This window comes from Actinoplanes sp. NPDC049265 (genome assembly GCF_043197135.1).
Classification (GTDB): domain Bacteria; phylum Actinomycetota; class Actinomycetes; order Mycobacteriales; family Micromonosporaceae; genus Actinoplanes.
The window spans coordinates 1-115,343 of record NZ_JBICSP010000019.1 but is presented as its reverse complement, the minus strand read 5'-3'; the positions used below and the strand labels follow the sequence as shown (position 1 = coordinate 115,343).

Here is a 115,343-nt window from a genome sequence, read left to right as displayed (position 1 = left end):
AGATGCTCGACCAGGGCCAGCCGCCGATGCACCACCCCGGTCAACCGGAGCCCGTCCACCGCCCGCTGCAGCGTGGTGGCCGCGTCCTCACGCCGCCGGGCCAGCGCGTCCCGCTGGGCCAGGTAGGGCGTCACCGCGTGGGCCGTCGCCGCGTCGACCTCGGCCGCCGCTCGCGCCTCGACCTCCTGGGCGCGTGCGGCCGCGACGCGCAGCCGCGGGATCTCCCGTTCCAGCTCGTCCAGGTATTCGGTCAGCTCGGTCAGCCGGGCCCGCGCCGACCGCAGCTCGGCGCCGACGTCGGGCGGCCCGGCCGGCGCCTCGCCGCAGTTTTCGCAGGCGGTGACCCCGGCCGGGATCGGCGTCAGGCAGGACGGGCAGACATCCAGCCGCATGGGCGGGAACAGGTTGCCGGCCTCGGCCAGCATGACCAGCTTGCTGACGTCGTCGGCGTACGTGGCCCGCAGCGACGTCATCCGCTGCGCCTGGGTCTCGCGGTCACGCAGCAACGCCGCCGCCACCCGCGCCGCGCCGCCCGCCTCGCGATGCCGTTCCCGCAGTTCCTCCGCGAACCGGGTGTCCGATCGGGCACGCTCGTCGAGGGCCGCGGTGGCCTGTGCGCACGCCGCCAGTTCGGCCTTGGCCGCGCGTTCTAGGCCGGCCAGCTCGTCGCGCCCGGCCGGCTCGACCTCGGCCACCAGCTCACTGGCGGCCCGATGGGCCTGGTGGGCCTCGCCCAGCCGTAGCTCCAGGGCACCGATCCGGCGGCCGAGCTCGATCGCCCGGTCGTTGTGCACGTCGAACACGACGTCGACGACCTGGCGGAGCTTGAGGTGTTTCATCGGGACGTTCTCGAACAGCAGGTTGCGGTCGTCGAGCCGTTCGCTGGGCAGGAAGCACAGCCACATCAGGTCGCGGAAGCTGAGCGGGTCGGTGACCGCTCCGGCTTCGGTCCGCCCGTCGCGCAGCCGCACACCCTCCAGCTTGCAGTGCGACAGCAGGAGGCTGGACAGGCTGTTGGCCGCGCCGGCGGGACGCAGAGGGCGGCGTTCGGGAGTGGCGGTGCCGGTCTCGTCGAGGCGGCCGGGGCAGACGTAGGCGAACGTGGACGGCTCGCCGACCGCCCGCTCGATGAGGTAGGGCGTGCCGGACAGCTCGATCTCGAGGGTGGCCGCCCGCACCTTGGGCGTGATGGCCGGGTGTCGCGGGTGGTCGGAGGCGCCCAGGCAGTAGTCGACGAACTCGAGGATCGTGGTCTTTCCGGTGCCGAACGCCCCGGCGATGATCGACAGTGGCCGGGGCGCGTCGGCCGGGCCGCGGAAGTCGACGTCGTAGGTGCGGCCGTCGGCGTGCAGACGCAATCGCCGGATGCGGATCCCGTGCACCACGCGTTCGCTCATGTCTGATCTCCAGCATCAGTGGAGTAGGCGGCGGGATGGCCGGGCGCGGCGGTCGGGTATCCGAAGGTCGTGCTTCGGCGGACCGTCTCCCTTAGTCTACGGCCGCTGAGCCTGCGCAGGCGGCGCAGAACGATTCGTGCGGCGGCGACGTAGGAAACGGCATATGCCGCGGTCAGTCCGGCCGCGGCGGCCCGGCCGGCCGGGGTGAGGCGGTAGCGGATCCGGCCCGAGGTGGTCATGCCGGCCAGCCCGGTGGAGACGAGTACGGCCAGGTCGCCGGAGATCCGCTGCAGTGCCGTGGCGAGGCGCTGGCCGGCGCTCGCGTACCCCACGGCGCGGTCGTCGAACCCGGCCAGCCGCAGGCTGAGCCGATCGGGGTCGTCGGAGTCGCGGGCCAGCAGCAACGGGTGGGCGGCGAAGAAGTCGTAGAGGGCGATGCGCTCGGCGTCGACCCCGTCCGGCAGTTCGTCGTGCACCAGGTCGAGCAGCAGCAACAGGCGGGCACAGCGGAACTCGGTGACGTCGTCGGGGTTCACGCCGGCTCCTCCTCGGCGATGCGGCGGCCGTACTCGGTGACGTCGTGGTTCACGCCGGCTCCTCCTCGGCGATGCGGCGCCAGTGCCGCACCCAGCCGGCCCGGCGGTTCTGCACGATCCGGTGCATCAGGCCGCAGTGGTGGACCCGGCTCGCGGCGAGTTCGGACGGGAACGCGCCGGACTCGCGGATCTCGCCCATCACCGCGGCGTGCAGGCCCGGGAGCAGCGGGTCCGGTTCGCGGCCGAGGGCGTTGAAACGAGCTTCCCAGATCCCGTACGCGACGCCGTCGGCCTCACGCAGGGCGTCGAGCTCCGCGCGTACCCCCTTGTCGTGAATCTCCCGCGCCAGCAGGTCGGCGTTGAAGAACTCGTGCTTGGCCGCCTCGACCTCGGCGTGCCCGGCGGCGTGCAACTGCCGCACGAACAGCGCCCGGTCGAGCACCCCGGCCTGCTCGTCGTCCACGTCGTGCAGCGCGCGGCGGGCCGCCGGCGGCGTACCCGGCAGGTAGGGATCGTAGTAGTGCCGCCGCACGTGCGCGGCGTCCGGCCGGGCCAGCATCTCGCGCAGCGTGGTCTCGTCCCACAGGTCGATCAGCACCCCGGTCTCCCGGCGGCGCCGGGCGCTCCATCGGTCCCACCAGCGGGCGGTGTCGGGGTCCATGCTGGACGGCACGCACAGCACCCACCGGCTGATCTGGTAGCCGTTGCGTTCGGCCGCGGCCAGCGCCGACTCGAACGACTCGCGGATCTGCGCCTGTTGACCGCGGGCGACCAGCGGCCAGAAGTACTTCGACTGCCAGAGCACGACCAGGCCGGTCAGGTCGCCGGCGAGCACGTCGATGCCCCAGTCGCCGGGATGCGCGGCGATCTGCCGGACGCCGGGGTGAATGGCGGAGATGAGCATCGCCAGCATCTGTTCGAAGTCGTCGCGGGCACCTGCGATGTTGCCGGCGCGGAACTGATGGGCCGCGAAATTGATCGGAGGCTCGCCGGCGGCGAGCCTCGACACCGCGGCCGACGCAGGCATTTCATCCCTCCTGGAGATCACTATCGCGCCCTATGGTGACGATCGGCAACCGAGTGAACACTGTTCGTCAACTCTTAACCTGTCCACAGCCGAGGAATCGCGGACCGGCCCGCAAGAATAGACCGGAGGCACCATGCGGATCGCGGCGTACAACGTGGAGAACCTGTTCAACCGGGCCCGCGCTCTGGACCAGCGCACCTGGGCGGCCGGCCGGCCCGTGCTGGAGGCGTACCAGAAGATCTGCACCCTGCTCGAGGAACCCACCTACACCGACCCGATCAAGCAGGACATCCTGCGGGAGCTGCGCAAACTGGGGCTCCGCAACGGAGATACGGCGAAGTTCGCCCGGCTGCGGCAGAACCGCGGGCGGCTGCTCCGCCGGTCGCGCGACGGCAAGGTCACGGTGATCGCCGAGGGGCGCGCGTCGTGGATCGGCTGGGTCGAGCTCACCACCGACCGGGTCGACGAGCTGGCGCTGGCCAACACCGCGCGGGTGCTCGCCGACGTCGGTGGCGACATCGTCGGGGTGATCGAGACGGAGAGCCGGATCGCACTCAAACGCTTCGCCGACGCCGCGCTGCCGGCCGGCGACACTCCGATGTACCCGCACGTCATGGTCGTCGACGGCAACGACGAGCGCGGCATCGACGTGGGCGTGCTCGCCGGTCCCGAATACCCGCTGATCAGGCAGGTCAGCCACGTCGACGACCACGACCACCGCGGCCGGGTGTTCAGCCGCGACTGCGCCGAGTTCCTCTTTCGCACCCCGCACGGCGCGCCGGTGGCCGTTCTGGTCAACCATTTCAAGAGCAAGGGGTACGGCGGGAAGCTCGCCTCCGACGCGATCCGCCGCCGCCAGGCCACCCGGGTCGCCGAGATCTACCGCGACCTGATCGCCGACGGCATCCCGCACGTGGCCGTGGTCGGCGACCTCAACGACACCCCCGACAGCGAGCCACTGGCGCCCCTGATCACCGGCACCGACCTGCGCGACATCAGCACTCATCCCGGGTTCGACGACGACGGGCGGCCCGGCACCTACGGCTACTGCACGGCCCGCAACAAGCTCGACTATGTCCTGCTCAGCCCGGCCCTGTTCGCCGCGGCCACGGGCGGCGGGATCTTCCGGCGCGGCGTGTGGGGCGGCAAGCGGGGGACGCTGTGGCCGATCTACGACACGATGACCGCGGCCGTGCACGCGGGCTCCGACCACGCCGCCATCTACGCCGACATCAGCCTGCCCTGAACCCCCGTGGTAGCCCAGGGCTGCATCGCCAGCCCAGACGGCACTTGTTGTAGCTTCAAGTTGGGCGTAAACTTGAAGCTACACTTTCGGCGCCGAGGCCACGGGGAGATGCCATGCGCAGTTCCGGCGAAACGACCGCGCTGCTCCAGGCCGACCTGTCGACGCTGATAACAGCCCTGTGGTTCGAGATCGACCACGGGGACGGATCAGCGGCTTCCGGCTTCTTCACCGCCGGCGCCGACCTGACGTTCTCGCGGCGGACCTTCCACGGCACCGCCGAGATCGACGCCGTCTACCGCGACCGGGCCGCCCGAGGGCCCCGGGTCTCCCGTCACCTGGCCTCCAACGTCCACATCCGCCGCCACGAGACCGATCTGGTCGATGTCGTGTCGGCTCTGGTGCTCTACGCGCAGGACGGCGAGCCACCGATCGCGGCGACCGCCCCGGTGCTGATAGCCGACGTGTTCGACCGCTTCGTCCGAGCCGAGCATCCGGACCAGGCGCCGCGCCCGTGGCTGATCGCGTCCCGGCGGATCGAGAACCGCTTCCTGCTGCCCGGCGACGTCCTCGCCGTACCCACCCGATAGCGACCGCTACGACGAACTGGAGCAGACATGTCCTCATCCTCCGCTGATATCGACCGTCACGACGTGGTTGTGGTGGGCTACGGCCCGGTCGGGATGGTCACCGCCGGCCTGCTCGCGCAACACGGCCTCGATGTCGCCGTCGTGGAACGGTTCCCGCGCAGATATCCGCTGTCCCGGGCAGGACACTTCGACGGCGAGACGATGCGCGCGTTCCAGACGCTGGGCATCGCCGGCGAGGTCGAGCTGGTTGCTCGCCCCTTGCTGGAGTGGAGCCTGATGGACGCCGACATGGAGCTGTTGACGACCCTCACGCTGGGCCAGGACGGTGCCGGCTGGAAGGCCAGCTACCTCTCCTACCAGCCGCAAATCGAGGAGATCATCGACCGGCGCGTACGGGATCTGGGCGTACGGGTCCACATGGACACGACCGCGGAAGAGCTCCGCCCCGACACCGACGGCGTGGATCTGGTCGTACGCCGCGACGGTGCGCGCGCCACGATCCGAGCGTCGTATGTCGTCGGCGCGGACGGTGCCAACAGTTTCGTCCGTTCGGCGTTGGGCATCGGCCGCCGCGACCTCGGTTTCCGCGCGCTGCAGGAGCTGGTCCTCGACGTACGCCTGAACGACCCGGACGTTGACCTGCCGGAGCTTCCGGAGGTGTTCCAGGTGCTCGATCCCGAGCGCCCCGTTCTCGCCGGCCGGTGGTCCGGTCCCGCCACCGCCCGCTTCGAGTTCGCCTCCCGCGAGCAGGAGTCCCGCGATCATCTGCTGAGCGACGAGTTCAGCTGGGGACAACTGGCCCGGTGGGGCCTGACGCCTCGCGACGGCACCATCGAACGGCGGGCCGTCTACTCGTTCGAGAGCCTGCTGGCCGAACGGTGGCGAGACGGTCGCGTGCTGCTGGCCGGGGACGCCGCGCACACCATGCCGCCGTTCATGGGTCAGGGCGTGTGCTCGGGCTACCGCGACGCGCTCAACCTCGCGTGGAAGATCGCGGCGGTGCTGGCCGGCGACGCCGACGACAGCCTGCTCGACACCTACGAGTCCGAGCGGGCCCCGCACGTCGAGGAACTGACCCGGGCGTCGATGGCGCTGGGTGAAATGGTCAGCCTCCGGGATCCGGAGCTGGCCCGGCAGCGCGACGAAGCACTTCGCTCGGGCAGCGTCCCGCCTCAGCCCGAGTTCCCGCGCCTCGGACCCGGCATCGTCACGGCCGCCGGCCCCGGCGACGGGTCCCCGGTGGACGGACGCCTGGCTCTCCAGGCCCGTGTGGCCTTCGACGGCCGCCTCGGCCGATTCGACGAGTTCGGCACCCCGGGCTGGAAGATCGTTTCTCGCCACCCCGTGCCGGCGGAGCTCTTCGGCGAGCGAGGGCGTGCGGTCGCCGAAGGACTCGGGATGGCGGTCTTCCACGTGTCCCGGGGCCCGGGTCCCGGCTACTACCAGGACATCGACGGCGACTTCGACCTGTGGTTCCGCCGGACCGGGCGCAAGGTGCTGATCCTGCGACCGGACAACTACGTCTTCGGCTCGGGCGCGACCGTCGAGGACCTGCCCAGCCTGCTCGACGGCCTGGCCGACACCCTCGCCGCGTACGGCTGGAAAACCGCGAACTGAAGGGACCAGCTCGATGTCTCACCACCGGACCCCGGCCGCCTTTCCACTGCCGACCGGGCGCGGCGCTCTTCCGATCGTCGACGCCCACCTCTTCGCCGACCTGCTCCCGCCCGAGGCGGCCTTCGAGCTGACCGCCGGTGAACGCCGCTACCGCGAGCCCTACGTCGGTATCACCGACGACGGCACGCCCCGGACCGGCCTCTACCGCCTCGACGGTCCGGGTTCGTCCACGGCGGTGGCGTCCACGGCGGCCCGGGCCTACCTCGACGGGCTGCCACCGCACCAGCGAGCGGTCGGCGCCCTGCCTATGGACGCGGCCGAGTGGCGGCTGTGGACCAACGCGATACCGACCTGGCACCCGAAGGGCATGCGCCTGGACCGGCTGCCCGACCGGGACCGTGAGCGCGCCCTCGCGGTCGTCGAGGCGAGCCTCAGCAAGGGCGGATACGGCGAGGTACGGGCGGTCATGGCGCTCAACCAAAATTTGGGCGAGCTCATCGACGACTACCGCGACACCCTGACCGAGTTCGCGTACTGGTTCACCGTGTTCGGCACGCCTTCGGGCGACTCGCCGTGGGGGTGGCAGCTGATGGGCCACCACGTCGACCTGCACTGTGTCTTCGTCGGCGGCCAGGTGGTGCTCGCCCCGGTGTTCCTCGGCGCCGAGCCGACGACCGGCACCGGCCGGTTCACCGGTCTGAGCGCCCTCGACCGGGAGACCGACGTCGCGCTGTCGTTCCGCCGCACCCTCGACGCCGACCGGGAAAGCGAGTTCCTGATGGGCCCGTCACTGCGCGCCGAGGACCTTCCGCCCGAACTGGCGGGCCCCTGGAACGGACGGCACCTGGCCGGCGCGGGCGGCGACAATCTCGTCCTGGCGCCCGAGGGCATCGTCGCCGACAGCCTGCCGGCCGACCAACGTGACGGGCTGGTGGAGCTGATCCGGGTCTACCTCGACCGCCTCCCGCCGGCCCAGGCCGAGAACACCCTGGCCCTGGTCCGCGATCACTTCGGCGAGACCCGGTTCGCGTGGCGCGGCGGCTCCGACGACGACGCTCCGTTCTATTACCGCATCCACTCCCCCGTGCTGCTTGTCGAGTACGACAACCATCCCGGTGTCTTCCTCACGAACACGGAACCGGCTCGCTTCCACGTCCACACGATCGTGCGCTCGCCCAACGGCAACGACTACGGACGTGATCTGCTGGCCCAGCATTACCGGATCCACCACGGCGGCCGCTGAACCGGCCCGCCGCCGACGTCACCCACGCCGGCCCGGCCACGAAGTTGACGTTACAACAAGTAAGCTCGTCGCATGGCACAGGAACCGGAGGAGTCCACGACCGCCGCCCCGGAGCCCCGGTGGCTCAGCGACGAGGAGCGTAAAGCCTGGCTCGCCACCGCCTCGATCATGATCAGCTTGCCGGCGGCCCTGGACTCCCGGCTGCAGCGGACCGCGCAACTGACGCTCGTCGAGTACATGGTGCTGTCCGTGCTGTCCGAACGCGCCGACCGGACATTGCGGATGAACATGATCGCGGCCGGGGTGTCCTCATCGCTATCTCGCCTGTCGCACGTCGTGACCCGGCTCGAGAAGCAGGGTCTGCTGCGTCGGTCGCGGGTGCCCGGTTCGGGCCGGCGGACCAACGCGACGCTGACCGACGCCGGCTACGCCAAGGTGGTCGCGGCCGCGCCCGACCACGTCGCCGCGGTCCGTGACTATTTCGTCGACGCGCTGGAGCCCACCGACGTGGCCGTCATCCAACGACTCGGCCGGGCGGTCGCCGAACGCGTCAACCCCGCGCAGCCCGTCATCTACGGCTCTTGGACGGACGCCTGACCACCTCGGTTGGCCGGAGTGTCCAGGGCCGGCCGCCCGGCACAGCGGACCTCGGTGTGGAGCAGATCCTCACGGCCGGCATCAAGCGTCCGCGTCGCGCTCGGGCAAGGGTTCGGTGTTGCGGCTGCTGAGGCCGTCGAGGGAGATGCGCAGCAGGCGGCGCCACTGACCCGGGTTGCTCTCGGCGGTGGTCAGGACGGCCTGACTCAGGGCACCGCTGAGCAGGAACAGGTCGTCGGTGGTGACGCCGGGGCGCAGCACGCCGGCGTCCACGCAGCGGGTGCGTAGCTCGTCGATGCAGGAATAGCAGCGCTGGACGCAGGACTCGCTGGGGCCACCGGTGGCGGCGTAGCTCTCGACGACGGCGCGGTTGCCGGCCTGGGTGGTGAGCAACTGCTCGAAGAAGCCGGCAAGCGCCTGCCAGGGGTCCTCGGTGGCCATGGCCCGCTGGTGGGCGTCGGTGAGCCACGCGTCGAACTGTTGCCCCAGGACGGTGGCGAGCAACTCGTCCTTGGCCGGGAAGTGGCGGTAGAGCGTGCCCATGCCGACACCGCTGCGCCGGGCGATCTCGCGGACGTCCACGCCGCCGCCGCACTCGGCGAAGACCTCACCGGCCGCCTTGATGATCGCGGCACGGTTGCGCTCGGCGTCGGCTCGGCGCACGGGCCGGGGCGCTGGAACGGCGTGGTCGGCGAGCGTCACGGCGTCCAGCGTACGACATGGTTCCCAGCCCGGAGCATCTGCTCCGTTTGTGATCCGGGCAACAGGAGCAAGTGCTCCGCTTGGTGTTAGCTTGAATCGGAGCAACTGCTCCGATTGAAAGGATTGCCCTCCATGGCAACACTCGGCATCATCGGCGCCGGCGCCATCGGCACCACCCTCGCCCGGCAGGCCATCGCGGCGGGAATCGACGTCGTCCTGGCCAACTCCCGCGGCCCGGAAACCCTCACCGCGACGGTGGCCCAGCTCGGCGCACGGGCCCGTGCCGCGACTCCCGAGGGAGCCGCCCGAGCCGGCGACTTGGTCGTGGTCAGCATCCCGCTCGGCGCGTACCAGCAGCTCCCCGCAACCGCGCTGGCCGGCCGAGTCGTGCTCGACACCAGCAACTACTACGCGACACGCGACGGCCACCGGCCCGCCCTCGACGCGGGTGAGATCACCACCAGCGAACTCGTCCAGCAGCACCTGGCCGAGGCCAAGCTGGTCAAGGCCTTCAACAACATCAGCGACCACCACATCCCCGTGCTGGCGCGCCCGCCCGGCGCGGCCGACCGCAGCGCGCTACCCATCGCCGGTGACGACCCGCGGGCCAAGGCCAGTGCGGCCGAGCTGATCAGCCGGCTCGGCTTCGACACCGTCGACGCCGGCCCCCTGGCCGAAAGCTGGCGCTTCGAACCCGAGACGGACGCCTACACCGTGCCGTACTGCGCCGACCCCGACGCCCTCAGGACCGCCTGGGCCCAGCTGGCCGAGGCCGTGCGCTCCGGCACCACTCCGCAGATGCCCGCGGCCGACCCGGGCGCCCCGCTGCCCGCGGCCCGGCTGCGCACCCTGCTCGCCGGCACGTCCCGCAAGCTCACCGCCGACCGCTTGATCGCCTGACCAACGGCTCGGCCCGGTCAGCCGAGCAGCCAGACCGTCAGGAAGACGGCGGCGGCCATCGCCAGCGGTGCCAGCAGGAGCAGGATCAGGGGTCGCCGGCCGGCGGGGACGGGCAGATCCAGCTCGGGCGTGGCCGGCGGCGCGATGCCACGGGAGGCGGCGGACGGCCAGAGCTCCGCGCCGCACACCTCGCACCGGACCCGGGCGGCTGGATTGCCGCGGGCACACTCGGCGCAGCGGGGACCGGGAACGGTCTTCTCCGGCGGCTGCTCCCGGCGGCGGCCCGGCGCGTCCTGGCCGGAGCCCGGAAACGGGCCGCGGGGCAGGCGTGGCTCCATCACGCCTCCCGGCCGGCGACGGTGAGCCGGTACCCGACGCCGACCGGCAGTTCTTCCCGGATCATCGCGTGTACCTGCTCGGCGTCGTTCAGGCCGAGGCTGGTCAGTTCGATCTGAACGTCGCCGCCGGGGGGATCCGGTTCGCCCGGCAGACTGACCCCGCCCGAGTCGTGGACCGTGACCTGAGCGCCGGTCAACCCGGCCAGCAGCCCCTCCAGACCGGTGGCGGTGCCACGCGACAGCAGGACGCGCCCCACCGCGCGGAGCAGCCGGCGCTGCGCGGTCAGTTCGGCCACGGTCGCGGCCGGGCGCACCTCGACCGCGAGCCAGGAGCTCAGGTACGCGAGCATCTCCGGCGAGGCCAGGTCCACGTCGATCTCGTGTTCCAGGTCGTCGATCTGGGCCCGGACGGAGTCGGTGATCTGCTGGCAACCGGTGACGAAGGCGGCCAGCACCCGGTCCCGGGCCATCACCTGCGGAAGCTGGGCGAGCAGCCAGGTCACCGGGCCACCTCGACGTCGTGCCGGTCGGAGAGGAACAGCGCGGCGGGCGGGAGCGTGATCTCCTGCCCCCCGGGCAGGTCGTCGTGCTCGCCCCAGAGGTCGGTGCGGACGAGCTCGACCGAGCTGACCGCGGCCACCCCGGGGACCGCGCCCAGCACGGTGTAGACGTCGCCGATCCCGAGCGGGCGATCGAACGGCCACCCGCCCCCGCCCGGGCCGCCTCCCACCGGGTCCAGGAAACGGTAGAGAGCCTTCGCCGCGGCGGAGCCGACGACCTCGGCCGGCGCGGAGGCGACCGCGCGGACCACGGCACGGACCCGGACCCCCTGATACCGCGGTACGCCGACCCGGACCCGGACCGACAGCAGCCGCCGGTCGTCCAGCCGGCTACGGATCTCCGCGCCGAGATCCTCGGGCAGGCTCAGGTCGTCCAGGCTGAGCGGCCCGGCCGGGCGGGTGGCCGCCGGCACCACCAGCAGCCGTACCGGCTCGCCGGGCGATTCGGGCGGCAGACAGCGAGCGCGGGCGACCCCGGCGATCTCGGTGGTGAAACGCTGGAAGTCAGCGGCCGTGACCGCCCGATCGGCGCTGCGCAACGCCAGCGGGCCACGGGTGCGGGCGTTGTCCAGGGTCTCCGCGTCCAGGCCCCCGGTGGCGGCCTCGGGATTGGTCACCGAGCGCAGCTGGGGAACGGCCGACAACGGCACGGTCAGGGTGTCCGGGCCGACGTTGCCGCGCCGGCCGCCCCCGTACCGGTAGCCGGTGACCCGGATCTGCGCGTTCTCCGGGGGCGTGGCGCCGTAGAGCCGGACGCGGCCCCGGTCGTCGGTGACCCCCGGTCCGAAGCGGATCTCGCCGGTGGCGCCGCACCAGGTGACGTACCGGTCCTGCGGCCCCGCGCCGGCGAACGTGGCGACCTCGGTCCACTTCTGCGGCTCGCCGGCGCCGTTGTCCGGGACGACCAGCACCGTCTCGTCGTCGGTGCGGGTCAGGGCCGGGGCGCGGCGTACGAAGAAGCTCTGCCCGGGCCGGCCGTTGCTGACCCCGAGGACCTCGCCCGGAGCGGTCTCCGCGTGATGGGCCATGACCAGCCCGCCGTGGCCCGCGACGGTGAGCGTCTGCACCATCGGCGACGAGCGGTAACCGGCGTGCCCCTCGACGGGACGCAGCACGCACCGCAGCCAGTGTGCGGCGACACCGCCGAGGCTGAGCTCCGGGTGCCCGGGGGCGAGCAGCATCTCGACCCGGCCCGACCGGTTGAGCCCGCCCGTGGTGTCGGCCAGCAACCGGACGTCCTGCCAGTCCCGGCCGGTCCAGCTCTGCCAGGCGATCGGGGGATGATCCGGGTCGATGCCGGCGCCGTGCGCGCCGGAGACGGTGAGATCGACCCGAAGCAGGTTCCCGCCATGGTCCGCGCGCAGCCCCAGACAGAGCGCGTCGTCCCGGGCGACGCCCGGGAAGACGAGGATCCGGGCGTCGCCGGCCCGCAGCTCGCCCGTATGGTCGTTGTCCTGGCCGACGCCGTGGGTGCGACACGCGACCAGTTCGGGTACGGCCACGCGCAGATCGGCGTCGGTCATGAAGACGATCTGGTCGCCGTCCTCGTCGAGCTCGGTGCCGACCCTGGTGCCACGCGGTACGACGACCGTGTCCCGGGCCGGGCCGTCCAGGCGGAACAGCAGGCCGGTGCGGGCCGGACCGGCCGACTGCAAGGTGATGCCGACGAGCTCCAGGAACTTGACGTAGAGCCGGTCCGGAACCTGGTTGAGCCGATAGATCATCAACTCGGTCATCCAGGCGAACAGCTCGATCAGCGCGACGCCGGGATCGGAGACGTTGTGATCGGTCCACTCCGGGCACAGGGCGGTGACCCGGCGCTTGGCCTCATCGACGATGTCCTGGAACTTCCGGTCGTCCAGCTCGGGTGCGGGCAGGCTCACGCGGTCGGCTCCTCACCAGGGATCACGTAGAACGGATAGACCAGATTGCGGTGGTCGTTGGTCGCCCGCACCGTGTAGGCGACGGAGACCCGTACGGTGGACTCGCCGTCCGCCTCGGCGGTGACGTCGTCGACGGCGATGCGCGGCTCCCAGCGGGTCAGCGCCTCGCGCGCCGCCTGCGCGATCAGCCCCAGCGTGGCCGCGTTGACCGGGGCGAACACCTGATCCCAGAGCGCGCAGCCGAACTCGGGGCGCATCACCCGCTCGCCCGGCGCGGTGCCGAGGATCATCCGGACCGCGCCGTCGAGCTCCTCCACGCCGTGGGCCAGCCGCAGCCGGCCGGCCGGAGAGACGCGGGCCGGGAACGTCCACCCGGCGCCGATCAGGTCACTCATCCGGCCACCACGCCGGGAGAGCCGCCGGTGATCGTGGCGGGCGGCCCGGGCACGTCGCAGCAGGTGGCGACCGGGTCGCCCAGCCGCGCCAGCCCCGAACCGTTGACCAGCACGGTCGCCGAGCCGCTGAGCACGGTGCCGCGGTCGGTGGGCGGGGTGGTGAAACCGGTGCCGGGCGGGGCCGGCAGATGCCCGGGCCGGTTGACGGCACCGCTTCCGGTGACCGCGGCGCGGCGGCCGTCGATGAGCACGTCCGGGGACAGGCCCGAGTCGAGCGTTCCGTTGAAGGGCAACGGCTGCGGCACCGGCGTCGGCGCGCCGCCGGGTCCCGGCACCAGCACCAGATGGGTGTCCGTCCCGGTGACCGGGTCGCCCTCTCTGGCCGCGTACGGCATGGTTCCCTCCTTCGCGGGTGTCGGGCCGTCGGGCGCGACGGGGTCGTCAGTTGAGCCGGATCGGGCGGCCGGCCGCCCGCAGTTCGGCGTCCGCGGTGATCTCCACCGTCGGCGCGCGGAGCACGAGCCGGTCGGTGGCGGAGATCTCGACCGTCCGGCCGGTGACCCGGAGCGTCTCCTTGCCGGCGAGCGCCGAGTCGGCCCCGGCCAGCCGCAGCGCGGACTCGCCGCCGGCCAGGGCCAGCTCGACCGAGCCCGGGTCGTCGTCGGCGAAGGTCAGCCGATGACCGGTGCGGCTGGCCAGCACCCGGTGGGTCGTGCCGCCGTCGCGGGCCGCGTCCGGCCGGGGTGGCGGGTCCCGGCGGTTGAACAGGCCACCGAGCACGTACGGCCGGCCCCGGTCCCCCGCCTCGAAGCCGACCAGCACCTCGTCGTTGACCTCGGGAAGCCACTGGACCCCGCGGCCCGGGCCGCCGCCCGGTGTCACGACTCGGGCCCAGGTGCTCTCGTCCTGTTCGGACAGGGTGGGGAACCGGACCCGGACCCGGCCCAGTCGTTCCGGGTCGGCGTTCGACGTCACCACCGCGACCGCCAGCGACCGCCGGCCGTCGCCGGCGCCCGGGCCGACCAGGTCGGCCAGCTCCCCGGAGTCGCGCGCCCCGCAGACGAACCGGGTCACGTACGGTCCGTCGGTGCCGAAGTCGTGCTCGGTCGCGGTCACCCGGTACGCGCCGGCCAGCCGTTCGCCGACCCGTTGCAGCCGCACCTCCGCGCCGGCCGCGATCAGCGGATTGCCCGCCGCGACTCCGCGCAGCACCACCTCGGCCCCGCTGGCCCGGGACAGCAGGGAGCGGGCGTACGCCTCGGTTTCCTCCAGGCCGGTGGCGCCCAGGTGCCCGGCCCGCTGGGTGATCCGGCCGAACGCCCGCCGGGCCGCCTCGGCCGACTGCGCGGCGGCGGGGGCGTCGGTGCCGTACTCCGGTTCGGTGGCCCGGCCGGTCACCGTGCGCTTCTCCACCGGATCCCAGGCGATCACCTCCGCCTCGTCGCAGTGTGACGCGGAGGCGAGCCGCACGCTGAACTCCAGCAGGTTCTCGCCCCAGCGCAGCGGCGGCGGCGTGACCCGGCTCGAGGGGCGTCGTTTGAAGTGCAGCTCCCGGCCGGTGACCCAGACGTCGAAGCCGGTCCGGGCGGCCAGGCCACGCAGGAAGGCCAGGTCGGTCTGGGCGACCTGCAGCACGTGCTCCCGGGGGTGGCCGGAGCGGTCCACGTCCGCGTCGAGCCCGTGTTCGGCGGCGATCCGGGCGGCGATGTCGCTGTCTGACATGCCGGTGAAGCTTCGGGTCCGCGGGCCGCGGGCCAGCCGGTGCGCGAGGTCGAGGCCGGTGACGACCAGCTCGTGCCGGCCGGAGACACCGGGCGCCACCTCGACCGTCGTGACCTCGCCGGCGGTCACCAGCACCGGATCGCCGTCGGCGCGGAACGCGATCTCGATTGCCGTGCCGGGCCGGAAGCGGTCCTGGTCGAAGAGCCGGAAGTGGGCGTCCTCGAATCGCATCGTGAACTGATCGGGCAGATGGATCGATTCCCGCACGCGGACCCGGGTCAGCTTCGGGTAGAGCGCGGCCGGCAGTGGCGCACCGTCGACCGTGACGACGACGGTGTCCAGGGCCCGGTCAGCGGCCACCGCGCACCGGCCTCTCGGGGACCAGCAGGGCCGTGCCGGCGGGCAGGTCGAGCGGGTCCAGCACCCGGTTGGCCTCGGCGATGAGCCGCCACTGGGTGGCGTCGCCGTAGCGTGCGGCGGCGATCCGGTCGAGGGTCTCCCCCGGGCGCACGATGTGCACCGCGTGCGGCGACGGTGTGAACGAGGTCGGATTCTGAAGCGGAAGCAGCTTCTCGTCCTGCAGCTGCCGCAGGGTCAGGTCGGCCTTGGCCCGCAACGGCCGCCCGCTGGAGGAGAAATAGGTGAAACGGATCTGCAGCCGGTCCACCACCGCACGGAAGCTGTGCAGCTCACCCCAGTGGAACTTCACCCACGGCGGCCGGCCGGAGGCGCGGGCCGGATCGTTCGAGGGCAGTTCGGGGTCGACCCGCAAGAGATTCAAGAGCTTCGAGGTGTACGCCGAGACGTCCTGACCGGTCCGCGTCGTGTCGAAGACGAGGTTGAGCGAGATGGTGGCCGACTGTCCAGCCTGGAATCGCAGTTCCGGAGCGTCGACCCCCTTCGCGTCCCCGGCCTGCCAGGAGACGGACTTGGCGATGGTCAGCTCGGCCGGGTTGAACAGGCATTCGATCTTCTCGCCGGTGCGTTCCACCTCGAGGTACGCCTTGGCCGGCTGCTCCATCGTGTCCTCCCGTCGGTCGGGTCCGCGCGCCTCTGCTGCGGATAACGATCTTCCGGTCAGAACGGCGACGGACGACCTCCGCGGCGCTCCCACTGTTCGAGCAGCCGTTCCTCGACGGCCCGGACGATCTGCTCCACGGTGAGTTGCCGCCCCGGCGCCCCCACGCTGCCGCCCGACGTTCCCGCGCTCCCGCCCGACGCCCCCGCGCCGCCGCCCGACATCCCCACGCTGCCGCCCGGCGCGTCGCTGCCGCGTTGTGCGCTGTCCGACGTCGGGCTGGTCGCGGTGACCGGATGCGCCTCGGTGCCGGGCCCGCCGCGGGCCACTGCACGGGGACCGGCGGCACCGGACGAAGTTGTCGCGGCGCGCACCTCCTCGCGTGCGATCTCGATTGCCGCCTCGCGGGCCGCGCGCACCGCCGTCTCCACCAGCGCCGGTGCGCCTGCTCCGGCACCCCCGACCGGAAGGGCGGAGACAAAGCCGGCCGGAGGCGCGGAGCCAAAGCCGGCCGGGAGCCCGGAGCCAATGCCGGCCGGAGGCCCGGAGCCAAAGCCGGCCGGGAGCCCGGAGCCAAAGCCGGCCGGGAGCGCGGAGCCAAAGCCGGCCGGGAGCCCGGAGCCAAAGCCGGCCGGAGGCCCGGAGCCAAAGCCGGCCGGGAGCCCGGAGCCAAAGCCGGCCGGGAGCCCGGAGCCAAAGCCGGCCGGGAGCCCGGAGCCAAAGCCGGCCGCCCGGACGGCTGCTTCGGTCGCCCGGGCCGTCCGTTCGTCGGCGTCGGCGGCGCTGTGCGGGGCGTGCAGGGAGAAACGTGGCCTGCGTATCGGGTTGCGCGCGTGGACCAGCTCGTGGGCCAGCAGCGCCGGCTCGGTCGAGCCGGGTTCGCCGGGCAGGTGCACGGTGGTGCCCGTCGTCGCGCCGTGCGCCCGCGCCGCCCGCAGAGCCCTCCGCGTGGCCCGCCCGGTCGTGTAGGTGGCCGAACTGCCGCCGGTCAGCGACCGGACGATCGGCATCAGCCGCGCCGGGAAGGCCCGGGGCGCCTCCAGCGGCAGTCCCGCCACCGCTTCGCGCCATCTCGCCTCGGCGGTCCGGGAGCCGGGCCCCACCTCCCGGGTCGCGCTTCGGCCGCGGGGCCCGGCGACCTCCCCGTGCTCGCCGATCCGGGCTGTCCTGGTTGTTACCGCTCGGGGCAGTGGCGTCCGCATCAGTGCGGCCGCCCGGGCCACCCTGCGGTGAAGTGGCGTGCGGTTCGCCTCGCTTCCGGTGCTGGAGCGTGGTTCGCGGGCGGCCCGGTGAGCCCATGGCGAGTGGTGGAAGCTTCCGCGCGTACCCAAAGGATCTGTGGTCTCGGTCAAATGCGGGCCGGCGTCCGGCGCCGGCGGCAGGCCGAAGCCCCCGACGACTCTGAGCTCAGCGATCAGGCCGGCTCCAGCCACCGGTCCCGGATCACGCCGGGCACTCACCAGGCCCGGTCCGGCTCCGAGGGCGGCGCTTCCGGTTTCGCGGCGGCCGTTCACCGACGACGGGACCGGCAGGCGCGGGCGCGGAATCCCCGCCCGCACGGGACCGGCGACGTGCGAATGGTCCCGGCGGAGGACTCCGGTCCGGCGTGGCGCCGGGCGGGAAACCCGGCGCAGGAGGAACAGATGGACCGCCAGCAGCGGTGGCCGTACCGGCGCACTGCCGGCCCGGGCGGACGAGTGCGTGAGCGAGGGCAGACGCCGGGCCAGCGGCCGGTCAGCGACCGGCCGCCATGGTGAAACCACTGTGGCACACCTCCAGCTCCTCGACGGCCAGGTCGCGGGACGTCGCGGCCAGCCGCGGCCCGGTCCAGCGCACCGGGTACGCGTCGGCGAACCGCCAGGTCTGCACCGCACGCCCGCGGCCGTCGCGGATGGACACCTCGCCGTTGCGTACCGGAAGCCGGTTGTTGCCGCGCCCGAACCCCTCCCCCGAACACGCCGAGAACCAGTCGAACAGGGTCCCCGAGTCGGTCAGCCCGCGCTTGAACACCAGGTTCGGCCACTTCATGCGGCCGGGCAGCTTGTGGGTGTGCTGGTTCTGCCCGCCCTCCGCGACCTCCTCCACCTCGATCGTCACGCTCAGGCCGCCGACCTCGGTGAACGTGCCGATCTGGAGCCCGTCCACGGTCAGGACGAACCGCCCGGTCCACGGCGGGTCCGGCGTGCGGTCGTTACCGGACAGCAAGGATGCCCTCCCAGGATCGTTCGTTCAGGTCGGCCACCCGGCGGACCAGGCGCAGGCGGTCGCCGTGTTCGAGGTCGAGCAGTGCGTCGAAACCCCAGTGCAGGTGGTACGCGAGGTAGGCGACCTCCTGCCACAACTCGTCCTCGGCGTAGCGGCCTAACCCACCTCCACCGAGGCCCGGGGTAAAGGGACGCCGGGCTCCAGGTCGTCGAGCACCGACGGGTCCCCGAAGTTGATGATCCGGTAGAAGTCCTGGAGGTAGCCGAAGTCGCTGGCGAACAGCCGCTCGACGACGCCGGTGTTGATCCGGGACAGCGTCCCCAGCTCGGTGACGACCCGGGCGAGCACGATGACCGTGGCGTACGACTCGTTCTCCCGTACCCGGGGATCGCGGAGCGGCTCGATCTCGTCGCGCGCGGTGGCGAGCCGCATGACGCCCGTACGATGCAGGGTCCCCTCTTCGTCCACGAAGCCTTTCGGCAGCGTGAACGGGAACTCGGTGTGCAGGCTCACTTGACCCGGACCAGCCCCTCATGCGTGATGACGACCTTCTCGGTGGCGATGTCGTTCGCCCCGGCGTCGAAGTCCGCGCCGGTCCACTTGGACGGCCAGCCGGCGACGAACTCCCAGCGGGCGACCACGGCGCCCTTCGAGTCCTTGGCCGAGATGGCGCCGTTGCGCCGGCCGGCGTCGACGTCACCCTGGATGATCTCCTTGCGCCAGTTCCAGAGCACCTGGGAGACGTCGATCCGGCGTTCCAGGTTGATGTCGGCCCACTTCATGGCGCCCGGCTGCTTCCTGATGATCATTTTGCCGTCCTTGTTCACCTCCTTGTACTCGATCGTCTCGGTCTCCGACTCGATCCCGGAGACCTTGCGGAAGCTGCCCACCTCGACGCTGTCGATCTCCAGGACGAAGGTCTGGGTGGTGATCAGATCCGACACGGAACTGCTCCTCTTCGTTAGTCGGCGGTTGCGGCGCCGCCCTGCCACTGGCTGATCCGGAAGATGACGTACTCGGCGGGTCGCACCGGTGCGAGCCCGACGTCGACGACGAGCAGACCGTCGTCGATCGAGCTCGGCGGGTTGTTGGTCTCGTCGCAGGTGACGAAGAACGCCTGTTCGGGCGACGCCCCGACCAGGGCGCCACGCATCCACAGCTGATGCAGGAACGCGCCGATGGTCCGGGTCACCCGGCCCCACAGGGCCTCGTCGTTCGGCTCGAAGACCACCCACTGCGTACCGCGACGGATCGTCTCCTCCACGAAGATGAACAGCCGCCGCACGTTGATGTAGCGCCACGCCTGATCCTGCGAGGCGAGCGTGCGGGCGCCCCAGATCCGCAGGCCGTTCGCCCCGAACGAGCGCAGACAGTTGACCTGCTTCGGGTTCAGCAGGTCCTGCTCGCCCACCGTCACCTCGGTCTCGAGCCGGGCCACGCCGCGCAGCGCCTCGTTCGCGGGCGCCTTCCAGACCCCGCGGGCGCCGTCGGTGCGAGCCCACACCCCGGCCACGTGGCCGCTCGGCGGCACCCGGATGTACTTTTCGCCGGCGGTGGCGCCGGACCGAGCATGCGGATCGGCCACCATCAGGTGCGGGTAGTAGGCGGCGCCGAACGCGGTGTCCTTGGTCAGCCGGCCCCGCCACTCGATCGCCTGCTGGGCGTTGAGGCCGGGCGGCAGGTCGAGAATGGCCATCGCGGTGCGGCGTTGCTCGCACCAGTCCAGCAGCCGCGTCTGCGCCTCCAGGTAGGCGTCGAGGTCCAGGCCGCCGTCGGGTCGCCGGGTCACGGTCACCAGGTCCGGGATCGCGACGATGGACACGTCCTCGGCGATGGCCAGACCCTCGTAGCCGGTGCGCTCCGCCTCCGAGCCGGCCAGGTCGCCGGTGGTCGCCACGGCCGCGGCGGGCGAGGACTCGATCCGGTAGACGCCGACGGCCGGAATGCGCTCGGCCGGCGACAGCCCTCCGGCCGCCCGAGCCTCGACCCGGATCAGGGCCGACCGTTCGTTGATGGTCCGCACCGCCGCCGAGGGACCTTTGCCGGCCCCGAGAGTGAGGCGCGAGTACGTCTCCGGCGGGCAGCCGTTCCGGCGTACGGTCAGGCTGAACTCCTGCGGCGCCTCGCCCTCGGCCGGCGGCGCCTCGTGGGTCACCGTCACCTCCACCGGCGCCCCGCCCTCACGGGTCTCCACCAGCAGAGATTCGGCATCCTCGCGCCCGACCGCCGGCAGCGGCGCCCGCCCCGGCAACACCGCCCGCGCGGGAATCCGCACCACGTAACAGGCGGACCCACCGTTGGCGAAGAACCCGTGCACCGCGTGCGGCATCATGATCCCGGTCGCGAATCCGCCGAACGTCCGCTCGTACTGCGGCCAGCTGGTGACCAGCTGCGGCTTGATCCCCTCCGGATCCGCCTCGTCGCCCTGCGCCGGGTCGTACTTCGCGGTCAGCCCCACGAACGCGGCCACCGCGGTCCCCACCCCTTGCAGCGGCATCGACCCGCTGACCTGCTCCTCGACATAAACGCCGGGAGCACCCCCTACCGCCATCTCTTACCCTCCCGATTTCCCTTTGAAGCCGGCGAGGACCGCACGCGTCATCTGCCGGTCCCCGGTGTTCTGGCGCACTTCTTCCTTCTCCCGGTTGCACGGGCCGCACATGCCGGTGAGGTTCAGCTCCCAGTTGTTCCAGGCATCCCGCTCGGATTGAGTGGTTCCGCGCCCGGGCAACTTCCACGGCGCTTCCTGATCGCCGTGGTTCCAATGCTCGATGACTTCCTTGCGGTGCTCGATCTGCACCGGGACCTTGACCCGCACGAGCACTCCATCGACCTTGACGTCCTCACCCGCGCAGATGTGTGGAGTCCGGTAGTTCCAGCCGGGGCACACATAGGACATCGAATGCCGGTAGAGCAGCGGATCCTTCGCTTCCAGTTCCGGGTATCGGCCGCGGGCATCTCGCATCTTCAGGTAGAACTCACCGCGAAGCCGATCGCTGTCGCGGACCGCGCCGTAGTAGCGGCGACGGATGTCGAACTCGCTCAGCACCTCGCCGCCGCGAACGTCCGGGTCTTCCTGGAGCTCGACGATGTTCAGCGCGGCTCCGACGCCTTGGAGCATCGCCGCGGTCTGGTCGAGCTCCTGCCGCAGCCCGTAGAGGATCTGCTCGCGCTCCTCACTGGTCTGGAACCTCGCCGTCCAGGCCTTCTCCTCCTGCTTCGCTATGCGACGCCGGAGGTCTCGGAGACGCGTCACCATTGCTTTACCTTCGGCGGACTTGTCGCCGAGCACCGACGGGTGTTCCAGGGCGATGTCGAGCTTCTCCAGAACCCGGCCTCGGACGGAGGCCATTTCCAGATGCAGCTGTCCGTCGACGAAACGGCCGTAGAGTCGATGGGTCTCCCCTTCGAGAGGCAGCGGAACAGCGACCTCGTCGGAGCTGAGTTCCGATTGCCCAGGTTCGGTGTCGTCGGCGTCCGCATCGCCCTTGAGGGCGGACAGGGCACGGGCGCCGAGGCGGAAGGCCTGGTCGAAGAGCCAGTCGATGGCGCGGACGATCAGGGCTCGGAGGCGTTCGATCAGCTCGACCAGCTTTTCCGGGACGTTGCCCAGGCCGACCTGCGCCGCCAGGAAGCCGATCGCGACGGGCACCGCGTCGGCCAGACCCCTGGTCACCCGTTCGGCGCCGGTGGTCAGGTCGCCCCGCGCGACCTGGGCCAGCGTACGTGTGTAGCCCTCGACGATCTGGAGGATGTCGCGCAGATACTCGACGGCCGACTGGACCGCGTTGAAGAAGGCGACGCAGCCGTTGACGACGGCCATGACGCCGGTCGGGTCCAGCATGGACAGCAGTTTCGTGGTGGCGCGCTGGACCACCTGGGTCATGATCCAGTCGGTGGCCAGGCCGATCAGGGTGTCCCAGAGCGAACCGACCTGGCCGGCGAGGTGGGCGAGGATGCCGCTGAGTCCCTGTTCCCGCAGGTCGGTGACGAACTGCCAGGCTTCGCCGAGCCTTTCCACACCGGTACGGAGCGCGGTGGTGCGTTCGGGGCCGAGCCGGGCCGAGAGCTTCTCCCAGAGCGCGTCGGCGGTGATACCCAGCACCCGCATCGCCATTTCCAGCACCGCGCCGGTGGTGAGCGGACCCTCGGGGACGGCGATGCCGAGGTGGCCGAGCCCGCGCAGCAGCCAGGCGCCCAGGCCGCGCAGCAGGTGGCCACCGATGCCGTCGAGGAAGGCGGTGAAGCCGAGTCGCAGCGCCCGCATCACGTTCAGCAGGAAGCCGACCGGATCGCGGCGGATGTCGGCGAGTGCCCCGGTGACGTCGGCGACGATCGCCCCGAGCAGTTCCGACGGGAAGTTCATGAGTTTCAGCGCCGTGGTGACGAGTACCTCGACGACCACGGTGGCGAACTCGATCAGCCGGCCGAGCGGTTCGCCGAAACGGGCCAGGACCCGTTCGAACGCGGCCACCGGGTCGAGCAGGTCCTCCAGCGTCAGCGTGTCCCAGACGCCCCGGAACAGGCCGGTGATCATGTCGATGCTGATGCCGCACCGGGTCACCTCGGCCTCGATCCGGGCCGCCGCCTCGGTGAGGACGCCCGCCTCGGCCAGTCGTTCCCCGGCGCCGCCGGCTCCGGGCAGCAGACTCAGAAAACCCAGGATCACGGCTTCCCGGGTACGCGTGACCCGGGCGCCCGTGAACGGATCGCGTTCGAGCAGCATGGTGAGCAGCGGGTAGCCGGGGATCCGGCCGGCTCGTTCGGCGAGCGCCCCGAGCAGTGACTCCTTGACCAGCGACAGCGCCTTGCCGAGCAGCTCACCGCCGAAGGCCAGGATCCGCCGGAGCAATGTGATCGCGCGGTCGGCCAGTCCCGGGAGGGTGTCGAGCAGGTGCGGCAGGTTCTCGGGGCGCAGGGCCGCCCAGGCGTCGGTGAACAGCCGTACCGTGTCGTCCTTGAGCGCGCCGAACGTGTCGAGCCGGGTGTCCAGCCAGTCGGCGGCGGCCTGCAGGGTGCCGCGTTCGCGGAGCTGGGCGAGGGTCTGTTCCCGGCCGATCAGGGTGAGGAAGCCGGCGAGGATCTCGACGGTCGGCACCCGGACCTCGGTGCCGCGCAACGGGTCGTGCCGGAAGAGCTGAGTGGCCAGGTCCCAGACCGGCCGCACCTCGGGCCGGCGCAGCAGCGGTTCGACCAGGCCGGCCACCGCGTTCCGGACCAGGGCGAGCACGTCGTCGATGAGCTCGGCCACCGCGGCGCGGGCGTCGGCGAGGATGCCGTCGACGTGCCGGGCGAGCATGGCGGCGTTGCCGTCCACCCCGGCGGTGATCGACAGTTCGTCCCAGGCGCGGCCGATCTCGTCGCCGATGCGGGCCAGGGTCACCCGGTGCGCGGCGAGTTTGACACCGACGGCGGCGAGGGCGTCGTCGACGACGTCGGCGGCGGCCAGCACCCGGCTGGTGGCGGCGCCGAAGGGACCAGCCGCGGTGAGCACCGACTCGACGAGTTGCGCGGGCGCGGCCGGGACCGGCCGGCCGGTGATCGGGTCGGTGCCGATGACCTGGGTGAGCATGGTGTAGCCGGGCAGTGCGGCGACCGCGCCGCGTACGCCGTCGAGGACGATGTCGGGGATGAGCGAGCTGAGGCCGTCGTCTCCGGTGCTCTCGCGGCGGACCAGGTTCACGGCCGGTCCCGGGCTCGCCGGTGGGCCGGGCTCGGCGGGGCCACGTACGGCCGGGAGGGGGCCGGAGTCCTGACGGGTGGCTCGGGCCGCCGCCGCGATCCGGGCCGCGGCGAGCTCCTCGGGGTCGCCGGGACGGCTGACCGTCAGACCGCCGGCGGCGCCGGGTGCGGCGGCCGGAGCCGACGGGCCCTGCCGGGTGTGGGTCAGCTCGTGGATCAGCAGTTCGAAGCCGTCCGGTGTGGACGGCCGGTATTCGCCGGCGCCGAAGAAGACGTCGGACCCGACGGTGAAGGCGCGGGCGCTGAGAAGGGTGGCCACGGCGGCGGCTTCGGCGTCGTCATGCACGCGGACGTTGCCCAGTGGCGCCCCGAAGACGGTCTCCGCTTCGGCCCGGACGCCGTCGTCGAGCGCCCGACCGCTGCCGGCTCGCGCCCCGACCCGGCTCTCCACCTCGCCGAGGAGCCGGCCGGTGGCCGCGTTACCGGCGCCCTCCGGCGCGCGGAAGGAGGTCGCCGGTCGCGGGGCGTGATCGTCGCACGGGTCGCCGGAACGGGCCGCGCGGAGGGCCGGCGAACGCATGCTCGATCCCATCGTCGCGGTGCTCCGGAGTGGAAAGACGGATACGTCCACCGAAACCTGATTATTCCGTTGTGTCCGGTCCGAGCCCAGGAGCGACTCGTTGTTTCCCCCGTTCGGGACGGTCTTTGTCGTACACATGCAGCATGCTTTTCCGCACGTCCGGCCCGGTCGGCCGCGGCGCCGGCGTGGCGTCCACGGTGGCGGTCACGAGCAGATCCAGCCCGGCCTTGAGCTGCCCGCCGAGCGCGGACCAGAAATCCGAGTTGTCGCGGCCATCACCCGCGGCGATGCGCACCGAGGGCACCGGGCTCACCCGGGCGAGCGGCTCCGGCAGCAGGTCGGCGCCGATCTCGTTCTCCCGCAGCAGCGCCGTCAGCACCCGGCCGAGCAGTCCGTGTTCGTCGCGTACGTCGCTGGTGAAGGCGGTGACCAGGTAACGGCAGTCGACACGGGGCAGCGCGCCCCGGCGGAGCCGGCGCCCGTCCGGCCCAGTGGTCAGCGTCTCGCCGGCCTCGTGCTCGTCGAGGTTGCGGCGGACATCCCACAGGTAGAGGTTGACCGTCGGCCGACCGGACAGCTGGGCCGCCCACTCCCGGTCCGGCGCGTTGAAGGCGACGGCGACGTCCGAGCCGAGCGGCACGGCACCGCGGAGAAAGTCCTCCACCGCCTGGTCCAGCAGATCCAGCATGTTCTCCGGCCTTCAGGTCGCGTCGATGAGGGTGAAGTACCGTCCGAAGTCCGCCTCCGTGCACAGCCGGCCGAGCTTGTCGAACTCCCGCCGCAACGCGAGCACGACTCGCTCCATGGTGATCGGTGACCCGTGTTCGGCCGCGTCGAAGGCGGCGCCGAGCGCGGCGTTGCGAATGGTGCCTCCGGTGACGCGGAACTGCCGGGCCAGGAATCCCAGGTCGAGGTCAGCGATCGGCGCGTCCACCGGGAAGGCCAGGCGCCAGATCCGGTCCCGGGCCGTCTCGTCGGGCGCCTCGAAGTCGATGTGGACGGACACGCGGCGCAGGAACGCCTCGTCGATGTTGCGGCGCAGGTTGGTCGCGAGCACCACGATGCCGTCCTGGTGTTCGAGGCGCTGGAGCAGGTAGGCGACCTCGATGTTGGCGTACCGGTCGCGGGCGTCGGTGACCTCCGAGCGACGGCCGAACAGCGCGTCCGCCTCATCGAAGAAGAGCACCAGGTCGCCCGCGGCGGCCGCCTCGAAGACCCGCTCCAGGTTGCGTTCGGTCTCGCCGATGTACTTGCTGACCACCGAGGACAGGCTGACCCGGTAGAGGTCGAGGCCCAGCGCGGCGGCGACCACCTCGGCGGCGAGCGTCTTGCCGGTCCCGGACGGGCCGGAGAAGAGCGCCACGACTCCGGTCGACGGCAGCGGCGCGAAGCCCCAGCCGTCGTAGACGATGTGCCGCTGCCGGTGGCGGGTGACCACCTCCCGCAGCCGCGCGGCCTGTCGTTCCGGCAGAACCAGATCGGACCAGCGGCGACGTGGGCGGACCCGGGTGGCGAGCTGGTCGAGGTGCCCGCCGGCCAGCCGCCGCACGGCCTGCGGAATCCGCTCAGGGACGCCTCGGGCCGCGGTCGCGACCAGTTCCAGCTGGTCCCGGGTCAGGCGGGTGACCGGGGCGGCGCCGAGCAGGGCGGCCCAGTCCGGTGGGCCGGCGACCGGGTCGGTCACGGGCAGTTCTTCCCAGCCGAGCCGGGGCAGCGCGTCCAGTGGCAGTTCCGCGGCGGAGGCCAGCACCCAGACGAGGTGACCGGCGCGGAGGATCTCGTCCCGGGCGCGCCGGTCCGGTTCCCGGTCCAGCTCCAGCACCACGACCCGGCCGCCGACGGTGGCCTCCCGGACGACGGCCCGCCAGCCGGCTTCGGTCGCGGGCGCGGGGGTCACCAGCAATCCCCGGCCCGGGCAGTGCTCGGTGATCGCTCGCAGCCGGGTGGCCGCGTCCGGGCCGGCCGCGAGCAGTCCCGCCGGTGGCGCCGGCCGTGGCGCGGTGCTGCGCCCGACCAGCCGGGCCCCCTCCGGCAGGCCCCGGTCCGGATCGTCGGCGCCCTGCAGGGCCCAGAGCAGCCGGTCGGCGGGAACAGGCGTCCGCAGCGCCCAGGGCGCGTCGAGCGGCGTGTCGACGAGCCCGGTGGTGTGCAGCGGCCCGCCCGGCGCCACCGGCCGCGGGTCACCGGTCATCCGGGCCAGGGTGGCCAGCGTCAGGCGGCGCAGCCGCACGTCGTCCTGTACGTACGCGACCAGCCGCATCCGGGCCGGGGACAGGTCCACCGCGCACAGCAGGGCCAGCGTCTCGGCCTCGGCCGGCGTCAGCCGCGCCCGGGCGGCGGTAACCGCGAACGGGTCCCGCCCGGCGTCGAGGGACTCGGCGAAGATCTTGCGGGCCCGGGTCACCTCCGGCGTCAGATGTTCCCGGATCGAGTCGGTGGCGGCGGGACCAGGGCCGTCGAGTCCCGGCAGGCCGGCGAGCACCCGTTCGAGGTCCTCCTGACCCACGTAGAGGCCGGCGAAGTCGCGTGGCGGCCGGCCTTCGCCGACCCGGCCGACCAGCGCCTCGCGCTGAAGCAGGGTGTCAGCCAGCACCTGCCACGCCGGTACGTCGTCCACCGGCCATGCATACGTCCCCGCACCGGTCCGGTGATTGGTTCGGCGCGCGAGTCGTGCCGGATTAATCCCAAAGAGCCGATTTGCATAGGCTGACCACATGGCCCAGTTCGCCGCCGAACAGATCTACGCGCTGGCCCGGCAGGCCGGCTTCACCCCGGACGCGGCCGCGACGATGACCGCGGTCGCCCTGGCCGAGTCGGGCGGGGACAGCCGCTTCGAAGGCCCGTACGGGCGAGGGCTGTGGCCGATCGGCGAGGCCGGGTTCCCCGAGCCGGCGGCCGCCGCCCGGGCCGCCTTCGAGGCGTCCGGTGGCGGCGCCGACCTCAGCCGGTGGCGCTCGGCCCGGGCCGAACCGGTCGCGCGGTTCCTGCGCCATCGGGCCGCGGCGCAGGCGGCCGCCCTGGCCTACGGCGACGGCGAGAACCGGGGGAACTGGACTCCCGCCGCGACCGCGCCCGCCCCGGCCGAACCCGGGAGCGTGGCCGGCCCGGAGTGGTGGACAGCGGTCACGCTGCTGCTCGAACGGGCCGGGCAGGTCTACCGGGACCGGCCCGGCGCGGAGCGGATCCGCGAACTCGCCGCGGCCTGCGGCGACATCGCGGCGGAAGGCCGGGCGCCGTGGGCGTCGGAGGCGCTGCTCGCCGTCGACGACCTGGCCTGGCGGGATCCCGGGCCGGGCTCGGCCGAGCTGCGCCGGGCGGCCGAGCGGATCCGGTGCGACGCGCACGAGCTGGCCGAGGCGGCTCTGCTCGCGGCCGGGCTTCCACCCGCGCTGCCCGACCCGGCCCGGTGCCGGCGGCTGCTCGGCCAGGACGGAACGTCGGCGCCGGTACGCCTGGGGCGGCCCGGCGCCGGCAGCGACACGGCGGTCCGGGACGCCGCCGTCGTCGAGCACGCCCACTGGTCGCGGATCGCCGATGACGTCCTGGCCGGGCCGGCCGCGAACCGGGCCGCGGCCGTCGCCGCCCGCACCTGCGAACTGCTGATGGCTTCAGGCTGAGCGAGGCTGTCACCGGCCCAGGGCGACAGCGAGCACCACCGCGAGGACGGCAATCACCGCGCAGACCACGGCCAGAGCCGGCCATCGGCCGCGGGTGCCCCCAGGGTCCGTGTCAGTCCGTACGACGACGACCCCACCACCCGCCTCCGCGGTCCACCCGCTCGCCTCACGATCGACGACTGCCGGATCCGGGAGCACCGGTGGAGGGTCGAACGGTGGTGGCATCGTCCAGACCGGTCCGGGGCCGGATCCGGCGGAGTCCAGGTGGGCGGCCCGGGCGGCGCCCAGAGCGGCCGACTGCGTGTCCTCCACCGGGCACGGGACGACGGTGCGGCCGAGCGCGGCGGCGAGGGTCTCGGCCAGGGCCGGCAGCCGCGAGGCGCCCCCGGTCAGAAATACGGGTGCCGTCCCGGCCGGGTCGAGCACACCGGCCAGCGCCTCGGTCAGCGCGTCGAGCAACGGCCGGGCCGCCGCGGCCAGGTCGGCCGGAGTGACCTCGACGTCGCGGCTGATCCCGGGCAGCCGGACCGGAAGCACCACGCCGCGAGCGCCGGACGTCAGCTCCTCCCGGGCGGCCGTCACCAGCCGCCGCAGGGCCAGCCGCGCCGCGCGCGTCTCCGGGCCGGGCGACGGCGACCCGTCGGCGCCCGCGACGGTCTCGACGTACAAATGCAGTGCATGGTCGAGGTCCCGGCCGCCGGCGGCGATACCCGTCGGCGGCCCGGCCGGCTCGGGAATTCCGCCCGTCCCCCGGACGACCGCCGCTGTGGCGGTGCTGCCCCCGACGTGGCAGACGACGGCGAGTTCGCCCGGTGGAAGCGGCCCGGCGAGGTGCAACGCCGACGCGCACGCGGCCGGAACCAGGAGGACGTCCGCGATGCCGGCGCGGCCGGCGGCGTCCCGCAGAGCATCGCGGCGGTGGCCGGCCCAGTCGTCCGGGTGGGTCAGGGCGGTCCGCGCCGGCGGCGGCGCCGCGTCGAGCACGCCGCGCAGGAGGTCGGCGACGAGGTCGGCGGGGTGGTGCGGGGCGCCGTCGATCAGGGTGGGCGTGTCGCTGCCGAGCAGGGACAACGCGACGTCGCGGATGCCTCTGCGGTCGGTCCGCAGGGCCAGCTCGGCCCGGCCGTCCCGCCAGACGCCGGCGGCCACTGTGGAACGACCGACATCCACCCCGAGTGGGAACATCCCGCAAACCACCCTTCCGCGCCGAGTGCCACAACGGTGGGCCGCCATCACCTTGCGTTCCACTTGGAGTGACAGTACGTAACACCGATGGAGGGGCCCCTATGACAGCGCCGGGTGAGTCGGGAGAGGGAACCCTGCCCTGGGTACGCGACCGGGTGCGCGCCCTCGTCGACAACGTCGAACTCGTGGTGCACGGCAACACCGACATGGTCCGGGCCGCCGTGATCTGCCTGCTCGCCGAGGGGCACCTGCTCATCGAGGGGGTCCCGGGGGTCGCGAAGACCACGCTGGCGAAGGCGATCGCCCACTCGGTCGGCGGCCGGGTGCACCGGATCCAGTTCACCCCCGACCTGCTGCCCTCCGACGTGGTCGGCGTCAACATCTACGACGCGGCGAACCAGCGCTTCGAGTTCCACCCGGGACCGGTGTTCGCGAACATCGTGCTCGCCGACGAGATCAACCGGGCGTCGCCGAAGACCCAGTCGGCGTTGCTGGAGGCGATGGGCGAGCGGCAGGTGTCGATCGACGGGCGCACCTACGAACTGCCGGCGCCGAACTTCGTCATCGCCACCCAGAACCCCTACGACCACCAGGGCACCTACACGCTGCCCGAAGCCCAGCTGGACAGGTTCATGATGCAGCTGCGGCTCGGCTACCCGGCGCCGGAGCAGGAACTGCGGGTGATCGGTGACGCGATCGCCCGGCGGCTGCCCGAGCAACTGAACCCGGTCAGCAGCACCGACGAGTTGCTGCGGCTGATCGAGGTGACCCGGACCGTGCACGTGGCCGACCCGATCCGGGCGTACATCGTGGCCGTGGTCGGCGGCACTCGCAGCCAGCCCGAGACGGTGCGGCTCGGCGCCAGCCCCCGGGCCGGGAACGCCCTCGCCATGGCGGCTCAGGCCCGCGCCGCCGTCGAGGGCCGCGAGTACGTGCTGCCCGACGACGTGAAGGCGATGGCGGTGCACGTGCTCCGCCATCGCCTGATCCTGACGCCGGAAGCCGCGATCCGCGGCGCCACGGCGGCCTCGGTCATGGACGGCATCCTCGCCGCCGTGCCCGTGCCCCAGGCCGCCTCGGCCCGGTGAGCCGGTGCTGACCCCGAACGGCTGGGCCGCCGCCGTCGCCGCGCTGGTGTTCCTGGTCGCGTCGGCCGCGCTGGGTTACCCGGAGCTCGCCGTGTTCGGCTTCGCGGCCCTGTTCGCGCTGCTCGCCGCCGGACTCTGGATGCTGGCCCGGCCGCGGCTGGTGGCCCGCCGCGAGATCCGGCCCAACCGGGTCACCGCCGGCGACGCGGCGGCCGGCGTGCTGACGGTGAGCAACCGGATGAGCCGCCGGTGCCCGCCGGTCTCGGTGACCGAGTCGGTCGACGGCCGGAGCGTGGGCGTGCCGGTGCCGAGCCTGGCGGCGGGGGAAAGCCACGAGTCGGGCTACCCGCTGCCGACCGGCCGGCGGGGCGTCTACCAGGTGGGGCCGCTGACGGTCGGGCACGCCGATCCGCTGCGGCTGATGGAGGTGTCCAAGCGTTTCGGCGAGACCTCCACCCTGTGGGTGCACCCGCCGGTCGACACCGTGGCGCCGCTGCCGACGGGCCGGGCCCAGGACCAGGACGGGCCGACGTCCAGCCTGGCGCCGCAGGGCGGGATCGCCTTCCACAGCCTCCGCGAGTACGTGCCCGGCGACGACTGGCGGCTGATTCACTGGAAGTCCAGCGCGCGTACCGGTCAGCTGATGGTCCGGCACAACGTGGTGCCCAACGAGCCCCGGCTGATGGTGGTGCTGGACACCAGCGCCGCACCGTACGACGACGACTCGTTCGAGCACGCCGTCCGGGCCGCCGCCTCCCTGGCCGTCGCCGCCCTGCGCGCCGGCTTCCCGCTCGATCTGCGCACCACCGGGGGCGAGGCCGCGACCGTCGAGGAGGACGGCCTGGGCCGCACCCAGGTGCTGGACCTCCTGGCCGCGGTCGGCCGGGATCCGGCCGACCAGGGGCTCGCGGCCCTGCCCGCCCTGGCGCCGGAGCAGGGCGCCGTCTCGCTCGGCGTGGTCACCGGGCGGCCCGGCGCCACGGAACTGGCCGTGCTCCCCCGCCTCCGGCCCCGCTTCCTGATGGTGAGCCTGGTGCAGTTCGCCGCCACCTTCCAGGCCCCGGCGCAGTTGCCCGGCGTCGTGTCGCTGGCCGCCCGCGGCCCCGCGGACTTCGCCCTGGCCTGGAACGAGTTGGTGTCGCCGTGAGGCCCGGACCGCTGCATCAGGCCGAGATCGCGCTCGGCGCGGTGGCCGTCGCCGCCGCGGCGCCGGTGTACGGCGACTTCTTCGTCGGCCGGAGCTACCTGCCGCCGCTGCTGATCGCCGCCGCCGGTGGCGCCACGATCGCCGTGCTCGCCGCACTGGTACGCCTGCGCGCGGTGATCACCGCCGTCGTCACCGTCGCGGGGTCCGCGCTCGTCCTCGTGTACGCGGTGCTCCCGGGCACGCTCCGGCACGGCGTGCCGACCGGGGAGACCTTGCGGACGGCGGGCACCGGCATCACCACCGGATGGGTGCGGATGCTCACGGTCGGCCTGCCCGCGGACGTACGCGGCGAGCTCCTGATCACCCCGGCGCTGATGTTGTACGTGTGCGGTTTCGCCGCCGCGATGCTGACCTTGCGTACCCGTCGGCTGCTCGCTCCGGCCGCCGTACCCCCGATCGCCCTGACCGCCGCGTTGCTGCTGACCGCGGGCCGGGCCGGCGGCGCTCTTCCGGTCGCCGCGGTGATGCTCCTGGCGTCGCTCGTGCAGATCCTCGTCCGGGCCGTCCGCCTGGAAGGAGTGACTCAGGGCGCGCGGCTGGCCGGGCGTGCGCTGTTCGGGCTGCCCGTGGTGGCGGCCGTCGCGGCGGCCGGGGTGGCGTTCGCCGCCGTCGTGCCGATCGCCGGGTCCGACCGGTTCGACCCGCGGGAACTGGTCCCGGTGCCGCTCGACATCGAGGACACGCTCAACCCCCTGGCGGTGCTGAAGAGCCAGCTGCGGGAGCCGTCGCGGGACCTCTTCACGGTGCGGGTGCGGGCCATTGACGAGACCCGGCCGATCAAGGTGGACAGGGTACGCACGGCCGCCCTGGACACCTACGACGGAGCCCAGTGGACCTCCAGCGACCGCTTCCTGCTGGCCGGGCGGGAGCTGGCCACGGACCTGCCGCTGAGGGACGCCGCCCGGGTCGACCTGCACGTCGAGATCCACCAGCTGGACGCGCCCTACCTGCCCGCGATCGGACAGCCGGAGCGGATCACCGCCACCGACGTCGGGTACGCCGCCGGTTCCGGGGTGCTGGCCGCCGCCCCGGCCGTCCGCCCGGGACTCACCTACGACCTCGTCGCCGCCGTCCGGCCGGTCGACCGGGCGAAGGTCACCGCGAAGCCGTTCGTGCCGTCCCCGGCGTACACGGAACTGCCGGCCGGTTTCCCGGTCGAGCTGAGCCAGCAGGCCACGATCAGCACCGCGGCCGCGACGGACGACTACGGCAAGCTCGAAGCGCTGGAGAAGCGGCTCCGCGGGCTCCGGTACAACCTGGCCTCGCCGCCCGGGCACTCGCTGGACCGGCTGCGGCGGCTGTTCGTACCAGGCGAGAGCGGCACCGGAGGGTACGGCGAGCAGTACGTGGCCGCGTTCGTCGCCATGGCCCGCTCGCTCGGCTACCCGGCCCGGGTGGCGACCGGCTACCGGTTGCGCAAACCGTCCGCCGGCGTCTACACCGTGCGCTCCCGGGACGCCTTCGCCTGGGCCGAGGTCAGCATGGACGGCTACGGCTGGATGTCCTTCGACCCGGTCGACCCGGCCAACCGCAACGGCCCGCCGCCGCCCCCGGATAAGCCGGTCAAGCCGGACCAGTCCGGTTCGACGGGCGGAACCACCACGCCGACCGTCGTGGTGCGGCCCGACCTGACGATCCCAGCCGGCCTGTCCGGGTGGGACTGGACGCTGCTCGTACTGGCCGGGGTCGTCCTGCTCGCGATCGTGTTGCCGGCCGCGGTCGTGGCCGAGAAGCACCGCCGTACCCGCCGGCGCCGCCGCGGCACCCCGGCCCAGCGCATCGGCGGCGCCTGGCGGGAGTGCACCGACCGGCTGCGCGAGGCCGGGCTGGCCGTCAGCCGCTCCTGGACCGTGCTGGAGACGGCCGAGCAGGCCCGGCGCCGCCTCGGCGACACGGCCGCCGCGGTGGTGGCTCTGGCTCCCCTGGTCGGCGCGGCCCTGTACGCCGCCGAGCCGCCCGGCGCGGACTCCGCGGACGAGGCGTGGCGGGCCGACTCGGCGTTGCGGGCCGCGCTGCGTCGCCGGCGTGGCCTGCGCGCCACCGTGGCGGCGTGGCTCGACCCGCGGCCGATCCTGATCCGCGACCGGGGGCGATGACATGGCAACGACGGCAAAACGTCCGGTCACTCGGCGCGTCGCGGCTGCCGGCGCCGCCGCTGCCATCACGGCCGGCCTGATCGCCGGGATCGTGGCCGGGGCCGACGACGGGTACTCGGCCGAGGTGCCGCGGCTGATGTCCGGGGCCGCGTGGTTGCCCTCGGCCCGTACCGGCGAACTGGCCCTGATCGACGGGATCAACGCCGAGGTGGCCGCCCGGGTCGGCGTCACGCCGCCCGGCCACGGCTTCGACGTCGTGCAACACGATGCCGACGCCTACATCGTGGACGCCGTCGACGGGACCGTTCGCCGCGTCGACGGCGCGACGATGACCGCCGTACCGCCGCTCGGCCACGACGAACCGGGTGCCACGGTGATCCCGGGCGCCTCGGCCGGCGTACGGGTCTTCGCCGCCGACGACGTGCTCTACGCGCTCGACACCGTGCACGGGCTGCTGGCCGAGGTGGACCCGGAGACGCTCGCCGCGCAGAGGGCGCCCCGGCCGCTGGCGGCGGCCACCGAACCGGGCACCGCGGTGATGGACTCCGCGGGTGCGCTGTGGACGCTGGACGCCCGTACCGGAAATCTCAGCATCGTCAGCGGCGACCGCAGCGTCGTCCGGCGCGACGCCGTGACCGCCGGGGCGGGCCGTCTGCTGCTGGCCGGTGATGAGCCGGTCCTGATCGACCTGGCCACCTCCGACGCCTACGCGCTCGACCCGGACGACGGCACCCGCACGGCGACGGTGCGTCTGGAGCTCGGCAACGCCCGCGACCCGGCCATCGGCGCCTCGCCCCGCTCGGCGCGCGTCTATCCGACGTACCGGGGGATGGTGAGCGTGTGCGAGATCAGCGGTCCGGGATGTGACCGGGCCATCGCGCTGACCGACGCGGGGAACCGGCTCGGAACTCCCGTGGAGAGCGGCGGACGGCTCTTCGTCCCCGAGCTGACCCACGGCCGCGTGTTCATCGTCGACCTCGGCACCAACACCGTTGTCGCGCGACCCACGGTGCTCCGCCCGCCCGCCGACTTCCAGCTGGTCGCCCGCGACGGCCTGGTCTTCTTCAACGACCCGGCGTCGCAGCGGGCCGGGCTGATCCGCGCCAACGGCGACGTGGTGGCGGTGCCCAAATACGACAGGACCAAGCCTTCCACGGGTACGCCGGGAGAAGTACCGAGCTCACTCGCCGGCACCTCGCCATCCGCGCCGCCTCCTTCCACGACGCCGTCCGAGCAGCCTGGTTCCGACAGTTCCGCGGCGCCGTCCAGCACCCCGTCGGCACCCTCGGCCCCGCTGTCCGGTGAACCGTCCGGTGGCGCCGAGTCCAGCCCGGACCCGAGCGGGCCGCCGTCAGGACCCTCCGCGCTCCCGTCGGTCGTGCGGCCGGAGATCACCCTGAAGCTCTCCGCGCAGACGGCGATGACCGACCAGAAGATCGACTTCGAGCTCGTCGTGACCGCCGGTAAGACCCAGCCCGACTCCGTGGCCTGGGACTTCGGCGACACCACGACGACCCAGGGGCCGAAGGTCACCCACGCGTGGACGGTGGAAGGGAAATACACGGTCAAGGTGACCGCCACCTTCCCCGGCGGTGACGTCCTCGATGCGAAACAGTCGATCGACGTGACCAACCGTCCCGCGCTCACCGTGCAGACGCCCGTCGGCGGGAAGATCACCGGGCCCGGCATCGACTGCGGCAGCGACTGTGGCGAGCCGTACGACGAAGCCGCCCCCGCCCGAAGCCTCACGGCCACGCCGGCCGCGGGCTTCGCGCTGACCGGCTGGGTCGGCGACTGCGCGGGCACCGACCCGGTGTGCACTGTCGACACGACGGTGAACCGGACGGTCGGCGCCACCTTCAAGCGCGTCGTGATGCCTCTGATCCCGATGGCGACGCAGGCGGTCTGGCGCACCAGCGCAGGCGAGCCGTCGTCCGGGGGTGAGGACTTCGACCAGAACTCCAACACGCAGAAGACCGCGGCGGGCTTCGCCCTGGTGCACCGGCCGGGAAGTTGGGTGCTGGAGGACCACACGGCCCCCGAGTATCTGGAGACGCACCCGGCCTGGCAGCAGGACGGATGGATCAACGGCGACTTCGCGTTGCCGTCGCCCGTCGTGCCCGGTGACCGGTTCCGCAGCCGGATCGGCTTCATCGAACTCGATCCGAGAAGCGGAGTGTCGGCCGGCGAGGCGGACTTCGTCGTCTCCGCCGTCCAGGCCGACGGCACCGCGACCGAGCTGTACCGGATACACGACAAGGCGTCGGACACGATCCTGTACGACCTCGACGTCGACCTCGCGCCGGCGCAGGGACCCACCGGGCTCGGCGCCACCGCGATCCGGATCCGGGCCGAGGCGGCCGGGGCGTCCACACAGGATTGGTGCGCATGGATCAACCCACGCGTCGAAGGCTGACCCTCGCGCCGGTCCTCGTCTCGCTCGAACCCGAGACGCTCACGCTGCGGCCCGGGCAGTCCGGTGACGTCACCGTACGGGTGACCAACACCGGCACGCTGGTCAGCCACTACGAGATGGAGGTGCGTGGCCTGCCCGCGGGACAGGCCGCCACCCCGGCTCGGGTCGAGCTCAACCCCGGCGACACCCGCACGGTCACCGTACGGATCGGCGCCGCTCTCGACGGCCCCCCGTACGCGGGCCGGCACGTCCTCGGCGTGGTGTTACGCGGGGCCGAACACGCCCGGTGCGCCGAGCTGACCTTGACCGTCACCGGCGCGCCCGCCCTGGACGCCGTCGTCCGGCCGGAGGTCGCCGACGGCGAGGAGTCCGCCACGTACGCGATCGAGCTGGTCAACACCGGGAACACTCCGCTCGCGGTCCGGCTCGGCGCCGGGACGACCGAGCGCGGCGTCGGGGTCGCCTTCCGCCCCGCGACGGTCACCGTGCCACCCGGCGCCACCGGTTCCGCCGAGCTGGAGGTCACCGCGCCACGGCCGTGGACGGCCGGGGCCGGGCGGGCCCTGCGCGTGGTGGCCGTGGCCGGCTCGCTGCGGGTGGAGCGGCCGGTGTCGTTCCGGCAACGCCCCCGGGTGCCGGCGGTTCTGCTGTGGGTCGCCGGTCCGCTCACCGCTCTGCTCGTGCTGGCCGCCACGGTCGCGGGCACGGCCCTGGTCCTGCGCCGCGACCCGCCGGGCGCTGTCACTACGCCCGTCCCCGCCGGCACCCCACCCGCGTCACCGCCCGCCTCACCGCCCGCCTCACCGCCCGCCTCACCACCCGCGGCACCACCCGCCTCACCACCCGCGGCACCACCCGCGGCACCGGCTGGGCCGTCGGCGGTCGAAAGTATTCCGCGGTGAACACGATTCGTCGGATCGAAACGGCCGCGCATTTATCCGGTCGCTGACTCATTCCCTCGTACCCGGAAGAGCTAATCCGTTCGGTTCATTTCTTTCGCGAATCGTCGCTGTCCGACACCCAGCGGCGCGACGGGGTGTCATAACGAATGGGGCCCTCAACAAAAGCGGACAGATCCAATTGTCCGAGTTGCCGATAACCCTCATCGGACAGATCCGGTGGTAGCACGAGACTCAGTCCCGTCTCCGGATCCTGCAGGATCACCGGCCGGCTCCGACCAGCCACCGATTTCCGGGGCATGCGCCGCAGCGCCGCCTTGACGCGGGCCCACACGTCGGCCGCAGCCGCCTCACCCAGGCTGTTCAGGAAGGCCTGCACCGGCACCGCGATCAGGATCAGCCACGACACATCGGACATGCCTCGGCGGTTGGGAACGACCTTGGCCGTGGCGTACACGCCCGCCGCCGTAAGGGCGTCGACCAGGTCACGTTCGACCTCAACCGGAATCTCGCGATCGACGAAGATGTCGGCCGTCAACGTCATATGGCCCATTAATACCTCCACGGTGCGCACGATTGGACGCGTCGATTGTGCCCCGGACGGATGATCGGCACGGCGAGGTTCACCCTGTTAATTTCGCGACACCGGAAAACGACGCCGCGGCGCTTCTCGACCAGGATCGCCATGCCACCATGTCGGCTCATCCAAAACCAGATCGTAGGGAAATCTCGTGTTAGCAGGTCCGTCTCAGCGCGCCGGCGTCGCCACTTTGATTGTCGCGACCGGGCTCGCCCTCACCGCCGTACCCGCGACGGCGGCACCCTCGCCTCAGCCTCCCGGCAGCGATGCTCGTCAACAGGTGACGCCGCAGCGGCGCGCCATCGACGCCGTCCAGCCGGCCACCGTCATGGTTCGCACCGACTGGACGGCGAACGTCGACCTCGGGGACAACACAGTGACCACCCGCAAGTGGTCCGGCGCCTGCACCGGCGAGATCGTGAGCTCGGACGGATACGTGGTGACGGCCGGTCACTGCCTCGACTCCGGCATGGGTGGGGCCAAGCTCAAAGCCGTACAGGACGTCGTCGACCAAGCGGTGCGGGACGGAGTGGTGAGCGCGTCCCGGCGCGACCGGATCGTGGCGAGCGCGATGTCCGGCCGTGACCGGTGGGTCGTCTTCGGCAAGGACCGTGACTCGCCACCGAGCGTCTCCGTTCAAGTGCAGCTGGGCGGTGGAGTGGCGTCCCTGCCCGACGTCAAGAATCCCAAGGACGGCATCAGCGCCCGGGCGATCGAGGTGCTGCCCTTCGACCAGGGTGACGTCTCGCTGCTGAAGGTCGAAGAGGATGACCTGCCGGTCGCGCTGCTCGCGCCCCGTGACGAAGCGCAGGTAGGACAGGAGATGGTGTCCATCGGTTATCCGTTCGAGGACGCGGACGGCGATCAGGTCGCGCTGACCAATCAGAACGGCCAGATCAACTCGGTCGACACCACCGGAGTTCACGGCCCCGGCAACCTGTTCTACCGAACCAGCGCGACGCTGAGCAAAGGCATGAGCGGCGGTCCCGCGGTCGCGCTCGACGGCCGGGTGCTCGGCATCGCCAGCAACACGAGCGCGAGCAACAAGGGCAACTTCATCGTCCCCTCGTCGGTCGTCGCCGAGGTGCTCGCCCGGCATGGCGTGGCCAACACTCCCGGCCGGATCGACGCGCTCTACCGCACCGCCCTCGACGACTTCTACCACGGCTACTACACCAAAGCGATCAACGGCTTCAACGAGGTCGTCGCGATCATGCCTGAGCACGCTCTGGCCAAACAGCGGAGCCGGGAGGCCGCGAACCTGCGTCAGCAATTCGGAGACCCGGTCGAGCCGCCGGCTCCGGCCAGGTCTTCCGGCCACCCGGCCCTGGTCTGGGGCGCGGTCGCGGCCGCCGGTGTGGCGCTCCTCGCGCTCGTGTTGCTGGGGATCCGGCACCGGCGCCGTCGCCGGTCCGGTGCCGCCGCCACACTGATCGAGCTGCCCGGCGCGTCTTACCCGGGGCCCGGGCTGTCGTCCTATCCCGAGGGACCGTACGCACCCACGTTCGACAGCCCGGTGTCAGCCGGCGCACCGCCGATGAGCGCCCCGCCGGGCGGTGTGCCCACGAACGACGTTTCGCCGACCAGCGAACCATGGACGTCGGCGCCGGCCACGCTCGTCAGCACGCCGGTCTCGGGCTCCCCCGTTCCGCACCCGCGGCACGCCGCTACCGGCGGCTTCTGCCCGGCGTGCGGCGCCGCCTACCCGGACAACGCCGCCTTCTGCAGCGCCTGCGGCGGCCGGCTGGCGCCGGCGACGTCGGCACCGCGATAAGGAGCGAAGGGCAACCGGGGGCGTACTGGTGACCGGTGACAGCGTTTCACTCGAAGTCGATGTGAGTGGTGCCGACGGCAGCTATCGGGTCGACGCCCGGTCCGCCCTCGGCGGCGAGGCTTCCGGCGAGTCGATGTTCGACCGCGATGGCGCGGTCGTCGTCCGGAGCCTCGAACGACTCCGGCTCGCGTTGTTGTCGTCGGCCGCCACCACCCGCCGGTTGCCCTCCCCCAACGAGAAGGAGGCTCAGGAGGTCGGCGAACTACTGTTCGCGATCCTCTTCACCGGCGACGTCCGCGTGCTGCTCGACACCACCTGTCAGGTGGCCGCGCAACAGTTCCGGCCAGTACGCCTCGTGCTGCGCATCCGCCCACCGGAGCTGGCCTCGTTGCCGTGGGAGTTCCTGTACGACACGCGCCGCGACGACTACCTGTCCCTGAGCATGCCCCTGGTCCGCTACACGCCGTTCCTCGAGCCCGTACGCCCGCTGCGGGTGACGTCGCCCTTGCGGGTCCTCGGCACCAGCTCCCGCCCGGACGAACTCGACCGGCTCGACGTGGACACGGAACGAGCTCACCTGCTGGAAGCTCTCAGCGGCCTCTGCCGTACCGGCCAGGTCGAACTGACCTGGGCTGTGGGTGAGACCTGGCGTGACCTGAAGACGGCACTCAACCGGGCCGACTGGCACATCCTCCACCTGGTCGGGCACGGCGGCTACGACGAGGCCGCGGGCGAAGGAGTGTTCTACCTCCGGGGCGAGGACGGCGACTCGTACCCCTTGCGAGCAAGCTGGTTGGCCCAGGTCCTCAACGGCCACCCGTCCCTGCGGATGGTGCTGCTGAACTCCTGCGAGTCGGCGGTCGGCAACTCGAGCGACATCTTCTCCAGCGCCGCCGCCACGCTGATCCGCAAGGGAGTCCCGGCGGTTCTCGCCATGCAGTACGAGATCTCGGACCGAGCCGCGATCGAGTTCACCCGCTCTTTCTACCGGTCCGTGGCCGCCGGCCGCCCGATCGACCTGGCGGTGCGTGACGCGCGCGTCGACGTGGGCTCGGACCGGCCCGGCACTCTCGAGTGGGGAACGCCGGTCCTGTTCCTCCGGCAGTCCAACGGCGACATCTTCACCGTGGCGCCCAGCCCGTCAGCCGCATCCCGGCCGCTCGGTCCCGGCCCGGCGACCGTACGCCCGCGCCTGGTCAGCGGCCCGCCGGCCGCTCGACGTCCAGTCCCGCCCCCGGAGCCGGCTCGGACACACCAGCGCTCGGCCGTACGCCAGGACGTGCGAACGACCCGGCCGAAGCGGTCCTGGAAGCAGCTGAAACCGGTACGCGACCACTGGGGGGCCATCACCGTGGCCGCCGCCGGGATCTGTCTGCTGATGACGGTCACCGCCTTCCTGGCGCGAAACTCGCCGGACGCCACCTCGGTCATGGTGACGGTCCGCGGTGAGGCCCCGTGGACGTCCACCGGCGTCACGCTGACCGATGGGCAGTCCTTCACCGTCGACGCCGACGGGACGGTGAACCCCAGCATCGGTCGGTCGAACGGCCCGGACGGGAGCCCAGGCACCAACGCACGCATTTCGACAGCGGCCTACGGGGCGCTGATCGGCCGGATCGGTGCGGACGGCGTCGCCTTCCCGGTCGGCAGCACCATGAACAGCCGGGCCACCGCCGGCGGCGAACTCTATCTAGGGGTGAACGACCTGCAGTACGACGACAACACCGGCTCGTTCTCGGTGCGAATCGGCCGATGACCGTCCCATCGATGTCGGACCCAGGGGGCCGGACCGTGGAATCTGCGAAGTACCTCGACGCGGAGAGGGCGGTCGCGACGCGTGCTGCTCTGGCCGCCCAGCGCGGAAGGCGAATCGGGGCACGCCCGCTCGTGCCGGCGTCGCGTGTCGACTGGCGGCTGGAGAAGACCCTCCGCACACGGTGGCATGAGGACGCCTGCGATGGGCGCCCCGACAGCTGGTTTCTCCATGCGCCGGCGGGGCAGCCCCTGCGACGCGTGATCGATGAGGCACTCGCTGGCGGCGGCCCGGCCCCGGAGACCCCCGCCTACGACCGGCTGACCGGTGGCCGGGAAGCCCGGGGCTGGACCCGGTTGAAGACGCTGCTGGAACCGGTGACCCTGTTCTGGCTCATCGTGATCGGCGCCGGCGGGACGGTGATGGGCGCGGCCGCCGGGAAGACCTGGGACGACACGGTCTGGATGACCGGGAGCCTGCTGGTCCTTCTCGGTCTGGCCGCGAGCCTGCTCCACATCCTCAGGGCCGCGGTGCGGATGATTCCGCCGGTCACCCATCCCACCGACCACGACCTGGCCCGCGCGCTCCTGGCCGACCTGCGGCGGGACTGGCGCCGCCGCACGGTCTTCCGGTTCACCGACGTGCCGCAGAAGCTGCCCCTTCTCCTGGTCGGTACGGCGCCCGGAGCACCGATGCCGCCGTTGCTGCGCGCCTACCGGCGCCGCCGGGTGTGGCTGTCGCCGATCGTCGCGGTCTTCCGTCGCCCATCGGCCGTGTTCGTCACCGACTACAAGGATCCGGCCCGGCGCCCCCGCTGCCGGTGGAGGGTGTCGCTCTGGTCTCTGGTCCAGGGTGCCCGGTGGGTGATGGGTACGGTGATCCTGCCCCGCCGGGCCCGTCAGCGGGCGGCCCACCTGTTGTTCTACGGCCTGACGGCGTTGCTGATGACCGGTCTCGTGTACGTACATCACAGCGTCGATCAGCCGTACTGCCTCACCGGAACGGGTACCGACGACGTCGACGTCGAGCACGACGAGTGGATCGGTTCGCGCACCTGCCTGGGTTGGAAGGACCTCGGCCGGGACGTCCGTGACGCCGTGCCCGGGTGGATCGAGTCCCGGGTCACGGTGCACAAGCCGGGGCCCGACGACAACGCGGGCCTGTTCGACGTAAATCTGATCTACCGGGAGAACAAGCGGGTCGGCCAGGCCGCGGCCGGCAGCAGCCGCGGGGTGGTCACCGTCGCGCTGGTCACGTCGCTGACCACGAGTTCGCCGACCCGGCCGATCCGGTCGACGGTGGCCGAGCACGAGGGCCTGGCCGGCGCCTACGCGGCCCAGGTACGCATCAACGCCGGCCGGGACCAGCGGATGCCCTACGTCCAGCTGGCCATCGTGAACTCCGGCGATCTCACCGGCGGAGCCGACCAGGCGGCCGTGGGCGAGCACCTGTTCCGGATGCGGCGGAGCCTGCACGAACTCGCCCTGGACACCGACCGGCGCCTGATCGCGGCGGTGGTGACGCTGAACAGCACGACGGAGGTGCGGAAGGCGCTCCACGAGTCGCTCGGCCGGGACGGGATCGCCATGCTCAGCCCCACGATGACCGCCGACGGCTTCGGCGATGAGATCCGCGTGCCGGCCGAAGCGCCCGGAGCCGGACGGCCGGTGTTCTTCTCGGTCAACACCGTCAACGACGACCAGGTCGAGGTCATCACCCGGTACGCCGCCGGGTCGGCCAAGAAGCTGGTCTACTACTACCCGGTCGACCCGGACCGGATCGCGCCCGGCTTCGACACCACTGATCTCTATCTCGGCACGCTCACCTGCGATGTCTGGAAGCGCGCCGGTTTCCGGCCCGAAGCCCTGCACGACGCCACCGCCTGGAACCCCAGCGGGGGCTCTCCCGCGAATCTCTGCCCGGGTGCCGCGGCGGCGGGGACCGACCGTCAGGTCGCCGCGGCGGGAAGAACCCGCCGGCCGGGTGCCACGGCGGGAACGAAACGAGGCGCGAGCATCGGTCTGTGGCCGTGGTCGCGCGGAGAACCGGCCGAGGAGTTGCGGAAATCCGCGTGCCCGGCGTCCGCCGGCTCCGCCGAGCGGCCGCAGGTGCTGTTCTTCGGCGGCCGGTACACCGACGTCGCCGCGTTCACCGAGCTCGTCCAGGTCGCCTGCCCCAAGCGCCCCGAGGTGGCGGTGGCCGACTCGGCGACCCGATTCCTCGCCGACGGCGAGCTCGCCGGCCTGGTCCCGCACCGGACCAGCGTTCTGATCACCTCCCGGGGCCCGGTCCTCACGTGCGAAAGCCTCACCCATCCCGATTCCGTACGCGGCCTCGGACCGCACGACGCCGGACGGCTGGAGGACTTCGCCGACGACGTCCACAACGTGCTCCAGCGCTGCCGCGGCGCGGGTGATCCGGAGGCCGACCGACGGCTGGCCGGTGGCTGGGCCATCCTCAGCTATGACACCGTGCTGATGATCCGGGACGTGCTGCTGCGCATCGGCCTGACCGACCTGCGCCGCCCGCCCCCGCCCATCATCAGGACCGACGCCTCCACCCCGGCCGGCGCTCCTCGTGGCCTGCTCGACGCGCCTCGCCTGCACGACCTCGTCCTGGGCTGCCTGCAGGGGCGGCCGCCGGCAGTCGTCGGCACGAGGGTCGACGGCACCGCGAACGGATCGGTCGGCACGGCTTGCACGAGCCGGACCTTCGCCGGCGCCTACGGCACGATCGAGCTGGTCGGTGGCGTCGGACGGCGCACCGTCGTCCTGCTCGACATCCCGGACCTGGCCACCGCGTTCGCCTCGGGGGCAGGCAGGCCCACGCGCAGCTGCGTCCCTTCGGCCAAGCCGCCCGGCCGGCCCTGTCGGGTGCGGAAGCTCGGGTACACCGCTGATTGACGATGCCTCCAGTGGTAGCCCTGGGCGGTATCCAGGCCCTGGATACCGCCCAGGGCTACCACTCGGAAGGGTCCTGATCTCACCTCTGCCGCTGCCCTACCGGACCGCGCGACTCGATCGCCGGACCGAACTGAAATATGTTTGGCCGATCGCTCACCAGCGCCGCAGCGCCTGGCCGATCGCTCACCAAGGCCGCAGCGCCTGGCCGATCGACCATGTGAGCGTGCGGACAGCGGGCGGGGGCATGATGACGCAGCGGGACGACGGCCGGTTGGTCGCGGAGGTCGAGACCTTCCTGCGCCAGCTGATGGTGGTGGCCTCGGCGGCGGGGCGGTCGTCCGAACCCATGTCCTTGGCCGCCGCCTTCGCCGAGGCGCAGCGGGTGACCGGCCGGGGCCTGCGGGCCGCGGTCGAGCTGGGGCGGGCTCGTGGGCTGAGCTGGCGGGAACTGGCGGACGTGCTCGACATCCCGGCCTCCACCCTGCACCGGCAGTACCACAAAGGCGCCGCCATCGCCGCACCACACGACGGGGCCGCGACCGTTTCCGCCGAGCTCACCCCGGCCGCCGACGGCGACACGCCGCAGACGGGCACCGTACCCCCGGCGCTGGATCTTTTCGTCGGGCGCGGGCCGGAAATCACCGAGCTGCCTGAACTGCTGTGGCGGAGACGGCTGGTCAGCCTGGTGGGTCCCGCGGGTGTCGGCAAGACCCGGCTCGCCAGTGAGGTCGCGCACCGCGTCCGGGCCGACTACCCGAAAGGGGTGTGGTGGGTCCGCCTGTCCGCGGTGACTCAGGAGTGGTTGATCGGCCGGGCTGTCGGCACCGTCCTGGCCGGCGCCGGTCAGGACCTCCGGCAGGTCGTCGCCCAGGCCGCCGAGGGCGGTGCGGCCCTGCTCATCCTCGACAATTGCGAACATCTGCTGGCCGGCACCGCACAACTCACCCTTGAACTGCGCGATGCCGCTCCGGGGCTGCGGATCCTCACGACGAGCCGGGAGGCGCTCCGGGTGCGGGGTGAGGCGGTCCTGCCGCTGGCGCCGTTCCCGCCGGCCAGGCCGGCCGGCAAAGGCGCACGGATCGCCGACGCGGTCCGGCTCTTCGCGCAGCGGGCCCGCGACGTGCGGCCGGACTTCGACGTCGACGCCTGGGTCGAGGTCGTCGCCGAGATCTGCGACCGTCTCGACGGGCTACCGCTGGCCATCGAGCTGGCCGCCCACCAGAGCGACCTCTTGACCCCGGATCGGCTGCTACGCCGGCTGACCGAGCGACTCGACGTCCTCGTTGACGCCCGCCGCGGAAACCTGGACCGGCATCACAGTCTGCGCCGCGCGATCGCATGGAGCCACGACCTGCTCGACGCAACGACCAAGGCGGTGTTCGCGCGGTTGTGCGTGCTGCCCGACGGCTTCGACGAGCACACCGCCGCGGCGGTCACCGGCGGGATGCGGCTGGACCGATCGCAGCTGTGGGCGGTGCTCGCCGACCTCGCCCGCAAATCGATGATCGTCACCGACGCGCACGCCCCCGGCCGGTTCCGGATCTTGGAGTCCCTGCGGGCGTTCGGCCTCGCGGCGCTGACCGACGCCGGCGACCTGGCTCCGACCCAGCGGCGCCTGATCGGCTGGCTGGCCGGATTCGAGCGTCAGCTCGCCACGAATCCGTGGGGCGACACGCTGACCGTCCTGATGGCCAGGATCACCGCCGAGCGAGAGAACATCCGCGGTGCGATGGACGCCGCGGCGGCGCTGGGTCATCCCAGCCACCCGAAGCTGGTGCTCCTGCTGGCCGGTCTTCTCGCCCACGAGCAGGACGTGGCCCAGACCGAACGGATCCTGCACGACCTCATCGCCGGCCCGGCCGCCTCGACCACGGACCGGGCGATCGCGCACTGGATGCTGTCGGTGAACGCGGGCCGGCGCGGGGACCACGCCTCGGCGACCCGGCACGCCGACACCTCGGTGCGACTCGCCCGCCCGCTGGGCAACCTGGACGTCCTGACCGGAGCGGTCAACAGCCTCATGATCACGCGAGGGCTAACGAACCGCCCGGCCGCCGGGGTCGAGGCCGGCGCCGAGCTGATCGAGGTTTTGCGGGCCGAGGGCCGGGACGGCTCGCTCGGGCAGACCCTCGGCATCCAGGCCTGGTTGCTCGCCGCCGACGGCGACATCGAAGGCGCCCACCGGGTCAGCACCGAGGCGATCACGCTGTACGAGAAGCAGGCCGACCAGAAACTCCCGATGGCCGCCCGCTTCGCCAACCAGTGGGGTACGACCCTGCTCCACTCGGCCGCCATCATCGCGATCGCCCGAGGTGACGACGCGACCGCCGCCGAGTACGTCAACGCGATCCTCACCAGCGATTTCGAGCACCACAACGCCGTCGGCGGAGCACTGTTCTGCGCCGCGATCCTCGCCGCGCACACCGGCGAGAACATCCGAGCGGTCCGGCTGCACGCCGGAGCGACAGCGGTCGCCTACGCGCACGACGCGTTCTGGGACGACCAGCTCGCCGTCACCATCGGCGCCGCCCGCAAGAAGTCAGGCACCGCCGCGACCAACGCGGCGGTCGCGACCGCACAGGCCATGACCGTCGCACAACTGAAGAAGTACGCCGTCAGCGGCACGCTGCCGACCGACGAGAAACCGGCCGACGTGCTGACCCCCAGCCAGCTGAGGGTGGCCCGACGAGCCGCACGCGGTCTCACCAACGCTCAGATCGCCGCCGAGCTCAACACGAGCGAGCGGACGGTGGTCAGTCACCTGACCAGCATCCGCACGAAACTCGATCTCAAGAACCGGGTGGAGATCGCCATGTGGGTGGCCCAGGCCCAGATTCCTCCGGCGCACGAGTAGCGCCCGGCAAACACCCGTTCGTCGAACTCACCGGGCGCCGGGGCTGTCCCCTCGTGCCCGGTCGGCCGTCTGGCCGCGCGGCTCTTTGACGCCTTTCGTAGTGAGGCCGGCCTCGGCCGGTTTGGCCGGGGTGTCCAGCCAGGTGGTGAAGAAGTCGTCGAGCTGACGTCCAGAGACCTTTTCGGCGAGCGCCTCGAACTGCGGCGTGGTCACGTTGCCGCCGGCCCGGGTGGTCGTCCAGACGCGTACGAGGCGGAAGAACGCCTTGTCGCCGACCGTGCGCCGCAGCGCGTGCAGCGTCATCGCGCTGCGGTCGTAGACCGGCCCGTCGAACAGGTGCTCGGGGCCCGGACCGGTGAGCCGCAGCGTCCAGAAATCCGAGTCCGCCGGAAGGTCGGCGTACAACTGATCGAAGGTCTCCTGCGCGGTGGCTCGTCCGTCGTGCTCGTCCCACAGCCACATCGCATAGTCGGCGAAGCCCTCGTTCAGCCAGATGTCCTGCCAGCGGGCCACCGTCAGACTGTCGCCGGTCCACTGGTGGGCCAGCTCGTGCGCCACGATGCTGCTGCCCTGGGGGCCGAAGTCCTCCGCGCTGGTGAAGATGATCGACGGATAGAACGGCCGGGTCTGGGTCTCGAGGGCGAACTCCGTGTCCGCGGCGTCGACCAGACCACCGGCCATGGAGAACGGGTACGGACCGAAGGTGCCGCTCAGGAACCGGATGATCGCTGGCTGCCGGGCAAACGCGGCGGCGACGTCCTGCGCCTCGGTGGGCGGCAGGTCGGCCACCGTCCCGGCGATCCAGGTGTTCGGGTTGACCGGGCTGCCCGCCGGCGCCGGCGCCGCGACCCATCCGTCCAGCGGATCACCGTCCGCCTCGAACGACGTGCTGCCCACCCCGGTGGACACCGTGACATCGTCCACCACGACACCGCGCAGCGAACCGCGACGGTCGGTGGCCGAGGTCAGCGAGATCTCCACCTGCTTCCCGGCGTACCGGGACAGGTCGGCCGTCCAGTGCTCGTAGCCGCCGCTGCGGCCGGACGCCGCCGACCAGGTACCCGTGGCACCGGACGGGATGCAGGTGTCCCCGGACGGTGTCAGGTAGTGGTCGAGGACTGGATGTTCGGCCCGCAGGTCACGAAACTGGCAGGCGAAGCCCACATCGGACGAGGTGTGCCCGTTGACGTCCGGCAGCGTGGTCCAGTCGTCGGCGCCGACCGTGTGCGCCTCGACGAAGAAGAAGTCGAAGTCCTTCTCGGTGCTGCGATCCACCCAGAAGCCGGCCGTGGCGCCACCGGCCGGCACGTCGATGGTCCGCGTCAGCCGCTTGTACGCCGAGTTGCCCGGCCGGCTGATCGCCATCCGCTCACCGGAGCGCGGCGCCTCCCGCCGAGCGAGCACCGGATCGACCGCGTCCAGGTAGTTGAGACCTTTCGCCCGGTACGACTTCAGGTCGAACTTGCCCACCGCCAGCGTCGACAGGTACGAGGCCATCGGCTCGGCGGCATCCCACTGCCACGTCGTCCAGCCGTCGCGAGTGGACCGGCCCACCGGCTCACCATTCGCCACCGCGGTCAGCCCTTCGGGCACGCCGACCCGGAAGGTGTACGCCGCCTTGTCCGCCGGGTGGTCGTTCACCGGATACCAGAGCGCCGCGCCGTGCGGCTGCCCGGCGATGAGCACACCGTCATCCGTGGGGAAGGCGCCGTTCGTACCGATGCCGGGATCGTCGATCGTCCCCGGCACCCCGTCGTAGACGACCCGGATGGTGAACCAGTGGCCGGCCCGCAGAGCCTCCCGTGGTGTCACGGTCAGCTCGCCGCCGGCCCGGGTCCAGGTCGCCGCCCGGTCGTTGACCATGACCGACCGAACCGTCATCCCCCGCAGGTCGAGGTTGAACGCGGACAGGTGCTCGGTCGCCCGGGCCTCGATCGTCGCGGCGCCGGCCAGTATGTCGGTGGCCGGGGTGTACCGCAGGTCCAGGCCGTAATGACGGACGTCGTAGCCACCGTTGCCGTCCAGTGGGAAGTACGGGTCGCCGATCCCCGCCGACCCCGGATGAGGGGGGTCCTGACCACCCCCGGCCGCCCCCGCCGGGGCCGAGCCGATCACCACAGCCATCAATGCCGTCAATGCGAGAGCCGCGCTACGAAGCATGCCGGACAGTCTCCCTCTGGGGGGCAAACTCGAGTCAGGACCGGCCGGACGCCGACCGGTTCGTCGGCAAATCGTGGCAGGGGCGGCGTTCCGCGCTCATCGTCATTCGGCGCGGTTACCGAGCGCCTCCGTCACCGCGGCAGACGGTCAGTGCCGCTGCTCCGAACTGAGGCTGTCGCCAGTCGAGGAGACGCCCGCATCCCACATCGGGACGAGCGCTGCTCGCGCCGGAACAGTTCCATGGACGTACATCTATATTAATGTCCCTCGATGTGTCTAGACTGCTGAACACAGAGGGCGCTCTCTCCGAACCCTGAGCCGGGGAGGAGAACCATGAAGCGAAAAATGACAACGTTGGCAGCGTTGCTGCTGCTGGCCATGGCAGTGGCGGTCCCCGCGCATGCCGCCCCCGTCGTGACCGCCGTCCCGCACACGGTGACGTTCGTGAACCGGTCGGGTCAGACCATCTGGCTCGGCAGCCAGGTCAACGCCGATCAGTCGGTGAACTTCACCAACCTGCCCACCCTCACCAACGGGCAGTCGGCGACCGTCACCATCCCGGAGAACACCTTCCCGAACCACTGGCGCGGCAAGTTCGTCGCGCGGCAGCACTGCTCCGGCACGTCCGGCAGCACCTTCCACTGCCTCGTCGGCGACTGCGGCGTGTACGCCAACCGCTGCGCGGTCGGTGAACAGCCCGCCGGCCTTGCGGAGTTCAACTTCGACACCGCCGACTCGCTCGCACCCTGGTACAACGTCAGCTACGTCAACGCCTTCTCGCTACCGCTGACCATCGCGCCGAACAACGCGCCCGCGCCACCGGCGGGTGGTGGCAGCTGCCAGAGGATGGGCTGCACGACCGACCTGCTGCCGTACTGCCCGGCGGCGAACGTCACCAACTATCCCGGTACGAGCACCCGGATGCTGTGCACCAACCCGAACCGCGACGCGCAGACCGCCTACAGCAACGCGCTCGGCAGCCACTGCCCGTACGCGTACTCGTGGTCGAAGGCCGACTCCGTCCCCGGCAACCAGGTCATCCGGCAGTGCGCCAACTGCACCGGCTTCACCATCACCTACTACGCGCCCGGCACCGCCTGATGTGAAGGAGCGAATGGACATGAAGAGCCGCAGCCTGGTCGTCGGTGCCGTCGCAGCGATCCTCGTGCTGCTCGCCGGCAACCCCGCCAACGCCGCCATCCCGGTCGGGCAAACCTTCACCGGCAAGGCGACCTATTACGACGACGCCGGGTACGGGGCCTGCGGCACGCAGATCAACGCCGCGACCGACTACCTCGTCGCGGTCTCGTACACCTGGTGGACGACACCGAACCCGAACAACGACCCGGTGTGCAACTACAACGTCGAGGTCACCTACAACGGCATCACCGTCACGGTTCCGGTGCGCGACAAGTGCCCGTCCTGCGACTCGACCCACCTGGACCTGAGCAAGCCGGCGTTCCAGCGCTTCGCCAACACCAACCAGGGCGTCATCAACGGCATCACCTGGAAGTTCGTCAACCGCTGACTCTTCTTGTCATCACACACCCGCCCCTGGCGACTCAGGGGCGGGTCTTTGGCCGGATCGCACGCCGCGCCGCTCAGCACGGGCGGCGACCCGGCGCAACACCGCCGGCCGGCCGCTCGCATCGGTTCAGTGTCGCCCGACCGGGGCCATCCATCGCGGCACTTTTAATGACTAAACGGGCAATCTTTTTATAACATGCTTTAACTATTGATTTGCTAAGGTTCCGCCTGAAGACCGAATCAAGTAGGAGGGGGACCGAAATGCCATTCATCGTCTTCGTCGCGTTGATGCTGGTGCACACCGCCGCCCATTGATCGCCGCCAAGGCCGCCACATGGCTGCCGGCGCAAACGGTAGGGCGCCGCCGAAACGCGGTGCCCTACTTTGGGTTCGGGCCGCGGGCCGGCCCCGTTAGCCCGAACGGTCTGGCTCGACGAGCTCAACCGCGAGTCGCTGGGCGAACTCGCGGTACGACTTCGAATACATGTCAGACGAGTCATCGACTCGAGCCCCTTCCTGGCTGATCATGGCCGCCGCGCTCGGCCGATCACCGTTGAGCGCGGAGACCAACGGCGGATGTGGGTGCTCACCACAGGCTGCGCTAACTACTCGTGGCGGCGGTGTTTGCTGCACGGGCGGCGAAATGGTCGAGGTGGTCGAGTACGGCGCGGATCATTTCGGCCACGTCGTGGCGGTTCACGCGGCTGACGTCCATCTTGAACTGGGTGGCGAGGCGCACCTGCTTGTCGTGATAGAAGATCGGTTCGCTTTCGCGGTATCGGAGTAGTCCGCCGTGCTGGTTAGCGCTCAGGACGTCCGGATCTTTTACGATCTGCTGGATCGCGTGAAGCATCATGGCGGGCTGCATGGCTATCGCGAGTTGGCGTGCTGCCGCTTGTGCCTCTGGGGTTGGGTTGTCGAAACTGACCTCGACGAACGGGCGGAAGAGCCACGGCCGTTGGGGTGATTTGCGGCCTTCACATCGAAGGTCGACCCCGATCCAGGTGTCACTGCTTCCGCTCAGATGCTGTCGGTAGGCCAGCAACATTGGATTGCCGGCCTTCGTGCGCAGTGCGTAGGCGTGGTCGCCGAGAGCGCCGGCTATGCGACGAGTGATCAGGTCGGGGACGTACCAGCCGGTGACGGAGCCGATCACATCGTCGGCTTGCGCGTCCCAGTCCTTCAGCACGTCCGCGATGTCAGAGCCGAACCAGGCCGCGTGGGGATGCAAGCTTGTGCGCCACGCCCCGAACAGATCGATCAGGCTGAGCGGGCACCAGGGGCCGTCGACCTCAGCAGCGGCACTGCCGTCAAGAGTGCAATACCTCAAGCGTGCGGCCGGGGCTGAGGTGGCGGCCCAGGCGGCATATCTACCGAGCTGGTCGTTGTGCTCACCGGAGGCGCCTTTCAGTTCCAGCAGCGCCATGGGCTCGAGTGAGCCGTGCCGACGTATCAGGAGATCGAGGCGATTGCGGCCGCCGATCATTATTTCTCGTTCCGCAATGTACTCGCCGGCTGGCAGATCCAGCACTACGGCCAGGGGGTGCGGGTCGAGTTCGATCAGGTAGGCGAGCAGGTCGGTTGCGGTGTTTTCCTGCGCCAAGAGTCGGCCAAGCGCGGTCATGTCCGAAGACTATCGGCCGGTACCCACCTGCGGCGCCCGGTTCACGGCGCTACCTGAATATCGCCAGCGATCTGCCTGGGCTAGCCCGATCTTCTCCCGTGGGGCGGAGGGTGTTACCTGGCGCCGGTTGGCCCAGACCCTTGCTGCTGACACCGCGTTGGCCGCTTGTGAATCACCGGCCTGCGCCACCTAATTCGCTGACACCGCTGCGACTTCTGGAAGCACATCAACTCATAGCGAATTCACCGAGAGGAGTGGCGCGGCTATTGGGGCGCTTCTGCGTTCCAACCAATAGACCGGAGCGCCTCTGCCGCGACCTCTGGCCGACGACGTACCGCCGCCCGCAACTGCAGATCGTGAAAATCTTGCCGAGACTTGTCCAGGTATTGCTGCTCAGCTGCCGTCAGGTCCGGGACCATCTTCTCTGAGACAAGAAACTGAACGACATCCTCCAAGGACGTACGAAACCGCCGGGCTCCGGCCGGGAAGTGGATCTTCTTGATCGCTCGAGGACCCCGCGGTCGGCGACCATTTTCATCCTTCTTCTTGGTCTTGAGCGGCCCTTCCGACTCCTTGCATTCCTTCAGGAAGTCCCGCATAGGGTCCGAGTCCGCGTTGATCTGAAAATGGGACTCCGGGTATCCGTCCAGCTTGTCGCGTTCGTAATCGAAATGGCAAAACTCTTGAGTGCCATCCTCGTCGAACGTCAACGAAAATACGGAACTGCGCAGAGTAAGGTACTGCTGCTCGTGATCCATAATGGAGCGCGCCGAGACCCCCATGTAGAGCTTCGGATAACTGTCCCGCTGGCGCAGCGGAAACACCTTCCTGTTGACCACCAGGTCCCTGGTCAGACCATAGCCTAGATGACATAGTTTGCGATCTGCGTTCATCACCGAATTGAGGCGAACGCCATCGGCCACCGTGTGATTGAGGAGGTCCGACATCTCCTCCGCAAAGTTAACTGCTAGCTTCTCCAGCACTTCCGGCGTTGTTGGAGTCACGAATCGTAGTCCACATCATGAACGCGGCAGATGATTCGAATGCATCGTCCTCGGCCTGCCGCTGAAGATCCTCGCGGGTGAATCCGAGCGCTGCGAGCGAATTCTCGACTGCGTGGTCGTACTCGCTTGCGGTCAGCTGGATGACTTCCGGCTCGTCGGTGGCGGCGGGCCGATCTGGCGCAATGACCGGTGGAGGGTTCACGGCAGGGTCCTTCCTCGGCGTCTCGTCCCTGGTGACAGTAGCCTGAGGGTGCGACAAAAATCGCGGTGCTCACCTGGTCACCTTAGCGCGATCACCCTCCAAAGCCGCATATAACGCGGAAACCTACTAAAACCTCCGGTGCCTCAATGCGCACGAGGCAGGGCAGCCAGCTGACGGACAGCACCGCCATCGTCCGGCAGCATGGCATACGGCCGTCGTAGGCGTGCAGGACGCCGGTCGACCCATCCGCGACGGCCCGCCAATCGGGTGCACGGCGCCGACGGTTACGCCGAGACCCTGCCGAGGGTTGGCTACGGCCCGACCACATATTTGGCGTTGACGGTCAGTTCACCGCTGGCGGTGAACTGACCAAGCTGGTGATGTTGGTGGCGAGAGGGCTCCGGTCAGTGATATCTTCCGCGCCAACCAGGTGACGAGGTCCGCAGCCCGGAGCCGGGACCCATGACGCGGCTCAACGTGGTCGTTCGGATCTTCCCTGGCGGCTCGGCCACCACCTATCCCGCTCAGGTAAAGCAAATGGTCAGCGCCGCCGCCGGCATCGGTCCGAGCCGCGGGGACACGATCACCGTCACCATCGCGCCCAGCTGACCATCGCTTTCGCATGAGCAGCGGCATATGACAATCACCTAATCCCGACAGCAGGCGCACCAGGCGACCACATCGACCCGCTCGGCGACTAGTGCCGGCGACGATTCATGGACGGCGCACCAGCTCGACAGCGCGGCATTCGAAGCCCGGTGACATCGAGAAGCCGGAGTCCGCCGACGGGCGGTCCTCACGAGCGAGGGTTTCGGCGGGCGGAGTTCTCCATGAGGCGCCGTCCCAGATCGTGAACCACGTCGTGGAGTGCCGACGGCTGCTCGATGATGAAGGGACGGTCCAGAGCGGCCAGGGTGCCCGCGACCCATTCGAGGCGTTCGGCGCGCAGGAAGACCCGCGACCACGCCCCACCTTCGTCGACGTCGGAGACCGGTGTTACCGACGCCAAGGTGTCCGGTATCCGAGTCTGCACGTACGCCAAATCTGCGTTGACCAGCACGGACACCTCATGTCGTCCCGGTGCTGCGGAAAGGGCTCCGACGACCTGCGCGATCGGGTCGCTTTCGGTCGGTGCGGCAAAAGTAACCGGCCGCACTTGCAAGCCGGCCATCCGCTCCAGGCGAAACGTTCGTGGCGCCTGCCGGTCGACGTCGAAACCGGTCAGGTAGAGCACGCCGCGATGCGCCACCACGCCGTGTGGCTGTACTTGCCGCTGAGCCACACGGCCGTGGTGAGTTCGATAGTCGAATACGACCAGTTGACGGTCCCGTGCCGCCTCGGCCAGGTCGAGCAGGGTTTTGGCATTCCGCTGGCCAGGCTGGCCCGCGCTCGTCCCTTCGGGGCCGGCGGGGTTTGGGCCGCCGGTGAAGTCCACGGTCTGCAGCACCGCGTCGATGCGCCGCGCGAGCGTATCGGGCAGCACGCGGCGCACCTTGGCCATCGCGTTCTCCATCGCCAGCGATGATGCCGGACCGGCCTGCGAACGCCGGTCGAACAGCAGCGCCCACACCACGGCGAGGGCCTCTTCGTCGGTCAGCATCAGTGGCGGCATGCGGTAATGACGGGCGAGACGGTAGCCGCCGTACCGCCCCCGAACGCCCTCTACCGGAATTTCCATTTCACGCAGGTGCTCGACGTAGCGGCGCAAGGTGCGTCCATCGACCTCGAGGCGCTCGGCAAGTTCGGCGACCGTGCGGGTCCCCCCAGCCTGCAGCAGCTCGAGTAAGGCCAGCACTCGTGCGGTCGGTCGCGCCATACCCTCAATATTGCTCCGATACCGGGCGGACACTGACCTCTATCTGATTTAGCGTCGCGGCATGCCTACATCGAATACCGTTCAACTCGCCTCGGTACGCGTGATCACCGAGGACCTTCCGCGCCTCGTACGCTTTTACCAGGTGCTCACCGGAGCCACCCCGCAGTATCTGACCGATGACTTCGTCGAACTGGTGACACCGTCAGCGACGTTCGCGGTGAGCGGCCCCGACCGCGTTGCGTTCATCACCGTCGACACTCCTCGTGGGGGCGCCAATCACAGCGCCATCGTGGAGTTCCTCGTCGATGACACCGAAGCTGTGTACGAACGGCTCGTCACCGAGTTTGGTGACGAGCTCGACGTCGTGCAACCTCCGACCATGATGCCGTGGGGCAACCTGTCGGCCTTGATCCGTGACCCCGACGGGGCGCTGATCAATCTCTACACACCGGTCACACCGGAGGGCCACCGGCTCCAGCAGAACCGCACACCCAGCGTGCTGAACACCAAGGCGGGCCGAGGATCCGGCACTGAGAATTCAGACGCGGCTGCACCGTCGGGCTCGTGATTACCCCATCCATCGATTTGCGCCGATCCCGCCACTCTTCTGAAGTTCAGAGGCCGTCATGTACGCCGCAAACGAGCTGGAGGGAGCATGGCCCACCTGCCTCAACGACCGTGTCGTGTCGGCACCAAGAGAGCTGACAGGATCGCGGATACCGCCGCGGCGGTCGCGACGACGAACCCGGCGGTGTAGCCGTCGCCCGACGGGGTACTGGTCGATCCGGTATGGGCTGCTAAAACCGTGGCGGCGATGGCAGAGCCGAACACACCTCCGACCGTACGGACTACGGTGTTGATGCCAGTTGCAACCCCGACTTCGCTGCCCTGTACGGACTGGACGATGAGGTTGGCCATCGAGCCGAAGGCGAATGACGCCCCGACTCCCATGGTGAAGCCGCCCAGCATTAGATGCCAGGGTGAAGAGTGAATTACGGAGAGCTGTGCGAACGACCCGCTGGTGAGGGCGGCCCCCAGTACTAAGGTGCTGCGAAAGCCCAGCGCAACGCCGAGCCGACCGGCGAAGGTGCCGACCAGAAGTTGGCCGATGGCGCTCGGCAGCAGCAGCAGGCCCGCGACCGTCGCGGTCGTACCCAGTCCAGGACCGTCACCGGCTGGGGCCTGAGCGAGTTGGGGCAGGAGCAGAAATCCGGCGAAAATCGCCAGACCAATGAGAAAGGCGGTCAAGTTCGTCATCGCGACGGTGCGCTGAGCAAGGACATCGAGTTGGATCAACGGCCTGGCGATGCGCGATTCCAGTCGGATCCAGAGCAGCAGCAGCACTGATCCGCCGCCCAGCAGGGCCACGTTGGCCGGTGAACCCCATCCCAAGGACGGTGCTTGTGTCACCCCGAGCAGCAGCGATGCCAGGACCGCGGCCAGCAGAAGCGCCCCGGCCCAGTCGATGCTGCCGCCATCGCCGCGTGGGGACGGCGGTACCCAGCGGTGGGCGGCGACAGCGACCGGCAGCGCCACCAGACCGAGCCAGAAAAGCCAGGAAACGTCGAGGTGGTCGACGATCACTCCGGACAGCGGCAGCGCGATGCCGGACCCGACGCCGAAGATGGCACTGATGAGGCTGATCGCTCCTGGCACTTTCGGTCGTGGGAAGGAGTCGCGGACCACTCCGAAAGCCAGCGGGAACACGCCACCGGCCACTCCCTGGAGGACCCGACCGGCAATCAGGACTCCCGCGCTGGGTGCCAGGGCGTTGATGACCGCGCCAACGCAAAACGTCAGCAGTACGGCGGTGAGCACCCGGGCTTTGCCGTACCGCTCGCCCAGCTTGCCGACGACGGGCGTCGCGATGGAGGCGGACAGAAGGAAACCGGTGAGGATCCACGACGTGGTTGTGGGGCTCGCGTTGTAGTTTCGCGCCAGGGCCGGCAGTGCGGGAAGCACAAGAATCTGCGACAGCGCGAAGCTGACGCAGGCAGCGAGCAGAACGGCCAGGACCCGGTTCGGGTGACTGGTCAGCGGTTGCGCTTCCGGTGCCGCGGGAGCGCTCATACCGTGTTCAAAGAGAGACGGTGCTGAGTCGGGAGCGGGATCGTTCTCCGAGGTCTTCATGGGGACCCTTCGACGGCTTGCTCGAGGGCGGACGCCGACGCGCGCACGCCCACCGACCGGGGCGTGCGGCGCGGATGTCCGGGGTCATACGGGAGATGGCGTCGCTGAGACGTTCAGGAGCCCGCCGATGCCCGCGCGATTGCAACAGCGACGAATGTCATCAACCGCGCGGGCCTGTCACAGGTGTCGGGGCGTCGTCAGGGAATGAGGGCCAGTTTGCCGCCGGGGGTGACCGGTCCGAAGGAGTTCCCGTGGCGGCGCACCACGCCGACAGGTGGGCAACGATGTCCGGGACGTACGGCGCTCACGCAGCGGCGCGCCCGTTCAGGCTGGAGTTAAAGTGGCGGACCGCGGAGGCGGCGCTGAGGCCGAGTTCGGCGAGACCGCGAAGACCGGGCCGGTCGAGACGGTCGACACGCGACAGCCAACGCAACGGCAGCATGGAAAAGCGGATCGCGGCGGGCGCATAGCCGGCCATCTCGCGATGGAAACGGTGGGTTGCCAGGGCGACGGTGCTGTGTCCGTCGCGAGCGGCGAACAGCTCGCGGGCGAGGTGGTCCGCGTCGATGATCGCGGTGGCGGCGGCGCGTCCGCCGGTGGGGGGCATAGCGTGCACGGCGTCGCCGAGTGCGGTGACCGGTCCGGCCGGCCACGGCGTCAGGTCCGCGTCGGGGTCGGCGGCGTAGAACCGGAACCCGGCTGCGGAGCCGGGGTCGGTGGCGGCGATGAGCTCGAGCACGGCCGGAGGCCAGCCACGAACAGTCGACAGCGCGAACTCGACCAGCTCCGGCCCGGTCATCGCCTGCACGGTGGCGGGGGGCAGCACGGTCTCGGTGGCGCTGATTCCCCACACCAGGGACGGGGCCTCCGTGATGGCCGGGACGGTGGTGCAGGAGGCCGGATCGATTGCCGGGCCGCCAGTCGGGTCGTGGAGCTGCATGAACACCGACGCTCCCTTGAGGCCCAAGGCGAGCACCGGCCCATCGTTGACGATATTGGGCAGCAGGGCGCGGGTATGGGCGGTGAGCGGAGTGCGGGCGGCGATGCCCCCGAACCCGATGGGATTGGCCAGGTCCCGGCCGGCGAGCGAGGCCGCTACCCGGGAGCGGGTACCGTCGGCACCGACGAGAACATCTGCGGTGTCGGTACTGCCGTCAGCGAAGTGGGCGGTGATCCGGCCGTCGGACAGAACCTCGTGAGAAACATATTCGGCCCCGAACCGCACCCGATCGTCCAGGCCGTGGGTCAGCAGGGTTCGCAGCGGCACTCGTCCGATCATGAGAGTGTCGGTGCCCTGATCGGAGGGGCGGGTGACCAACGGGCGCAGGTGGTGGTCAGTCCAGGTGTAGCGGCGAAGCGTCGCACGGGAGACCGAGCTGGCCAACAGGGCATGGTAGTGCTGCGGGCTGAGGTGGCGACGCAGGACTTCACAGGCTCGATCGTCGAGATGCAGCCGGTAACCGCCGGTAGCCTCCACCTGGGGGTCACGGTCGTGGACGGACACCTCGATACCGCCGTGGTGCAGGGCCTGGGCGAGCGTCAGCCCACCGATCCCCGCCCCGATGATCATGACTCGCATGTTGCTCCTCATTAGTTACATAACGTGATATCAGTCAATGCTGCGCTCGCCGCTAACGGCGTCCAGGCGTGACCAGGCGATGACGTGGTCGTTTGTCGTGGCGGCGAGGGTCTACTGCGGGGCCCTGCAGCAGACCCCCTCACGAACCGCACTGTCGATGACCAGGCGGGCTGGCGCGCTGGGATCTCAGCAGAATCGCTACTGCCGCCCACGCCGGCGCGTCACTTCACGGGCACCTTCATTTTGAACAGTTTCTCTGCATTTCGGAAAGCAATCTTTTCCTTGTCTTCGCGGGGCAGATCGACTCCACGGAACCAGTCGGTCTGCGCCTTTATGTCCGCGAACGGGTAATCGGTTGCGAACATCACTCGATCCACGCTTACGAACTTCAGCAGGAGATCGAGCAGTTCAGTCTGGGGGAATGCGCTGGTTGTGATCCAGAAGTTGTCCTGGAAGTATTGCTCGATAGGCTTCTTGAGCGAGTTTTTGGTCGGCTCGCCCATGTCTTCGATGATCCGCTTGTAATAGAAGGGAAGACCTTCACCCATGTGGCCGATGATGATTTTCAGTTTGGGGAATCTGTCGAAGACCCCGTACGTGATCATCCGAATGCATTGGATCAGCACCTCTTGGTGCCAGCCATATCCAGACCCACTGAAAATGTAGGGCTGCAAGTCCTTCGTGTATTGAGTCCGCGTGGTGCTGTAGTAGATGTCGAAGATCTCGTCCGCCGGATAGCCGGGATGCAGGTAGATCGGCACATCGAGAGCAACGGCACGTGCCAGCACAGGCTCGAAGCCGGGATGATCGAGATACTTCTTCGTGATATGTCCATTGGTCAGTGCGCCCAAGAAGCCATCTTCTCGAACCGAGCGTTCCAGTTCGTCCGCCGCCGCCTCCGGGCTCTGCAGGGGCAAGGTGGCGAAAGCCTTGAAGCGGCCCGGATACTTGGCGATCGGCCCCTCTACAAGTTGCCGGTTGAGTTGATAGGCAAGGTCGATTCCCTTTTTCCCAGGGACATTTTGCACGGACGGTGTATGAGCAGAGAGGATTTGAACGTTGAGTCCCCCCGCGTCCATATCGCCGATGCGGCGTTGGCCTAGATCCGCAAGGCCAATTTCCTTGAGGTACGCAATGTGATCCTCATTGATGGAGTTCAGCTTCAGCAACGCGGGAGTCGAAAATGTCTCCTCCGTGCCGATGAACGGCAGGTCCCGGTCTCGCTGGTAAATTTCCGCCGTCTTGTCCGCGTTCTGGGCCGGAGCCTGGTCCGGAGTCTCGTCGTCGCTCGCTGCCGAGGCAATGGCATGCGTGGAGATGCCGGCGCCGATGCCGAGTGCCGTGGCGGCGGTCAGGAAGCTGCGGCGTCCCAAGGGCTTCATGTCAATCTCTCTTCAGGTGTTCGTGTGGTGTGGTATCCGTATGGCATCCGTCTGCGAGATGCTTCAGATCGAGCCTTCGTCGCCCAGATCTCCACGCGAGCCGTATCCCCCACTGAGGCCTCGGCGCCGGTCCCACCGAAGCACTGCTGACCCGGACCAGGGGTCTTCGCGTCCGGCCCGGGGTCGAGGAGCTGCTCGCCCGCGTGCATGCTGTGCGGGCCGGCCGCGGCGGGCCCCGCATTGCTGTGGGGGCGCGACCCACAGGCGGCGACCCGGTACGCCGTCGCCAGAGCCATGGTGGACGCCCCGAGCCTTAATCGCCCGGGCGGCGCTTTCCCTGACGGCGCTGCATCCACTGCCATGACTAGCCTCCTGCCGACGGGCTACCTCACTTATCTGACGCCGACTTCGTACCGAGTGAATCTGAGACGAACGTTAATGTGGTGCTCAGGCCGGTTGTCCGAGCGAGGGACCCGGCGCACGCGTGAGCGTGGTGGACTTCTACGCCTGCCTGACCGCGCGGGTCCGGGCCGTTGCGTTCTCGCTCCGGCCTATGTGGAGGCGAGTGCCCGGCTGCGCCCGGACGCCAACGGCACACAGTCGCGGCGCGTCTGCTGCTGACCACTCGGGACCAGATCGCCCTGATGCGGTCCGACCCGGACGTCATGACTGCGGGGACCCGGTCGGCGGACCTGCTGCGGAAGGGGCGTGCGCTCCTGCTGAGCCTCGTCGACCACGCGGCGGCGCGGCCGCGTGGACCGCACGGGTCAACACCGTCACTGCCCGCACTGACCCGGTCTACTTCGACGCCTTGCTCATCCGGCCCAACGGCTGTGTCGCCCAAGACGTACTCACCGAGTGCGGTCTTGAAGTCACTGTGCTGGTGCGTGCGCCGGGCACCTGGCTCGGACAACCGGCCTGAGCACCACATTAATGATCGTCTCAGATTCGCTCGGTACGAAGTCGGCCTCGGACAAGCGATGTAACGCCCGCGCAGGAGGAATAGATGGCAATCAACGTAGCGCCGACCAAGGAAGCGCCGCCCGGTCGGCTGGCCGGCCGGTGGGTGCCGTGGTTGGTGATCGGCCTATGGCTGGTCCTGGCGGCGGTCATGGTGCCGTTGAGCGGAAAGTTGAGCTCGGTCACCACCGACAAAGCTGTGGACGCCCTGCCCGCCAATGCCGAGTCCACCAAGGTCGCGGTGTTGGAGGACAGTCTCCCCGGCGCGGAAGACAACACGTTCGTCTTCGTGTACCGCCGCGCCGGGGGCTTGACCTACGCCGACCGCGCCACGGTCGAGCGCCACTACAACACCTTGGCCAAGCGGTACCCGCCGAAGACGGCGACGTCCGGCGAGGAGGATGACGACGGCCCCCCGATCAGGCCGTCCACCGACGGCAAGGCGATGATGTTCACCCTCGACGTGAGCACCACCTACGGCCCGCCGGAGGAACTCGTCGGCCCGCTGCGTGAGGCCGCGAAGGACCGCCCCGCCGGCCTGGACCTCGACGTGACCGGCCCGGCCGCGGTCGACGGCGACCTGGATGCCGTCTTCGACGGCATCGACTTGCAGGTCTTCCTCACCACGGTCATCGTCGTGACGATCCTGCTCATTCTCACCTACCGCAGCCCGGTGTTGTGGTTCATCCCACTGATGGCGGTGGGTGTGGCCGCGTTGACCTCGATGGCGACGGTCTACCTACTGGTCAAGGGCTTCGGCATCGTGGTCGACAACCAGAACTCGGCGCTGCTGACGATCCTGGTGTTCGGCGTCGGCACCGACTACGCGCTGTTGCTCATCGCCCGATATCGGGAAACCCTGCACCAGCACGAGAACGTCCGGGTCGCGATGATCCACGCGTTGCGCGGCGCGGCGCCGGCCATCGTCGCGTCCGCGGCCACCGTAATCGCCGGCCTGCTCTGCCTGCTCGTCGCGGATCTCAACAGCATCAGCGGGCTGGGCCCGGTCGGTGCGGCCGGCATCCTGTGCGCGCTGGTGGCCATGCTGACGCTGTTCCCGGCGGTGCTCGTGCTGCTCGGCCGGCGGATCTTCTGGCCCGCCATCCCCCGGTTCAACGCGGCCGTGCAGGTGAAGCCGGGGCTGTGGGGACGGCTCGGCACCGCCATCAGCCGCCGGCGCTGGGTGGCGACGCTCGGCTCGCTCGGCATCCTCGGCGTACTCATCGCCGGGCTGGCGGGCAACACCGGCGCCCTGCGGGAGCAGGACCAGTTCCTGTCCCCGCCGGAGTCGGTCACCGGCTTCACCGTGCTGCGCCAGCATTTCCCGGAGCTCGGCGGCCAGCCGATGACGATCTACACGCGGCCGGCGTACCAGAAGCAGATTCTCGAGATCGCGAAGCGCACTCCCGGCGTGGCACAGGCCGAACCGGGCGAGACCCTCGGCGGCTGGGCCGACATCTCCGTGTACCCGAACGATGCACCGGACACCCCCGCCGAGTACGACACCATCAAACGGGTACGCACCGCCGTGCACGCGGTGACCGGGGCCGAGGCGATAGTCGGCGGGCCGAGCGCGGAGAACCTCGACACCGAGGTCACCACCAGCCGCGACCAGAAGCTGGTGATCCCGCTGGTGCTCGCCGTCGTCCTGCTCGTCCTCGGGCTGCTGCTGCGGGCGATCGTGGCCCCGCTGGTCCTGATGGTGACCGTGATCGTCTCGTTCGCCGCGGCCTTCGGCGGCAGCGTGTTCGTCTTCGAGACGATCCTCGGGTTCAAGGGAATCGACTATTCGGTGCCCCTGCTGGCCTTCATGTTCCTGGTGGCGCTCGGCGTCGACTACAACATCTTCCTGACCAGCCGGGCCCGCGAGGAGACCGTACGCCTCGGCACCAGGCGCGGCATGCTCAAAGCCCTCTCCGCCACCGGTGGCGTCATCACCTCGGCCGGCCTGGTCCTGGCGGCAACGTTCGCCGTCCTCGCCTCACTTCCGCTGGTCATGCTGATCGAGGTCGGGTTCCTGGTCGCCTTCGGCGTGCTGCTCGACGCCCTGCTGGTCCGGTCGGTCCTGGTGCCCGCCCTCACCCTGCTGATCGGCCGGCGGATCTGGTGGCCGAGCCGGCTGTCCCGACCGGTGGAACTGCCGGACGGTCAACGGTCGCTCGCCGACAACGAGGAGCTCGCGCTGCAACGGTAAGCGCGCCGGCACGGACGAGATCCGGGACGGGCACCCAGGCCCGCCCCGGATCTTCATAGGCCGGATGGTCGCCGTCCTTCGGTCCCGCGCCACGCTCCGGCGCGGGTCAGTGCACCACGGTGTCCTCCCCGGAGGTGAGCCGCGCGTGTTCGGGGCCGCGGCCGGAAGGTTTGCCGGCGTTGTCGATGAGGTCGAGCACCGCCCGACTGTCCGTGCTTGCTGCAGTTTCACCCTCACAGTCTCCTGTGCGCTGACCGATGCCCTTGTCCACCCACCCGGTCCCGCGCTCAGCTCACCAGCACGGATGTCGACACCGCCTCGTCGTAGCATCCCTGCGAAGGCATATAGGGGCATCCTCACCCCTTATTTGCCGAGACGGCGCCTCATCGCCCGGTACCCGTTCACCTGCGATGATCCGTTGCCTACCTGGTCACCCAGACCATGGGCCGCGCAGTTCGTCTATAACTTCCAATCAGCAGTATTCCCGTCGCCTCGCCAATATTCTGAGCGTGTGCAAACGGCCATCGAGACGGGCAGTCGGCTGGATACCGACACAAAGCTCGTGGAGGGCCCGCTTCTGACCATGGTCATGGGCGCCCCGGTGGAACTCCTCATCGCGCTCAGGCGCCCGCACGAACTGGAAGTGCAGGCGGTGAACGCGGCGCCGACCCAGTTCGCGTGGGTCGACGGAACGGATACCGGAATACTTCTCTACCGCCTCGGCCCGGTGCTGCCCTGGGCGCAGGTTCCATACCACCCGCACCTGGCTGCCGCCGAGGAGGGCACGCCCGGCGTGGACGCCGGTCGGGGCGTGCGGATCATGCTGGTCGACCTCGACACGAGGACCGTCCGGGCGGTCCACCGGGTCCGCTGGCCGGCTGGGTTCGCCGCCGCGGTCGGGCGCACGGTGGCGCAGATGGAGGAGAAGCCGTACAACCGGCTGGCACACCAGCAGGCCGTCGCCGCCCTGCACCGGCACTTCCCGACGGCGGACGACCTGCTGATCGAGCGAGTCGACGCGCAGTGCACTGCGGTCCCGATGCATTGATCCCGGCGCGCCGATCGGTCCGCGTGGGCAGTGCGACACAGCGAGGCCGTGCCCTCGACCACCGCCGACGCCCCGCCGCACCCACGCCGACGTTGTCCAGGTCCAGGGCCAGCTGCCCGGCATGAGTACGTTCCTCAGCAATCTGCAGTTGCCGCAGTCAACATCCCTCGGATTCGTCACCTTTCCGGGACCGGGGGACTGTTGCCGCCGCCACTAGGGCGTGGGCGGACAGCTTGGCGGGATCGTCGGACTTCTACGAGTTACTCCCCGTTCGGGGGATGTCGGCGCCTTGCCCTGGCGACAACATGACAATGTCACTTTGACCTGCTGCGCCCAGCCGATGACACTCAAAGAACGCTGCTACTTCCGCGCCGCGCTGCTGCAGGCCGACGACCCGGACGACGAACACGACATCGTCCGCATCGAGCAGGCCATCGCCGGGCAGCTGAGCATCGTCGAGATCGCCGCGCACGCCGACGACAACGTGCACCGCATCTTCGAGTCCCTCAACTACACCGGTCAGCCGCTGACTCAGGCCGACCTGCTGCGCAACTACCTGTTCATGCGGTTGCCGAGTCGGGGCGACGACGTATACGAACGGCAATGGCTCCCGTTGCAGGAACTGCTGACCGACAAACAGCTCGAGCAGCTCGTGTGGCTGGACCTCGTGCTCCGTGGAGACGACAGAGCCACCCAGGAGGCGATCTACCAAGCCCAGCAGGAACGGCTGAAGCAACTACCGGACGAGGCCGCGATCGAGCAGTGGATCATCGCCCTGCATCACAAGGCGCGACTGTTCCGCAAGATCCTCGACCCTCAGCGCGAAACCGACTCCAAGCTTCGACAGGCGCTGGATCGGCTCGACCGCTGGGGCGTCGCCGTGGTCCACCCCATTGCTCTGCACGTCCTGCTCGCTCACCACGCCGGCCAACTCACCGCCGGAGAGGCCGCAGCAGCCCTACGCGTCGTCGAAAGCTATCTCGTCCGGCGCACCCTCGCCGGCATCTCCAGCTCCAACAACAACCGCCTCATGATGTCGCTGGTCAAGGACCTCGGTGACCAGACCCCAACGGCCAAGGCCATCATCCGGTCACTGTCCGGACCCCGGAAACGCTTCCCCACCGACCAACACATACGCGATGCCGTCCTGACCAACAGCTTCTACTGGTTCGGCCGCGGCCCCCAACGCGCCTACATCCTGCGCTGCATCGAGGAAGATCACCGCCACGGCGAACCCCTCAACTTCGACAAGGCCAAGGTCACCATCGAACACGTCCTCCCCCAGTCACCCACCGACGAGTGGAACGACATGCTCCGTGCCGACCTACGCGACGACGAGACCGTCGAGGAACTGCACAGCTCACTCGTCCACACACTCGGCAACCTGAGCCTGACCGCCTACAACTCCAAACTGTCCAACGACGGCTTCACCGCCAAGAAACAGATCCTCGCCGACAGCGGGCTCGCCATGAACCGGGAACTCGCCCGCGCCGAACGCTGGGGCCGCCCGGAAATCCATGCCCGCGGCCGCGCCCTCGCCGAGCGCATCACGAAAATCTGGCCGGGGCCCGACGAAAGTGTCGGAACCACACCGCCGACCCCGCGCTGGCCGATGATGAATCAGATCCTCGCGAGCATCCCGGCCGGCAGATGGACCAGCTACTCCGACGTTGCCGAGGTTGTCGGCTCACACCAGGTGGCCGTCGGCGCCCGCCTGGGCGCGGTACAAGTCCCCAACGCGCACCGCGTGCTCAAGCTCAACGGCACGATCTCACCTGATTTCCGCTGGCCCGACCCCCAACGCCACGACGACCCCAAACTCGTCCTCGAAGCCGAAGGCATCAGATTCGACCAATGGGGACGCGCCGCAGCCGACCAACGCATGACCGCCAACGAACTCGCCGAAACCATCGGACTCGACAGCGACGAACAAGCCGAGGCAAGCTGATCAGCCGCCGATAGGGCCCGTGTCGTCCATTACGACAAGCCGACGGCGTTGGCGATCCGGGGTGCCCTGCCGGTCGGTGGCGCGGCGACAGATGGAAGCCCACATCGACGCGCCACCCACAGGTACTCGGCGAGGTCCTCTAGCGTAAGCATGTGTGAGAGCTCGCTGTTGGGGACGTGGCACCGTGATCGTTGGTGTGCTGTTACTCATGACCGGGTGTGAAAGTGGGTCCCCGTCTCCAGCTCCGGCACCGTCGGCATCGACCGAGTCGTCGCCGGCTCGATACAGCACCCTGGGCGACGGATGTCCGCGACTGACCGGAGCACCGGCACAGCGCTACGGCGCCGACGGCGTCGGCCGACCCGACCCGGCGACCTCGCCGGAGCCGGCTATCCCCGGGGTGACGACCGTCGACTGCCAGTGGGCCCGCCCGGATGCCCGGCCGTCGGTCAGCGTGAGCGTGTCGGTCTTCCCCAACGGGTTCGCCCCGGCCGGGGACGGTGCCGGCAACGCCCGCCACTTCTACGACGAGCTGCGCGCCGAGGCCGGCAAGGACGACGCCGACCCCTCGGCCCATGTGGCCGTCGCCGACCAGCAGCCCGGCTTCGCCGCCGCCTACGCGGGGACGGGCTCGTTGACCCGGACCATTCTGGCCGACAACGCCGTGGTGACGGTGGTGGTCCGCACCCGGGACACCACCAGCACCGACCTGGACCGGGCCGCTGACGAGTTGCTGCGCCAGGTGACGCCGGACGCCGGTGTGCTGGCCGGCCCAGGTCGTGTCCGCGCTGCGATAGGCGCCGGTCAGTTGTAGACAGCTTGCGGCCATCGGCCGTCCTCGAACGCGCCGTGGTCGTTGCGCCGGGCCAGCAGATCACGGGCGTCGCCGAGCGTGGCGGTGAACTGTTTGCCCAGCTCGACCAGCTGGACGATCGCCGCCTGCAGGCTCTGCTTGACCGCGTCGGCCAGGCCGTCGAGCGCGAACTGGATGGCCTTGACCGCGAGGGCGTCCGCGCCCACCTTGACCAGCTTGAGGCCGATGTCGACGAGCAGCTTGACGATCTCGGTCGCGTAGTCGACGTTGCGCTTGCCCACGTCGTACAGCCACTTGCAGATCACCGCGGCGTTCTCGGCGGCCTTGTCGGCCGCGCTCTTCTGCGCCGCCTGCTTCTGCCGGTACGCGGCCGCGGCGTACCGGACCAGGCCTGGAGGTTGTCGTCCTGCGGGGTGCCGATGTCGTAGGAGATGTCCGACACCGGCGCTGGGCCGCGTTGAGCCAGTCGATACTCGTGGTGAACAACGACAGCACGGGTACGCCGCTCTGCAGGACGCAGCGCCCTGACCGATCTCCTCGCCCACGCGGCCGAGGCCACCGCTCGGCTCGTACCGGCCGCAGCGGCCCGCAACCCCGGCCACCGGCACCGCAAAACGGCCCCTCGGTGAAATCCGCTGGTCCAGCCTTGATCAACTTCGCAGAACGGCCCTTGAAGAGGCATTCCGCTCGCCATAGGGGCTTTGAGGCGGGGCCGCCCACGCACGTCCCACCGACGTCCCACAAAGATTCAGGCCGTATAGCCATCTGGCTATACGGCCTGAACAATCTCGTACGCCGCGTAGGACTTGAACCTACAACCCGCGGATTAAGAGTCCGCTGCTCTGCCAATTGAGCTAGCGGCGCTTGCTCTCGGCAACGGAGAAAACTTTAGCACGGGTCAAAACCGGACCTCCAACCGGGCAACGCCAGGGGGTACGGCACGCGTCATATGAACCGAGAGGTTGACACCGCAACTTGCGTTTGTAAGGCAGGATGTGCGCGCGACAACACGAGAACGGGGATCCGGCATGGTCAGCAGGCGACTGGTGGCGGTCTTAGCGGTGGCGGTCATCGGCCCGCTAGGACTCGCGGCGTGTGGCGACGACGACAAGCAGTCGTCCGCGGGGAACGGGAGCGCGCCCGCCGCGTCGGCCGGTCCCTCCGAGGTCGCTCAACAGCAGCCGGTCGCCCCGAGTGACGTGCAGATCGACGTGACGCCCGCCACTGGCAAGAAGGATGTGCCGGTCAGTGCCGAGATCGGCCTCAAGGTTACCGGCGGCACCGTGAAAAGCGTCACGCTCAAGGACGGCAAGGGCGGGTCGGTGGCGGGCGAGCTGCGGGAGGACGGCTCCAGCTGGGTGCCGGCCAAGACCCTCAAGAACAAGCAGGTGTACGCGGCCACGGTCGTCGCCGCCGACACGGCCGGCACGGAAAAGACTGTCACCACGAAGTTCACCACGATGGCCAAGGCGGGCCGGAGCACCGGCACGGGGCTCTATATGTTCGACGACCGCACGTACGGCGTGGCCATGCCGGTGGTGGCCGAGTTCAACCCGGGGATCAAGAAAAAGGATCGGGCCGCCGTACAGAAGCGGATGTTTGTGAAGGCCGACCCGCCGCAGCCGGGCACCTGGTCGTGGACCTCGAGCGGCACCCAGGCCTACTACCGTGCGCCGGAACACTGGAAGAGCGGCACCAAGCTGACCGTGCGCATCGCCGTCGGCGGCCTGCCGACCGGCGGTGGCCGCTACGGCGACCGGGACCGTTCGGCCAAGGCCGCGATCGGGCGCGACTTCGAGATGAAGGTCGACAACAAGACCAAGAAGATGACCGTGCTGCAGGACGGCAAGACGGTCAAGACGATTCCGGTCAGCCTGGGCCGCAAGTCGAAGCCGTCGGTCAGCGGCAAGATGGTGATCATGGACAAGAAGTCCACCACGGTCTTCGACACCACGGACACCGACGGCGCGTCGGGCTACCGCACCGACATCGACTTCGCCCAGCGTGTCACCTGGTCGGGGCAGTACGTCCACTCGGCCCCGTGGTCGGTCGGTGACCAGGGCCGGCGCAACGTGTCGCACGGCTGTGTCAACGTGGCGCCGTCGAACGCCCGGTGGCTGTTCGACAAGACGCTGATCGGCGACCCGATCACGGTCACCGGCACCGAGGACAAGCTGAGCTACGGCGACGGCTGGACGGCGTGGAACGTGAGCTGGAAGGAATTCGCCAAGGGCAGCGCGCTGCCGGTCCCGGCGAGCCTGGGTTGAGTGATCGCCGAGTCACTCGGCGTGGTGGAACGAAAGCGGGATTGGGCACTCCGGCATTCATGACGGAAGATGGTTGCCTGATCAAGTTCTGGTGAGGAGAACGAGGGTGACGAGAGCGGTTCGGCTTAACGGCCTGCGGTACGCGATGGCCGTCGTGGCCACGGGTGCCGTCTTGCTCGGCGCCGGTTGTAGCGGCGACAAGTCGCCTTCGTGGGAGGGCGGCGGGGCCAAGCCCGGCACCGCCCAGGGCCAGAACGGCGGCGGTGACACCCCGCCGTCGCCCGCTCCCCTGCCCAGCATCGTGAACGTCAGCTCGCCCGAGTCCGGCGCGACCGGCGTCAAGGCCCTCGAGGCGGTGAAGTTCACCAGCGAGGACATGGCCAACACCAAGGTCTCGGTGAAGGACGCCGATGGCAAGGACGTCGACGGCAAGACCGACACCGACAAGGGCACCTGGACGCCGGCCCGGGGTTTGACCTGGGGCAGCAAATACACGGTGACGGTCAGCGCCCCCGAGCAGCAGGGCAAGACCACCACGACGGAGAGCACCTTCACGGTGATGAAGAAGCCGTCGAAGCTGGTCCGCATCTCCAGCTTCCTCGGCGACAAGTCGCAGGTCGGCGTGGGGATGCCGCTGATCATGCGGTTCGGCCGCTCGGTGCCTCAGAAATACCGCGCCGAGGTCGAGCGCCGGATGCCGGTGACCACGTCGCCGGAGCAGGAAGGCACCTGGCACTGGGTCAGCGCCACCGAGGTGCACTACCGCACCAAGGAGTTCTGGAAGCCCGGCACCAAGGTGTCGTACAAGGCCAACCTGCAGGGCGTACCGATGGGTGAGGGTTGGTTCGGCCGCTCCAACCTCAGCGTCAACCTCAAGATCGGCCGGGCGTTCGTCATGACCGTCGACGACAAGAGCAAGCAGATGCAGGTACGCGAGAACGGCAAGCTGGTCAAGACGATCCCGGTCAGCCTGGGCAAGAAGTCGACCCCGTCCTCCAGCGGCACGATGATCGTGATGGAGAAGAAGCGGCACACCGTCTTCGACACCATGGACGAGCTGCCGGAGGGCCAGGGCTACCGCACCGAGATCGACTACGCGCAGCGGCTGACCTGGGGTGGCGAGTTCATCCACGCGGCACCGTGGTCGGAGGGTGTCCAGGGTCACGTGAACGTCTCGCACGGCTGCGTGAACGTGTCGATGAAGATGGGCGAGTGGCTGTTCTCGCGGACCCGGATGGGTGACCCGATCACCGTCAAGGGCACCTCGCGCAAGATCAAGCAGGGCAACGGCTGGACCGACTGGAGCATGAGCTGGAGCGACTACAAGAAGGGCAGCGCTCTCTGACGTTCACCGCCCAACCGTGACTAATCGGGCATAATGCCCGGTGTGCTGCGCCGATTCTCCTGCTTCCTGCCGCCCGTGGCCGCGCTGGTCCTCCTCGCCGGATGTTCCTCATCCGGCGGCGAGACCGGCGCCGGCCCGGGCGGTTCCGCTTTCTCCCCGCCGGCGTCCGGTCCGGCTTTCTCCCCGCCCGCGTCGGCACCGTCCGCCGACCCCTCGGCCTCCGAGGACGTCCCCGGAACCGTCGCCTGCGGGGCCCTCGCGTCAGCCATCAACGACGGAACCCTGATGAACCCCGGCGTCGTGGACGCGATCGTCGCCGCCTCGGCCACCGCCGACACCCCCATCTCGGACGCCGCCGAGCGCCTGGCCAAGGCCTACGCGACGGCGACCGCGGCGGTCGGCACCGACGACGAACCGGACACGGTCGCCGATGTCAGCGCGGTGGCCGCCGACATGACCGACGTCTGCGGGGAGAGCGGACTCGACACGGTCGGCTGACCATCGCCGATGTTTCATCCAGTCCCACGACCTCGGCGACACGACGCTGGTCAGGCTCGACGAGGAGCGCGGCCGGCACCAGAGGCGCGTCCTTCGACGGATCTTTGAAGGTCGGCCGCGCGCCGGTGTTTGCGGTCCGGCCGGCCGGCTCCTCAAGGGCGGCCGGCTCCTCAAGGGCGTTCCTACTCGAAGTCGCAGCCCGGGTTGGGGGCGTCGGTGGAGAGCGGGGCGCCGGCCGGGTTGACGTAGAGGACCTCGAGGACGACGTCGGTGGCGCCCAGGTTGCGCCCGATGTGGACGTTGCCGGCTCCGCTCGGCTCGGAGAGGAACTGGCCCTTGCGGTAGGTGCCGTCGGAGGCGCAGGTGCTGTCGAAGTGGCTCAGGGTGCCGTTCTTCACCTGGGCGTAGAGCGTGCCCTGGTGGTAGTGCCAGCCGGTCGCCTGGCCGGCCGGGATGGTGATGTCGCGCAGGATGAAGTCGGTGTCGCCCACCGTCTTCTGCCAGATGATGACGCCCTTGACGCCGGGGCCGGGCGGGGTTGCCAGTGCGGCCGATCCCGTGGCGGCAACCGTGCCGGTGATCGCCGCGGCGACCAGTGCGGCGCTGAGCCCCACGCGCTTGAGTGACATGTCGTTCCCTGTCTCTGCTAGGTCGGTCGGTACCGCACCTAAGACGCGCCAGGGATGTCTGGGTTCAATTCATCCGAAATTCGTGACCAGACCGGCCTCGTAGGCCAGGATGGCCGCCTGCACCCGGTTGTTGAGGGTCAGGCGCTGAAGGATGGCACTCACGTGGGTCTTGACCGTGCCCTCGGTGACGCGCAGCTGCCGTGCTATCTCCTGATTGGACAGACCCCGGCCGACCAGGGCCAGAACGTCACGTTCGCGGGTGGTCAGGCCGGCGATGCGGGTACGGGCCTGACCGGCCCGGGTCAGGCCGTCGCCCAGGCGGCTGATCACCTTGCGGGCGATGCGCGGCGACAGGAACGCGGCGCCCTCGGCGACCGAGCGGACGCCCAGGATCAGCTCCCTCGGGTCGGCCGCCTTGAGCAGGAAGCCGCTGGCGCCCACGGCCAGTGCCCGGGCCACGTACTCGTCCTCGTCGAAGGTCGTCAGCATGATCGTTCGGACATCCGGGGCCATTGTCGCCAGCTCGCCGGCGGCGGCCAGGCCGTCGAAGCGGGGCATGCGGATGTCGAGCAGGGCCAGGTCCGGGCGGTGGCGGCGGACGGCCTCGACCGCCTCGCGCCCGTCGGCGGCCTCGGCCACCACCTCGATGGCCGGGTCGGTGGTCAGGATGGTCCGGACACCCACCCGGATCATCGGCTCGTCGTCAGCCAGGACCACGCGGATCACGCCGGGATCTCCGCTGTCACGGTGAAGGTCCCGTCGGCGTGGGTGGTGGTGAAGGTGCCGCCCAGGAGGGTTACGCGCTCGTGGAGCCCGGCCAGGCCGGTGCCCTGGGACAGTGCTCCGGGCGTACCGGCCGGGTCGGTGCCCCGAGACGATGCTCCGCGCGTACCGGCCGGGTCGGTGCCCCGAGACGATGCTCCGCGCGTACCGGCCGGGTCGGCGCCCCGAGACGATGCTCCGCGCCTACCGGCCGGGTCGACGCCCAGAGACGATGCTCCGCGCGTACCCGGCGAAGGGTTTTGGATCCGCAGCGTGGTGTGGGTCGGGCTTCGGGTGACGGTCAGCTCGACCTCGGCGCCCGGGGCGTGCCGGGATGCGTTGGTCAGGGACTCCTGGACGACACGGTGGACGGTCGGATCGGTGGAGTCCGGGCCGGTGTGATGGACGGTGAGGCCGGCCGAGCGGGCCCGGTCGAGCAACTCCGACAGCGACGGCGGCAGCGGCGCCGCGCCGGGCTCGCGGAGCAGGTCCAGCGTGTTGCGGAGGCGGTCGGTGGCGGCCACGGCCGACTCGCGGAGCTCGGTGGCGGCGTGCCGGTTGGCGTCGGTCATCTCCGGGGCGAGCTCCAGGGCACCGGCCCGCAGGGCCATCAGGGCCAGGTCGTGGCCGAGGGAGTCGTGCATGTCGGCGGCGATGCGGGCGCGTTCGCGGAGGCGTACGAACTCCTGCTCGCGCTCCAGGCTGGCCAGCCGGTCGGCCTGCTGCAGCTGAAACCGCCCGGCCAGCCAGGGCAGCGTGACGAACAGGCCGAGCGCGGGCAGCACGCCGACGGTAACCGGCAGCGACCAGGGCGCGGCGACCAGCGGCGGCACCGCGGCCAGCCCGATCAGCGCCCACCCACGTCGGACCGGCAGGTGACGGCCGTGCAGGTAGGCGGCCACGATCAGCACCACGAAGAGCACCTGACGCCAGACCGGGACGAAGTCAAGGTTCCAGGCGTTCGCCACCGCCGCGCCGCACACCCCGAGCAGCAGCGCACCGTTCCTCACCCCGCGCCTCCCCCGCAACTCCGCTGTTCCTGCCCCGCCTCTCACCCGCTCCTCCCCCGGCTCCTCCCCTGGCTCCTCACCTGGCTCCTCACCTGGCCGACCCTACCGATCGGCGCGCCCACAGCCGGGCCACCACAGTGGCCAGACCGGCCAGCGCGGCCACGCCGAGGGTGATGGTCAGCGGCGCGGCGAAGTAGACCAGCTGCGGCCACGTGACGGTGCGGTGGTTTGTCAGGACGGACACCCATTGTGGGTAGGCGGCGAAGACGGCGACCGGGATCAGTGCCGGAAGCAGCCGCCACAGCCTCCCGCGCCAACGTCGCGCCCTGCGCACGCCGAGCAGCCCGAGCCCGATCGCGATCAGCGCCACCGCCCCCAGAACCCCCTCGATCACCTGCCGCCGGCGGTCGAGCGGCTGGTAGGCCCCGCCGTCGACAAGCGCCAGCAGCTGGTCGTACGTCGGATCGTTGAGCGCCGCGCTGTTGGTCATGACCGCCCAGCCCTCACCGGTCGCCGGGTCAATCGCCTCCACGGCCGTGTACGTGAACAGATTCCCGGAGTGCACCAGCAGCGCCCGCCCCTTGGCGTGTTCAACACCCCAGCCCATGCCGTAGTCGCCGGCCGCCGCACCCGGCGTGTGCATGACGCGCAAACTCCCCGCCGACACGATCTGCGGCCCATGCCCCGTCTGGCTGATCAGCCACCGCCCCATGTCAGCCGCGGTGGTCACGACCCCACCGGCCCCACCCCGGAAGCCCGGCAGCTCGGCCCGCGCCACCCACACGCCGAAGATGGAGTTGTACCCGTCCGCCGTCGCCCCGCCGACACTGCTGTCACTCATGCCCAGCGGCCGGAACACCCGCTCGCGCATCGCTTCCGCGAACGGCCGCCCGTCCACGACCTCGACCAGCCGGGCCGCCAGGTCGTAGTTGACATTGCAGTATGCCCAGCGGGTGCCCGGATCGGCCGCCAGCCGCCCCCGCCGGAGCGCCGCGACATAGCCCCGAAGATCCCCCGCCCGCTGCGTCGCCGGAATGTCGACGGTGCTGTCGGCCAGCCCCGACGTCTGGTTGAGCAACTGCCGCACGGTGATCGCGCCGGCGCGCGCGTCGGCCATCCGGAACTCCGGCAGATAGCCCGCGACCGGTTGATCGAGTGCGACCCGGCCCTCGTCGACCAGCGTCAGCACGGCCGCCGCGGTGAACGACTTGCTGATCGACGCCACCCGCATCGGCGTATCCGGCGTGACCAGCGCCCCGTTCCCATCCCGGCCGACGCCCTCGACCCGGACCACCGCATCCCCGCGCGTGACCACATAGGCCGTGCCCGGTGAAGTGTTGACCGGAACGGTGACAAGCGCCAGCAGAAGCAGCAGCAGTATTCGCATGGGAAAGACGCTAGGGATGGGCGTCAGGGCCGGAAACTGTCGATGGTCAGGCGGTGACCCTGACGAAAGTCATAGCCACACTGCCAAGTCTGATGGGTACGCACGACGGGTCCCTCAAACGCAACACCGGGGCGACGTGGCGCCCCGCGACCAGAGCGAGGCACCAGGCCGTGAACGCGTCTCTCGCGCGGGCCGCACCGCCGCCTCCCCCACCCCGGCACTGGGTGGGCGCAAATGTAGGCCCTGGGTGTGACACTTTCGCGCCGCTGTCCACAGGCGTCTCCGCGGTTGAAGCCCGGCCTGCCAACGCAGCCCGTCGATAGCGAAGGTGTGCTGCTCCTCGTGCACGCCTGGATCAGCCCGGACAGGTCCGGATGGTGTCGGTGGCCAATTGGGTCAGGAGTGCCGAGTGGGGCGGTAGACAAGTTCCTGGGTGTGCCCGTCGAGGGTGTGGGCCTCGATCAGCTCCAGGTCGAAGTCGGCCGCGTTCTGGAAGATGGGGGCCGCACCGGTCTGGCCGGTGATCACCGGGAAGACGGTCAGCTGGATCCGGTCGACCAGGCCGGCGGCCAGCAGGGTGCGGTTCAGCGCCAGGCTGCCGTGGGAGCGCAGCGGGACGTCGGACTCGTTCTTGAGGCGGGTGATGACCTCTACGGCGTCGCCGGTGGCGATGGTGGTGTGGGGGCGGTTGCGGGTGGTGGTCAGGGTGTTCGAGAGGACCGTGGCGGGGTGGGACCACATGCGGGGCGCCCAGGGGTCCATGGCGGCTTCTCCGAGGGCGGCGAACATGTCGGCGAAGTCGCGGAAAGTGGTGGCGCCGAAGATCATGTGTTGGGGGCGGTCGTACTGGGTCAGGCGGCGGGCGAGCAGTTCGGGGCCCTGCTTGCCCCAGTAGCCGCCCCAGTCGCCGGTGTGCGCGCCGAAGCCGTCGAGGCTGGAAAAGACGTCGAAGGTGTACGTGGCGGTCATGATGTTCTCCTCGTGGGCGGGATGCGTCTGACCCGTTCCACGAACGGCAGCCCGGGGATCGGACAACCGCCGCACGCGAAAGTCGCGTCGCGGCCCGGCGGGGGCGGCTGGGCCGCGGAGGCCCACGCCGGCGCGGTGTTGCGGTTGGTGAGGGCGTCGGGCGTACCCAAATGATCTTGAAAGGGCCCCCCGCGCTGCCGACGCGGAGGGCCCTTTACCGGGGGAAACGGAGTAACCGAAGGGGGACTTCGTCCGTTAAGCACCACTTTATCCGGCCGACGCACATCTAGGAAGTCCCTCCCCGAAACGGACAAAAGAAGTAGTGCCGCACGCGGGGACCAGCGAGGACTAGGCTGGGCGTCGTGGCGGATCTTCTGGTGTGGATCGACTGTGAGATGACCGGCCTCGATCTCGGCAAGGACAAACTGATCGAGGTCGCGGCGCTGATTACCGACCCTGAGCTCAACGTGCTCGGCGACGGCGTCGACCTGGTCATCCATGCCGACGACGCCGCGCTCGACGCGATGCCCGAGGTGGTGCGCGACATGCACGCCAAATCGGGGCTGACCGAGGAGGTACGCCGGTCGGTGGTCACCATGGCCGAGGCCGAGGAGGCGGTGCTGGCGTACGTCAAGGAGCACGTGCCCAACCCGCGCACCGCCCCACTGTGCGGCAACTCGATCGCGACTGACCGCGGCTTCCTCGCCCGGGACATGCCGACGCTCGACAACTACCTGCACTACCGCATGATCGACGTGTCCTCGATCAAGGAGCTGTGCCGCCGCTGGTACCCGCGCGTGTACTTCGGCCAGCCGCCCAAGGGGCTCGCCCACCGCGCCCTCGCCGACATCCGGGAAAGCATCCGCGAGCTGGAGTATTACCGCCGCACGGTGTTCGTCCCGCAGCCCGGCCCGGACGTCGAGCAAGCGAAGGCCATCGCTGCCGAGTTGTAGGTCACGCCGCCACGCCCAAACCCGGTCGACGAGGACCGGTGGGGTGTGGCTATGATTGTCCGGCGCCGCGGGATTCGGTCTCGCGTGCCGCGATGGTGGTCGTAGCTCAGCTGGTAGAGCACCGGGTTGTGGTCCCGGGGGTCGCGGGTTCAAGTCCCGTCGATCACCCCATCGTCGAAAGGGCCTCCCTTTGTGGGGGCCCTTTCGCTGTGTGGTGGGTTCCGGTGCTTTGACGGGTACGCCTGTCCTGGGCGTCAAGATCGCCTGCATGCGACGAGGGCCGCCCCGGTGCTGGGACGGCCCTCGTGGTGGATCAGTCGGTCTTGGGCTTCTTCTTGGCCGCGGCGGAGCGGGAGCCGGCGAGCAGCTTGGCCGCCTCGGCCCGGTAGCTGGAGAGGCGAGCTTCCGGAACCTTCCCCTCCTGGCCCTCACTCGTCACGTCCTGCGCTTCGGTCGTCCCGGCGCGCGTGACGGCGTCCGTGACCTCGGCGACTTCCGCTCCCCTGGCGGCGTCCCCACCCCTGGCGACTTCCGCTCCTTTGGCGGCGCCCCCACCCTTGGCGGCGCCCCCACCCCTGGCGGCGTTACCTCCCTTGGCGGCCTCCGCTCCCCTGGCAGCTTCCACGCCCCTGGCGGCGTCACCAGCCTTGGGGGCCTCCGCTCCCCTGGCGGCTTCTCCACCCTTGGGGGATTCCGTGCCCTTGGCGGTGGACTTTCCGGTGGCGGGGTAGTCGCGACGCAGGGAGGAGCCGGGGCGTCCCAGGGCGTTGAGTTCGTCCCGGGCGGGCGCTGCGGAATCGGTGCTCGACTTTGGCGCGGTGTGCGTGACGGCAGGCCGGGTCTCCGTGGCCGCGGCGGGGCGGGGCGGGGCCGGCTCGGGTGTCACTGGGCGGCTGGGTGAGGTGGGCCGGGCCGGCGCTGGAACGGTCGGGCGGGTCGGCGCGGGCTTCTCTGGGGCCGGTGCGGTGGCGGTCGCGGTTCCCGGGTTGGTGATGGCGGGCTTCGCGGCCACCGTGGTCAGGTCCCGGTAGTGCGGTGGGCGGTCCGCTTCGGCACTCGAGGCAACACCCGGTCGCGCCGAGCTGGCACCTGCGGGAGACGAGGACGCGCCTCCACCCGGGGTCGCCGCTCCGCCGCCGGTCGGGCCGGGGTTCGAGGCTTGCGCCCCGGTCCTCGGGGCGGACGTCCCGCGTTCGGCCGCACCAGCGGAGACCTCGGGTCGACCGGCCCGGGCCTGCTGGCCTCCGGCCGCGTCGTCAGCCGAGCCCGCGGACTGCGTCGGCACCTGCGTGGCACTCGCTCCAGTCGCCTGGGCCGCCTTGGCGCTGCCCTCCGTCGCCTGGACCAGCTTGGCGCTGCCCTCCGTCGCCTCGACCGGCTTGGCGCTGCCCTCCGTCGCCTCGACCGGCTTGGCGCTGCCCTCCGTCGCCTCGACCGGCTTGGCGCTGGTCGCCGTCGCTTGGGTCGGCTTGGTGGTGGGCGTCTGTTCGTGGGTGGGCTTGGTCGTCTGGCTCGGGGCAGTCTTCGGGTCGGTGGCTGTCCGGGTTGCCGTGGCGGCTGGAGTGTTGGAGGCGCTGCCGGTGGCGGGCTGCTGGGCTGAGCGCTCCAGGGCGGTCTTGCCCGCGGTCGGCTGTCCGGTGCGGGCCATGGCCGCGCCCAACAGGGAACGTCCCGCCCCTCCGAGTGCCGACCTGGGCGAAGCCGCACCCGGCGACGCCGGCCGGGCCGCGGTGGGTGGCTTGGGCAGGCCGATGGCGGCGCGGAGGGCGGCCGCGTCGGCTGCTCCCTGGCGAAGGGCGGCGATCTCATCGTCCGAGTTCGGCGGCGCGGGTTGTGTCGCCGGGGCCTTCCCCGGAGTCTGCTCGGCCTTACCGGACGATGACGCCGTGGGTGTGGACGATGCCTGGCCGGGCAGCGTGGGTGGTGCCGACAGCGAAGCCAGCAGACGTGCGAAGCCCGAGGACTGGGCGGCTGCGTCGGCCGGTGTGGGCTCTTCCTTCGGCCCGTCCGGGGCGGTTGCCGAGGTCCCGCCGGCGGGCGGCTGGAAGGTCGGCCTGGTCTCTGCGCCGTCTTCCTTCGTGGACTTGGCGGCGCCCGCGGGTGCCGGTGATGTGGTCTGCTCGCGGCGCTGGGACGGCGGTTCGGCCGCGGAAGGCTTGGTCATCGAGGTGCTGATTGCCTTGGTACGGGTCGGACCGGTAGCGGCGGGCTCGGGACCGGCCGCGGGCTTGGACTCGGCGGCAGGAACAGCCGGCCTGGACTCCGTGGCAGGAACAGCCGGCTTGGACGCGGTAGGAACAACCGGCGTGGACTCCGTGGCAGGAACAGCCGGCTTGGACGCGGTAGGAACAACCGGCGTGGACTCCGTGGCAGGAACAGCCGGCGTGGACTCCGTGGCAGGAACAGCCGGCTTGGACGCGGAGGCAGGAGCGATCGGCTTCGGGTCGGCGGCAAAGAGAGCGGCCGGCTTGGAGTCGATAGCGAGAGTGATCCGCTTGGGGTCGACGGCCGGACGGGCCGGCTCAGGGCCCGCGGCGGCAGCGGCCGAAGCGCCAGCGGCCAGAGCAGCGGGAGTGCCAGCAGCCGAGGAGCCGGCAGCCGAGGAGCCTGCGGCGGGAGCGGTCGGGACGTCGGCGGCGGGGGTGGGCAGCTCGGGGGTGGTGGCTGCGGGGGTGGGGTCGGTGGTGGGCTTGGTTGGCGGGAGGGTCAGGCCTACCTTGCGCGGTTCGGGGCGGCGGAGGCCGGTGGGTTCCCAGGAGCCGGCGGCCGCGGCCGCGGCGGCCTGGGTGGCGGCGTTGCGGCGTTCGCGGGCCAGGGCGGCAGCGGCCCGGGCCTCGGTTTCGCGGGCACGGGCGGCTGCGGTTTCGGCTACCCACGCGCCTACCGCTGAAGCCTCGAAGACGGGGGTGGTGTCAGGCTGCTGGGTGGGCTTGCGACGCCCGGGGCGGCCGAACAGCGGGTCACGGCTTGTCGCGGCGGGGTCCTGGGTGCCCTCCAATCCTGCCATGGGAGGCAGGCCGGAGGCGGAATTGCTGCCGCCGCCCAGGAACTCCAGGGGCTCGCCGGGGGCGGGGGTCTTGGCGCCGGGAGCGCGGTGGGCGCCGGGGCGGGGCGGGATGGCGGTGGCCGCGGCGTACACGGAGGCGGACGGCGGAGCCGCGGGAGGCCAGGGCGGCGACGCGGCCTGGTCCAAGGTGGAAGAGGCGCGGGTGGAGTGGGCGGCCAGCGTCGCGAGCCCGGCCGTCGCGGCGGCAGCGGCCGAGGACGCCGCGGACGAAGCGGCGGCGGCCAAGGAAGCCGAAGAGGCCGAGGAAGCCGAAGACGAGGAGGAAGCAAGGGAAGCGGAGGAAGCAGAGGGGGTGGAGGAGGGAAGGGAAGCAGAAGCGCCAGTGGAAGCAGGATGGACGGAGGCGGCTGGGGACGCGGCGGGGACCAGGCCGGCCGCGTCGGCGAGAGAGCGGGGACGGTTGGTCGCGGCGTGGCGGCCGCCCGTCCGGGCCAGGGGCAGCGGCAGTGGGCCGCCCAGCACCTTCATCAGGTCGGGGACCTGGCTGGGCTCGACGACGTAGACCACCTCGCGGCGGGGGCCGGGCCAGGCCAGGACGATCAGCCCGGCCATCAGGGTCAGGCTGCCCAGCATGAGCAGCGCCCAGGTGCTCGAGTTGAGCCAGCGGGGGCTGTACGACACGGCGCTGGTCAGTTGCAGGCCGGGCTGGGCCGTCCGATTCATGATGACCAGGCTGTACGGCGTGCCTTCGAGGTCGGCGGGGTTCCAGTCGAGGGAGCCGAGGCCGGCGCGCAGCCAGAACGTCTGTGCGGTGGGAACCTGGGCGGGGGCGTGGGTGCCGGCCTGGCGGACCGTCTTCACGGGCAGGGCGCCGGTGCCGATGTCGACGGTGCCGACCGTCGAGCGCGGTACGCCCTGCAGGTATTTCGCCACGTCGGCGCGGGGGGCCAGGCCGATGAAGGCGGGCGTGCCCGAGGTCGCGGCGTTCAGGCGCAGCCGGCCGTTGCCCAGGCGGGCGAACGGTGCGTCCGAGCGGAGCAGGGTGTCGATGTCGTCGACGACTACGGCGTGGCCGGTGGTGGTGATGGTCTGCAGTGGCCCGCTGAACGCGCCGCCCGCGTCGCGGTGCTGCATCGCGGCCCAGAGTCCGGCTCCGATCAGCAGAGCCGGAAGTCCGATGAGCAGCAACAGCATGCCGAGGATCGTGCGCAGCGCCCGCATTTGCTTTCTCCCCCTTCTCGGGTGTCACTGCGCTGACCATACATACCGAAATGCCACCAAAGTGGGCAAAAGACCGCCAACAGTCCGATCGGTGCGGCGGAGAACAGAAAGAAAGGCCGGTTCAATCAGGGATTGAACCGGCCTCGACGAGCGTAAAGCGCCTATTTGACCTGGACCGTGGTGGACAGCGTGGACCGGTCGATGTCGCTGGTCCGTACGGTGAACGTCAGCTTCCACTCCCCGGCCTGCGGCAGCGCGATGTCGCCGATCGCGTGGAAGTCGGTGATCCGCAGCAGCGGAATCTCGATCGGCTCGATGTTGGCCGAGGCGAGCGCCGCCGTCGCCGTCCACTCCACGACCGGCAACGGCTTGTTGTCAGGCGTGTACGCGTACAGATGAATGCTGTTGTTGCCCACCGTCGCGGGGAAGACGTCGACCTGAAGCGAAACGGTGTTGTCGCGAATTGTCTGTGTGATCGTCGTCGTGGTGGCACCGTCGGACGCCGCCTGGGCCGTGCGCGGCGGCGGGATCTGCACCAGCGCCGACGTCACCCCGAGAATGACCGCGGTCACGGCGAGCTCGACGAACACCGCCTTCCGGAGCCGGGACGGGCCGCCCGCCGCCGACTTGTCGATCACCATTTTGCGGGAGAACGCGGCCACCCCGACGGCCACCGCCGCGAGCCCGGCCTTGACCAGGATGAGCTGACCGTACGTGGACTTGAAGAGCCCGGAGAGCGAGCTGACCTCGATCAGCGCCTGCACCACGCCGGCCAGGATCAGCGCGCCGACCGCGGTGAAGGCCCAGCGCGACCAGATCGGCAGGATCGCGCCGAGCTCGCGCTCGTCGGCCTTGGGCAGCAGGAACGCGACCAGCATGACCAGACCGCCGAGCCACACGGCCATGGCCGACAGGTGCAGCGCGTCGACCACGACCGACACCCCGGCGACCGGCGACGCGGTCGGGTGCCCGGTCAGCGGCCAGGTGGCGACCGCGGCCACCCCGAGTACGCCCAGCAGCGCCAGATCGGCCTTGGACTCGCCGCCGTCGCCGCGCAGCAGCGGGCGCAGCAGGAACGCGGCGGCGCAGATGACGCCCAGGCGGACCAGCATGACCGCGCCGAACGTGCTGCCCAGCACGTCCTGGAAGTCGGCCAGACCGGCCCCGAAGAGGCCGGCGCCGATCGCATACGGTGCCTGCAACCACAGCCCCAGCAGGGTGCTGAAACCGATCAGGCCGAGCCCGCTCCAGACCAGCCGGGCCGGGCCGACCCGGGACAACCGGTGCGGCCAGAGCAGCGCGAGGACCAGCACCGGGCCGATGAGCAGCACCAGTCCGGCGTACCCGAGGTATTTGCCGATCGGGATCAGCGCGCGCACCACCGGGTCGACGTTCTCGGCGATGTCGTTCTCGGTCGGTGCGGCCGAGGGCGCGCCGACCGAGAAGGTGACGCTGCCGGCGACCGGATGGCTGTCGGCCGAGATGACCCGGAAGCTGACCAGGTAGGTGCCCCGGGCGCCGCCCGAGCGCAACGGGATGGTGACGCTGTTGCCGGTCGACGTCGGCTCACCCTGGTCGGCGCGGCTGCCGTCCGGCGCGAGCACCTGAATCTTGCCCGCCAGCAGCTGGACCGATTCACTGAAGCTGAGCGTGACCCGGTTGGGCGCGTCCGGGACGACGGTGCCGTTGCCCGGGTCACTGCCCACCAGCGCGGCGTGGGCACTGGCCGGGGCGGCCGGGCCGAGCAGCGTCAGGAGCAGGCCGAACAGCAGACCGGCGCCGGTCGCGAACGCGCGGCGCAACGATCGTCGATCACCAGACATGCGAGCCATGTTCCCCGATTGCTCCTCCGTCGCCCAACGTGGGTACGCCTGCCAGTTTCGCCCCGCGTACGATCAGCGGTCGTGACACCGGCAGAAAACGGTCTGGACGAGGCCACCGTGCTCGCCCTGCGGGCCCGGTCCGGCGAGGCCGGCGCGCAGGCCGCCTTCGTCCGCGCGACCCAGGCCGATGTCTGGCGGTTCACCGCCGCGCTGGTCGATCCCGGTGCGGCCGACGACCTGACCCAAGAGACCTTTCTGCGCGCGTTCCAGGCGCTGCCGCGCTTCGAGGGGCGCTCCGGGGTACGCACGTGGCTGCTCGGCATCGCCCGCCGGACCTGCGCGGATCACCTGCGTACGGTGGTGCGCGGCCGGCGTCTGCGGGCCCGGCTGACCGCCCAGGCCTGGACCGACGGCCCGGCCCCGGACCCGTCGGGGCGGCTGAGCGCGGCCGATCTGCTCGACCGGCTGGGCCCCGAGCGGCGGACCGCGTTCGTGCTGACCCAGGTGCTGGGAATGTCGTACGCCGAGGCGGCCGAGATCGAGGAGGTCCCGGTCGGCACGATCCGTTCGCGGGTCGCCCGGGCCCGCGACGAGCTGGCGGCCGCGGTCGCCGAGGCGCAAGCCGGCTGACCAAGCCGGGACTTTCGACCCTGGCCGCGCGTACCCAGCAAAAGGTCTGCTTTCACCCAGGAAACCCCCAGCCGGATTCGCGGAACCAGGGCCGGGGCCGGTCCGACTAATGGAACGTGATGACGGTGACTGCTGCCCGACGCACCGAGGCGTGGCCGTGGATCTCGACGGTGGCCCGGCTCGGTCTGGCCGCCGTGTTCCTGGTCGCCGGCGGCCTCAAGGTGACCGACCTGGCCGGGTCCGGGCGCGCGGTCAACGCGTACCGGATCCTGCCGTTCGAGGTGTCGCAGGTGGTCGGGGCGGTGCAGCCGTTCCTCGAGATCGCGCTCGGCCTGCTGCTGCTGGTCGGCCTGGCCACCCGCCTGACCGGGGTGATCGCCGCGGTGCTGCTGATCGTCTTCATCGCCGGCATCGTCTCGGCCGCGGCGCGCGGGCTGCAGATCGACTGCGGCTGCTTCAGCAAGGGCGGTGACCTGGCCGCGGACCAGAGTCCGGCGTACGGCTGGGAGATCGCCCGCGACGTGGGCTTCCTGGCGCTGGCGGGGTTGTTGGTGTGGCGTCCGCGGACAAGGTTCTCGCTGGACGAAATTCTGTTGAGGGGTACGCGATGAGCAAGGGCACCAAGGAACGAGCGGCCGCGAAGCGGATCGTCGAGCAGCAGAAGGCGGCCGAGCGCCGCCGCGCGGTCACCCTCTGGACCACCGTGGCGGTCGTCGCCTTCCTGCTCATCGCCGGCCTGATCGGCTGGGGGGTGCTGGCCGGCCAGAAGAACGACACGGCCAACGCCGCCGTCCCGCCGGGCACTGTCGACAGCGGCACGGCGTTCGCGGTCGGCGACGGTCCGGTCACCGTGGACGTGTACGAAGACTTCATGTGCCCGATCTGCCACCAGTTCGAGCAGCAGTCCGGTGCCACGCTCCAGCAGCTGGTCGCCGCCAAGAAGGTGACCGTCCGCTACCACCCGATCGCGATCCTCGACGACAAGTCGAACGGCACGCGATACTCCACCCGGGCCGCCGGCGCGGTGGCCGCCGCCGCCGAGGAGGGCAAGTTCCTGCAATATCACCAGGTGCTCTTCGACAACCAGCCCGCCGAAGGCAGCAACGGCCTGGACTCGGCCAAGCTGATCGAGCTGGGCCAGACGGCCGGGCTGGGCGACAAGTTCGCCGCCGCGGTCAACGACGGGAAGTACGACGGCTGGGCGACCAAGGTCACCGACGAGTCGTCCAAGCGCGGCGTGGTCGGCACACCGACCGTTCTGGTCAACGGCGAGAAGCTGCCGAGCCCGACCCCGGACGCCCTGACGAGTGCCGTCGGGTGAGACGTGCCCTGCTCATGGTCGCGGTGGCCGCCGGGGTGGTGCTTCCGCCCGCGCCGGCGTCCGCGCACGGCGGCGACACCCCGGACGCCACGTCCTTCCGCACCCGGGTGACGGGCATCGCCCCGGCGGTGCCCGGGCTGGCGGTGCGGGCGATCGAGGCGGGGGCCCGGCTCGAGCTGACCAACGACACCGGACGCACGATCGAGGTGCTGGGCTACTCTGGCGAGCCCTATCTCGAGGTGCGACCGGACGGCACGTACGAGAACGTGCACTCGCCCTCGACGTACCTCAACCAGACCTTGACCGGGCAGACGCCGGTGCCGGCGGCCGCGAATCCGGCCGCGCCGCCGCAGTGGCGTCGCGTCTCCGGCGACCGAACCGTGCGCTGGCACGACCAGCGGACCCACTGGCTGGGGGACGGGCTGCCGGCGGCCGCGGCGTCGGCGCCGTACCAGGAGCACCATCTGCGCGACTGGGTCGTTCCGCTGCGCCAGGAGACCACGGAGTTGCAGCTCAGGGGCACACTCGACTATCTGCCGCCGCCGCCCGAGTGGCTGTGGTGGGCCGGCGCGGCGGTGATCATGCTGGGGGTGGCCGCAGCCGGGCGGTGGTCGGTCCTGGCCGGGGTGGCCGCGGGGGCGGCGCTCCTCGCGTACGCCATTCTCCGCACCTTGGACGCGCCCGCCCCGGTCGTGACCTACGCGGCGGGCCTGATCGGTCTGGCCTCGGTCTTCGTCCGGCGATCGGCCTTTCTGACCACCCTGGCCGGTGCGGTCGTCGCGGTTTTCGGCGGCCTGATCGACCTGGGCGTCCTGCAGCGGGCGGTGGTCCCGGTGGCCGGGCCGGCGTGGATCGCCCGGGTGGCCGTGATGCTGGCCGTCGGCGCCGGGCTGGGCCTGGTCATCCACGGCATGATGCGGCTGCGTCGCCTGCCCGCGGCCGCCGATAGGGTCGGGGCATGAGCCTCAGCCACGGCGACGCCGCCCCCGACTTCACCCTGCCCACCGACTCCGGTGACACCCTCACGCTGAAGGACCTGCGCGGCCGCAAGGTGGTGCTGTACGCGTACCCGGCCGCGATGACCCCCGGCTGCACCAAGCAGGCGTGCGACTTCCGCGACAACCTGGCGTCGCTGCAGGCGGCCGGCTACGAGGTGGTCGGCATCTCCCCCGACGCCCCGGCCAAGCTGGCCAAGTTCCGCGAACGCGACGCGATCACGTTTCCGCTGGTCAGCGACCAGGACAAGAGCGTGCTGACGGCGTACGGGGCGTACGGCGAGAAGCAGCTGTACGGCAAGACGGTGACCGGGGTGATCCGCTCGACCTTCGTCATCGACGAGGACGGCGCCATCGACCGGGCCATGTACAACGTGAAGGCAACCGGCCACGTCGCCAAGCTGCGACGCGATCTCGGCCTCGACGACTGACCCACCTTTCTTACGTTCCGCTTCGCGGCTGCCGATATGGCGGGTGCAACCGCCCGCCACCCCTGGAGAGAACGCGATGTCGTCTGGTCCGCTGCGCAATCTGCCGGTCGCGCAGAAACTGCTGGTCAGTTTCGGTGTGCTCTGTCTGCTGATGATCGGAGTCGGCGCGACCGGTCTGGTCCAGGTGGACGCGGCCAACGACCGGCTGTCCGAGGTCGCCGGGGACAATTTGCGGGCGTCCAGCCTGCTCGGCGAGGTGCGCAACGACGTGCAGGAGTCGCGGGTGCTCTCCGCCTCGCTCATTCTGCACTCCCCGGCCGCCGACTCGGGCAACATCGAGCAGGCCGCCAAGCGCAAGGACGCCGAGGTCGATGAGGCCTGGTCGAAGTATCTGGCCAGCGGCGTCCAGGGCCAGGAGGCCCAGCGCACCGCCTTCACGACGGCGCTGGCCGACTACCGCAAGGTCCGGAACGACGAACTGTTCGCCGCCGGCCGGGCCGGGAACATCGACCGGTACCTGACCGCCCAGGGCAGCAAGGCCGAGCCGGCCGCGGAGGCGATGACCACCGCGCTGAACACCCTGACCATGGCCGAGAACGCCGACGCCGCCGAGCACATCACGACGGCGCAGCAGGACGCCACCCGAGCCAAGATCGTCGTCGGCGCGCTGATCGGCGGCGCCCTGCTCCTCGCGCTCGCGCTGGGTCTGCTGGTCAGCCGGGCCATGTCCCGCCCGCTGCGCCGCACCGTCGAGGTGCTGGAGGGTCTGGCCGAGGGCCGGCTCGACCAGCGGCTCGACGTCGACGGCAAGGACGAGGTCGGCCGGATGGCCAACGCGCTGAACACCGCCCTGGACCGCCTCACCGGCACGCTGCGCGACGTCAACAACAACGTGAACACGCTGTCCTCGTCGGCTGACCAGCTCACCACGGTCGCCACCCGGATGAACGCGTCGGCCACCCGCTCGGCCGAGGGCTCGAACACGGTGTCGGCGGCGTCCAGCCAGATCGGCATGAACATCACCACGGTGTCGGCCGGTGCGGAGGAGATGAGCAGCTCGATCGGGGAGATCGCGCGCAGCGCGAACAGCGCGGCCGAGGTGGCGGGCAAGGCCGTCCGCATCTCCGGCGAGGCCGGCGAGATCCTTCAGAAGCTGGGTACGTCATCGGCCGAGATCGTCTCGGTCATCAAGATCATTACGTCGATCGCCGAGCAGACCAACCTGCTCGCCCTCAACGCCACCATCGAGGCGGCCCGGGCCGGCGAGGCCGGCAAGGGTTTCGCGGTCGTCGCCGGCGAGGTCAAGGAACTGGCCGGCGAGACCGCCCGGGCCACCGAGGACATCCGCACCCGGGTCGACGCGATCCAGACCGACTCGGCCGCCGCGGTCGCCGCCATCGAGGAGATCGGCGCCGTCATCGACCAGATCAACCAGACCCAGACCGCGATCGCGGCCGCGGTCGAGGAGCAGACCGCCACGACCGACGAGATGAGCCGCAACGTCTTCCAGGTGGCGGCCGGCACCACCGAGATCTCCACCAACATGACCTCGGTGGCCCAGGCCGCCGCCGAGACCACCGGCGCGGCCGAGCACACCGGCCGGGCCGCCGAGGGCCTGTCCCGCGTGGCGAGCGACCTGCGGACAAGCTTGGCGATGTTCCGCTTCTGACCGCCCGCCCGCCGATTCAACCCACGGCGGCCCGACCTGCCCGCTCGACTCCACCGCCCGCCGATTCAACCCACGGCGGCCCGACCTGCCCGCTCGACTCCACCGCCCGCCGATCGACCCACCCGGCCCGACCTGTCCCGACCCGACCGCCCTCCGAATGACCCCACGGCGGCTGTCACGCGGCCCGATCCGCGAGGCGGCCGCCGTGGCCTGTACATACGTCTGCCGACCAGTGTTTACACTCAGCGGAACGCGGGAGTGGCGGAATGGCAGACGCGAAGGTCTTAGGAGCCTTTGTCCTAACGGGCGTGAGGGTTCGAGTCCCTCCTTCCGCACCAGGATCCGGCACGCCCATCCTTGATGGGCGGTCGGCCCTCAGCCGGGCGGTCGCGGCGGCCGCCGATCAGCCACGCCGACCCGCGGCCCCTGAGCAGCCACGCCGACCCGCGGCCGGCGATTAAGCCACGCCAACTCACGGCCCCTGAGCAGCCACGCCGACCCGCGGCCGGCGATCAGCACACCGCCGTTTGGCCGCATCGACGAGCGTCACATCTCGGGCTTCCGGTCCCGGCGTAGCACCAGGGTGGCAAAGCCGAGAACGCCGCGGTAGCCACGAAGCCACCGCTCCCGGTGCCGGCGGGCCTCGGCCAGCGCCTCGGCGGCGTCCGGGTGCCCGGGATTGTCCAGCGCCCACTCGGTCAGCGACCCGGCCCACGACCATTCGTACGTATCCCACTCGGCTTGATCGCTCACGTGCACGTAGATCGGCGTCCACCCGCACTCCTCGGCCGCGTCGACCAGCCCCGCAAGGTCGTCGTGATCGCCCAGCGTGGCCACGTCCGGCGTCGGCGGGACAGCCCAGAAGCCCTCACCCACGAGCAGGACGCCGTCCGGGTGAACATGCCGCCCGGCCGCGACGAGGGTCTCGCGGAAGCCGCCGAACACATGCGTCGCGCCGACACACATGACCAGGTCGTAGTCGCCGTCCGGGACGTAGCCGCGCGCGTCACGCTGGTGCAGGGTGAGGCGGTCGGTCAGGCCGCGGGCGGTGGCGGCCTCGGCCGCGCGTTCCAGCGCGTACGGGCTGAGGCCGACGCCGTCGGCCACGCCGTCCGGGTGGTGCGCCAGCGCCTGCAGCGCCCAGGCCGCCTCGCCGCAGCCCAGGTCGAGGATCCGGGCGGCCGGCCCCCGTCCGGCCCGGCGCAGCAGCCGGTTGACGTTCACACCCGAGATCGGCGCGGCGATCGGATGATGCGAGTGCGCGATGCTGCTGAGCCGTTGACGATCCACGATCAAAACCTATGCCAGATGTACGCCCCGCCGACCACCCGCGCCCTGCGCCCGCAAACCGTCAGCCCGCCCGACCGCACCCGCCCGCAACCGTCAGCCCGCCCGCACCCACCCGCAACCGTCAGCCCGCCCGACCGCACCCGCCCGCAACCGTCAGGCCCAGGGCCGGCCGCGCCCGCGACCTACCGTGACGCCCGGCGGACCGTTCTGCGGGCGTCACGCCAGGCGATCCAGGCGGTGTGCAGGCGGGGCGACGTGACCGGCTCGCCTCGGCGGCGGGCGGAGAGCTGGGCGATCAGCCAGGGCGGGGCGGCGGCCTGCTCGATGGCACGGGACTTGGTGAGCAGGGCGCCGTGCGTGAGGGTGTGCCGGCCGCGGGCCATCGAGGTGAGGCTGAGGTCGGCCATCTCCGGGTCGAGGAAGATCCACGGGCGGCGCGCGGCCCACGTCCAGTAGCCGGTCAGCTCGGCCCGGCCCGCCTCGCGTACGTCCTCGTCGGTCATGGCCGGGAAGACCGCCGCGGGTGCCCGGCCGAACACCGGGTAGCCGTGCCGGACCAGCTCGGCCCGGGTGACCCCGGACAGGATGCGCCGCACCAGCACACCATGGGTCCAGGTCGGATGGCGGCGGGAAACGTCGGCCACGGTGGCGATGTCCACATAGACGCAGCCCAGCTTGAGCGCCGGGTCGATGCCGTCGTGCAGGGCCCGGATCTCGTCGTCGGCCAGGGGCCCGGCGGTGAGGGCGACCAGGTCGAGATCGCTCACGCCCGGGATGTGGTCGCCGGTGGTCATAGAGCCGGCCACGAGCAGATCGGCGACCCGGTCGGACGCCCGCAATCGCTCGGCGAAGGAATCCAGCACCCACGGAATGATATCGAGCTAGAATCTGACATCCATGTGAGATTGTGAGGGGGCGTCATGCGGATCGGCGAGCTGGCCGAGCAGACCGGGGCGAGTGTCCGGTCGCTCCGCTACTACGAGGAGCAGCAGCTCATCCTGTCCGCGCGAACCGCCGGCGGCCAGCGCATATATCCGCCCGACACCGTGGGCCGCGTAACCCTCATCCAGCTCCTGCTCGCCGCCGGCATCCCCAGCCGGCGCATCGCCGCGATCCTGCCCTGCATCCACACCGGGCTGGTCACGCCGCCGATGTTCGAGACGCTGCTGGCCGAGCGGTCGAGGATCGACGACCAGATGGGTACGCTCGCCGCCACCCGCGACCGCCTCGACGGAGTGATCGAAGCCGCCCGCGAGCGCCTGAGCACCGAAACCGTCCCGGCCTGAAACTGCCCGCCTGACACAACCGGTTGTGTATTGCCTACAGTTGCCCATAGGCTCCGTGACATGGGCAAACTCATCTGCACGCAGATCGCGTCACTGGACGGCTACATCAACGACGAGCAGGGCAGATTCGACTGGAGTGCGCCCGACGCCGAGGTGCACGCGTTCGTCAACGATCTGGAACGGCCGATCGGCACCTACCTGTACGGGCGACGCCTGTACGAGGTGATGCGGTACTGGGAGACAGCGCACGAGCAGCCCGACCCGGACCCGATCGAGCTCGACTACGCGCGGCTCTGGCAGGCCGCCGACAAGATCGTCTATTCCACGACGCTGGCGGCGGCGTCGTCCGCGCGTACCCGGATCGAAAAAGCCTTTGACCTTGACGCGGTCCGCCGGCTGAAGGAGTCGAGCGACAGCGACCTGACCATCGGCGGCCCCACCCTGGCCGCGCACGCGCTGCGGGGCGGCCTGGTCGACGAGCTCCGCCTGCTGCTGTCGCCGGTGATCGTCGGCGGCGGCACCCGAGCCCTCCCCGACGGCGCCCGCCTCGACCTCGAACTCACCGACGAACGCCGCTTCGCCAACGGCGTCGCCTACCTCGCCTACCGCGTCAGGAACTGACCGGCGGCGGGTGGCACCAAGCCGTCGACGCCGACCAGGTCAGACCTGCCCTGCGGGGGCGACGAGCTGTTAGCGCCTATCGGGGTCAGGAGCTGACCGGTGGCGGTGGCTCGACGATTGAGTGACATTTCATGCTTGTCACGTGGCTCCGTATGCTTCCCGGGTTCGAAACGGGGAGGAACACAGATGCATCCGCACCAGCAGGCCATCGCGATCACCGCCAAGTACTGGGCCATGTCGTTCGTCTTTGGGCTGTTCACGCCCAATCTGACGATCGACGGGCATCAGGTGCATGCCGCCTGGGGCCGCACCGTGGTGCCGGTGCCGCCGGGTCAGCACCACGTCCACATGCACGTGCCATACCTGCTCCCGTCGCGCGTCGGGAACGCCGACGCCATGGTGACGGTCCAGCCTGGGCAGACGATCGAGGTCGAGTACCGAGCGCCGGCCATCGGATGGCTGGACGGGTCGATGGGGCCCGCGCCACAGCAGTTCCGAGGCATGACCGCCGCGATCGTGCTGCTGATCGTGCCGCTGGTCATGCTCCTCTGCTTCTGCGGCCTGTTCGGCATCGCGGCGCTCAACAGCGACTCGGACCGGACCTCGCTCCCGCCGATCACCCACGCCATCAAGGACTGACGAGCCGTTCACCCCGGTCTACGCGGCGAACGCGGCGGGGTGGCGGCGGCTGTGGCCCGCAGCTCACCGTGCCCGGGTGGCCGGGACCGCGCCGGCCGGGCGAGGATCGGCCGGTGGGAATGACGTTCGAGATTGATCCGGTGCTGACCGATGCGCTGCGCGAGGAGGTCGTCGGGCTCTGGACCGACGTGGTCAACGGCGGTGGGGCGGTGGGCTTCGTGGCGCCGGTGGTCGCCGGGGACGTGCGGCCGACGGCCCAGGCGGCGCTCGCGGCCGTGGACGGTGGCACTGATCGGATGATCGCCGGGTTCGAGGGTGGGCGGCTGGTGGCGTTGCTCTTCGTCGCCGGGAACGGGCATCGGCTCAAGGAGCACTGGCGAACGCTCAAGCGGGTGATGGTCGCGCCTGACCGGCAGCGCTCGGGGTACGGCGGGGCGATCATGCGGGAGGCCACCGCCGTGGCGCGGACGATGGGGCTGGACGCGTTGCAGCTGACCGTGCGGGGTGGGACGGGGACCGAAGGGTTCTACGCGCGGCTGGGATATCGCGAGGTGGGGCGGGTGCCGGGGGCGCTGCGGGTGGCGCCGGGCGACGACCGCGACGAGATCGTGATGTGGCTCGACCTGCGCGACCAGCAGGCGCCCAGGGCGAAACAGCATGGCGGCTAGCCGACAGCCGGGCGACCAGGGCGACCAGGGCGAAACAGCGCGGCGGCTGGCAGGCGGCGGGGCGACCAGGGCGAAACAGCGCGGCGGCTGGCAGGCGGCGGGGCGACGAGGTCGAGACAGCGGCGGCTAGCAGGCCGCGGGCCGGGCGACCAGAGCGACCGCGGGCGGGGCGGTCTCACTCGCCGACGTGGAAGGTGCGGGCGGTGCCGACGGCGCGGGTGCGGGTGACGGGGGTGGGGCCTTGGTCGCCGGGGCGGCGGAGGAAACCGCGGGCTTCGGCTTCTTCTTTTCGAGGATCGCCGAGGCGGCCTTCTGCGTCACGCCGGGCTTGAGTTTGATGCCGGGTACGGTCGTCGATCTACCGTACGCGTCGGTGAATGTGATCTTGAATGGCCCGGCCCCGGCGCCGCCATCGATGATCCAGTAGTTGAAGTCCGTACGCGTAGCCGTCTTGCCGTTGACCTTGACCGAGCGCAACCGATCGCCGTGGTTGTCGATCAGCGCCGCGAACCAGAACCGCGACGACCCCTCCTTCAGCCGCACGCTGACCGGCCCGGGCACCTTCGGCGCGCGCACCGTCGTGTAGGTGATCGGCACGATCCCGTCGACCTCGTCGGCGATCCGTTTGAACGCGGTCCGGCTCAGGTCGATATGTCCGGCCGCGCACGGCGGGCACGAGTCGATCACCTTGACCCGCACCTTGCCCTTCGGACCCTTCACGTCCAGGTAACTGCCGCAGGCCGCGCCGCCGTCGTAGTCGGCCGCGCCCAGGGCCACGAACAGGTCGTCGGCCGGCGCCGACGGGAACGAGCAGTTGCCCGTCCCGCCGCCCAGCTCGTAGAAGGTGGCCTTGTCGCCGGCCCGGGCGGCGGCGCAGGCGGCCCCGCCGTCGCGCAGCAGCAGGGCCACGCCGACGAGGGCGGCCAGGACGACGGCGCCGCCGGTGGCCAGCCAGCGCTTCGAGAGTGCGTGCACGCCGATGAATGTGCTGTCCGGCGTGCCCCAAGGCAACTGTCCTAAGCGAAACCTAAGACGCGAGAGTGACCGGATCACCCACCCGGAGGCTTCCCACCGCGTCGGGGATGAGGTTCAGGCCGAACAGCAGCCCGCCGCCGATGTTGCGGTGCCGGCCGAGCATCTTCAGCGGCTGCGAGCCTTTCCCCCCGGTCTCCTGGTCGATGGTGGTGACCAGGCACCGCGCGCACGGCTTGGCCGCCCGGAACGGCAGGTCGCCGATGGTCAGCCTCCGCCCGGTCCACTCGTCCTCGGCCCACGGCGCCGCCCCGGCCAGCACCAGGTTGGGCCGGAACCGGGTCATCGGCACCGGCTCCTCCCCGGCCTCGGCCAGCCAGTCGTTGAGCGCCGAGAGCGACGCCGCGCTGGTGATCAGCACCGGGTAGCCGTCGGCCAGGCTGACCCGGTCGTCGTCCTGCGCGAACTGCTCGATCGTCCGGCCGGCCGGATCGGCCTGCCACACGATCCGCGCCGGCCGCCCGAGGAACTCGGCGAACCACCCGCCGTCGTCGGCCACCCGCGCCGGCACGGGCGGCTTGCGCTTGAAGACCCGCACGAACTCCTTCGGCCCGTCGGCCGGTTCGGCCAGGTGCAGGTCCGGCATTCCCCGGGTACGCACGACCAGCCCGCCCGCCACCGGTGTGACGTGCAGCTGGCTGAGCACGGCGGTGTCCCGCTGTGTCACTCCGACCCCGTCGGCGTCGACCACCATCCAGCGCCGATCACCGGCCAGACCCTGGCGTTCGACGTGCGCCACGTCGTGGTCGTTCCGGTGCGACCCCTTGATCGGGTACGTGTGCAGCGAGGCGATCCGCATCCCGCCAGCCTGACACGTCCCACCCGGCACCGTGGTGTCCGATGACGGTTCCAGATGGACCGTTCGGGGGTGCCGGGGCGGCCGACCACGCCGTTACGCTGGCGTTCTGACGTGCAAGCCTGGGGGAGGCTCCATGTATCGCTGGCGCACGATGACCACCGCGACCGCCATTGGTCTGGCCGGGGCACTGGCCCTGCCGGCCGCCGCGCCGGCCGCCGACGACACACGGCCCGAGCTGGTGTCGGTCGAGATCACCACGCCGCAGGTCGACGTGGGCAACTCGTACGGTGACGGCCAGGTCATGGTGGCCGTGCACCTGCGCGACGCGGAGGGGCTGCCGGACACCATCCACGTCGAGTGCTGCACCGACAACAAGACTGTGGTGGTGGCCAAGGGGACCGGCTGGTACCCCGAGATGCCGTACATCACCTGGACCACGCTGGGCCGCGGCAGCGGCACCCGGCAGGACGGCACCTGGTACGGCCAGGTCACGGTCAGCCCGGCCTGGTCCGGCACCTTCCAGGTCACCCAGGTGCAGATCGACGACGACCAGAACGGCCAGTTCTTCTTCCCGGTCACCAACGGCCCGACGGTCACCGTCACCGGCGGCGAGCGGTGGGTCGGCGAGACCGTGCGTACGCCGGTCAAGGTGGTGACCGGCCAGGAGGGCTGGCACCCGCGGGTCCGGGTGGTCAACACGGTCACCGGACAGCCCGTCGGCGGCGCCCGGGTCCAGGCCAAGAGCATTTTCGACGACTGGTACGACCTCGCGGCCGTGCCGCCGAGCCCACCGCCGGGCACGGCCGCCGACAGCACCGGGCTCTGGACCGACCCGACCGAGCACGTCCGCGGCGACTTCTTCCCCGAGGAACGGCTGCTCGTCTACGCCCGCCGGGGCACCCGCGGCTACAGCCAGCAGGGGCTCGGCTGCCCCGACTTCACCGCCAAGATCCAGGCATCGGAGACCTTCGCCGGCACCACGGTCGGCGTGGCCGAGCCGATCACGGTCACCGGCAACGTCTGGCCGGCCCCCTCGATCCTCGGCGCCGCGAGCGCGGTGTGGCTGCAACGGGATGTCGGCGGGGGCACCTGGCAGACGGTGGCCTCCGTCCCGCCGCGGCAGAACGGGCGGTACACGCTGCAGTGGGCGGCGCCGAACGCGGGGCGGTACTCGTTGCGGGTACGCGTGCCGGGCAGCGGCAGCGCCGCGTCGTGTACCGGGCTGCAGTCGGTCGGCACCGCACTGGCCGCGACCACGGTGACCGTCCGATGATCGCCGGGGTACTGGCCACACTGCTCGCCCTGCCCATCGCCGGCGTGCCCGCGAGCGCGGCCGACAACCCGCCGGAGCTGGTCTCGGTCGAGGTCTCGAGCGACCGGCTGGACGTGAGCGGCGGTTCCGCCGACGTCGTCGCCCTGGTCCACCTGCGCGACGACGAGGGGCTGCCAGACCTCATCCGGTCCAACTCGTCCGACAACCACGTTGTCGTCCTGGCCGACCGGGACGGCCGGCTCCCCGAGATCCCGTGGATCATCTGGCCGGAGATGCGGCGGGTCAGCGGCACCCCGCAGGACGGGGTGTGGCGGACCGACGTCGTGACGGTCAGCCCGGCCTGGTCCGGGACCTACCGGGTGCGCCAGGTCGTCATCTGGGGAGACACCATGGAACCGACGGTCCTGCCGGTCCAGGACGGTCCGACGATCACCCTCACCGGCGGCGAACGGTGGTACGCCGCCCCGGTCCGCACACCGATCAGGATCGTCACCGGCGACGAGACGTACCGACCGCAGGCCCGGATCATCAACTCCGTGACCGGCGCGCCGGTCGGCGGCGCCCGGGTGGCCGAGACGAGCATCTGGAACGACTGGACCGGGCACGCCTTCGTCACCGGGCCGGCGCCCGGCACCGCGGCCGACGGCACCGGGCTGTGGACCTCTCCGCTCACCTACCAGGTCACCGGCGAGTTGGGGGAACGGCGCCAGCTCGTCTACGCCCGGCGCGGCGGCCGCGGCTACAGCCAGCAGGGCGTCGGATGCTATGACGTCACCGTCAAGATGCAGGCGTCGTCGTCGTACCCGTCCGGTCCGATCGGCGCGGGCCAGCCGCTGACCGTGACCGGTCACGTCTGGCCGGCGCCGCAGATCTGGGGCACCGGAGCACCGGTGTGGCTGCAGCGGGACACCGGCGGCGGGGTCTGGGCGACGGTCGCCGCGGTCGAGCCGCGGACCAACGGACGCTACACGGTGACGTGGACGCCGCCGGCCCGCGGCACGTACTCCCTGCGCGTCCGGGTGCCGGGTGGCGGGAGCGCCGAGCCCTGCCGGGTCCAGACCGTCGGGACGGCGCTGGCCGCCGGCAGGGTGATCGTGCGCTGAGGATCAGCCGAACCAGCGGGCCAGGCTGATCTCCAGGTCCCGCTGGTCGTCGCCGATCCAGGCCACGTGACCGTCGGGCCGGAGCAGGACGGCCGGGACGTCCAGGGCCGCGGCGGGATCCGCGACCTGGTCGACCCGGTCCGACCAGGCGCCGGAGGTCAGGCCCGCGGTGCGGTCGAGCAGCAGGCCGCAGCCGCGGTGCAGCCGCTCGTAGAGGTGGCCCTGACCGAGCTCGATGTCGGGCATGCGCCGGCCCAGCAGGTCGGGGCCGGCGCCGAGGTCGTACCGGATGTCGATCGCGGCGATCTTCTCGATCAGGCGGCGGTTCACCTCGTTGAGGTCCATCAGTTCGGTCAGCAGCTTGCGTACGGCCCGCGGGCCGGCCCCGTCGGCGTACAGCTCCATCTGGGCGCGGGTGTTGTCCAGCACGTCCGCGGCGACCGGGTGCCGTTCGGCCTGATAGGTGTCGACCAGGTCGCCGGGGGCCCAGCCGCGGACCCGCGCGGCCAGTTTCCAGCCCAGGTTGAACGCGTCCTGTAGGCCCAGGTTGAGGCCCTGCCCGCCGGTCGGAGGGTGGATGTGGGCGGCGTCGCCGGCCAGCAGCACCCGCCCGACCCGGTAGCGGTCGGCGAGCCGGGTGGCGTCCCCGAAGCGAGACAGCCAGCGCGGTGAGTGCACGCCGAAGTCGGTTCCGGCGACGGCGCGCAGCTTTTGCCGGAAGTCCTCGACGGTCGGCGGTTCGGCCCGATCGGTGACCTCGCCGGCCGGGACGATGACGCGATAGACGCCGGCGCCGACCGGGCTGACCATCAATCGCTTCTCGGTCGCGCGGATCTCGGCCACCGTCGCCATGATCTGCTCGGCCGGCACATCCGACGCCAGCTCGCCCATCAGCGTCTCGGTCCGGGCGGGCTCGCCCGGGAAGTTGACGCCGAGCAGCTTGCGCACCGTGCTCCGGGCGCCGTCACAACCCACGAGATGGCGTGTACGCAGCCTTTCCCCGCCGGCCAGCTCGACTGTCACGCCGTCGTCGTCCTGGGCCAGGCCGGCCACCGCCGTGCCGCGCCGGACCAGCGCGCCGAGGCCGGTCGCGTGTTCTTCGAGCAGGCGAACGACCACCGGCTGCGGAATTCCGAGCAGATAGGCGTACGGGGAGTCCAGGCCCTCGGGCACCGGTTTGTCGATGCCGGCGAAGAAGCCGGCGGCCGGGCGCTGTCGTCCGTGGGCGCGGACGCCCTCCAGCAGCCCGCGCATGGCCAGGATCTCGAGACTGCGCATGTGCAGGCCGACGATGCGGGCGTACGACGGCGGTTCGGTTTCCTGTTCCAGGACGAGCACGCGGACGTCGTGCAGCCGCAACTCGGCGGCCAGCATCGCACCGGTCGGCCCGCACCCGGCGATGATCACATCAAAGTCGTACAACGAGGTTGCCTCTCAGGAGTGCCGCGGCGCTCCCGGCGACGACTACCTCGATCGCCCAGCCGTGACGGGGAAAGGGAGCACCCACTTCGATACATCGTTCATGGGTCTCACCTCCTGAGCCGTCGTCACGAGCAGGCGCAACCTATCGGCTCCGGCTCCGAGCCGTCCAACCGATTTCCGATGATGTCACGCCGCGACATCAGTGCTACTCTTATGTCACGGCGCGACATCAACGTCGCGCGATCCACGACGTTACCAGGAGGCTCCGCCATGGCCAAGGTCTCGATCGTCAGCCCCGGCGAAGGTGAACTCATCACCAACGGCCCGTCCCAGATCCGCGTCCTCGAGAGCGGCGACAACACCGAACACCGCCTCGGCCTCTGCGAGATCACCCTCGCGCCGAACCTGCCGGGCCCCATCCAGCACCGCCACGCCCAGCACGACGAGGGTTTCTACATCCTTGCCGGCCGGGTGCGCTTCACCGTCGGCCACGACGACTACGACGCCAGCCCGGGCACGTGGGTTCTCGTCCCGCCGGGCGCACCGCACACCTTCGCCAACATCGGCGACGTGCCGGCGGTCATCCTCTCCACCTTCACACCCGACCTGTACGTGCAGTACTTCCGCGACCTGAAGAAGATGGTCGAGTCCGGTCAACCGGTGAACGCCGAGACCATGACGCCGCTCTGGCAGAAGTACGCCACCGAGATCTCCACCGAGTTCCGGTCCTGATCACGGGAGCTCGTACGCCCGGATCACGGTCTCGGTGACCGACGAGCCGCCACCGGTGGCCGTGACCCGCAGCGACACCGGTCCGTGGCCGGGCACGCCGGCCGCGTAGCCACCGGCACCGGTCCGGCGCACCTCGACCGCCCGCCACGTCGCGCCGTCGTCGAACGAGACGTCCAGGGTGACCTTGTCGGTGTCCCCGGCCGTGGCCAGCTTCAGCGACTGACCGGCCGGCGTCATCCGGACGGTCCGCAGCCCCGGCAGCACCGCCGGATCGGCGAACGTCCAGTCGACCGACGTACGGACCGAGGTGGCGAAGCCGGCCCCGCGATCGGCCGTCGCGTTCAGGCGATAGGTGCCGCCCCGCGCCGGCTTCAGGTTGAACAGGGCATGGCCGGCCGACCCGGCGGTCGCCACCGCCGCGCCGTCGCGGAACAGGGTCGTCGAACCGGCGGCGGGGTCGGTCGTGCCGGCGTGACCGGCCGCGTCGCAGGCCATCGGCACCCGCACCGACAGCAGGTCGTCGCGCCAGCTCACCTCGGACCCGGTGGGCAGGCAAGGGGCGATCACCGGGTCGTTCCACCGCGAGGTGTACGTGCCACCGGCCCGGTACCGCACCGGACGGCCGACCGTCCACACGTAGCCCTGGTCGGAGTACTCGGCCACCTGCGACGCCCAGGTGCCGGCGCTGTAACGCACCTCGGCCGGCAGTTTGGTGCCGGTGCTGATCGTGGTCAGCGGATATCCCGGCGTCGTCAGGTTCGCCTGGAACTCGGCGTAGGCGGACTCCACCGGCAACTGCGGTCGCGCACTCACCCGCTCGACGGCCAGCTCGCTCTCGGCGACCGTGCCCGAGAACCCGGTCGGGAACTCACCGGGCATGACCCAGCCGACCTGGTACGCGTACGCGCTGGTCCGCTCGCCGCCGTCGTCGAACGCCCCCCGCAACCGGGTCACGAAGCCGGCCGCGTCCGGTTTCGCCCCCAGGGCCGCCGTCCGGGTCGCGACCGCGCCGCCGAGGTACATGCTCTCCGAGTACCAGCCCTTGGCGGTGCGGATGCCGATGTCGAGGGCACCCTGCTCACGGACCGCGCCGGCCCGGGGCACGGACATCTCGACCGGCTGGGCGATCCGCCCGTCCAACGTCACCGACAGGTCCCGGTCGACGGTCAGGCCGGGGTTCACCAGCACCGCGCCGGTGTACTGGCCGTCGACCGTGGAGCCCATCCGGGTGAGGATCGCGTACCGCCCGCGCGGCACGGACAGGGTGTAGGTGGACGGCCACGGATAGGCACCGGTCGAGTCGAACAGGTACGGCACATCCAGCCCGATGACCTTGGTGTAGTAGTCCTCGGACGGCGTACCGGTCGCGTCGAGCTGGGTGATCGTCAGGTCGTGCTTCTCGGCCGCCCGGATCAGCCCGACGGGCGTACCGACCTGACGCGACCCGGCCTTCGCCTCGATCCGGGCCGAGTACGCGCCGCTGGGGGCTCCGTCCGGAGTGGTCACCGTCAGCGTCGCCGTGGCGGCGGCGCCGGCCTTCACGGTCAGCCGGGACGGGCTGACGGTGAACGTCCCCGCCGGTCCACGATCGGCGCGCACGCTCAGATCGAGGGTGACGGCCGACGTCCCGGTGTTGCGATAGGTGATCGTGCGGGTGCCGGCCTCGGTGAGGCTGACACTGGCCGGCTCGGTCAGCACCGGACCGGCCAGCGCCCGCGGCACGTCCACCCGGCCCGCGCCCTGCGCGTAGACCGAGACGCCGGCCGCCGGCCGGGCGCCGCCCATCAGCCCGGCCTTGAGCATGGCCGGGGTCCAGTCCGGGTGCGCCTGGGCGAGGATCGCCGCCGCCCCGGCCACGTGCGGCGCCGCGAACGACGTCCCGTAGCCGGTGCTGTACTCGTTGCCCCGGTACTCGAACGAGTCGTGACCGACCGCGCTGGTCACGTCGACCCCGGGCGCCGTGACATCGGGTTTCACGAGATCCCCGAGGCCCGGGCCGCGGCTGGAGAACGCGGCCGGCTTGTCATCGTGGTCGACCGCGCCCACGGTCAGCGCCTCCGGTGTGCCGGCCGGCGAGCCGATGTCGTAGTCGTTGCCGTTGTCCGGGTCGTTGCCGTTGTTGCCGTCGTTGCCCGCGGCGACCACGAAGAGCGTCCCGTACCGCCGGGTCAGGTCGGCCAGGGCCGCCTCCATCGGATCGGTGCCGGCGGAGTCCGGGAACCCGAGACTCATGTTCACGACGTCGGCGTGCTGTGTCGCGGCCGTCCACTCCATGGCCGCGATCACCGCCGACTCGGCGATCTCCCAGTCGCCGACCTTGGCCGAGACCAGGCGGACGCCCGGTGCCACGCCCCGGTACCGGCCGGCCTGCGCGGCACCGCTACCGGCCAGGATGGACGCGACGTGGGTGCCGTGTCCGTCGGTGTCCTTGACGTTCTCGTCGGTGGGCGGCTGCCCGTCGGCCAGCGGCGAGAAGTCACGTTGCGCCGCGAGCACGCCGGACAAGTCGGGATGGCTGCCGTCGACGCCGGAGTCGATGACCCCGACGGTGACGCCGGTGCCGGTCAGCCCCTGCTCCCAGGCGGTCGGCGCGCCGATCTGCTGCACCCCTTCGGCCGCGGTGAAGTGCCCGACGGCGTCCAGCCAGACCTTGCCGCCGCCCGGGCCGAGGCTCTTCCACGTGGCGCCGAGCGCACGCTTGGGCGCGCGTACGGCCGACGCCTTGATGCTGCCCAGCGCGCGAGTCTGGACGCCGATGGCGGGGGTGCCGGCGCCGGCGATGAGCGGCAGGTCCGGGCGGCGGTCGTCGTAGCCGGCGGCCAGCAGCCCGGTCACGTCGAACAGCCGCCGGTCGAGGCGGCCCTGACGCAGCGCGGGGAGCGCGTCCTCGGGGATGACCGACGTGTGACCGTCGGCGGTGGTGCTGGTGAGCATCGTGACCTTGGCCCGGCCCGGCCCGGGCGCCACGCTGACCCGGCCGCCCGGCGTGAGGGTCACCGCGTCGCCGGTGATCAGGGTGGTGGTCCGGGCGGGATCGGCCGGACCGGTGCCAGCGCCGGCGGCCATGGCTCGCACCTCGCCGACCGGCGCGATCCCGGCCGTAAGCAGAAGTGCCGCGAACGGCACCATCCATCTCAGTCGTGACTGCATGCCCCCTAGACGCCCGCTCGCCGGAGTTTGCGGCACCCCTGGCGTTCTGAAAGTTCCTATGCATACCCTGGGCGGGTGAATGAAACTGCCGTCAGGGTGGGGGACCTGTTTCACGGGGCCCGGCTCACGCCGACGCAGCGGCGCATCGCGCACAGCCTGGTGCAACACGCCGGGACGGCGGCGTACCTGTCCGCGGCCGAAGTGGCCGACCTGGCCGGCGTCAGCCAGCCCTCGGTGACCCGGTTCGCGATGGCCCTGGGCTACCCGGGCTATCCGGCGCTGCGCCGCGAGTTACGCGGGCTCGTCCAGGACGCGCGGCCGGCGGGCGAGAGCAACGAGATCCAGCGCGCGGTGTCGGCCGAGGCGGAACGGCTGGAGCGGCTACGGGACCGGCTCCACGACCTCGACGCCGTGCGTACGGCCGCGGGACTGCTCGTGCGCAGCCGGCCGCTGCCGGTCCTCGGATTGCGCGCCGCCGCCCCGCTGGCCGGTTACTTCGGGTACTTCGCGGCGAAGGTGCACCCGGACGTGCGAGTGCTCGACACCGGCGGCACCGAACTGCTCGATCGGCTCGATCAGGCCCGCGCGGCCGGGGCGACGGCCATGCTGGCGATGGTGCTGCCGCGCTATCCGCGGGAGGTGCTGGCCGCGGTCCGGGAGGCCGGCCTGGCCGTGGTGGCGATCACCGACTCCGAGGTGGCGCCGGTGGCCGAGGTCGCCGACGTGGTGCTGCCGGCCGCGGTGGGCAGCGATCTGGTGTTCGACCTGCACACCGGGCCGATGACGATGGCCATGGTGGTGCTGCAGGCGATGTGCGACGCGGCGCCCGAGGTGGCGCAGCGCCGGTTGGAAGAGTTCGAGGCGACGGCCGCGCGGCGGCACATCTTCGAGGGGTAGGGCATGGAGATCAGGGCGCAGAGGGGTACGACGCGTACGGCACTCGGCTGGCCACAGGAGGCGGCCAAGCGCATGCTCATGAACAACCTCGACCCGGACGTGGCGGAACGGCCCGAGGACCTGGTCGTGTACGGCGGGACGGGCCGCGCCGCACGCGACTGGCCCAGCTTCCACGCGATCGTCCGCGAGCTCGACACCCTGCGGGACGACGAGACCCTGCTGGTGCAGTCGGGGCGGCCGGTCGGCGTTCTGCGTACCCACGAATGGGCCCCTCGGGTCCTGATCGCGAACTCCAACCTGGTCGGCGACTGGGCCACCTGGCCCGAGTTCCGCCGCCTGGAGCAGCTCGGCCTGACCATGTACGGCCAGATGACCGCCGGCTCGTGGATCTACATCGGCACCCAGGGAATCCTGCAGGGCACCTACGAGACGTTCTCGGCCGTGGCGGCCAAGCGGTTCGGCGGCAGCCTGGCCGGCACGCTGACGCTGACCGCGGGCTGCGGCGGGATGGGCGGCGCGCAGCCGCTGGCGGTCACCATGAACGGCGGCGTCGGCCTGATCGTCGACGTGGATCGCACTCGTCTGCAGCGCCGCCTCGACACGCGCTACCTGGATGAGATCGCCGACGATCTCGATCAGGCGGTGTCCGCCGCCCTGGCCTGCAAAAGGGACAGAACTCCCAGGTCGATCGGTGTCGTGGGCAACGCCGCCGCGGTCTTTCCCGAGCTGCTCCGGCGCGGCGTCGAGATCGACATCGTCACCGACCAGACCAGCGCCCACGACCCGCTGAGCTACGTGCCGCTCGGCGACGACGTCTCCGATCTCAAACCCGACGAGTACACCGAACGGGCCCGGGAGAGCATGGCCCGGCACGTCGAGGCCATGGTCGGGTTCCTCGACCGCGGCGCCGAGGTGTTCGACTACGGCAACTCCATCCGCGGAGAGGCCCAGCTCGGCGGCTACGAACGGGCGTTCGCGTTCCCCGGCTTCGTCCCGGCGTACATCCGGCCGCTGTTCGCCGAAGGCAAAGGCCCCTTCCGGTGGGCCGCGCTGTCCGGCGACCCGGCCGACATCGCACGGACCGACCGGGCCGTGCTCGACCTCTTCCCGGACAACGAACCCCTCGCACGGTGGATCCGGATGGCCGGCGAACGCGTCGCCTTCCAGGGGCTTCCGGCACGGATCTGCTGGCTCGGGTACGGCGAACGCGACCGCGCCGGCGTCAAGTTCAACGAGCTGGTGGCCGGCGGCGAGGTGTCCGCCCCGATCGTGATCGGCCGCGACCACCTCGACTCGGGATCGGTCGCCTCGCCCTACCGGGAAACCGAGGCGATGGCCGACGGCTCCGACGCGATCGCCGACTGGCCACTGCTCAACGCCCTGGTCAACACGGCCAGCGGCGCGTCCTGGGTGTCCATTCACCACGGCGGCGGGGTGGGCATCGGCCGCTCGATCCACGCCGGTCAGGTCTGCGTGGCCGACGGCACCGAGCTGGCCGGGCAGAAAATCGAACGGGTGCTGACCAACGACCCGGCCACCGGGGTACTGCGGCACGTGGACGCCGGCTACGAGTCGGCGGCGGCCGCGCACGTGACAGTTCCGATGCGGCGGCCGTCGTGACCTTCGCCGACCTGTGGGCCGAGATCGCGCCGATCGGCCGGACCGACCGCGGCTACCAGCGCCTCACGTTCACCGAACCGGAGCTGGTGCTGCGCGACTGGTTCCGCAACCAGGCCGACCGCCGGGACATGACCGTCACCGAGGACGGCAACGGGAACCTGTTCGCGTGGCGGGGCGAACCGTGGGCCGACGGCGTGGTGCTGACCGGATCGCACTTCGACTCGGTGCCCTACGGCGGCGGCTACGACGGGCCGCTCGGCATCGTGTCCGCCTTCCTCGCCGTCGACCGGCTGCCCGCCCGCCGCAACGTGGCCGTGGCAGCGTTCGGCGAGGAGGAGGGCGGCCGTTTCGGCCTGCCGTGCCTGGGTTCGCGGCTGCTGACCGGGGCGATCGACCCGGCCCGGGCGGCCGCCCTGTGCGACCGCGACGGCATCTCGTTCCGGGACGCGCTGGGATACGCGCCGACCGGCCGGCACGACCTGACGAACGTGCGGGCCGTCGTCGAGCTGCACATCGAGCAGGGCCGCGCACTCGACGTCCCGGTCGGCGTGGCCAGCGCGATCTGGCCGCACGGCCGGTGGCGCTTCGACTTCCGGGGCGACGCCGACCACGCCGGCACCACCCGCATGGCCGACCGGCGCGACCCGATGCTGACGTACGCGTACACCGTGCTCGCCGCCAACAAGGAGGCCCGCCTGGCCGGCGCCCACGCCACCATGGGCCGGGTGGCCGTGGAACCCAACGCCACCAACGCGATCCCGTCCCTGGTCCGCGGCTGGCTCGACGCCCGCGCGGCCGACGGGTCCACGCTGGACGGTCTGGTCGACGCGATAGTCAAGCGGGCCACCGATCGGGCCGGCCGGGACGGCACCGAGGTGTCGGTGGAACCCGAGTCGGTCACGGGAGAGGTCGCGTTCGACACCACGCTCGCCCAACGCCTCTCCGCGCTGCTCGGCCAGGCACCGATCCTTCCGACCGGCGCCGGCCACGACGCCGGGGTGCTCTCCGCGCACGCGCCGACCGCGATGCTGTTCGTCCGCAACCCGACCGGGGTGTCGCACTCCCCGGCCGAGCACGCCACCGACGCCGACTGCGAGGCCGGCGTCGACGCGTTGGCCACGGTACTGCTGGAGTTGACGTCGGCATGAGGTTTCTCGCGGACCACGCCTTCGTCGGCGGCGCCGTCGCACGGGACGTGCTGATCGACATCGAGGACGGCCGGATCACCGCCGTGACGCCCGGTTCGGTCCAGCGCACCGCGATCCCGCTGCGCGGCCTGGTGCTGCCCGGGTTCGCCAACGCGCACTCGCACGCCTTCCACCGGGCCCTGCGCGGGCGGACCCACACCGGCCGGGGCAGCTTCTGGACCTGGCGGGACCGGATGTACGAGGTCGCCGCCGCCCTCGACCCGGACTCCTACTACCGGCTGGCCCGGGCCGTCTACGGCGAGATGGCACTGGCCGGCGTCACCGCGGTCGGCGAGTTCCACTACCTGCACCACGCCCCCGACGGCGCCCGCTACAACGACCCCAACGCGATGGGCGAGGCCTTGATGGCGGCGGCCGCCGACGCCGGCATCCGGCTCACCCTGCTCGACACGCTCTATCTCACGTCCGGTGTGGACGGTCGCCCGCCCGAGGGCGTGCAGCGCCGGTTCAGCGACGGCGGTTTCGACGCCTGGGCCGAACGCGTGGCCGCGGCGAAACCGTTGCCCCACGTACGCATCGGCGCCGCCGCCCACTCGGTGCGGGCCGTGCCGCCGGCCGAACTGGCCGCCCTGGCCGGTCGCAGCCCCCTGCACATCCACCTCTCCGAACAGCGCGCCGAAAACGAACAATGCCGGGCCACCCACGGCTGCACACCGACCGAACTGTTGCAGCGCACCGGTTTCCTCGGTCCCGCCACCACCGCCGTGCACGCCACGCATCTCACCGACAGCGACATCGAGACGCTCCAGGGCACCGGTGTCTGCTTCTGCCCGACCACCGAACGGGACCTGGCCGACGGGATCGGCCCGGCCCGCCGCCTCACCGGGCTGTCCCTCGGCAGCGACAGCCACGCCGTCATCGACCTGCTCGAGGAGGCGCGGGCCCTGGAGATGGACGAGCGGCTGGCCTCCGAGGAACGCGGCCACTTCACCACCGCCGAGCTGATCGCGGCCATGACCAACCACGCCGCCATCGGCTGGGACGACGCCGGTGTCATCGAGCCCGGACGCCGCGGCGACCTGGTGACGATCGCGCTCGACTCGGTGCGCACGGCCGGCACCGACCCGGCCCAGGCCGTGCTGGCCGCCACCGCCGCCGACGTCACCCAGGTGGTGGCCGACGGACGGCTCATCGTCGACGACCGCAGACACACCGGCTTCGACGTGGCCCGGGCCCTGCACGAGGCGACCACGGCCGCGCGGCGGAGCCGGACATGAGCAGCATCGTCATCGACAACATCGGCGAGCTGACCGTCGACCACACGTCCCCGCGCACCGGAGCCGCCCTGGTCGCCGAGGACGGGCGGGTCACGTGGATCGGCGCCGCCGGCCGGGCGCCCGCCGCCGACGCGCGGATCGACGCCGGCGGCGCGGCGGTCATCCCCGGCTTCGTCGACAGCCACGCCCACCTGGTGTTCGCCGGGGACCGGGCCGCCGAGTTCGCCGCGCGGATGGGCGGGCGCCCGTACACCGGTGGCGGCATCATGACCACCGTGGCCGCGACCCGCGCCGCGACCGACGACACCCTTCGCGCCAACGCCCGCCGCCTGGTCGACGAGGCGCGGCGGCAGGGCACGACCACCATCGAGATCAAGAGTGGGTACGGCCTGAGCGTCGCCGACGAGGCCCGCAGCCTGCGCATCGCCGCCGAACTGAGCGACGAGACCACCTTCCTGGGCGCGCACAAGGTCCCCGGCGGCGACCCGGACGACTACGTCGCACTGGTCACCGGGGAAATGCTGGCCGCCGCCGCACCGCACGCCCGATGGATCGACGTGTTCTGCGACAAGGGCGCGTTCACCGGCGAGCAGGCACGGACGATCCTCGCCGCGGGCGTCAAGGCCGGTCTGATGCCGCGAATCCACGCCAACCAGCTTCAGCACGGGCCGGGCGTACAGATCGCCGTGGAACTGAACGCGGCCAGCGCCGACCACTGCACACACCTGGACGATGCCGACGTCGACGCGCTGGCCGGCGGCGGCACGGTCGCCACACTGCTGCCCGGGGCCGAGTTCTCCACCCGCTCCCCCTACCCCGACGCGCGACGGCTCCTCGACGCCGGCGCCACCGTGGCCCTGGCCACCGACTGCAACCCCGGTTCCTCGTACACCTCGTCGATGGCGTTCTGCATCGCGGTGGCCGTACGCGACATGAACCTCACCCCCGCCGAAGCCCTGCGCGCGGCAACCGAAGGCGGCGCCGCGGCCCTGCGCCGCACCGACATCGGACACTTGCGCGTCGGCGCCCGGGCCGACCTGGTCGTCCTGGACGCCCCGTCCTACCTGCACCTGGCCTACCGGCCCGGCGTCCCGCTGGTGAAAACCGTTCTGCAGCACGGAGTTCCGCTATGACCGTCATCGTCACACCCACCGGCGTCACCACCGCCGACGTCCTCGCCGTGGCCCGCGGCCGCACCCCAGTCGAGATCGCCGGCGAGACAGTGGCCGCGATGGCCGCCAGCCGCGCGATCGTCGACGGCATCGAGGCATCGGGCAAACCCGTCTACGGCGTGTCGACCGGGTTCGGAGCGCTGGCCAACACGTTCATCGCGCCCGAGCGGCGGGCCGAGTTGCAACACGCGCTGATCCGCTCGCACGCCGCCGGTGTGGGCGCCCCGATGCCGCGCGAGGTGGTGCGGGCGATGATGCTGCTGCGGGTGCGGTCGCTGGCCCTGGGCCTGTCCGGCGTACGCCCCGCCCTCGCCCACGGCCTGGTCGACCTGCTCAACGCCGACATCACGCCGTGGGTGCCGGAACACGGCTCGCTGGGCGCCTCCGGTGACCTGGCGCCGCTCGCCCATTGCGCCCTGGTGCTGCTGGGCGAGGGCTGGGTCCTGGGCAAGGACGGCGCCCGGATGGCCGCCTCCGACGCCCTGCACGCCGCCGGCCTCTCACCCCTGTCGCTCGCCGCCAAGGAGGGCCTCGCCCTGATCAACGGCACCGACGGCATGCTCGGCATGCTGCTGCTCGCCATCGACGACGCCGCGCATCTGTTCACCATGGCCGACGTGACCGCCGCCCTCTCCATCGAGGCGATGCTCGGCTCCGAACGCCCGTTCCTCCCCGAACTGCACGAGATCCGCCCGCACCCCGGCCAGTCCGCGTCCGCGGCCAACATCCACCGCCTGCTCCAGAACTCGTCCATCATGGACTCGCATCGCGACGACCTGGCCCACGCCGTGCAGGACGCCTACTCGATGCGCTGCGCCCCCCAGGTGGCCGGCGCCGCCCGCGACACCCTGGCCTTCGCCCAGCAGACCGCCGCCCGCGAGCTGATCTCCGTCGTCGACAACCCGGTCGTCCTGCGCGACGGCCGCGTCGAGTCCACCGGCAACTTCCACGGCGCCCCCCTCGGCTTCGCCGCCGACTTCCTGGCCATCGCCGCCGCCGAGGTCGGCGCGATAGCCGAACGCCGCGTCGACCGCCTCCTCGACGTCACCCGCAACCGCGACCTGCCGCCGTTCCTGTCCCCCGACGCCGGCGTCAACTCGGGCCTGATGATCGCCCAATACACGGCGGCCGGCATAGTCGCCGAGAACCGCCGCCTGGCCGCCCCCGCCTCGGTCGACAGCCTGCCCACCAGCGGCATGCAGGAGGACCACGTCTCGATGGGCTGGTCCGCCACCAAAAAGCTGCGCACCGTCCTCGACAACCTGACCAGCCTGCTCGCCGTCGAGCTGCTGTCCGGCGTACGCGGCATCCAGCTCCGCGCCCCCCTGGCCCCGTCCCCCGCCGGCCGCGCCGCTCTGGCCGCCGTGTCCCCTTTCGCCGGCGAGCCCGGCCCCGACCGCTTCCTCGCCCCCATCCTGGACCAGGCCCGAGCCGTCATCGCCGACCGCCGCCTCCGCACCACGATCGAGTCGGCAATCGGCCCCCTGGCCTAATACCAGTCCGTGCACCGCACCACGTCGTCCACCCGCCCACAGGCCCGCATCACGCGCTCCGGTTCATCGGTGGCCACCCACCCCGCACTGGCCGCCGCCTCCCCCGCCCCCGTCACCCGGAACGGCCCGCACCGTGCCCAGCCGTCCCCACCCGTGCTGCTCCAGTCCAGCCAAACTTGATCCGCCCGCCGCGTCCCCCCACCAATCCTCGCGAACCCGTAGATCCCCTCGCTAACCTTGACAAACTCCAGCGAAATTCGCGCCCGCTCCCCACCGACAGCCATCCGCTCCAGCCCACGCTGCTCCGAAGCGACGGCGACGAACCCGGCACTGCCCCCTCCGCAGTCCGGACCCGTCGCCGCCGCCGGCCGGGCCAGCACCGCGCCCCCCACCTGCACGCCGATGGCCACCCCGGCCGCCAGCACACCAACCGCCCGCACGATGCTCTCCACGCTGTCCTCCGTTCCCCCCGTGTGCCGCCAATCCTGGCCCCCGCACACCGCCCCACCCACCGCCGTCTCCCCACCCCGGCACGAACCCGGGAGTCGTTTGCTCTGCGCACCAGGAGTCGCCCCCTGCTGAGCTGGGGATTGCGTGTCGGCTCGATCAGCTTGCTGACGTCACGGCGCTGACCTGCGGGTTCGCGAGGCGACTATTGGTGCGCAGAGCAAAGGGGCCTGGGAAGGTCAAAGGCTGGATGTCGTAGGTGGGTGGGTGGTGCTGACCGTCGCTCCCGCCGAGGTCGCTTCGCTCCACGTGCGTAAGTGGTCACCCTTCGGGCACTCCGCGCCCCGGGGCCGCTCACCCTGGGCGTGGAGTCATGTCCGGGTGGCCAGGCGGCGGGGCTGCCCGCTCACCCTCGCCGGCGTCTCAGCGCGCCGTCGCGGCTCAGCCGGCCAGGGGTAGCCCAGCGCGGTGTCCCGGCGGCCACGCCCACCACTGTCCTCGATGGTGATAGGTCAGAGCGGCGTCCGGGCCACTGATACCGCGCGGGACTACCACTGTCCGAGCGGGACGTGGCAAGCGGGACGCGCGCACGAGGTGAGGGCACGGCGAAAGGTTGAGCCGCACGCGCCGACGGTGTGGATGGCCCCGCGGGATGATGGCCGCCCGCGGTCGGTGCCCCTGCGGGGTGGGGTGCTCACCCGGGGTGGGTGCCCGCGTGCGGGGTCGGCACCCCCGGGCGGGGCGGCACCCCGTGCGGCGCGGCACCCCCGTGCGGGGTCGGTGCCCCCGTGCGGGGTCGGTGCCCGCGTGCGGGTCGGTGCCCCCGGGCGGAAGGTGCCGGGGCGCGGGTGGGTGGGGTTAGCGGAGTTCGCGGGCTACGACCTTGGCCAGTTCACGGAAGGCCTTGCCTCGGTGGCTGATGGCGTCTTTCTCGGCGGGGGTCAACTCGGCGTTGGTGCGGTCCTGGCCGTCGCCCAGGAAGATCGGGTCGTAGCCGAAGCCGCCGGTGCCTCGGCGGGCGCGCAGGAGGCGGCCGGGCTGGCGGCCCTCGACGAGGTGTTCGCGGCCGTTGGGCAGGACCAGGGCGGCCGCGCAGACGAAGGCACCGCCGCGGTGCTCGTCGGGGACGTCGCTGATCTGGGCCAGGACCAGGTCGAGATTGGCGTCGTCGTCGCCGTGGCCGCCGGACCAGCGGGCGCTGAAGACGCCGGGCATACCGTTCAGCGCGTCGATCGCGATGCCGGAGTCGTCGGCGACCGTGGGCAGGCCGGTGCGTTTGGCGCCCTCGCGGGCCTTGATCAGGGCGTTCTCGCCGAAGGTCAAACCCGTTTCGGGTACGTCGGGATAGCCCTCGAAGTCGCCCAGGCCGACCAGGGTGACCCGGGACGTGCCGAGCGCCGCGTCGAGGATGCGCTGGAGTTCGAGGAGCTTCTTCTGGTTGGCCGTGGCCAGCAGCAGCTTGCTCATGAGGCCAGCGCCTTCTGCTGGGCCAGAGCGAGCTCGGCGCAGCCGGCCACCCCGAGGTCGAGCAGGGCGTCGAGCTGGTCGCGGCGGAACACGTTGGCCTCGCCGGTGCCCTGGACCTCGACGAAGTCGCCGTCGCCGGTGCAGACGATGTTCATGTCGACCTCGGCGGCGACGTCCTCCTCGTACATCAGATCGGTCCTGGCCTCGCCGTCGATGATGCCGACGCTGACCGCCTGGACCGACCGATGCATGACGTTCTCCACCTTGCCGGACAGCGACTTGCGGCCGGACAGCCAGGTCACCGCGTCGTGCAGCGCGACGTAGGCACCGGTGATCGCCGCGGTGCGGGTGCCGCCGTCGGCCTGGAGCACGTCGCAGTCGAGCACGACCGAGTTCTCGCCCAGCGCCTTGAGGTCGATGCAGGCACGCAGGCTGCGCCCGATCAGCCGGGAGATTTCCTGGGTACGCCCGCCGACCTTGCCTTTGACGCTTTCCCGATCGCCGCGGGTGTTGGTGGCGCGGGGCAGCATCGCGTATTCCGCCGTGACCCAGCCCAGCCCGGAGCCCTTGCGCCAGCGCGGAACCCCCTCGGTCACCGAGGCGGTGCACAGCACCCGGGTGTTGCCGAACTCCACGAGCACCGACCCCTCGGGGTGGATGCTCCACCGGCGGGTCAGAGTGACGGGACGCAGTTGGCCGGCCTCGCGGCCGTCGGGACGTGCCATGCCCGTCACCCTATGCGCAACGCTGAGCGCCGGCTCCGTCCGGGCCCCCGCGTTGGAGGCGATTCGGCGGAACCCCGGTCGGGGCCCACGTAGAGGCCGGGACTCCGCCGAAATCGGGCGCCGAAGGGCAGCGCGAGGACCGGCCGGCCGGCTCAGCCACGGGGCGCCAGGCTGACGAAGTCGGGCGCGAAGGGCAGGGCGAGGTCGGGCCGGTCAGCACGAGGCAGGGCGAGGTCGGGCCGGTCAACGCGAGGCGGCGCGAGGCCGCACCGGTCAGCGCAAGGCTGGGCGAGGTCGCGCAAGGCAGCGCGAGGTTTCGCTGGGCGGCTCGGGGTCAGCCGCGGGATGCCCAGACCGAGGATATGGCGCCGACGGGGGTGGCCGGGCGGAGTGACGCCGTCACCCGGGACTGGCGGGCGATGGCCGGGGGCTCGACGCCGTGGGCTCGCAGGAAGCCCTCGACCGCCTGCGGCCAGCCGAAGAGCTCGGCGCGGGCCCGGGCGGCGGCGCGGCGTTCGTTCTCGGGGCGTTCCATCAGACGGCGTACGCCCTCGGCGAAGCCCTCGGGCGTACCCGGCGCCGCGACGCCCGCCTCGCCCACCACCTCGGGCAACGCGCTCGCCTGATTGACCACCACGGGCGTGCCGCAGGCCAGCGCCTCCAGGGCGGCCAGCCCGAAGGTCTCCACCGGGCCGGGCGCGACCAGCACGTCGGCGCTGGCCAGCAGGGCCGCCACGTCGGAGCGGTCGCTCACGTGGCCGGCGAAGCGGACCGGCAGCCGGGCCGCGCGGTAGGCCAGCGCCGCCCGGCGGGAACCGTCACCGGCGACGGCCAAGACCGCGTTCTCCTTGGAGCCGCGCAGGGCGGCGATGGTGTCGACGGCGAGCTCGGGGCGTTTGTCGGCGGAGAGGCGGCTGCAGTAGACGACCAGTGTCTCGTCGGGGCGGGCGTACCGGGCGCGGACCATCGGGTCGGCCGCGCCGGGCTGGAAGACGCGCAGGTCGACGCCGAGCGGGACCTCGACCAGGTTGGGCACGCCGAGCCGGCGGAACTCGGCGGCGGCGAAGGCCGTGGTGCAGACGATCTGGTCGTACATCTCGGCGGTGGCGCGGTTGAGCCGGTCGGCCAGCACCTCGCGGGCGGGCATGCCCCAGACGCCGAGCAGGCCGGCCAGGCTCTCGTGCGAGACCATCATCGAGCCGATGCCCCGCTCACGGGCCCACTTGCCGGTCCAGCGAAGAGTGGAACGGTCGGACACCTCGATGCGGTCGGGTTCGAGGTCTTCGAGCAGGCGGGTGAGCTCGCGACGGCCGGCGAGCACGCGGTGACCGCCGGTACGCGGCAGCACGGTGCCGGGGAGCGTGATCACCCGGCCCTGCTCGGTCATCTCGTCGGAGGCCCGGCGCCCGGGAATGATCAGGATCGGCTCGTGGCCGGCACGCTCGTAGCCTTCACCCAGGTAACGCAGTGCTGTGCGGAGACCACCGGATCGTGCCGAGACGAAGTTGGCCAACCGGACGATGCGCATGCCAGTGCACTCCAAGGGGGGACAGGCTCGGGGGGCTCAGAGATCGTAGCGGCTGCCGGGCCGAACCACCTCAACGGGACCGGCGTAGGCCGCGACCGCCGCATCCACTGTAGATGCCTCACTGACCCATGCCGGTACCAAATGGGTCAAGAGAAGTCGTCCGACGTCCGCCTTGGTCGCCGCCTCCCCCGCTTCACCCCCGGTCAGGTGAATGTCGGGTGGATTGTCCACACCATCCAGGTAGCTTGCTTCACAGAGGAACACGTCGGCGCCCTGGGCCAGGCGCAGCAGGGCATCGCAGGGTGCGGTGTCGGCCGAGTAGGCCAGGACGCGTCCGCCCTGCTCGATGCGGACGCCGTAGGTCTCGATGGGGTGGTTGACACGGTCCACGGTGACGGTGAACGGACCGATCGGGAAGGTGCCGGGTTCGAGCCGGAAGAAGTTGTAGACGTCGTCGACCGGCTCGGCGTCGGGGCTGTAGGCGGCGGCGATGCGCTCGGCCGCGCCCAGGGGGGCGTACACCGGAAGCTTGGGCAGCGGTCCCTGCGGGTTGTAGCGCCGAACGACGACATAATCGCAGGCATCCGACATGTGATCACAATGCAGGTGAGTGAGGAGAATCGCGTCGACCGCGTCGAGCCCGGCGTAGCGCTGCAAAGCGGACAGTGATCCCGAGCCGAAATCAAGGAGCAGCCGGAAGCCCTGGGCTTCCAGGAGATAGGCGGAACAGGCCGATTCGGGGCCGGGAAAACTGCCGGCACAGCCGAGAACGGTCAGTCGCATGCGGATTCCCCTGAGTCACGCCCCGTCGCCCACGCCCCGCTCGACCGGTCCGTGGTGATAATCAGAGACCAGTCAATCACGCTGCGAAGCGTACGCCTGGACCAGCGCGCCGGGTTAACGTCTGATCGATTTGTCGCCAAATCGACAACGTACATCACAACGGCCGTGACCTCGGTCTCTGTAAAATGCGTGACGCTTCGTGAGGCTCGCTCGTTGCACACCGTGAGGCAACTAACCTTACGGAGACGTATGACAACCGAGCTGGATTCACCCACCGCAGTGGTGCCCTTCGGCTGGGAGGGTGATGTCGCCGCCACCGGTCCGGATGACCGCGACCTGCTCTTCCGCTTCCCCGCCGCGGACGATCCAGCGCCCGGCACTCGGCGCGTGCTCGGGATGTCGCTCTACGCGTCGGCGCTCGGCCTCATCGGGGTCGGCGTCGGGCTGCGCGCCTTCGTCTCGGTGCTCGGCGGTGTGCCCGGCTTTTACGTGCCGGTGCTCGTCCTGCTCGGGCTGAGCAGTGTGGCGGCGGTGGTGGGCGCGTTCCTGTCGATCCACCGGCGTTTCCTGCCGTTCGTCTTTCTGGTCGGCGCCGCCCTCCCGCTGAGCGGCGCCGTCCTGATCGCCGTCTCCCACTGAGAAGCCCAGGCTCCCGCCCACCACTCCCCAGCACAGCGGTAGGCAGGAGCGGCTTCCCGGGCGCGGATACCGCCCGGGGCTACCACTGAGGGGTTGGAGCGCAACCAATTACGCACGTGGAGCGAAGCGACCTCGGCGGGAGTGCCCTGTGTCAACCGGTGGTGGGGTGTTGGGTGAGTAGGCGTTGTAGGGCGCGGTGTTCGGTGGGTTGGTAGGCGGT

Annotated in this window: 96 protein-coding genes, 3 tRNA genes and 1 pseudogene (1 of these 100 running past the window's edge); 50 read left to right on the top strand and 50 right to left on the bottom strand. The window is 71.0% G+C overall.

Translation table 11 applies throughout. The features are described from left to right. The 3 genes in view from ACGFIO_RS34755 to ACGFIO_RS34745 are tightly spaced (at most 49 nt apart) and all read right to left on the bottom strand, a layout consistent with a single transcriptional unit that may run on beyond the window. Positions 1–1,397: the 5' portion of a DNA recombination protein RecN gene (locus ACGFIO_RS34755; protein ID WP_392833104.1), read on the bottom strand. It extends 511 nt beyond the left edge of the window; only the first 1,397 of its 1,908 coding nucleotides appear in the window; the start codon lies at positions 1,395–1,397; the stop codon falls past the left edge of the window. After that, positions 1,394–1,933, bottom strand: a complete 540-nt coding sequence (locus ACGFIO_RS34750) for a hypothetical protein (RefSeq protein WP_392833102.1) — start codon at positions 1,931–1,933, stop codon at positions 1,394–1,396. The genes ACGFIO_RS34755 and ACGFIO_RS34750 overlap by 4 nt, the downstream gene beginning before the upstream one ends. A 49-nt stretch (positions 1,934–1,982) precedes the next feature. Further along, the gene (locus ACGFIO_RS34745) at positions 1,983–2,960 is read right to left on the bottom strand and encodes a hypothetical protein (RefSeq protein ID WP_392833099.1); all 978 of its coding nucleotides are present in this window, start codon (positions 2,958–2,960) and stop codon (positions 1,983–1,985) included. Positions 2,961–3,093: 133 nt separating this feature from the next. On the opposite strand from ACGFIO_RS34745, the gene ACGFIO_RS34740 reads away from it, so the two are divergent. The 5 genes from ACGFIO_RS34740 to ACGFIO_RS34720 all read left to right on the top strand — a co-directional run bounded on the left by ACGFIO_RS34740 (position 3,094) and on the right by ACGFIO_RS34720 (position 8,250). Then, complete coding sequence (locus ACGFIO_RS34740; RefSeq protein WP_392833097.1) at positions 3,094–4,206, top strand: endonuclease/exonuclease/phosphatase family protein; 1,113 nt, start codon at positions 3,094–3,096, stop codon at positions 4,204–4,206. Positions 4,207–4,319: 113 nt separating this feature from the next. Further along, entirely contained in the window at positions 4,320–4,793 is a 474-nt protein-coding gene (locus ACGFIO_RS34735) for a hypothetical protein (RefSeq protein WP_392833095.1), read from the top strand. 27 nt (positions 4,794–4,820) lie between these two features. Further along, positions 4,821–6,410: a bifunctional 3-(3-hydroxy-phenyl)propionate/3-hydroxycinnamic acid hydroxylase gene (locus ACGFIO_RS34730; RefSeq protein ID WP_392833093.1), complete on the top strand. Its 1,590-nt coding sequence runs from the start codon at positions 4,821–4,823 to the stop codon at positions 6,408–6,410. 13 nt (positions 6,411–6,423) lie between these two features. Continuing rightward, a complete protein-coding gene (locus ACGFIO_RS34725; RefSeq protein WP_392833091.1) occupies positions 6,424–7,653 on the top strand; it encodes a DUF3500 domain-containing protein in 1,230 nt (409 codons plus the stop codon). A 72-nt stretch (positions 7,654–7,725) separates the two neighbouring features. Then, entirely contained in the window at positions 7,726–8,250 is a 525-nt protein-coding gene (locus ACGFIO_RS34720; protein WP_392833089.1) for a MarR family winged helix-turn-helix transcriptional regulator, read from the top strand. 81 nt (positions 8,251–8,331) lie between these two features. On the opposite strand, the gene ACGFIO_RS34715 is transcribed toward ACGFIO_RS34720, so the two are convergent. After that, entirely contained in the window at positions 8,332–8,952 is a 621-nt protein-coding gene (locus ACGFIO_RS34715) for a TetR/AcrR family transcriptional regulator (RefSeq protein ID WP_392833087.1), read from the bottom strand. 132 nt (positions 8,953–9,084) lie between these two features. Here ACGFIO_RS34715 and ACGFIO_RS34710 point away from each other — a divergent pair, with 132 nt between their 5' ends. Continuing rightward, entirely contained in the window at positions 9,085–9,852 is a 768-nt protein-coding gene (locus tag ACGFIO_RS34710) for an NADPH-dependent F420 reductase (RefSeq protein ID WP_392833086.1), read from the top strand. A gap of 17 nt (positions 9,853–9,869) precedes the next feature. Here ACGFIO_RS34710 and ACGFIO_RS34705 read toward each other — a convergent pair whose 3' ends face one another. From ACGFIO_RS34705 to ACGFIO_RS34630, 16 genes and pseudogenes are all read right to left on the bottom strand, one after another. After that, positions 9,870–10,190 carry a hypothetical protein gene (locus ACGFIO_RS34705; RefSeq protein ID WP_392833083.1) on the bottom strand — a complete coding sequence of 107 codons (321 nt, stop codon included), beginning with the start codon at positions 10,188–10,190 and terminating at the stop codon, positions 9,870–9,872. Then, positions 10,190–10,693: a hypothetical protein gene (locus ACGFIO_RS34700; RefSeq protein WP_392833081.1), complete on the bottom strand. Its 504-nt coding sequence runs from the start codon at positions 10,691–10,693 to the stop codon at positions 10,190–10,192. Before ACGFIO_RS34700 ends, ACGFIO_RS34705 begins: the two co-directional genes overlap by 1 nt. After that, positions 10,690–12,633 carry a putative baseplate assembly protein gene (locus tag ACGFIO_RS34695; protein ID WP_392833079.1) on the bottom strand — a complete coding sequence of 648 codons (1,944 nt, stop codon included), beginning with the start codon at positions 12,631–12,633 and terminating at the stop codon, positions 10,690–10,692. The genes ACGFIO_RS34700 and ACGFIO_RS34695 overlap by 4 nt, the downstream gene beginning before the upstream one ends. Then, the gene (locus ACGFIO_RS34690) at positions 12,630–13,028 is read right to left on the bottom strand and encodes a GPW/gp25 family protein (protein WP_392833077.1); all 399 of its coding nucleotides are present in this window, start codon (positions 13,026–13,028) and stop codon (positions 12,630–12,632) included. The genes ACGFIO_RS34695 and ACGFIO_RS34690 overlap by 4 nt, the downstream gene beginning before the upstream one ends. Then, positions 13,025–13,423 (bottom strand): PAAR domain-containing protein, encoded by a 399-nt coding sequence (locus ACGFIO_RS34685; protein ID WP_392833074.1) that lies wholly within the window; start codon positions 13,421–13,423, stop codon positions 13,025–13,027. Before ACGFIO_RS34685 ends, ACGFIO_RS34690 begins: the two co-directional genes overlap by 4 nt. 46 nt (positions 13,424–13,469) lie before the next feature. Beyond that, complete coding sequence (locus tag ACGFIO_RS34680) at positions 13,470–15,110, bottom strand: VgrG-related protein (protein WP_392833073.1); 1,641 nt, start codon at positions 15,108–15,110, stop codon at positions 13,470–13,472. Continuing rightward, a complete protein-coding gene (locus ACGFIO_RS34675) occupies positions 15,100–15,771 on the bottom strand; it encodes a LysM peptidoglycan-binding domain-containing protein (protein ID WP_392833070.1) in 672 nt (223 codons plus the stop codon). Before ACGFIO_RS34675 ends, ACGFIO_RS34680 begins: the two co-directional genes overlap by 11 nt. A gap of 56 nt (positions 15,772–15,827) precedes the next feature. Continuing rightward, complete coding sequence (locus ACGFIO_RS34670; RefSeq protein ID WP_392833067.1) at positions 15,828–16,826, bottom strand: DUF4157 domain-containing protein; 999 nt, start codon at positions 16,824–16,826, stop codon at positions 15,828–15,830. A gap of 676 nt (positions 16,827–17,502) precedes the next feature. Beyond that, positions 17,503–17,973: a phage tail protein gene (locus tag ACGFIO_RS34665; RefSeq protein ID WP_392833066.1), complete on the bottom strand. Its 471-nt coding sequence runs from the start codon at positions 17,971–17,973 to the stop codon at positions 17,503–17,505. Next, a pseudogene (locus tag ACGFIO_RS34660) lies at positions 17,960–18,112 on the bottom strand (DUF6760 family protein); the annotation flags it as partial. The pseudogene ACGFIO_RS34660 and the gene ACGFIO_RS34665, both read right to left, overlap by 14 nt. Positions 18,113–18,129: 17 nt before the next feature. After that, positions 18,130–18,486 (bottom strand): hypothetical protein, encoded by a 357-nt coding sequence (locus ACGFIO_RS34655; RefSeq protein WP_392833064.1) that lies wholly within the window; start codon positions 18,484–18,486, stop codon positions 18,130–18,132. After that, positions 18,483–18,917, bottom strand: a complete 435-nt coding sequence (locus tag ACGFIO_RS34650) for a phage tail protein (RefSeq protein ID WP_392833063.1) — start codon at positions 18,915–18,917, stop codon at positions 18,483–18,485. Before ACGFIO_RS34650 ends, ACGFIO_RS34655 begins: the two co-directional genes overlap by 4 nt. A 17-nt stretch (positions 18,918–18,934) precedes the next feature. Continuing rightward, on the bottom strand, positions 18,935–20,524 hold the full coding sequence (locus ACGFIO_RS34645; protein WP_392833061.1) for a phage tail sheath family protein: 1,590 nt from the start codon (positions 20,522–20,524) through the stop codon (positions 18,935–18,937). Between the two features lie 3 nt (positions 20,525–20,527). Continuing rightward, positions 20,528–24,235 carry a DUF4157 domain-containing protein gene (locus tag ACGFIO_RS34640; protein ID WP_392833060.1) on the bottom strand — a complete coding sequence of 1,236 codons (3,708 nt, stop codon included), beginning with the start codon at positions 24,233–24,235 and terminating at the stop codon, positions 20,528–20,530. 61 nt (positions 24,236–24,296) lie between these two features. Further along, on the bottom strand, positions 24,297–24,923 hold the full coding sequence (locus ACGFIO_RS34635; RefSeq protein WP_392833058.1) for a DUF4255 domain-containing protein: 627 nt from the start codon (positions 24,921–24,923) through the stop codon (positions 24,297–24,299). Between the two features lie 12 nt (positions 24,924–24,935). After that, entirely contained in the window at positions 24,936–26,852 is a 1,917-nt protein-coding gene (locus ACGFIO_RS34630; RefSeq protein WP_392833056.1) for an AAA family ATPase, read from the bottom strand. Between the two features lie 97 nt (positions 26,853–26,949). Here ACGFIO_RS34630 and ACGFIO_RS34625 point away from each other — a divergent pair, with 97 nt between their 5' ends. Further along, a complete protein-coding gene (locus ACGFIO_RS34625; RefSeq protein ID WP_392833053.1) occupies positions 26,950–27,852 on the top strand; it encodes a hypothetical protein in 903 nt (300 codons plus the stop codon). A gap of 9 nt (positions 27,853–27,861) precedes the next feature. On the opposite strand, the gene ACGFIO_RS34620 is transcribed toward ACGFIO_RS34625, so the two are convergent. Next, the gene (locus tag ACGFIO_RS34620; RefSeq protein WP_392833051.1) at positions 27,862–29,037 is read right to left on the bottom strand and encodes an Hsp70 family protein; all 1,176 of its coding nucleotides are present in this window, start codon (positions 29,035–29,037) and stop codon (positions 27,862–27,864) included. A gap of 101 nt (positions 29,038–29,138) precedes the next feature. Between ACGFIO_RS34620 and ACGFIO_RS34615 the strand changes: the two genes are divergently transcribed. The 5 genes from ACGFIO_RS34615 to ACGFIO_RS34595 are packed head-to-tail and all read left to right on the top strand — an operon-like array spanning position 29,139 to position 36,746. Then, positions 29,139–30,125, top strand: a complete 987-nt coding sequence (locus ACGFIO_RS34615; protein WP_392833050.1) for an AAA family ATPase — start codon at positions 29,139–29,141, stop codon at positions 30,123–30,125. Positions 30,126–30,129: 4 nt separating this feature from the next. Next, positions 30,130–31,272, top strand: a complete 1,143-nt coding sequence (locus tag ACGFIO_RS34610) for a DUF58 domain-containing protein (protein WP_392833048.1) — start codon at positions 30,130–30,132, stop codon at positions 31,270–31,272. After that, positions 31,269–33,428, top strand: coding sequence for a transglutaminaseTgpA domain-containing protein (locus tag ACGFIO_RS34605; protein ID WP_392833045.1), 2,160 nt, complete (start codon positions 31,269–31,271; stop codon positions 33,426–33,428). Before ACGFIO_RS34610 ends, ACGFIO_RS34605 begins: the two co-directional genes overlap by 4 nt. Before the next feature lies 1 nt (position 33,429). After that, positions 33,430–35,844, top strand: coding sequence for a PKD domain-containing protein (locus ACGFIO_RS34600; protein WP_392833043.1), 2,415 nt, complete (start codon positions 33,430–33,432; stop codon positions 35,842–35,844). Next, positions 35,817–36,746 (top strand): hypothetical protein, encoded by a 930-nt coding sequence (locus ACGFIO_RS34595; RefSeq protein ID WP_392833041.1) that lies wholly within the window; start codon positions 35,817–35,819, stop codon positions 36,744–36,746. Before ACGFIO_RS34600 ends, ACGFIO_RS34595 begins: the two co-directional genes overlap by 28 nt. Before the next feature lie 85 nt (positions 36,747–36,831). On the opposite strand, the gene ACGFIO_RS34590 is transcribed toward ACGFIO_RS34595, so the two are convergent. Then, entirely contained in the window at positions 36,832–37,317 is a 486-nt protein-coding gene (locus ACGFIO_RS34590; protein ID WP_392833038.1) for a hypothetical protein, read from the bottom strand. A gap of 286 nt (positions 37,318–37,603) precedes the next feature. On the opposite strand from ACGFIO_RS34590, the gene ACGFIO_RS34585 reads away from it, so the two are divergent. The 4 genes from ACGFIO_RS34585 (at position 37,604) to ACGFIO_RS34570 (ending at position 46,607) form a co-directional block, all read left to right on the top strand. Then, entirely contained in the window at positions 37,604–39,097 is a 1,494-nt protein-coding gene (locus tag ACGFIO_RS34585) for a trypsin-like peptidase domain-containing protein (RefSeq protein WP_392833036.1), read from the top strand. A gap of 61 nt (positions 39,098–39,158) precedes the next feature. Further along, the gene (locus ACGFIO_RS34580; protein ID WP_392833033.1) at positions 39,159–40,853 is read left to right on the top strand and encodes a CHAT domain-containing protein; all 1,695 of its coding nucleotides are present in this window, start codon (positions 39,159–39,161) and stop codon (positions 40,851–40,853) included. A gap of 257 nt (positions 40,854–41,110) precedes the next feature. After that, a complete protein-coding gene (locus ACGFIO_RS34575; RefSeq protein WP_392833032.1) occupies positions 41,111–43,753 on the top strand; it encodes a hypothetical protein in 2,643 nt (880 codons plus the stop codon). A 223-nt stretch (positions 43,754–43,976) separates the two neighbouring features. Next, positions 43,977–46,607 carry a LuxR C-terminal-related transcriptional regulator gene (locus ACGFIO_RS34570; protein ID WP_392833030.1) on the top strand — a complete coding sequence of 877 codons (2,631 nt, stop codon included), beginning with the start codon at positions 43,977–43,979 and terminating at the stop codon, positions 46,605–46,607. Between the two features lie 27 nt (positions 46,608–46,634). Here ACGFIO_RS34570 and ACGFIO_RS34565 read toward each other — a convergent pair whose 3' ends face one another. Continuing rightward, positions 46,635–48,767, bottom strand: coding sequence for a M1 family aminopeptidase (locus tag ACGFIO_RS34565; protein ID WP_392833028.1), 2,133 nt, complete (start codon positions 48,765–48,767; stop codon positions 46,635–46,637). 345 nt (positions 48,768–49,112) lie between these two features. Between ACGFIO_RS34565 and ACGFIO_RS34560 the strand changes: the two genes are divergently transcribed. Next, entirely contained in the window at positions 49,113–49,868 is a 756-nt protein-coding gene (locus tag ACGFIO_RS34560; RefSeq protein WP_392833026.1) for a thaumatin family protein, read from the top strand. A 19-nt stretch (positions 49,869–49,887) separates the two neighbouring features. After that, a complete protein-coding gene (locus tag ACGFIO_RS34555) occupies positions 49,888–50,295 on the top strand; it encodes a cysteine/serine endopeptidase inhibitor (protein WP_392833024.1) in 408 nt (135 codons plus the stop codon). Between the two features lie 600 nt (positions 50,296–50,895). Here ACGFIO_RS34555 and ACGFIO_RS34550 read toward each other — a convergent pair. The 3 genes from ACGFIO_RS34550 to ACGFIO_RS34540 form a co-directional block, all read right to left on the bottom strand. Continuing rightward, positions 50,896–51,918 (bottom strand): hypothetical protein, encoded by a 1,023-nt coding sequence (locus tag ACGFIO_RS34550; RefSeq protein ID WP_392833021.1) that lies wholly within the window; start codon positions 51,916–51,918, stop codon positions 50,896–50,898. Positions 51,919–52,181: 263 nt separating this feature from the next. Next, positions 52,182–52,922 carry a hypothetical protein gene (locus ACGFIO_RS34545; RefSeq protein ID WP_392833019.1) on the bottom strand — a complete coding sequence of 247 codons (741 nt, stop codon included), beginning with the start codon at positions 52,920–52,922 and terminating at the stop codon, positions 52,182–52,184. Beyond that, on the bottom strand, positions 52,879–53,124 hold the full coding sequence (locus ACGFIO_RS34540; protein WP_392833016.1) for a hypothetical protein: 246 nt from the start codon (positions 53,122–53,124) through the stop codon (positions 52,879–52,881). Before ACGFIO_RS34540 ends, ACGFIO_RS34545 begins: the two co-directional genes overlap by 44 nt. A gap of 462 nt (positions 53,125–53,586) precedes the next feature. On the opposite strand from ACGFIO_RS34540, the gene ACGFIO_RS34535 reads away from it, so the two are divergent. Continuing rightward, positions 53,587–53,733 (top strand): hypothetical protein, encoded by a 147-nt coding sequence (locus tag ACGFIO_RS34535; RefSeq protein ID WP_392833013.1) that lies wholly within the window; start codon positions 53,587–53,589, stop codon positions 53,731–53,733. A gap of 187 nt (positions 53,734–53,920) precedes the next feature. Here the strand turns inward: ACGFIO_RS34535 and ACGFIO_RS34530 are convergent, their stop codons facing one another. Then, a complete protein-coding gene (locus ACGFIO_RS34530) occupies positions 53,921–54,940 on the bottom strand; it encodes a helix-turn-helix transcriptional regulator (RefSeq protein ID WP_392833011.1) in 1,020 nt (339 codons plus the stop codon). A 61-nt stretch (positions 54,941–55,001) separates the two neighbouring features. Between ACGFIO_RS34530 and ACGFIO_RS34525 the strand changes: the two genes are divergently transcribed. Continuing rightward, a complete protein-coding gene (locus tag ACGFIO_RS34525; RefSeq protein ID WP_392833008.1) occupies positions 55,002–55,508 on the top strand; it encodes a VOC family protein in 507 nt (168 codons plus the stop codon). Positions 55,509–55,609: 101 nt separating this feature from the next. On the opposite strand, the gene ACGFIO_RS34520 is transcribed toward ACGFIO_RS34525, so the two are convergent. The 3 genes from ACGFIO_RS34520 to ACGFIO_RS34510 form a co-directional block, all read right to left on the bottom strand. Then, positions 55,610–57,070, bottom strand: coding sequence for an MFS transporter (locus tag ACGFIO_RS34520; RefSeq protein WP_392833006.1), 1,461 nt, complete (start codon positions 57,068–57,070; stop codon positions 55,610–55,612). Between the two features lie 304 nt (positions 57,071–57,374). Next, positions 57,375–58,640 carry an FAD-dependent oxidoreductase gene (locus ACGFIO_RS34515; RefSeq protein ID WP_392833003.1) on the bottom strand — a complete coding sequence of 422 codons (1,266 nt, stop codon included), beginning with the start codon at positions 58,638–58,640 and terminating at the stop codon, positions 57,375–57,377. Positions 58,641–58,870: 230 nt separating this feature from the next. After that, positions 58,871–60,031, bottom strand: a complete 1,161-nt coding sequence (locus ACGFIO_RS34510; RefSeq protein ID WP_392833000.1) for an amidohydrolase family protein — start codon at positions 60,029–60,031, stop codon at positions 58,871–58,873. A gap of 1,006 nt (positions 60,032–61,037) precedes the next feature. Here ACGFIO_RS34510 and ACGFIO_RS34505 point away from each other — a divergent pair. The 4 genes from ACGFIO_RS34505 to ACGFIO_RS34490 all read left to right on the top strand — a co-directional run bounded on the left by ACGFIO_RS34505 (position 61,038) and on the right by ACGFIO_RS34490 (position 66,995). Then, positions 61,038–63,185, top strand: a complete 2,148-nt coding sequence (locus ACGFIO_RS34505) for an MMPL family transporter (protein WP_392832997.1) — start codon at positions 61,038–61,040, stop codon at positions 63,183–63,185. A 562-nt stretch (positions 63,186–63,747) separates the two neighbouring features. Then, positions 63,748–64,233 (top strand): hypothetical protein, encoded by a 486-nt coding sequence (locus ACGFIO_RS34500; RefSeq protein WP_392832995.1) that lies wholly within the window; start codon positions 63,748–63,750, stop codon positions 64,231–64,233. A gap of 340 nt (positions 64,234–64,573) precedes the next feature. Next, entirely contained in the window at positions 64,574–66,181 is a 1,608-nt protein-coding gene (locus tag ACGFIO_RS34495) for a DUF1524 domain-containing protein (RefSeq protein WP_392832993.1), read from the top strand. A 400-nt stretch (positions 66,182–66,581) separates the two neighbouring features. Beyond that, positions 66,582–66,995: a hypothetical protein gene (locus tag ACGFIO_RS34490; protein WP_392832991.1), complete on the top strand. Its 414-nt coding sequence runs from the start codon at positions 66,582–66,584 to the stop codon at positions 66,993–66,995. On the opposite strand, the gene ACGFIO_RS34485 is transcribed toward ACGFIO_RS34490, so the two are convergent. Both ACGFIO_RS34485 and ACGFIO_RS34480 read right to left on the bottom strand, forming a co-directional pair. Beyond that, positions 66,986–67,300 (bottom strand): hypothetical protein, encoded by a 315-nt coding sequence (locus ACGFIO_RS34485; protein WP_392832988.1) that lies wholly within the window; start codon positions 67,298–67,300, stop codon positions 66,986–66,988. The genes ACGFIO_RS34490 and ACGFIO_RS34485 overlap by 10 nt on opposite strands. 486 nt (positions 67,301–67,786) lie before the next feature. Next, positions 67,787–67,859: transfer RNA gene (locus ACGFIO_RS34480), tRNA-Lys, on the bottom strand. Between the two features lie 164 nt (positions 67,860–68,023). Here ACGFIO_RS34480 and ACGFIO_RS34475 point away from each other — a divergent pair. The 3 genes from ACGFIO_RS34475 (at position 68,024) to ACGFIO_RS34465 (ending at position 71,105) form a co-directional block, all read left to right on the top strand. Then, positions 68,024–69,262: an Ig-like domain-containing protein gene (locus tag ACGFIO_RS34475; protein ID WP_392832986.1), complete on the top strand. Its 1,239-nt coding sequence runs from the start codon at positions 68,024–68,026 to the stop codon at positions 69,260–69,262. A gap of 106 nt (positions 69,263–69,368) precedes the next feature. Beyond that, positions 69,369–70,607: an Ig-like domain-containing protein gene (locus tag ACGFIO_RS34470; RefSeq protein ID WP_392832983.1), complete on the top strand. Its 1,239-nt coding sequence runs from the start codon at positions 69,369–69,371 to the stop codon at positions 70,605–70,607. 42 nt (positions 70,608–70,649) lie between these two features. Next, positions 70,650–71,105 carry a hypothetical protein gene (locus ACGFIO_RS34465; RefSeq protein ID WP_392832981.1) on the top strand — a complete coding sequence of 152 codons (456 nt, stop codon included), beginning with the start codon at positions 70,650–70,652 and terminating at the stop codon, positions 71,103–71,105. 182 nt (positions 71,106–71,287) lie between these two features. On the opposite strand, the gene ACGFIO_RS34460 is transcribed toward ACGFIO_RS34465, so the two are convergent. From ACGFIO_RS34460 to ACGFIO_RS34440, 5 genes are all read right to left on the bottom strand, one after another. After that, a complete protein-coding gene (locus ACGFIO_RS34460; protein ID WP_392832979.1) occupies positions 71,288–71,734 on the bottom strand; it encodes a cupin domain-containing protein in 447 nt (148 codons plus the stop codon). A 69-nt stretch (positions 71,735–71,803) separates the two neighbouring features. Then, the gene (locus ACGFIO_RS34455) at positions 71,804–72,460 is read right to left on the bottom strand and encodes a response regulator (protein WP_392832977.1); all 657 of its coding nucleotides are present in this window, start codon (positions 72,458–72,460) and stop codon (positions 71,804–71,806) included. Then, positions 72,457–73,506 (bottom strand): sensor histidine kinase, encoded by a 1,050-nt coding sequence (locus ACGFIO_RS34450; RefSeq protein ID WP_392832975.1) that lies wholly within the window; start codon positions 73,504–73,506, stop codon positions 72,457–72,459. Before ACGFIO_RS34450 ends, ACGFIO_RS34455 begins: the two co-directional genes overlap by 4 nt. Positions 73,507–73,594: 88 nt before the next feature. Continuing rightward, on the bottom strand, positions 73,595–74,893 hold the full coding sequence (locus ACGFIO_RS34445; RefSeq protein WP_392832973.1) for a serine hydrolase domain-containing protein: 1,299 nt from the start codon (positions 74,891–74,893) through the stop codon (positions 73,595–73,597). Between the two features lie 396 nt (positions 74,894–75,289). Further along, a complete protein-coding gene (locus tag ACGFIO_RS34440) occupies positions 75,290–75,862 on the bottom strand; it encodes a dihydrofolate reductase family protein (RefSeq protein ID WP_392832970.1) in 573 nt (190 codons plus the stop codon). Positions 75,863–76,224: 362 nt separating this feature from the next. Here ACGFIO_RS34440 and orn point away from each other — a divergent pair, with 362 nt between their 5' ends. Together orn and ACGFIO_RS34430 are read left to right on the top strand one after the other, a co-directional pair. Beyond that, a complete protein-coding gene (gene orn / locus ACGFIO_RS34435; RefSeq protein WP_392832967.1) occupies positions 76,225–76,815 on the top strand; it encodes an oligoribonuclease in 591 nt (196 codons plus the stop codon). Positions 76,816–76,910: 95 nt separating this feature from the next. Further along, positions 76,911–76,986, top strand: a tRNA-His gene (locus tag ACGFIO_RS34430). A gap of 142 nt (positions 76,987–77,128) precedes the next feature. Here the strand turns inward: ACGFIO_RS34430 and ACGFIO_RS34425 are convergent. Next, positions 77,129–81,043 carry a hypothetical protein gene (locus tag ACGFIO_RS34425; protein ID WP_392832964.1) on the bottom strand — a complete coding sequence of 1,305 codons (3,915 nt, stop codon included), beginning with the start codon at positions 81,041–81,043 and terminating at the stop codon, positions 77,129–77,131. A gap of 161 nt (positions 81,044–81,204) precedes the next feature. Then, positions 81,205–82,875 carry a copper resistance protein CopC gene (locus tag ACGFIO_RS34420; RefSeq protein ID WP_392832961.1) on the bottom strand — a complete coding sequence of 557 codons (1,671 nt, stop codon included), beginning with the start codon at positions 82,873–82,875 and terminating at the stop codon, positions 81,205–81,207. 72 nt (positions 82,876–82,947) lie between these two features. Between ACGFIO_RS34420 and ACGFIO_RS34415 the strand changes: the two genes are divergently transcribed. The 7 genes from ACGFIO_RS34415 to ACGFIO_RS34385 all read left to right on the top strand — a co-directional run bounded on the left by ACGFIO_RS34415 (position 82,948) and on the right by ACGFIO_RS34385 (position 88,250). Beyond that, positions 82,948–83,496, top strand: a complete 549-nt coding sequence (locus ACGFIO_RS34415; protein ID WP_392832958.1) for a sigma-70 family RNA polymerase sigma factor — start codon at positions 82,948–82,950, stop codon at positions 83,494–83,496. 119 nt (positions 83,497–83,615) lie between these two features. Further along, positions 83,616–84,107 (top strand): MauE/DoxX family redox-associated membrane protein, encoded by a 492-nt coding sequence (locus ACGFIO_RS34410; protein ID WP_392832956.1) that lies wholly within the window; start codon positions 83,616–83,618, stop codon positions 84,105–84,107. Then, positions 84,104–84,817, top strand: a complete 714-nt coding sequence (locus ACGFIO_RS34405) for a DsbA family protein (RefSeq protein WP_392832953.1) — start codon at positions 84,104–84,106, stop codon at positions 84,815–84,817. Before ACGFIO_RS34410 ends, ACGFIO_RS34405 begins: the two co-directional genes overlap by 4 nt. Further along, on the top strand, positions 84,814–85,779 hold the full coding sequence (locus ACGFIO_RS34400) for a hypothetical protein (protein WP_392832951.1): 966 nt from the start codon (positions 84,814–84,816) through the stop codon (positions 85,777–85,779). The genes ACGFIO_RS34405 and ACGFIO_RS34400 overlap by 4 nt, the downstream gene beginning before the upstream one ends. Further along, positions 85,776–86,243 (top strand): thioredoxin-dependent thiol peroxidase, encoded by a 468-nt coding sequence (bcp, locus tag ACGFIO_RS34395; protein ID WP_392832949.1) that lies wholly within the window; start codon positions 85,776–85,778, stop codon positions 86,241–86,243. Before ACGFIO_RS34400 ends, bcp begins: the two co-directional genes overlap by 4 nt. A gap of 76 nt (positions 86,244–86,319) precedes the next feature. Then, on the top strand, positions 86,320–87,912 hold the full coding sequence (locus ACGFIO_RS34390) for a methyl-accepting chemotaxis protein (protein ID WP_392832948.1): 1,593 nt from the start codon (positions 86,320–86,322) through the stop codon (positions 87,910–87,912). A gap of 252 nt (positions 87,913–88,164) precedes the next feature. After that, a tRNA-Leu gene (locus ACGFIO_RS34385) sits at positions 88,165–88,250 on the top strand. A 208-nt stretch (positions 88,251–88,458) separates the two neighbouring features. On the opposite strand, the gene ACGFIO_RS34380 is transcribed toward ACGFIO_RS34385, so the two are convergent. Both ACGFIO_RS34380 and ACGFIO_RS34375 read right to left on the bottom strand, forming a co-directional pair. After that, positions 88,459–89,202: an SAM-dependent methyltransferase gene (locus tag ACGFIO_RS34380; protein WP_392832946.1), complete on the bottom strand. Its 744-nt coding sequence runs from the start codon at positions 89,200–89,202 to the stop codon at positions 88,459–88,461. Between the two features lie 182 nt (positions 89,203–89,384). Beyond that, on the bottom strand, positions 89,385–90,065 hold the full coding sequence (locus tag ACGFIO_RS34375) for a nucleotidyltransferase domain-containing protein (protein ID WP_392832945.1): 681 nt from the start codon (positions 90,063–90,065) through the stop codon (positions 89,385–89,387). Between the two features lie 57 nt (positions 90,066–90,122). Here ACGFIO_RS34375 and ACGFIO_RS34370 point away from each other — a divergent pair, with 57 nt between their 5' ends. From ACGFIO_RS34370 to ACGFIO_RS34355, 4 genes are all read left to right on the top strand, one after another. Next, positions 90,123–90,488: a MerR family transcriptional regulator gene (locus ACGFIO_RS34370; RefSeq protein WP_392832943.1), complete on the top strand. Its 366-nt coding sequence runs from the start codon at positions 90,123–90,125 to the stop codon at positions 90,486–90,488. A gap of 60 nt (positions 90,489–90,548) precedes the next feature. After that, on the top strand, positions 90,549–91,109 hold the full coding sequence (locus ACGFIO_RS34365; protein WP_392832940.1) for a dihydrofolate reductase family protein: 561 nt from the start codon (positions 90,549–90,551) through the stop codon (positions 91,107–91,109). Positions 91,110–91,295: 186 nt separating this feature from the next. After that, the gene (locus ACGFIO_RS34360; RefSeq protein ID WP_392832937.1) at positions 91,296–91,748 is read left to right on the top strand and encodes a hypothetical protein; all 453 of its coding nucleotides are present in this window, start codon (positions 91,296–91,298) and stop codon (positions 91,746–91,748) included. A 119-nt stretch (positions 91,749–91,867) separates the two neighbouring features. Next, positions 91,868–92,416 carry a GNAT family N-acetyltransferase gene (locus ACGFIO_RS34355; RefSeq protein ID WP_392832934.1) on the top strand — a complete coding sequence of 183 codons (549 nt, stop codon included), beginning with the start codon at positions 91,868–91,870 and terminating at the stop codon, positions 92,414–92,416. A gap of 126 nt (positions 92,417–92,542) precedes the next feature. Here ACGFIO_RS34355 and ACGFIO_RS34350 read toward each other — a convergent pair whose 3' ends face one another. Beyond that, positions 92,543–93,391, bottom strand: coding sequence for an expansin EXLX1 family cellulose-binding protein (locus tag ACGFIO_RS34350; RefSeq protein WP_392832933.1), 849 nt, complete (start codon positions 93,389–93,391; stop codon positions 92,543–92,545). Positions 93,392–93,443: 52 nt separating this feature from the next. Continuing rightward, positions 93,444–94,247: an MOSC domain-containing protein gene (locus tag ACGFIO_RS34345; protein ID WP_392832931.1), complete on the bottom strand. Its 804-nt coding sequence runs from the start codon at positions 94,245–94,247 to the stop codon at positions 93,444–93,446. 133 nt (positions 94,248–94,380) lie between these two features. Here ACGFIO_RS34345 and ACGFIO_RS34340 point away from each other — a divergent pair, with 133 nt between their 5' ends. Next, the gene (locus ACGFIO_RS34340; RefSeq protein WP_392832928.1) at positions 94,381–95,520 is read left to right on the top strand and encodes a hypothetical protein; all 1,140 of its coding nucleotides are present in this window, start codon (positions 94,381–94,383) and stop codon (positions 95,518–95,520) included. Continuing rightward, positions 95,517–96,623, top strand: coding sequence for a hypothetical protein (locus ACGFIO_RS34335; protein ID WP_392832926.1), 1,107 nt, complete (start codon positions 95,517–95,519; stop codon positions 96,621–96,623). The genes ACGFIO_RS34340 and ACGFIO_RS34335 overlap by 4 nt, the downstream gene beginning before the upstream one ends. A 3-nt stretch (positions 96,624–96,626) precedes the next feature. Here the strand turns inward: ACGFIO_RS34335 and ACGFIO_RS34330 are convergent, their stop codons facing one another. Continuing rightward, positions 96,627–98,030 carry an FAD-dependent monooxygenase gene (locus ACGFIO_RS34330; RefSeq protein ID WP_392832923.1) on the bottom strand — a complete coding sequence of 468 codons (1,404 nt, stop codon included), beginning with the start codon at positions 98,028–98,030 and terminating at the stop codon, positions 96,627–96,629. Positions 98,031–98,315: 285 nt separating this feature from the next. Here ACGFIO_RS34330 and ACGFIO_RS34325 point away from each other — a divergent pair, with 285 nt between their 5' ends. Further along, the gene (locus ACGFIO_RS34325; RefSeq protein WP_392832920.1) at positions 98,316–98,777 is read left to right on the top strand and encodes a cupin domain-containing protein; all 462 of its coding nucleotides are present in this window, start codon (positions 98,316–98,318) and stop codon (positions 98,775–98,777) included. On the opposite strand, the gene ACGFIO_RS34320 is transcribed toward ACGFIO_RS34325, so the two are convergent. Further along, complete coding sequence (locus tag ACGFIO_RS34320) at positions 98,778–101,843, bottom strand: S8 family serine peptidase (protein ID WP_392832917.1); 3,066 nt, start codon at positions 101,841–101,843, stop codon at positions 98,778–98,780. A gap of 159 nt (positions 101,844–102,002) precedes the next feature. On the opposite strand from ACGFIO_RS34320, the gene ACGFIO_RS34315 reads away from it, so the two are divergent. From ACGFIO_RS34315 to hutH, 6 genes are read left to right on the top strand one after another with little or no spacing between them, the layout of a single operon-like run. Beyond that, the gene (locus tag ACGFIO_RS34315; protein ID WP_392832915.1) at positions 102,003–102,824 is read left to right on the top strand and encodes a MurR/RpiR family transcriptional regulator; all 822 of its coding nucleotides are present in this window, start codon (positions 102,003–102,005) and stop codon (positions 102,822–102,824) included. Positions 102,825–102,827: 3 nt separating this feature from the next. Continuing rightward, positions 102,828–104,444, top strand: coding sequence for a urocanate hydratase (gene hutU / locus ACGFIO_RS34310; RefSeq protein WP_392832912.1), 1,617 nt, complete (start codon positions 102,828–102,830; stop codon positions 104,442–104,444). After that, positions 104,441–105,592 (top strand): allantoate amidohydrolase, encoded by a 1,152-nt coding sequence (locus ACGFIO_RS34305; protein WP_392832909.1) that lies wholly within the window; start codon positions 104,441–104,443, stop codon positions 105,590–105,592. The genes hutU and ACGFIO_RS34305 overlap by 4 nt, the downstream gene beginning before the upstream one ends. Beyond that, positions 105,589–106,869, top strand: a complete 1,281-nt coding sequence (locus ACGFIO_RS34300; protein ID WP_392832907.1) for a formimidoylglutamate deiminase — start codon at positions 105,589–105,591, stop codon at positions 106,867–106,869. The genes ACGFIO_RS34305 and ACGFIO_RS34300 overlap by 4 nt, the downstream gene beginning before the upstream one ends. Next, the gene (hutI, locus tag ACGFIO_RS34295) at positions 106,866–108,002 is read left to right on the top strand and encodes an imidazolonepropionase (protein ID WP_392832905.1); all 1,137 of its coding nucleotides are present in this window, start codon (positions 106,866–106,868) and stop codon (positions 108,000–108,002) included. The genes ACGFIO_RS34300 and hutI overlap by 4 nt, the downstream gene beginning before the upstream one ends. Beyond that, positions 107,999–109,534, top strand: a complete 1,536-nt coding sequence (gene hutH, locus ACGFIO_RS34290) for a histidine ammonia-lyase (protein ID WP_392832904.1) — start codon at positions 107,999–108,001, stop codon at positions 109,532–109,534. The genes hutI and hutH overlap by 4 nt, the downstream gene beginning before the upstream one ends. Here hutH and ACGFIO_RS34285 read toward each other — a convergent pair. The 5 genes from ACGFIO_RS34285 to ACGFIO_RS34265 form a co-directional block, all read right to left on the bottom strand. Continuing rightward, positions 109,531–109,986 (bottom strand): hypothetical protein, encoded by a 456-nt coding sequence (locus tag ACGFIO_RS34285; protein ID WP_392832903.1) that lies wholly within the window; start codon positions 109,984–109,986, stop codon positions 109,531–109,533. The genes hutH and ACGFIO_RS34285 overlap by 4 nt on opposite strands. Before the next feature lie 853 nt (positions 109,987–110,839). Beyond that, positions 110,840–111,448: an RdgB/HAM1 family non-canonical purine NTP pyrophosphatase gene (gene rdgB / locus ACGFIO_RS34280; protein ID WP_392832901.1), complete on the bottom strand. Its 609-nt coding sequence runs from the start codon at positions 111,446–111,448 to the stop codon at positions 110,840–110,842. Next, entirely contained in the window at positions 111,445–112,173 is a 729-nt protein-coding gene (rph, locus tag ACGFIO_RS34275) for a ribonuclease PH (RefSeq protein WP_392832898.1), read from the bottom strand. The genes rdgB and rph overlap by 4 nt, the downstream gene beginning before the upstream one ends. A 334-nt stretch (positions 112,174–112,507) precedes the next feature. Further along, positions 112,508–113,701 (bottom strand): glycosyltransferase, encoded by a 1,194-nt coding sequence (locus tag ACGFIO_RS34270; protein WP_392832895.1) that lies wholly within the window; start codon positions 113,699–113,701, stop codon positions 112,508–112,510. A 36-nt stretch (positions 113,702–113,737) separates the two neighbouring features. Beyond that, positions 113,738–114,484: an MBL fold metallo-hydrolase gene (locus tag ACGFIO_RS34265; RefSeq protein ID WP_392832893.1), complete on the bottom strand. Its 747-nt coding sequence runs from the start codon at positions 114,482–114,484 to the stop codon at positions 113,738–113,740. Positions 114,485–114,733: 249 nt separating this feature from the next. Here ACGFIO_RS34265 and ACGFIO_RS34260 point away from each other — a divergent pair, with 249 nt between their 5' ends. Next, positions 114,734–115,123, top strand: coding sequence for a hypothetical protein (locus ACGFIO_RS34260; RefSeq protein WP_392832892.1), 390 nt, complete (start codon positions 114,734–114,736; stop codon positions 115,121–115,123). Positions 115,124–115,343: the final 220 nt, after the last annotated feature.

Coding starts and splice junctions, on each gene's coding strand:
- ACGFIO_RS34745 (WP_392833099.1), bottom strand. CDS start 2,960: ATGCCTGCGTCGGCCGCGGTGTCGAGGCTCGCCGCCGGCGAGCCTCCG.
- ACGFIO_RS34740 (WP_392833097.1), top strand. CDS start 3,094: ATGCGGATCGCGGCGTACAACGTGGAGAACCTGTTCAACCGGGCCCGC.
- ACGFIO_RS34735 (WP_392833095.1), top strand. CDS start 4,320: ATGCGCAGTTCCGGCGAAACGACCGCGCTGCTCCAGGCCGACCTGTCG.
- ACGFIO_RS34730 (WP_392833093.1), top strand. CDS start 4,821: ATGTCCTCATCCTCCGCTGATATCGACCGTCACGACGTGGTTGTGGTG.
- ACGFIO_RS34725 (WP_392833091.1), top strand. CDS start 6,424: ATGTCTCACCACCGGACCCCGGCCGCCTTTCCACTGCCGACCGGGCGC.
- ACGFIO_RS34720 (WP_392833089.1), top strand. CDS start 7,726: ATGGCACAGGAACCGGAGGAGTCCACGACCGCCGCCCCGGAGCCCCGG.
- ACGFIO_RS34710 (WP_392833086.1), top strand. CDS start 9,085: ATGGCAACACTCGGCATCATCGGCGCCGGCGCCATCGGCACCACCCTC.
- ACGFIO_RS34705 (WP_392833083.1), bottom strand. CDS start 10,190: ATGGAGCCACGCCTGCCCCGCGGCCCGTTTCCGGGCTCCGGCCAGGAC.
- ACGFIO_RS34690 (WP_392833077.1), bottom strand. CDS start 13,028: ATGAGTGACCTGATCGGCGCCGGGTGGACGTTCCCGGCCCGCGTCTCT.
- ACGFIO_RS34685 (WP_392833074.1), bottom strand. CDS start 13,423: ATGCCGTACGCGGCCAGAGAGGGCGACCCGGTCACCGGGACGGACACC.
- ACGFIO_RS34675 (WP_392833070.1), bottom strand. CDS start 15,771: ATGGAGCAGCCGGCCAAGGCGTACCTCGAGGTGGAACGCACCGGCGAG.
- ACGFIO_RS34645 (WP_392833061.1), bottom strand. CDS start 20,524: ATGGCGGTAGGGGGTGCTCCCGGCGTTTATGTCGAGGAGCAGGTCAGC.
- ACGFIO_RS34640 (WP_392833060.1), bottom strand. CDS start 24,235: ATGCGTTCGCCGGCCCTCCGCGCGGCCCGTTCCGGCGACCCGTGCGAC.
- ACGFIO_RS34635 (WP_392833058.1), bottom strand. CDS start 24,923: ATGCTGGATCTGCTGGACCAGGCGGTGGAGGACTTTCTCCGCGGTGCC.
- ACGFIO_RS34625 (WP_392833053.1), top strand. CDS start 26,950: ATGGCCCAGTTCGCCGCCGAACAGATCTACGCGCTGGCCCGGCAGGCC.
- ACGFIO_RS34620 (WP_392833051.1), bottom strand. CDS start 29,037: ATGTTCCCACTCGGGGTGGATGTCGGTCGTTCCACAGTGGCCGCCGGC.
- ACGFIO_RS34615 (WP_392833050.1), top strand. CDS start 29,139: ATGACAGCGCCGGGTGAGTCGGGAGAGGGAACCCTGCCCTGGGTACGC.
- ACGFIO_RS34600 (WP_392833043.1), top strand. CDS start 33,430: ATGGCAACGACGGCAAAACGTCCGGTCACTCGGCGCGTCGCGGCTGCC.
- ACGFIO_RS34595 (WP_392833041.1), top strand. CDS start 35,817: ATGGATCAACCCACGCGTCGAAGGCTGACCCTCGCGCCGGTCCTCGTC.
- ACGFIO_RS34565 (WP_392833028.1), bottom strand. CDS start 48,767: ATGCTTCGTAGCGCGGCTCTCGCATTGACGGCATTGATGGCTGTGGTG.
- ACGFIO_RS34560 (WP_392833026.1), top strand. CDS start 49,113: ATGACAACGTTGGCAGCGTTGCTGCTGCTGGCCATGGCAGTGGCGGTC.
- ACGFIO_RS34555 (WP_392833024.1), top strand. CDS start 49,888: ATGAAGAGCCGCAGCCTGGTCGTCGGTGCCGTCGCAGCGATCCTCGTG.
- ACGFIO_RS34550 (WP_392833021.1), bottom strand. CDS start 51,918: ATGACCGCGCTTGGCCGACTCTTGGCGCAGGAAAACACCGCAACCGAC.
- ACGFIO_RS34535 (WP_392833013.1), top strand. CDS start 53,587: ATGACGCGGCTCAACGTGGTCGTTCGGATCTTCCCTGGCGGCTCGGCC.
- ACGFIO_RS34530 (WP_392833011.1), bottom strand. CDS start 54,940: ATGGCGCGACCGACCGCACGAGTGCTGGCCTTACTCGAGCTGCTGCAG.
- ACGFIO_RS34525 (WP_392833008.1), top strand. CDS start 55,002: ATGCCTACATCGAATACCGTTCAACTCGCCTCGGTACGCGTGATCACC.
- ACGFIO_RS34520 (WP_392833006.1), bottom strand. CDS start 57,070: ATGAAGACCTCGGAGAACGATCCCGCTCCCGACTCAGCACCGTCTCTC.
- ACGFIO_RS34515 (WP_392833003.1), bottom strand. CDS start 58,640: ATGATCATCGGGGCGGGGATCGGTGGGCTGACGCTCGCCCAGGCCCTG.
- ACGFIO_RS34510 (WP_392833000.1), bottom strand. CDS start 60,031: ATGAAGCCCTTGGGACGCCGCAGCTTCCTGACCGCCGCCACGGCACTC.
- ACGFIO_RS34505 (WP_392832997.1), top strand. CDS start 61,038: ATGGCAATCAACGTAGCGCCGACCAAGGAAGCGCCGCCCGGTCGGCTG.
- ACGFIO_RS34495 (WP_392832993.1), top strand. CDS start 64,574: ATGACACTCAAAGAACGCTGCTACTTCCGCGCCGCGCTGCTGCAGGCC.
- ACGFIO_RS34475 (WP_392832986.1), top strand. CDS start 68,024: ATGGTCAGCAGGCGACTGGTGGCGGTCTTAGCGGTGGCGGTCATCGGC.
- ACGFIO_RS34460 (WP_392832979.1), bottom strand. CDS start 71,734: ATGTCACTCAAGCGCGTGGGGCTCAGCGCCGCACTGGTCGCCGCGGCG.
- ACGFIO_RS34445 (WP_392832973.1), bottom strand. CDS start 74,893: ATGCGAATACTGCTGCTGCTTCTGCTGGCGCTTGTCACCGTTCCGGTC.
- ACGFIO_RS34440 (WP_392832970.1), bottom strand. CDS start 75,862: ATGACCGCCACGTACACCTTCGACGTCTTTTCCAGCCTCGACGGCTTC.
- ACGFIO_RS34425 (WP_392832964.1), bottom strand. CDS start 81,043: ATGCGGGCGCTGCGCACGATCCTCGGCATGCTGTTGCTGCTCATCGGA.
- ACGFIO_RS34420 (WP_392832961.1), bottom strand. CDS start 82,875: ATGGCTCGCATGTCTGGTGATCGACGATCGTTGCGCCGCGCGTTCGCG.
- ACGFIO_RS34410 (WP_392832956.1), top strand. CDS start 83,616: ATGACGGTGACTGCTGCCCGACGCACCGAGGCGTGGCCGTGGATCTCG.
- ACGFIO_RS34405 (WP_392832953.1), top strand. CDS start 84,104: ATGAGCAAGGGCACCAAGGAACGAGCGGCCGCGAAGCGGATCGTCGAG.
- bcp (WP_392832949.1), top strand. CDS start 85,776: ATGAGCCTCAGCCACGGCGACGCCGCCCCCGACTTCACCCTGCCCACC.
- ACGFIO_RS34390 (WP_392832948.1), top strand. CDS start 86,320: ATGTCGTCTGGTCCGCTGCGCAATCTGCCGGTCGCGCAGAAACTGCTG.
- ACGFIO_RS34370 (WP_392832943.1), top strand. CDS start 90,123: ATGCGGATCGGCGAGCTGGCCGAGCAGACCGGGGCGAGTGTCCGGTCG.
- ACGFIO_RS34365 (WP_392832940.1), top strand. CDS start 90,549: ATGGGCAAACTCATCTGCACGCAGATCGCGTCACTGGACGGCTACATC.
- ACGFIO_RS34360 (WP_392832937.1), top strand. CDS start 91,296: ATGCATCCGCACCAGCAGGCCATCGCGATCACCGCCAAGTACTGGGCC.
- ACGFIO_RS34355 (WP_392832934.1), top strand. CDS start 91,868: ATGACGTTCGAGATTGATCCGGTGCTGACCGATGCGCTGCGCGAGGAG.
- ACGFIO_RS34345 (WP_392832931.1), bottom strand. CDS start 94,247: ATGCGGATCGCCTCGCTGCACACGTACCCGATCAAGGGGTCGCACCGG.
- ACGFIO_RS34340 (WP_392832928.1), top strand. CDS start 94,381: ATGTATCGCTGGCGCACGATGACCACCGCGACCGCCATTGGTCTGGCC.
- ACGFIO_RS34335 (WP_392832926.1), top strand. CDS start 95,517: ATGATCGCCGGGGTACTGGCCACACTGCTCGCCCTGCCCATCGCCGGC.
- ACGFIO_RS34325 (WP_392832920.1), top strand. CDS start 98,316: ATGGCCAAGGTCTCGATCGTCAGCCCCGGCGAAGGTGAACTCATCACC.
- ACGFIO_RS34320 (WP_392832917.1), bottom strand. CDS start 101,843: ATGGCCGCCGGCGCTGGCACCGGTCCGGCCGATCCCGCCCGGACCACC.
- hutU (WP_392832912.1), top strand. CDS start 102,828: ATGGAGATCAGGGCGCAGAGGGGTACGACGCGTACGGCACTCGGCTGG.
- ACGFIO_RS34300 (WP_392832907.1), top strand. CDS start 105,589: ATGAGGTTTCTCGCGGACCACGCCTTCGTCGGCGGCGCCGTCGCACGG.
- hutI (WP_392832905.1), top strand. CDS start 106,866: ATGAGCAGCATCGTCATCGACAACATCGGCGAGCTGACCGTCGACCAC.
- hutH (WP_392832904.1), top strand. CDS start 107,999: ATGACCGTCATCGTCACACCCACCGGCGTCACCACCGCCGACGTCCTC.
- rdgB (WP_392832901.1), bottom strand. CDS start 111,448: ATGAGCAAGCTGCTGCTGGCCACGGCCAACCAGAAGAAGCTCCTCGAA.
- rph (WP_392832898.1), bottom strand. CDS start 112,173: ATGGCACGTCCCGACGGCCGCGAGGCCGGCCAACTGCGTCCCGTCACT.
- ACGFIO_RS34270 (WP_392832895.1), bottom strand. CDS start 113,701: ATGCGCATCGTCCGGTTGGCCAACTTCGTCTCGGCACGATCCGGTGGT.
- ACGFIO_RS34265 (WP_392832893.1), bottom strand. CDS start 114,484: ATGCGACTGACCGTTCTCGGCTGTGCCGGCAGTTTTCCCGGCCCCGAA.
- ACGFIO_RS34260 (WP_392832892.1), top strand. CDS start 114,734: ATGACAACCGAGCTGGATTCACCCACCGCAGTGGTGCCCTTCGGCTGG.